Consider the following 114,287-nt stretch of genomic DNA (forward strand, 5'->3'; position numbering starts at 1 on the left):
GAGTAGGGGAGTAGGGGAGTAGGGGAAGAGATCTCTGCTCTTGCGGCCGACCGCTCACGACTAAACAATCGTTCTACTGCCTACTGCCTACTGCCTACTGCCTTCCTACTTCCTACTCCCCTACTGCCTAACCTCCTGAGGTCCCCCCATGCCTTCCCATTTCCTCGGCATCGATGTCGGCACCGGCAGCGCGCGCGCCGGCGTCTTCGACGAGAGCGGCCAGCTGCTCGCTTCCGCCAAGCGCGACATCGCGCTCTTCGTCGAGCCCGGCGAGATCGCCGAGCAGTCGAGCCGGGACATCTGGCAGGCGGTGTGCGCCAGCGTGCGCGACGCGGTCGGGAAATCGGGCGTCGGTCCCGGGGAAATCGGCGGCATCGGCTTCGACGCGACCTGTTCGCTGGTGGTGGTCGGCGACGACGGCGAACCTTTGCCGGTCGGCCGCTCGGGAGACAGCGACAGGAACATCATCGTCTGGATGGACCATCGCGCCCTCGACCAGACCAGGCGCATCAACGCCCTGCGGCATCCGGTCCTCGACTATGTTGGCGGCGTCATATCGCCGGAAATGGAGACGCCGAAGCTTTTGTGGCTCAAGGAGAACCTGCCGGCGACCTTTGCCCAAGCGCGGCATTTCTTCGACCTGGCCGATTACCTGACCTGGCGCGCCACCGGCAGCCTTGCCCGCTCGGTCTGCACGCTCGCCTGCAAATGGACCTATCTCGGCCACGAACGGCGCTGGGACGAAAGCTATTTCCATGCCGTGGGGCTTGGTGAGCTTGCCGACGAGGATTTTGCCCGCATCGGCACCGACGTGGTCGATCCCGGCACGGCGCTGGGCGCCGGCCTGACGGAAGCGGCGGCCGCTGAATTGGGACTGGTCGCAGGCACGGTTGTCGCTGCCGGGCTGATCGACGCTCACGCCGGCGGCGTCGGCACCGTGGGGGCCGCGGGCGACGCCGGCACCATCGCCTCGCGCATGGCCTATGTGCTCGGCACCTCTGCCTGCACCATGGCAAGCAGCGAAGGCCCGGCCTTCGTTCCGGGGGTCTGGGGACCCTATTATTCCGCCATGGTGCCCGGGCTCTGGCTGAGCGAAGGCGGCCAGTCGGCGGCCGGAGCGGCCATCGATCTCCTGGTGCATTTCCACCCGGCCGAGGCCGAAGCCTCCGCGCGTGCAGCTGCCGAAGGCAAATCGCTGGTCGATTGGCTGGCCGCGGCCGCCACGGCGGGCTCGCCCGACCTGTCGGCCGCCGCCACGCTCGCGGGAAGCATCCATGTCGTTCCTGAATTCCTCGGCAATCGCTCGCCCCTGGCCGATCCAGACGCGCGCGGCCTGATCGCCGGGCTTGGCACCGACCGTTCCGTCGAGAATCTCGTCGGCCTTTACGTGGCCGGGCTTTGCGGCCTCGGCTACGGCGTGCGCCAGATCGTGGCGGCGATGGCGTCATCCGGTCTTGCCGTCGACACCATCGTCATCAGCGGCGGCGCCGGGCAGTCGCCGCTGGTGCGCCAGCTGCTTGCCGACGCCGCCGGCTTGGCGGTCGCGGCGTCGCAATCGCCCGAACCGGTGCTGCTGGGCGCTGCGATGCTCGGAGCTGTCGCGGCCGGCCGGTATGCGGACCTTTCAAGCGCCATGCCTGCCATGTCCCGGCTTGGCGATGTTTTCACCCCGGCGACCGGTGAAATGCGGGCTTGGCACGACAAACGTTACGAAGCCTTCCTGTCGCTGCAGGCGGTGGGACGCAGCATACGTTGAGAGACCGTTTTGTTTCTGCGCGATTCCGGACGCTTGGACCAAGCGCGAAGGTTCGCTTGCCCCAACGAAGCAATCGCAGACTCCGGAGATCAGCGCAGCGTCCGAGCTTCGTCATCCACGGGCGGAGCGGGAGCGCAGCGGACGCGTAGACCCGAGGATCCATTCCGTGACCTTGGCCGTGGGATGCAGCGGAGTAGAATTCTGCACCGTAGAAGCGCCTCAAAGTAACGGAATGATTCCAGGGTCTGCGCGCGTCGCTTCGCTCCTTGCTCCGCCATAGAATGACGAAATCGCGAAGGCCACGGCCAATCTCAAGGTTGCAATTGCCATTCAAAATTCTACGCCGAATTACATCCGGCTGGTAATCCAGGAAAAGTGGACGCGGTTTTCCGGTTGTCAGGCCCATCCTCGGCTCTACGCGTTCGCGGTGCTCCCGCTCCGCCCGTGGATGACGAAGTCCAAGCAAAATCCGCGTGACAAAAGTTGACGTTTACGTAAAAAGAAGGCGTGAGGCCGGCCCAAAGGTGGATGGCTTCGCTTCGGCCATGCGCCTACGCTCGGCCGGAATGGGAGGAGCAGACATGTATCGCGCGCCGGTCGAGGACATCGCCTTCACGCTGAAGCAGGTGGCGGGGCTGAAGCCGGCGCTTGACGCCGGCATTTTTGGCGATCTCGGCGAGGACCTTGTCGACGCGATCCTGGCCGAGGCAGGCCGCTTCGCCAGCGAGGAAGTGGCCCCCCTCTACAAGATCGGCGACGAGCAAGGCGCTGTGCTGAAGGACGCCGCCGTCACCACGCCGCCCGGCTGGAAGGAGCTCTACCGGCGCTGGATCGAGGGTGGCTGGAACGCGCTGTCCGGTCCGGAAGAATTCGGCGGCCAAGGCCTGCCGACCATGCTCGGCGTCGCCGCATTCGAAATGTGGAACTCCGCCGCCATGGCCTTTGGCATCGGCCCAACGCTGACCATGGGCGCCGTCGAGGCGCTCGACACACACGCCTCGGAGGACCTCAAGGCCAAATACCTCGCAAAACTCGTCTCCGGCGAGTGGATGGGCACGATGAACCTGACCGAGCCGCAGGCGGGCTCCGACCTCGCGGCCTTGCGCAGCCGCGCCGAGCCCGTCGGCGACGGCACCTACCGCATCTTCGGCCAGAAAATCTTCATCACCTATGGCGAGCATGATTTCACCGACAACATCGTGCATCTGGTGCTGGCCAGGCTGCCCGACGCGCCGGCCGGCACGCGCGGCATCTCGCTGTTTTTGGTGCCGAAGTTTTTCGTCAATGACGACGGTTCGCTCGGCGCCCGCAACGACGTCTTCTGTTCGGGCCTCGAGCACAAGCTCGGCATCCATGCCTCGCCGACCTGCACCATGATCTACGGCGACGGTTTTCGAGGCTCCGCACCCGGCGCCATCGGGTGGCTGATCGGCGAGGAGAACAAGGGTCTGGCCTGCATGTTCACAATGATGAACAACGCCCGCCTTGCCGTCGGCATGCAGGGCGTGGCCGTGGCTGAGGCCGCCACCCAGAAGGCGATCGCCTATGCCAATGAGCGCCGCCAAGGCAAGGCTCCCGCCTATTCGGGCTCCGGCATGGCGCCGATCGTCCATCACCCGGACGTGCAGCGCAATCTCTTGACCATGAAGGCGCTGACCCAGATCGCCCGCTCGATCAGCTATTCCTGCGCCCACGCCATCGACCGCGCGCGCGTCGGCCAGGGCGAGGCCGCCGCCAATTGGCGCGACCGCGCCAACCTGCTAACGCCGCTCGCTAAAGCCTTCTCGACCGATGTCGGCGTCGAAGTCGCCTCGATCGGCGTCCAGGTGCATGGCGGCATGGGCTTCATTGAGGAGACAGGTGCCGCAGCGCTCTATCGCGATGCGCGCATCGCGCCGATCTATGAAGGCACCAACGGCATCCAGGCGATCGATCTTGTGGCGCGAAAGCTGCCGCTCGGCGGTGGCGAGCATGTGCATTCCTACATCGGCGAATTGAAAGCGGTGGCCGATGCGGTGCGCACCTCCAACATTGACGGTTTCGGCCGCACCGCCGACAATCTCGACCATGCGCTGGCCGATCTCGACGAGGCGACGCGCTTCCTGCAGAGGCAGCTTGCCGACGGCAAGGCCGACGCCGCGATGGCCGGCGCCACGCCCTATCTGCGCCTGATCTCGCTCGCCGCCGGCGGCGCCTATCTGGCGCAAGGCGGGCTGGCCGATCGTGGCCGCGTCGCGCTTTGCCGCTTCTTTGCAGAAAACCTGCTCGGTGAGACACGCGCCCTGAAGGAGCGTGTCGTCGACGGCGCCGAGAGCCTCGCCGCCGCCGGCAAGCAACTGATTTCCGCTTGACGTTCACAAGGAAAAAATCGTGACAGACCATATCCTCGTCGAGCGCCAGGGCGCCGTGCAGATCATCCGCATCAACCGCCCGGACAAGAAGAACGCGCTGACGCGCGCTATGTATGCGAAAATGTCGGCCGCCCTTGCCGAAGGCGATGCCGATCCGGCGGTCCGCGTCCATGTCTTCCTCGGCGTTCCAGGCGCCTTTTCCGCCGGCAACGACCTGGCCGATTTCCTGGTCATCGCCACCGGCGGCGAGGGCGGCAACGAGGTCTGGGATTTCCTGATGGCGCTGGCCAGGGCCGAAAAGCCGATGGTGTCGGGCGTCGACGGCATCGCCGTCGGCATCGGCACCACGCTCAACCTGCATTGCGACCTGACCTTCGCCACGCCGCGCACGCTGTTCCGCACGCCCTTCGTCGATCTCGGCCTGGTGCCTGAAGCCGGCTCCAGTCTGATCGCGCCGCGGCTGCTTGGCCGGCAGGGCGCCTTCGCGTTGCTCGGCCTGGGCGAAGGCTTTTCGGCCGAGCGCGCCAAGGCCGCCGGTATGATCTACGATGTCGTCGCGGAAGAGGCCCTCGAAAGCGCCGTGTTGGCGGCCGCCGCCGACATCGCGGCCAAGCCGCCAGAGGCGCTGAAGATCGCGCGCGACCTGATGCGCGCGCCGCGCGAGGAATTGATCGCCCGCATCGAGGTCGAAAGCGAGCATTTCCGCGAGCGGCTCAAGTCGGATGAGGCGCGCGGGGCGCTCACCGCCTTCATGACGCGCAAGAAGGGCTGAGCCCTTCGCCTGCGGCACCGTTCAAGGATAAAGCCGCGTCTTGTCCCAGCCGGCGGCGTTGCGCGAGAAAAGGATGCGGTCGTGCAGGCGGAACGGCCTGTCCTGCCAGAACTCGATCGTCTGCGGCAGGATGCGGAAACCCGACCAATGTTTCGGTCGCGGGATCTCGCCGATGGCGTAGCGCGCCGTGTATTCGGCTACCGCCTTTTCCAGCGCGAACCGGCTTTCCAGCGGCCGCGACTGTTTCGAGGCCCAGGCGCCGATGCGGCTGCCGCGCGGGCGTGTCGCGTAATAGGCGTCGGCCTCGGCGTCGCTGACGATCTCCACCGGCCCGCGTATACGCACCTGGCGGCGCAGCGATTTCCAGTGGAAGCACATCGCCGCCTTCATGCTGCCAAGAATCTCGCGGCCCTTGGCGCTCTCGAAATTCGTGTAGAAGACAAATCCCTTTTCGTCGAACCCCTTGAGCAGCACCATTCGCACATCCGGCATGCCGTCGGCGTCGACGGTTGCCAGCGCTACGCCGTTGGGATCGTTGGGCTCGCTTTTGGTGGCGTCCTCCAGCCATGCGGCAAAGAGCCTGAACGGCTCCGCGGCCTCGGTGAAGTCACTGCTTGTTAACTCAGTTTCGTTCATAGTTTTCCGAATTTTTACCGTTGCGGGAGGAGTTGGCCGATTGTCGCGTATCGCGCAAGCTTTTGACAGCAGGCAATGGGGCGTTATCGCTTCTGCCAGCGTCAAGGCTGTGGTCGTGACGTTGGCGCTTCCGCTTGCCGCTTGCGGTGCCGGCGGCTTCAGCCTCGAAAAGGCCGACGTCGACCGCTCGATCATCACCTCCAGCGCGCCATCCTCGCCGGCTGCCCCGGCGGCTGATAAGGACTCCGACCAGACCACCATCGGCAACGCCGTTTCCTCCGCCGACTTGAAGGAGCTTGCCGGCCAAGCGGTGCCATGGGCCAATGCCGGGACCGGGTCCCGCGGCGCGATCACCGAACTGGTGGAACTGAAGGATGGCGGCCTGACCTGCCGCCGCTTCAGCGCCACGCGCGAGAGCTTCGACGGCGTCGCCCTCTACAAGGGCGAGCTGTGCCTAGCCGAGGCCGGCGGTTGGCGCATGCAGGAATTCAAGGCGCTCTGATTATCCGGCACTCCGATTTTCGGGCGCCATTGCCCTTGCGCCACTGGAATTTCTTCCTATGCGAGCGCATATAGGAGGCGACTCATAAATCCATTCTCTCATGCAGGCAGGAAGCATGCGCGACCCCTATGAGGTGCTGGGCGTTGCCAAGAACGCATCGGCCAAGGACATAAAATCGGCTTACCGCAAGCTCGCCAAGAAGTATCATCCGGACCAGAATCCGAATGATCCGAAGGCGAAGGACCGTTTTGCCGCCGCCAACCAGGCTTACGAGATCGTCGGCGATGAGAAGACGCGCGCCGCCTACGATCGCGGCGAGATCGACGCCGACGGCAAGCCTAAATTCCAGGGCTTTGAAGGCGCAGCCGGCGGCGATCCGTTTGCCGGATTCCGCCGTCAGCAAGGCCCCGGCGGCGCGCATTTCGAATTTCGCAGCGGGCGCCCGGGCGGCGATCCGTTCGACGGCAACAGCGACATCTTCAGCCAGATTTTTGGCGATGCCTTCTCCGGCGCCCGCGGCGCCGGCCGGGCCGACCGCCGTCAGCCGGTCCAGGCCGCGGACCTCAACGTCACCATGGATATCAGTGTCGAGGAGGCAGCCACCGCCGATAAGGTGACGGCGATGTTCCCCGACGGCCGCAAGGTGGCGGTCAAGCTGCCGGCCTATGTCGAGGATGGCCAGACGATCCGCTTGAAGGGCCAGGGCGAGCAGGGTCCGGGCCAGCCTGGCGACGCGCTGGTCAAGATCCACATCCGCCGCCATTCGCGCTATCGCATCGAAGGCCGCGACCTGCATGTCGATCTTCCCGTCGATCTGGCCGATGCGGTGCTTGGCGCCAAAGTGGCGGTCGAGACGCCGACCGGCAAGCTCGCGGTCAACGTGCCCGCATGGTCGAGCTCGGACAAGGTGCTGCGCCTCAAGGGCAGGGGCCTGCCGGAAAAGGCAGGCGGCCATGGCGATCTCTATGCCCATGTTCGGCTGATGCTGCCGGAGGGCGGCGATGCCGAGCTCGAGGCCCTGATGCGCCGCAGAAAAGGCTGATTGAGGGAATTTTGTTCCTGTTGCAGTGTCTTTTGAGCGCTTGAAGGGGCTTTGTGCCTGTGCGATAGGCTCTCCACAAAGCAGATATTCTTGCGGAGAGCTTGCACATGGCGGGTGGACAGGGCCTGATGGCCGGTAAGCGGGGCCTGATCCTGGGCGTCGCCAACAATCGGTCGATCGCTTTCGGCATCGCCAAGGCCTGCGTCGATCACGGCGCCGAAATCGCTCTGACCTATCAGGGCGAGGCCTTCAGGAAGCGCGTCGAGCCGCTCGCGGCCGAACTCAACGCGCATGTCGCAGGCCATTGCGACGTCACCGACCCGGAAAGCCTCGACGCGGTCTTCGCCGACATCGCCAAGCACTGGGGCAAGCTCGACTTCCTCGTCCACGCCATCGCCTTTTCCGACAAGGACGAGCTCACCGGCCGTTATGTCGAGACGACGCGCGACAATTTCCTGCGGACCATGGACATTTCGGTCTATTCCTTCACCACCATCGCCAAGCGCGCCGAGCCGCTGATGACCGATGGCGGCTCGCTTTTGACGCTGACCTATTACGGCGCCGAGAAGGTGATGCCACATTACAACGTCATGGGCGTCGCCAAGGCGGCGCTCGAGGCCAGCGTACGCTATCTCGCGGTCGATCTCGGGGCCAAGAAGATCCGCGTCAACGCGATCTCCGCCGGTCCGATCAAGACGCTGGCCGCCTCCGGCATCGGCGATTTCCGCTACATCCTGAAGTGGAACGAGTACAATTCGCCGCTGAAGCAGACGGTCACCCAGGAAGAGGTCGGTGATTCCGGCGTCTATTTCCTGTCGGACCTGTCGCGCGGCGTGACCGGCGAGGTTCATCATGTCGATTCCGGCTACCATGTCGTCGGCATGAAGGCGGTCGACGCGCCGGATATCTCGACCGTCAAGGACTGATCCTCTCCGCTTATCCAGCGTCCAAGCAACTTCCAGGAAAAGTGCGAAGCGGTTTTCCGTCCGGAATTGCTTGAAAAGCAAAAAGCGCCCGACCTTGGAAGACCTGATGTATCCGCTCGTCTACATCGCGCGTCACGGCCAGACCGAGTGGAATGCCGAGCGCCGCCTGCAGGGCCAGGCCGATACCGATATCAACGAACTTGGCCGCGAGCAGGCGACGCAAAACGGCCGACGGTTGGCGGAACTCATCGGAAATCCTGCGGATTTCGATTTTGTCGCCAGCCCGATGCGGCGCACGCGCGAGACGATGGAGCTGATGCGCGCTGCGATGGGGCTCGATCCTTCCGCCTACCGCACCGATCCACGCCTGGTGGAGCTAAGCTTCGGCGACTGGCAGGGTTTCACCTTTGCCGAACTCGAAAAGCGTGTCCCGGGTTCGACCAAAAGTCGCCGCGCAGCGAAGTGGGATTTCCAGCCGCCGGGCGAGGGCGCGGAAAGCTACGAAATGCTGCTCGAGCGGATAAAGCCGTGGCTGGACGCGCTACGCCGGCCGACGGTCTGCGTCACCCATGGCGGCGTCATGCGCTGCTTCTTCCGCTTGGTCACTGGCATTTCCAAGGAGGAGGCCGCCAGCCTCGATGTCCCGCAGGACCGCCTGCTCCGGCTGGAGGGCCGCAGCCTGGAGTGGCTTTGAAGGCACTCCGCTTCGTCATTCTAGGGCGAAGCAGGAGCGAAGCTCCGTCGCGGAGACGCTAGGCGCGGCCTAGCGAATTCAGGTCAGGCCGAGTCGAAAATGGTGGGTTCCGAGAACCGGCCTACGCCGGCCGTAGCCTTCATAGCGCGGAGACCCTCATGAGAGCTTCGGCCGGCGAAGGCCGGAGCGGAGCGTACTTTTCATACGTGAGCACCGGAAGCGCAGGAAGCCGCCATTTGCAGGCCGGCCTCACCTGAATTCAGTTCTGGTCGCTGTCGGGCAACTGCATGTCCGTCACGACATTCTCGCCATTGGTCACGTCATAGGCGATGACGATGTCCATGCCGGGCTTCAGCGAGTCGATGTCGGTCTCGGCGTTGAGCTTGTAGGCCTTGCCGTCGTCGAGCGTCAGCGTCAGCGTGTCCTTGTCGACCTTCTTGATCAGGCCTTCGGTCTGGCCGGCGAACGCGGCGGCGGTGGAAATCAGCAACATGGCGCAGGCCGCGCCAATCAGGGTACGCATCGTCGTCCTCTTTAGGTCATTGCGCCGGCTTGTCAGCGGCGGGTCCTCAACGGCGGATGGGAAGAGAGCAGAAACCAACCGAATGTGTCAAAACTAAATCCGCCACATCACAGTTTGATGCACACCCGATCAGCGTTTGACCACTGTGGAAAACGCCAATAGAAGGCAGCCTTAACCGGGTTCCCTCACCGGGCAGGGCGTATCCTCATGTCGCACAACACATTCGGCCACCTCTTTCGAGTCACCACCTGGGGTGAAAGCCATGGCGCCGCGCTCGGCTGCGTTGTCGACGGCTGCCCGTCCGGCATCCGCTTCAAGCGCGAGGATATCCAGGCCGAGCTCGACCGCCGGCGGCCCGGACAGTCGCGCTTCGTCACCCAACGCCGCGAGCCGGACGAGGTCAAGATCCTGTCCGGCTTCATCCTCGACGAGGACGGCGAGACGATGATCACCACTGGCACGCCGGTGTCGATGCTGATCGAGAATGTCGACCAGCGCTCCAAGGACTATGGCGAGATCGCCCGCCAGTATCGGCCGGGCCATGCCGACTACACCTACGACGTCAAATACGGCCTGCGCGATCACCGCGGCGGCGGCCGCTCTTCGGCGCGTGAGACGGCAGCGCGGGTGGCGGCGGGCGCCCTGGCGCGCCGGATAGTGCCCGGCATGGTGGTGCGCGGCGCGCTGGTGTCGATGGGCGAAAAGTCCATCGACCGCGCCAACTGGAACTGGAATTTCGTCGGCGACGCCGAGAACCCGTTCTTCACCCCGGATCCGGCCTCGGTCCCGGTCTTTACCGCCTATCTCGACGGCATCCGCAAGGCCGGCTCTTCGGTCGGCGCGGTGATCGAGATCGTCGCCGACGGCGTGCCGCCCGGCCTCGGCGCGCCGATCTATGCCAAGCTCGACCAGGATATCGCCTCCGGCCTGATGTCGATCAACGCCGTCAAGGGCGTCGAGATCGGCAATGGTTTCGAGGCGGCCCGCATCACCGGCGAACAGAACGCCGATGAGATGCGCATGGGCAATGACGGCAAGCCGGTGTTCCTGTCCAACAATGCCGGCGGCATACTGGGCGGCATCTCGACCGGCCAGGCGATCGTCGCCCGCTTCGCCGTCAAGCCGACCTCGTCGATCCTGACCCCGCGCCAGTCGATCGACAAGGATGGCAAGGATGTCGAGGTGATGACCAAGGGCCGCCACGACCCGTGCGTCGGCATCCGCGCCGTGCCGATCGGCGAGGCCATGGTTGCCTGCGCGATCGCGGATCATTATCTGCGGCACAGAGGACAGACAGGGAGGGGAGTAGGCAGTGGGGATTAGGCAGTAGACCGCCCGACACAGCCATTTTCTTTCTTCTACTGCCTACTGCCTACTGCCTACTGCCTACGGCCTAATTCCTGCGAGCGAAGCGAGCGCCGATGCCCTACGACCAGAAGAAGATCGTCGAAGCGATCCGTGCTTTCGAGCGCGGTGAGATCGTCGTTGTCATGGACGATGACGGGCGCGAGAACGAGGGCGACCTGATCGTCGCCGCCGTCCACTGCACGCCGGAGAAGATGGCCTTCATCGTGCGCAACACCTCCGGCATCGTCTGCACGCCGATGCTGCGCGAGGACGCGAGGCGGCTGAACCTCGCGCCGATGGTGGCGGACAATGATTCCGCGCACACCACTGCCTTCACGGTCAGCGTCGATTTCAAGCATGGCACGACAACAGGCATTTCCGCCGACGACCGCACGCTCACCGTGCGCAACCTTGCCAATGGCAATGTCGGCCCGTCGGATTTCGTGCGTCCCGGCCACATCTTCCCGCTGATCGCGCGCGAAGGCGGCGTCTTGATGCGCTCCGGCCATACGGAGGCCGCGGTCGATCTCTGCAAGCTCGCCGGTCTGCCGCCGGTCGGCGTCATCTCTGAGCTGGTCAATGACGACGGCACGGTCAAGCGCGGGCCGCAAGTGCAGGCCTTTGCCGAGGAACATGGGCTGAAGCAGGTCTCGGTCGCCGACCTCATCGCCTATCGCCAGCGCAAGGAGACGCTGGTCGAACGCGTCGCCTGCTCCGACATCGACACGCCCGGCGGCAAGGCCCAGGCCTTCACCTACACGCTGCCCTGGGATTCCATGCACCATCTCGCGGTCGTCTTCGGCGATATCCGCGATGGCGAAGAGGTGCCGGTACGGCTGCACTCGGAAGATGTCGTCACCGATGTCTTCGGCACCAGCCATCGGCTCGACGGCATCATGAAGGCCATGGGCGACCGCAGGCGCGGCGTCATCGTCTATCTGCGTGAAGGCTCGGTCGGTGTCGCCCATCAGGAGCGTAAGCGGCCCGCGAGCGGCGAGCGCGAGGACCACGAAGAAGCCCGCCGCCGCGAGAACGAATGGCGCGAGATCGGCCTTGGCGCCCAGATTCTCAGGGACCTGGGCATCTCCTCGATCAACCTGATCGCCTCGCGCGAGCGCCACTATGTCGGTCTTGAAGGATTTGGCATCCATATCGCCAAGACCGAGATTCTGTAGTCCGTCGAAGGACCTGACGCGCCAGAGGTCCTAGCGGCAGTCTGATTGATGGAGCCTCCGCGACGCAGGCGATTGGCGGAAGCCTCCGCGACGTCGTCATCCTCGGGCGGAGCAAGGAGCGAAGCGACGCGCGCAGACCCGAGGATCCATTCCGTGACCTCGAAGCGCCGCGACGGTTCAGAATTCTGCTCCGCTGCGCTCTATGATCAAGGTCACGGAATGGATCCTCGGGTCTGCGCTCCGCTTCGCGTCGCTCCGCCCGTGGATGACGAAGTCGCGAGGGTCTCGGCCAATTCCGAACGCTGGCGAAACGAGTGCTGGACGCTTCGTTCGATCACTCCGCCGGAACCACCGCCTCGCCCCTGTCCACATCGCAATCGTCCGTCGCCAACCGGCATTGACCGGCGAACACGGTGACGAGCGCGATGGCGCCGGCCGCGACCGAAACCCAAAACCCGTTCTGCGGACCGAAAGTGTCGACCATCCAGCCGGCGGCGAAGGAACCCAGCGCCATGCCGATGCCGATGCCGGTCGTCACCCAGGTGACGCCTTCGGTGAGCATCGCCGGCGGCACGTGGCGCTCGATCAGGCCGAAGGCGGTGATGAAGGTCGGCGAGATCGCGACGCCGCTGACGAACACCGCCAGCGCCAGAGTCGGCACCGTGTCAACGAAGAGGAGCGGCAAGGTGGTGAGCGCGATCACGGTGACTGCAAGGGCCAATTGCCGCTGCAGCGGCACCTTGAGGCTGAGCGCGCCGACGATGATGCCCAGCAGGAAGGATCCCAGCGCATAGACGCCGATGACGAGGCTCGCCGCCTCAGGCTGGCCAAGCTCCTTGGTGATCGCCACCGTCGTCACTTCCGTCGTGGCGAAGGTCGCGCCGACGAATATCAGTGCGAAGGTGATGATCTGCACCGGCCGCAGGCGGATCGCCGAGCCGGCCGCGCCATGTTCGGCCGGGCGGACCGGCGGCTCGGACGAGCGCTGCAGCAGGAATGCCGCCGAGCCGAGCGCAAGCAGCAATGTGCTGACCACTATGCCGGCTTCCGGGAACAGCGCGGCGCTCAAGCCCACCGACAGCGAGGCGCCGGCGACATAGACCAGTTCGTCGGCGGCCGATTCGAAAGCAAACGCCGTGTTGAGCTCCGGCCGGTCGCGGAAGATCTCAGTCCAGCGCGCCCTGACCAGTGCCGGGATGCTGGGCATTGCGGCGGCAAGTAGTGCCGAACCGAACAACGTCCAGATAGGCCAGTGCTGGTTGGCCGCGACGATCAATGTCGCGAAGGAAAGCACCGAGACGAGCGTCATGGGTGCTGCGATCGCCGTCTGGCCGCGTCGGTCCACCAGCCGCGACACTTGCGGCGACAGGAACGCGTTGACCAGCGCATAGGTCGCCGAGACGGCGCCGGCCAGCCAGTATTCGCCATGCGTCTGCGACAGCATCGCCACGATACCGATCGGCGCCATGGCGATCGGCAAGCGCGCGATGAAAGCCGCCGCGGCGAAGCCTTTCGTGCCGGGAGCCCGAAAGATGTCCGAATAAGGATTTCGCATGATCCTGCTCCTCGACAACGGTGCATACTAAAATTACATACGCTGCGTATGACTGTGAGATAGTTCATACGCCACGTATGTCAATTGGCATACGAGGCGTATGTGAATAGGGCCAGAACCATGCACAGACCGCGCAAGGAGATGATTGCCGAGACGCGCGCCAAGCTGATCGCAGCCGCTCGCCATGCTTTCGGCACGATCGGCTATGCCGAGGCCTCGATGGACGATTTCACCGCGTCGGCCGGCCTCACGCGCGGCGCGCTCTACCATCATTTCGGCGACAAGAAGGGGCTGCTGCAGGCGGTGATCGCCGAGATCGACGGCGAAATGGCTGTGCGGGTGAACGAGGTGGCTTCGAAAGCGCCGACCCGCTGGCAGCATTTCGTCGACGAATGCACCACATATATCGAGATGGCGCTGGAGCCGGAAATCCAGCGCATCATGTTCCGCGACGGCCCGGCGGTGCTCGGCGACCCGGCGCAGTGGCCGAATGCCAGCGCCTGCACCGCCTCGATGACCAACCATCTGACCAGGCTGCAGGAAGAGGGCGAGGTCGTTCCGGAGCTTGATCCCGAGACGACCTCACGGCTGATCAATGGCGCCAGCAGCCAGGCCGCGCAGCGCATCGCCAATTCGACGGACCCCGAGGCGACCTCGAAAAAAGCGATCACGGCCTTCAAGCAGTTGCTCGAAGGCTTGCGAAAGAAGCCTTGACGGCACGCTCGGGTAATCAAGCCACCGGCTTATGCACCGGTTTCGGGCCGGCGCAACCCTGCCGCGATTGACAATCGCCGGGGCGAGCGCATCCTCCACCGCCAACTCTGAAGGTGAGGGGAGTCGGGGCCATGTGGGACTTCAGCATCGCCAGATCCGTGTCGATCATGATGCGGACATGGCCGTTCATCGTCTTTCGCATGATCGTCTATTTTGGCATCACGGTCGCCTACATCATGGCGACCGGTACGGGCGCCAGCGTCGGCTACGGCGTCGGCCACATCTCCACCGATCCCGACGGCCCGATGTCCTTCGCGCTGTGGGGTGGCGTGGTCGGCTTCGGCGTCGTCTCGATCGCCGTCTACTGGATACGCGAATACATCCTCTATGTGTTGAAAGCGGGCCATATCGCCGTCATGGTGCATCTGATCGACGGCCAAGATGTCCCCGACGGCCAGGGCCAGATCGCCTACGCGAAGGAAGTGGTCACCCAGCGTTTTGCCGAGGCCAACATCCTTTTCGTCGTCGACCAGCTGGTCAAGGGCGCCATCCGAGCCATCACCGGCCTGATCGGCGGCATCGCCGCCTTCCTGCCCATTCCGGGCCTGAGCGGCATCGTCAGCTTCATCAACACGGTGATCCGCCTGTCGCTGACCTATGTCGACGAAATCATCCTCGGCTACAATATCCGCATCAATTCGAGCTCGCCTTTCGAGACGGCAAGGCAAGGCGTCGTGCTCTACGCGCAGAACGGCAAGCACATGGTCAAGAACGCCGTCTGGTTGGCGGCGATCATGTGGGGCGTGTCCTTCGTCATCTTCCTGTTGATGCTGGCGCCCGCGGCGGCCATTCTGTGGGTCATGCCGGGCCAGCTTGCCGGCTGGGCTTTCGTGCTGGCCATCGTCTTTGCCTGGGCCTTCAAGGCAGCCTTCATCGAGCCCTTCGCCATCGCCTCGCTGATGCAGGTCTATTTCGAAGCCATCGAAGGTCAGGCGCCCAACCCCGAATGGGACACGCGGCTCGCTGAGGCGTCCTCCAAATTCAGGGAACTGCGCGACAAGGCGCTCGGCTCCTTCGGCGGCGGCTCGCGTTGGGACACGCCCCGAGCGGCTTGATCAGGTCAGGGTTTCGACGGCCCGGCGCCGAGACTGGCGATCGCCGATTTGAGCGGCGCCTCGCCGGCGCCGCGAAAAGTCTCGCTCATCACCAGTTCGGGCAGCGGCAGGCGCTTGCCCCAGCCATGCGCTTCAAGGTCCGGCTTCGGCGCGAAGGCCGAGACGCGGCCGACGCACAGATAGGCGATCGGCGTGACATGCTCCGGGATCGCGAGAAGCCGCTTCAGTGCCTCGGTCTCGATGATGCTCACCCAGCCGACGCCGACACCTTCGGCCCGCGCCGCCAGCCAGAAATTCTGCACCGCGCAGACGGTGCTGTAGAGGTCCATCTCCGGATTGTGCCAACGCCCGAGCGGCGAATCCTTCGACCGCTGCCGGTCGCAGGTGATGCACAGGTTGAGCGCGCTTTCGCAAATGCCCTCGAGTTTCAGCTTGCGGTAGAGCGCCTGCCGTTCCGCCTCGATCGCCGGCAACTCCTGCTCGCGCGCGGCGAGGAACAGGTCGCGCACTTGTCTGCGCCGCTCGGCATCGCGGATGACGATGAAATTCCACGGCTGCATATAGCCGACCGACGGGGCGTGATGCGCGGCGGTGATGAGCCGCGCCAGCACATTGTCATCGAGATCGTCGGGGACGAAATGGCTGCGCACGTCGCGCCTGGTGAACATGGCCCGGTAGACCGCGTCGCGCGCCAATTGGTCAAAGTCGTCGCCGCTCGTGGCGATCGCTGCTGCCGTCATCGCTTTTCCCCTTGCGACAAGCAGTTCCCCGCCTGACCAAGCGAAAAACCATGTCTGCCGGGCCGGTCTTCTGGCTCGGGATCGTCCCGCTTCCGGCGCCTTCCCGTCTTCGACAGTGGCGTTTGCCGGCGCGGTCCCCCTTACAGTGTTGGGCACGCCACGGAATTCAACCGTGTTCCCGATTCTCCCGCGTCGCGGGCACCAGGCAGCGACGCGACCTTACAGCGAAGCTTGGGCCGCGCCAACGGCGTTAGCGACACGGCAAGACGCGATTTTCCCCAGCCATTCGGCTGCCAAACATGGTCATTGCGGGCATAGGCCCCTAGATTAGGCGCCATGGCCACCCGTCTCTACACGCATCCGATCTTCCTCGAACACCTCACGCCGCCCGGTCACCCCGAGCGGCCCGACCGCCTGCGCGCCATCGAGCGCGTGCTGGACGACGAGACTTTTGCGGCGCTCGACCGCGTCAAGGCGCCGGAAGGCGACGAGAAAACCATCCTCTATGCGCACCCGGAGGATTTCATCGAGCGCGTGCGCGGGGCGATCCCTGGGAGCGGGATCGTGTCGATCGACGCCGATACCAGCGCCAGCCCGAAAAGCTGGCAGGCCGTGGTGACGGCGATCGGCGGTGCCAACGCGGCGGTGGACGACGTCTTCGAGGGCCGTGCGGCAAACGTCTTCGTCGCCGCGCGTCCGCCTGGACATCATGCCGAAAAGACCACGGCAATGGGCTTCTGCCTGTTCAACACGGCGGCGATCGCCGCCCGATACGCGCAGAAGAAACACCAGGCCGAGCGCGTCGCCATCGTCGACTGGGATGTCCACCACGGCAACGGCACGCAGGACATCTTCTGGGACGACCCGTCGGTTCTCTACTGCTCGACGCACCAGATGCCGCTTTACCCGGGCACCGGCGCGAAGAACGAGACCGGCGCCGGCAACATCGTCAACGCGCCGCTGGCGCCGCAGACCGGCAGCGACCTGTTCCGCGACGCATTCCTGTCGCGCGTGCTGCCGTCCATCGATGCGTTCGCGCCGGACCTGATCATCATTTCCGCCGGTTTCGATGCGCACCACCGCGATCCGCTGGCCGAGATCAACCTGACCGAGGACGATTTCGACTGGGCGACCGGCCAGTTGATGGAGCGCGCCGGACGCCATAGCTCCAACAGGCTCGTCAGCCTGCTGGAAGGCGGCTACGATCTGCAGGGACTGGCATTTTCAGTCGCCGCCCATGTCGGGCGGCTGATGAAGGGATAGGGTATGGCATTGGAAGGCAATGAGGACGTCAAGGCGATGAGCTTCGAACAGGCGCTCGACGCGCTGGAGAAGATCGTCGATGATCTGGAGCGCGGCGACGTTCCGCTCGACCAGTCGATCAAGATCTATGAGCGCGGCGAGGCGCTGAAGGCGCATTGCGACCGGCTGCTGAAGGCGGCCGAGGACAAGGTCGAGAAGATCAGGCTGTCGCGCGACGGCAAGCCGGTGGGAACTGAACCGCTGGACGCCGACTGAGGTGTTGATGTTCAGGTGAGGCCGGCCTGCAAATGGCAACTTCCTGCGCTTCCGGTGCTCACGTACTTCAAGTACGCTCCGCTCCGGTTCTCGGAAACCACCATTTTCGGCTCGGCCTGACCTGAATCTCAACACCTCAGCGGATGATCTCGGACCGGGTAAGGGCAAAGAAAGCAGGTAAGGAGTTCAAGCCATGTGCCGCAACATCAAGACCTTGGCCAATTTCGAGCCGCCGGCGACCAATGACGAAGTGCATGACGCAGCGCTTCAGTTCGTGCGCAAGCTTAGCGGCTCGACCAAGCCGTCCAAGCGCAACGAGCATGCCTTCTACCATGCCGTCGAGGCGATCGCCGCTGTCGCGCGCGAATTGATCGATTCGCTCGAAACCAATCAGGAACCGCGCAACCGCGAGGAAGAAGCTGCCAAGGCGAAGGCCAGGTCGGCGCTGCGTTTCGCCTGAGGATCCGACATGAGCTTCTTTCCGGGAAACGATCCCGAACCCGGCGATGCCTTCGCCTGCGACCAGATCGAGCTGATGGTCGTTCCGAACGCCAAGGACATTGGCGGTTTCGAGGTGCGCCGCGCTCTGCCGACGGCAAAGCGCCGGCTGGTCGGGCCGTTCATCTTCTTCGACCGCATGGGCCCTGCGATCCTGCGCGCCGGCCATGCGCTCGACGTGCGCCCGCATCCGCATATCGGGCTTTCCACCGTCACCTATCTGTTCGACGGCAGGATCAGGCATCGCGATTCGCTCGGCACCGAAATGGTGATCGCGCCAGGCGACGTGAATCTGATGACAGCCGGGCGCGGCATCGTTCATTCCGAGCGCACGCCACAGGAATTGCGCGGCGCGCCGATGTCGGTGTCCGGCCTGCAGACCTGGCTGGCGCTGCCCGACGGCAAGGAGGAGATTGCCCCGGTGTTCGCGAACACGTCGGTGGCCAGCTTGCCGCAGATCGATGCCGAGGGCGTCAGCGGCCGCGTCGTCATCGGCGCGTTCTCAGGCCTGCGCTCGCCTGTGGCGACCGCTTCCGACACGCTCTACGCCGATCTCAGGCTGGCCGCCGGTGCCAGCGTGAGGATTCCGGCCGATGCCGAGGAGCGCGCCATCTACACGCTGGAGGGCAACGTCTCGATCGCCGGCGATGTTTTCCCGGCCGAGCGGCTTCTGGTGTTCAAGCCGGGCGAGGAGATCGTGGTCTCTTCCGAGCGCGGTGCGCATTTCATGCTGTTCGGCGGCGCTTCGCTGGGCTCCAAGCGCTACATCTGGTGGAATTTCGTCTCGTCCTCCAAGGAACGCATCGAGCAGGCCAAGCAGGAATGGAAGACGGGCCGCTTCGATATCGTTCCCGGCGATGAGGAAGAGTTCATTCCGCTGCCGGAAGGTTAGATCCGAGTGCTGCTCGGATATGCCTGAGTTACCAGATTGCATGCTCTGGCAATTGGCGGAGCACGTCGATCCGTCGTCATCCTATGGCGAAGCAAGGAGCGAAGGGACGCGGCGCAGACCATAGGATCCATTCCGTGACTTCCAAGCGTTGCAACGGCGCAGAATTCTGCTCCGCTGCGCTCTTCGGCCAAGGTCACGGCATGGATTCCAGGGTCTCCGCGATGGAGCTTTGCTCCTGCTTCGCCCTGGAATGACGACGTTGGGAAGGCTTCCGCCATTTCCAGACGTTGCGATGGTTCATCGAAACGGCCCCCACGCGTCACTGGCGCGCATTTACATTCGCTCGCCGGCGGACTATTCCCGCGCATGATTATGGCGCAATCTGCTGATAGCGCCGTGTTCGATCGATAAGGCAGGACGCGCCCGAGTGAAGCCAGACACGCCGCTGCTCGACAAGGTCCGCATTCCGGCGGATTTGCGGACGCTTGATGAGAGCGCGCTGCCGCAGCTTGCGGCGGAACTCCGCGCCGAGCTGATCGATGCCGTGTCGCAGACCGGCGGCCATCTTGGCGCAGGCCTCGGCGTCGTCGAGCTGACGGTTGCGCTTCACTACGTCTTCAACACGCCGGCGGACCGGCTGATCTGGGATGTCGGCCACCAGGCCTATCCGCACAAGATCCTGACTGGCCGCCGCGACCGCGTCCGCACGCTGCGCCAGGAAGGCGGCCTCTCTGGTTTCACCCGGCGCGCGGAGAGCGAATACGACCCGTTCGGCGCCGCGCATTCCTCGACCTCGATTTCGGCCGGTCTCGGCATGGCTATGGCGCGCGACCTGTCGGGCGGCCGCAACAATGTCATTTCCGTCATCGGCGACGGCTCGATGTCGGCCGGCATGGCCTTCGAGGCGCTGAACAATGCCGGCGCGCTCGACGCCCGGCTGATTGTCATCCTCAACGACAACGACATGTCGATCGCGCCGCCGACCGGCGCCATGAGCGCCTATTTGGCCAGGCTCGCTTCCGGCAAGGCCTATCTGGGGTTACGCGATTTCGGCAAGAAGCTGACATCCTACCTGGGCAAGCGCGCCGACCGCGCCATCACCCGTGCGGTCGAGCATGCGCGTGGTTACGTCACCGGCGGCACCTTGTTCGAGGAGCTCGGCTTCTATCACATCGGTCCGATCGACGGGCACAATCTCGAACATCTGATTCCGGTGCTGAAGAACGTCCGCGACAATGGCAAGGGCCCGGTGCTGATCCATGTCGTGACCCAGAAGGGCAAGGGCTACGCGCCGGCGGAGGCCGCGGCCGACAAATATCACGGCGTCAACAAATTCGACGTCATCACCGGCGCGCAGGCCAAGGCGCCGGCCAACGCGCCCGCCTACACCAAGGTCTTCGCCGAGAGCCTGATCCAGGAAGCGCGCGAGGACGACCGCATCGTCGCCATCACCGCCGCCATGCCGAGCGGCACCGGCCTCGATCTCTTCGGCGAGGTGTTTCCGCAGCGAACCTTCGATGTCGGCATTGCCGAGCAGCATGCGGTGACCTTCGCCGCGGGGCTCGCCACCGAAGGCTACAAGCCTTTTGCCGCCATCTATTCTACCTTCCTGCAACGCGCCTACGACCAGGTCGTCCATGATGTGGCGATCCAGAAACTGCCGGTACGTTTTCCCATCGACCGCGCCGGTTTCGTCGGTGCCGACGGCGCCACCCACTGCGGCGCTTTCGATACGACCTTCCTGACCACGCTGCCGGGCTTCGTCGTCATGGCCGCCGCCGATGAGGCGGAGCTTCGCCACATGGTGCGCACCGCGGCGGCCTATGATGACGGCCCGATCGCCTTCCGTTATCCGCGCGGCTATGGTGTCGGCGTCGACATGCCGGAGCGCGGCTCGCTGCTCGAGATCGGCAGGGGCCGCATCCTCAAAGAAGGGACCAAGGTCGCGCTGCTTTCCTTCGGCACGCGGCTGCAGGATTGCTTGTTGGCGGCCGAGGAACTAGGCGCTGCCGGTCTTTCCACTACCGTTGCCGACGCCCGCTTCGCCAAGCCGCTGGACGAGGATCTCATGCGGCGGCTCGCCCATTCGCATGAGGTGCTGGTGACCGTGGAAGAGGGCGCCATTGGCGGCTTCGCCAGCCAGGTGCTGCATTTCCTCGCCCATGAAGGCCTGCTGGAAAGCGGCCTCAAGGTGCGGCCGCTGGTGCTGCCGGACGCGTTCACCGACCATGCCAAGCCGGAGAAGATGTATGCCGATGCCGGGCTGGATTCGGCAGGCATCGTGTGCACGGTCTTCGCCGCGCTCGGTCGCGGAGTGCAGGCGCAGCGCGCCTGAATCAGAACGTCAAGACGCTGAATCGTTTTGCCGGGATGCCAGATGTAGGTATCTGTTAACGCTCCCGTTTGGCGGTTCGCTTACCCTGTCTCTTGGCCGATTTTCAACGGCGCCCTGCTAGAAGCTCGGGCCAGGCAGGGAGACAACCAAAAATGAAAACGCTTCTGTGCGGAGTGGCCCTTTTGGCGGCCGTGACGGCGCCGGCGGCAGCCGAAACACGTTACGACCGCAATCTCGAAAAGGCGGTGCTGGATATCGTTGCCGGCAAGATGGGCAATATTCGCGGCGGCTTCTCCTATAAGCAGGGTCCTCAACTCGTCGTGCTGCCGGATGCAGGTCCCGTCGCGCCCACTCCGGTTGAGCCGCCGCGCAAGCAAGCCTCCGGCAATGACGGCCTGATGCCCGCCGTCGAGCGCCAGATTTCGCGCACCATTTTCTAGAACCACATATCGCGCACGCAGCGGCCGTCGCGCGGCAGGTCGTCAAAAGTGTCGAGGCCGTCGAAATGGTCGATCGGCAGGTCGGCGACCTCCTTGGGCGGCGCAAGCCTGACATTGACAGCGATACGCGTGCGGCCGCTTTCGCCGGAGCGCAGGCCACGCCAGGCGACCACGCAGGCGCAGGTCGGACAGAACAGGATTTCCAGCGCGGGCTCCGCCACCTCGGCGCGTGTGTACGATTTCAGCGGTCCGGCGACGCGGATGCGCTCATCGACATAGTCATAGGCCCAGAGCGCGCCGTAGCGGCGGCAAAGCGTGCAATTGCATGCGGTGATTGCGCCGGGATCGCCTTCCAGCGTCCAATGAACTGCGCCGCAATGACAGGTACCCCTCAGCATTGCCACCTCCACCGGCTGACGAACCGCCTGTTCCTGTCGGCATTCTGCAGCCTCTTGCGCCATATTCAACCATTGCGTTCGCGCCCGGCTTTCGCCAATGAAGGCCGATGAGTTCCCCTTTGCCAGCCAGCCGGCGCCAGCGGCTCGACGAATTGCTCGTCGGGCGCGGCCTGTTTGCCAGCCGTTCGCGCGCCCGCGACGCGATCGAGCGCGGCACGGTGACGGTTGACGGCGCCGTCGCCCGCAAGCCCGGCCAACCCGTCGCTTCGGACTGCCTGATCGCCATCGATGATCCGGCGCAGGCCTATGTGTCGCGCGCGGCGCTGAAGCTGATCGCCGGCCTCGACCGTTTCGGCCTCGATCCTTCCGGCAGCGAGGCGCTCGACATCGGCGCCTCGACCGGCGGCTTCACCCAGGTGCTGCTCGAGCGCGGCGCGGCCCATGTCATGGCGATCGATGTCGGTCACGGCCAGATGCATCCAGACATTGCCGGCGACCCGCGTGTGACGGTGATCGAAGGACTGAACGCGCGCGATCTGACGGCAGCCGATCTCGGCGGCCGCGTTCCCGGTTTCCTTGTCTGCGACGTCAGCTTCATCTCGCTGAAGCTGGCGCTGCCGCCGGCGCTGGAACTGGCGGGTGAGGGCGCCAAGGCAGTTCTGCTGGTCAAGCCGCAATTCGAGGCCGGGCGCGAGGCCATCGGCAAGGGCGGCCTGCTCAAGGAACCAGAGGACGCCGAGCGCATTGCTGTCAGCTTGCGCGATTGGCTCGCGGGCATTCCGGGCTGGCGGGTCCTCGGGCTGCACCCGTCGCCAATCGAAGGCGGCGACGGCAACCGCGAGTTCCTGCTCGCCGCCATGAAGGACGGGCGATGAGCACACGCTTCACCATCGCGAGGCTCGGTTCGCAGGGCGACGGTATCGCCAATGCTGAAGGCGGGGAGGTCTTCATCCCGTTCACGCTGCCGGGCGAAACGGTAACGGCCGCGCGCCAGAAGGACCGCGCCGCGCTGATGTCGGTATTGGAAGCCTCGCCGCTCAGGATCGACCCGGCCTGCCGCCATTTCACCGAATGCGGCGGCTGCGCGCTGCAGCATTACGAGGCTGAAGCCTACCAACAATGGAAGCGCGAGAGGGTTGTGCACGCGCTGAAGGCCAAGGGCATTGCTTGCGACATCGCGGCGCTGGTGCCTTGCGCGCCGCATACCCGCCGCCGCGTCACCTTCAGCGCCAGGCGCACGGACGCCGGCTTGCTGCTCGGCTTCGTGCGCGCGCTGTCCTCCGAGATCATCCCGATCGAGGAATGCCCGATCTCGCTGCCCGCGATCGTCTCGGCGCTCGATAAATTGCGCGCCCTGGCCGGGTTGGTCTGCGCCACCCCGAAAGCATTTCATATGACGGTGACCGTCACCGCTTCAGGCCTCGACATAGCTGTGCACGATGCCGGCAAGCTTGGCGACCACCAGCGCCGTATCGCATCGAATTTCGTCATGGCCGAGGGCCTGGCGCGGCTTTCCGTCGACGGCGAGATCGTCGTCGAGCCGAAGAAGCCGGTGGTGCAGTTCGGGCCGGTCGCCGTCGCCGTGCCGCCGGGCGGCTTCCTGCAGGCGACGGAAGCCGCCGAGCAGGCGATGGCGGACCTTGTCAGCCAGCATCTGTCGCGCGCCAGGAAGGTCGCCGACCTGTTCGCCGGCTGCGGCAGCTTCGCGCTCAGGCTCGCGGCGAAGTCAGAAGTTCATGCCGTCGAGGGCGATGCGCCGGCGCTTGCCGCGCTCGACCGCGCCTTCCGCTTCGCTGGCGGCCTGAAGCGGGTGACCAGCGAACGCCGCGACCTCATTCGCCGGCCGCTGACCTTCAAGGAGTTGAACGCCTTCGACGGCCTGGTCTTCGATCCGCCGCGCGCCGGCGCCGAGGACCAGTCGAAGCAGATCGCCCGCTCCGACGTGCCGCTGGTCGCCGCCGTGTCGTGCAATCCGGTGACGCTCGCGCGGGATTTACGGATATTGATCGACGGCGGCTACACGCTGAAGAGCGTCACGCCGATCGACCAGTTCCTGTGGTCGCCGCATGTCGAGGCCGTCGCGCTTTTGGAGAAGCCGAAGCGGCGGCGGTAGCTCGCGGCCGGAGGCTCGTTTGAAAACTGTGAAGCCTCTGTTCTTTCGACGAAATTGCGCCCTAAAGCCGCCTTTTTGCAGGGTCTTAATTCTGCGGTTAGGGAAACATTCCTGCCTCTCCGGCGTTATCGCGTTGGAGGAATGGCGGACAAGGATGGCGGATTGCAATGCGCTCGCTTCGGAAAGTCATCGGCCTTGTCGTCGTTCTCATCGCGTTCGCCGTCGCGTCCACGACGGGTGCGCTCGCCCAACAGCAGAAACGTCTCGCATTCGTCATCGGCAACGCCGCCTATCCGTCGGATGCGCTGGTCACCTCCGCGAATGACGCCGGCCTGATCGCGCAGACCCTGCAGGCAGCAGGATTTGATGTGGTCGGCGCACGCGATGTCGACCAGGAATCGTTGCGTGGCGCGCTGCGCGATTTCCTTGGAAAGGTTTCCGCCGCCGGCCCGGACGCGACCGTTTTCGTATACCTCGCCGGCCGCGGCGTGCAGTTCGAAGGCGAGAACTATTTCTTGCCGGTCGACGCCCAGATCGCCAATCCGGCCGACGTGCCGCTGCAGGCCATGCGGCTCTCCGATATCACCAGGTCTCTGGCGGGGCTGCCGGCGAAGGTCAATATCGTCGTCCTCGATGCGGCCCGGCCGAATGCTCTTCCGAAAATGAGCCAGCCGCTGGCCGGCGGTCTCGCGCTGGTCGACCCCGATCCCAACATGCTGATTGCGTTCAACGCGGCGCCCGGAACGGTTGCGCCGGAAGGCAAGGGCCCCTACGGCGCCTATGCTCAGGCGCTCGCCGAGATGATGCGCGAAGGCGGCTTGTCGCTTGACGATGTTTTCGACCGCACGCGGCTACGCGTCAACGAGGTGACGCAAGGCGCCGAAGTCCCGTGGGACGCTTCGAAGATCAGCGCGCCCTTCGTCTTCTTCGAACGCGCTCCGGACGCGCCGCCGCCGAAGGTTTCGGAGGCCGAAGAACGGGCCAACCGGACCAGGCCGATCCGCGACTTCAATGCGCATGACGCCTATGTCGCGGCACTCGACCGCGATACCATGCGCGGCTACGAGGAATTCCTCGTCGCCTATCCGCACGATCCAATGGCCAAGCGTGTGCGGGCCATCATCGCGGCGCGGCGCGAGGCGATCACCTGGCGCGAAACATGGCTGCGGGATACGCCGGAGGCCTATTGGTCCTACCTCGAGCGCTATCCGCACGGGCTGCATGCCTGGGACGCGCGCCGCCGGCTGGAGCATTTCGACGCCGAGCTCGAGCCACCGACGAGCTTCACCGTCATCGTCTACGACGTGCCGCCGCCGCCGCCGGAGGAAATTATCTATGTCGACAGGCCGGTGCTCTATTTCGACGATCCCGATTTCGACTTCGAGCCGCCGCCGCCGATCGACGTGATATTCTTGCCGCCGCCGCCGCCGGATTTCGTCGTGCTGCCGCCGCCCCCGCCGCCGGTCGATGTTTACATCCTGCCGACGCCGGTCTTCGTCCCCGTGCCGGTCTGGGTCAGGCCGCCGCGTGACATCGTGCCGCCGCCGAACGACATCATCTTCAACAACATTCACAACACGACCGTCATCAACAACAACACGACGATCAACAACGAGCCGGCCAATCAGGCCGGACAGCCGAGCGCCAATGCACCGAGCGGCCTCACCACCGGCCGGAAGATGGCGGTTGGTGCGGGCGCGGCCGCGCTAGCGGCCAAGGTGGCGCTGCCGCCGGTGCTGCAGAAAAGGGCGATGCTGTTCAAGCAAAACCAGGGCGGCCAGCCGCTGAAGCCGGGCCAGGCTGCCACGCAGGGCCAGCAGCCCGGTGCGACGCCGCAATCGCTGAAGCCGGGCCAGGCTGTCACGCAGGGCCAGCAACCGGGTGCGACGCCGCAGGCGAAGACGATGGGCAAGCTCTCGACCGATCATGCCTTGCCGGGAGCTGACGGCAAAGCGCTGCCGCTCGTCAACGGCAAGCCGGTGCTCAACGGCCAGAACGCGCCCAACAGGAAGATGCTGGGCAAGCAAGGCACGGTGAGTGGCAACCAGCAGGCTACCGGGAATGCCGGCGCCCCCGTTACCGGCAACGGCCAGCAGAACGGAGCCGTCAACGATCAGGGCAAGAAGAACAAGTTCCGCAAGCTGCCGACCGCCAACGGCGCGCCGGGCGAGAACGGGCAGAACGTCCAGCAGAGGTTCGGGAAGAACAATCCGAATGCGTTGTCCGGCCAGAACGAAGGCAGGCCGAGGAAGCTGACCCGCAAGGATCTGTCGGAAGGCCAGACAGCTGTCGGCCCGAGCGATCAAGGCTCGGTCAACGGAGGCGATAGAGGTAAGAAGCTCCGCAAGCTGCCGACCGTCAATGGCGCGCCAGGCGAGAACGGGCAGAGCGCTCAGCAGAGGTTCGGGAAGAACAATCCGAATGCGTTGTCCGGCCAGAACGAAGGCAGACCGAGGAAGCTGACGCGCAAGGATCTGTCGGCAGGCCCGACAGTTGTCAGCCCGAGCGATCAAGGCTCGGTCAACGGAGGCGATAGAGGTAAGAAGTTCCGCAAGCTGCCGACCGTCAACGGCGCGCCGGCCGAAAACCGGGCGAGCGTGCAGGAGCGGCTCAGGAGAAACAATCCGAGTGTGTTCTCCGACCAGAATCAGGGTTCGGCCAATGAAAACAGGAAGTTCCGCAGGCTGCCGAACGGCGAAGAAGGTTCCGCCGGCGCAGGCACCAACGTCCAGCGCAACTTCAAGCAGGAAAGGCCGAACGTGCAGGTGCTCAGGCCGCAAAGGCCGGAGTTCCAGGCGCAGCCAAGGCCTCAGATACAAGAGAGACGCCTGCAGCAGTTGAGGCCTGAGCCTCAGATGCAAGAAAGACGCTTGCAGCAGCAGCTACGGCCTCAGCCTCAGATACAGGAACGGCGCCTGCCGCAGCAGCCCAAGGAGCAGCCGCCGCAGGGAAACAAGAAGCCGACCTGCGGGCGTCCTGGCGAGCCGCCCTGCCAGCAGTAGGCCAGCAAGGCTTGCCTGGCCGCGGGCGGCAACACCCGTTCATGGGCCGGATTTTCCGGCCTATGAATTCGCGAGGTAGAGAATGTGACGGATCAGTCCGTCAAAGCAGACAAGACCGCTCTGGTCACGCCGGGAGCGATTGCGTGAAAAGGTGAAAGGTTCGGGCTCGACTTCGTCATAGCCTTCCGTGCGGAATTGCAACCCAGGGAGATGGAGCGGCTCGCCGTTTCCGTGAAACGCTCTGGCCCTTACGAGCTCGGAGACAGCCGTTTCGCCGTGCCGCCGCGCTGGTTGATCGACACCCAGGTGTTCGGGTTTTGCTGCGACTGGCGTTTCAGGAAATAATAGCCGGTGGCGTTCCAGGGGCGGATTTCGTCGACCAGATTGTCCAGCACGAGATCGCCCTTGTCGGTCTTCACCGTCAGAATGGTGTGGCCCTCATTGTGGAGATCGCGCACCACCGTCATCAGCAGCGCCTGCCGGGGGAAGCCTGCTTCCTGGAGCAGCTTGCGCTTGTAGAGCGCGTAGATCTTGCAGTCGCCCTTGCCGTCCGTCGGATAATCCCAGTGGTCCATCGTCGTGCCCCAGTGGTCGTAATTGCTGACGGGCTTGATGGAACGGTTCGCCTTCTGGTTTACCCGCTTGAGAATGCTCATGTTCTGCGCGGTCAGTCTGACGCTTGTGGCGGGCAGGGCAGGCACTTTGCATTCCTTCGGCCGGCGATGACAGAAATCGAGCCAGCCATATGGGACGCTGGTGCTGCCGCCGACTGCGGCGGAGCTCGCAGCCGCTAGCTTGAACAGCGACGACTGCGCCGCTGCAGGGCCGACTTGCAGCGATGATGCGCCAACCAGGGAAACGAGACCAATGAGGAAAGAAGAAGTCAGGACGCCAGGGGAACGCTGCATTGCCGACACCACCGCAACGAGAAGACTGGCGACAAGCTAGTGCGCAAACGCCCGCCCCGCCAATTAAACAATTAATAATGTCCTAACACGATTGTGTTCACTTCAAGGTGGAGGATGCATTCAAGCCGGAATCAACCGCCTGGCGCGCGCGAAATGCTCGGGATGGTCGTTTGTCAGGCGGTGGACGATAGACCTCAAACCCTGGTGCCGCCCACCGTCATCTGGTTCATCCGCAGATGCGGCTGGCCGACGCCGACGGGCACGCCCTGTCCGGCCTTGCCGCACATGCCGATGCCGGTGTCGAGTTTCATGTCGTTGCCGATCATGCTGACGCGGTGCATGGCGTCCGGCCCGTTGCCGATCAGCATTGCGCCCTTGATCGGCTGCGTCACCTTGCCGTTCTCGATCATGTAGGCTTCGGTGCAGCCGAACACGAACTTGCCCGACGTGATGTCGACCTGGCCGCCGCCGAAGGAAACGGCGTAGATGCCGTTCTTGACCGAGGCGATGATCTCTTCGGGCTCCATGTCGCCCGAGGTCATATAGGTGTTGGTCATGCGCGGCATCGGCTGGTGCGCGTAGCCTTCGCGGCGGCCGTTGCCGGTCGCCTTCATGCCCATCAGCCGGGCGTTCTGGCGGTCCTGCATATAGCCGACCAGCATGCCGTCTTCGATCAGCACGTTGCGCGCCGAAGGCGTGCCTTCGTCGTCGACAGTGAGCGAGCCGCGCCGCTCGGGGATGGTGCCGTCATCGACCACCGTGACGCCCTTTGCCGCCACCTGCTGGCCCATCAGGCCGGCGAAAGCCGATGTCTTCTTGCGGTTGAAGTCGCCTTCGAGCCCGTGTCCGACCGCCTCGTGCAGCATCACGCCCGGCCAGCCGCTGGACAGCACGATGTCGAACGTGCCCGCCGGCGCCGGAACCGCTTCCAGATTGACCAGCGCCTGCCTCAGCGCCTCGCCGGCGGCATGCTTCCAGCTTTCCTCGCCGACGAATTCGCCAAAGCTCTTGCGGCCGCCCATACCGTAGGAGCCGCTCTCCTGCCGGTCGCCGTCGCCGACCACCACGGAAACGTTGATCCGCACCAGCGGGCGGATGTCGCGCACAATCTGGCCGTCGCCGCGCACGATCTCGACATGCTGCCACGAGGCGGCAAGCGACGCCGTCACCTGGCGCACGCGTGGATCCTTCGCGCGCAGCCAGCCGTCGATCTCCTGCAACAGCTTGGCCTTGGCCTCGAAGGAAGGCGAGGGGATAGGGTTCTCGTCGCCATAGAGATGGCGGTTGGTGCGGGCGGGCGCTCCGGCCAATGTGCCGGAATAGCCGCCTTTGACAGCCGAGACTGCGTCGGCCGCGCGCAAGAGCGAGGCTTCGGAGAGATCGCTCGAATGCGCATAACCGCTGGCCTCGCCGGCCACGGCACGCAGGCCGAACCCCTGGTCGGTGTTGAAATTGGCCGTCTTCAGCCGGCCATTGTCGAACATCAGCGCTTCGCTCTCGCTGTATTCGAGGAACAGCTCGCCGTCGTCGGCGCCCTTGATGGTCTCGGTGACGATCTCCTTGACGCGATCGTCGGAAATGTCGAATTGGCCGATCAGGCTGTTCATGGCAAATCCATTCGTGGAAACAAATCGTTCCTCGGCATGTAGGCGCGAAGCCGCCGTCGCACAATCGCCAACTGGGTCAAGGCGACGATTGCGCCGCCATCACTTGCCGCTGACGAAGTCCTTGATGTTGCCGGCCATCGCGTTCCAATTGGAAAACTGCTCCTCGAGATTGGCCCTGGTGATGCCGCCGGCAAAGCTGACATCCATCCTGAAATTCGAGCCGTCGCCCGCATAGGCCTTCACCCACCGGTATTTTGCGTTCCATGCGTTGGCTTGGTCAGCGGTAAGCGGGTCGGCGTAGCCGGTCGCGAATTGCAGCGACTTGCAGTTCTCGCGGTCTTCGCAGCTATAGAAATAGATCAGGTATTTAACGCCGTCGATCCGCCCCGAAATCATCGGATCGCCGTTGTCGTCCTTGCCCATCCTGGCGGAACCGAAGCCCTTGGCGATATCGAGGATCGCCGCCGGGTCGGGCCTCTGGAGGATTTCGTCGTCCTCGGCCCGGGCGACCGAAACCGCACCGGCCAGCACCAGCCCAGCGATGAAAGCGGACAATGACGTGCGCATGGAGCCTCCTGCCGCCAAATCCGCATTCGCCATCCGACCTCAGCGTCGGAAATGACCGCGGTGCATGGGCAAGAAGATCAAGGTAGGGCGGCGAAGCCGTCCGCAAAGCCCTTGAGGTCGACGGGAATGCCGATGCCCTCCTCAGGCGTCTGGAACACGATGAAGGTGGCCGACGTGCCGCTCTTCAGCGTGTCGAGCAGCGGTTTTTCAAGGATCACCTCGGCGTAGCAGCCGTCCTGGAAGCAGCGCACGAAATAGGCGCGGCCGATATCCTTGCCGTCGACATTGAGGCCAAGCCCGTTGGGCAGGAGCACGCCGAGCGGCGCCAGCACGCGCAGGATCTCGGCCTTGTTGTCGGCTGTGCGCAGCACCACGACCGAAAGCCCCATTTCAGGGCGGTCCTCGGCGACGACGTTCTGCATCATCACGCATTGCTCTGAGGTAGCACCTGCAGGCGTATCGCAGATGATCGACCACGCGCCATGCGTCGACTTCACCGTGCCGCTCGGCGGCTTGGCGTCGTTAGGCGAGGCGGGGGCGCCGACGGCTACGCCGACACCGAGCAAGGCGACGGCAAGGACGACCTTCGCCAGGGTTCTCGAAAGCCAGGAAGTCATAACGGCTCCATTGCGAATCACGGCACTTTAAGCCGCGCCGGGGCCAAGTAAAGGACGAGACCTCCGCCGGTCCGCCCCGATACCGGCAATTGCATGCTTTTCCAAAGCAAATTCGCCCGAATTGCGACCGTCGCGCATATAGCATGGCGGGCGCCGAACGCAGCCTTCGGCCTGCGCGCAAAAATGCCGCACGGTTTCCTCCGCTCCTTTCTTGCGGAGGGAAATAGAGTATGGTTTGAACCAGCCTCGGGACAGCCCGGGATTCCCAATTCCGGTGTCGTCCGTTATTGGTGCGACCAGATCGCGGGAAGTGGGAGACGAGAGGGCGATGAGGAAATTCCTGGCAAGCGCTGAATTCTTGGCAGGTACGGCAGCTTCGGCCGTGCTCTTCTCCAGTGCGGCGGCTCGTGCCGACCAGCCGCGGGAATGGGAGATGACCTTCCAGGCGCCCGCGACCGACATGATGCGGCAGATCGAGCGTTTCGGGAACTACACCATGTGGTTCATCGTCCCGATCACCATCCTCGTGCTGGTGCTTCTGCTGGTCTGCATCGTCAGGTTCCGCGCAAGCGCCAATCCGGTGCCGTCCAGGACCAGCCACAACACGCTGATCGAGGTGATCTGGACCGTCGGGCCGGTGATCGTGCTCCTGCTCATCGCCATTCCCTCCTTCCAACTGCTCACCGCGCAGTACACGCCGCCGGAGGAAGCCAAGCTCACCGTCAAGGCGACCGGTAACCAGTGGAACTGGGATTACGAGTACCAGGTCGACAAGACCTTCTCCTTCAATTCGGCGGTTCTCCAGGATGCCGACCGCGCCAAGGCCGGCAAGGAAGATCGCGCCCGCTATCCGCGTCTGCTGGCGGTCGACAACGAGCTGGTCGTGCCGGTCAACACCATGACCCGCGTGCTGATCACCGCCACCGACGTCATCCACTCCTTCGCCGTGCCGTCCTTCGGCATCAAGATGGATGCCGTCCCCGGCCGCACCAACGAGACCTGGTTCAAGGCGGAGAAGGAAGGCCTCTACTACGGCCAGTGCTCGCAGCTCTGCGGCAAGGACCATGCCTTCATGCCGATCGCCGTGCGCGTCGTGTCCGATGCGCAGTTCAAGACCTGGCTGGATACGGCCAAGACCGACGTGCCTGCCGCCAACAAGGCGTTGATGGCCGAGATCGATGGTACCAACAAGGTAGCGGCCGCCGGCAACTGATGCCGCGGGTTAGCAAGATTTAGGGAACGGAGCGGAACATGGCAGAGGCTGCAGCTCACGATCACGGCGACCACAGGCCGCATGGCTGGGTCCGGTGGGTCTACTCGACCAACCACAAGGACATCGGCACGCTCTACCTGATCTTTGCGATCATGGCCGGCATCGTCGGCGGCGCGCTCTCGGTCGCCATCCGCATGGAGCTGCAGGAGCCGGGCATCCAGATCTTCAGCGGCCTGGCCCAGATGGTTTACGGCATGCAGGGCGACGCCGCCATCGACGGCGGCAAGAGCATGTACAACGCCTTCGGCGCCGCGCACGGCCTGATCATGATCTTCTTCATGGTCATGCCGGCGCTCATCGGCGGCTTCGCCAACTGGATGGTGCCGATCATGATCGGCGCGCCGGACATGGCCTTCCCGCGCATGAACAACATCTCGTTCTGGCTGCTGCCGCCTGCCTTCATCCTGCTGCTCTCCTCGATGTTCGTGCCGAGCGCGCCGGGCGCCTTCGGCGTCGGCGGCGGCTGGACCATCTATCCGCCGCTCTCGACGTCCGGCCAGCCAGGCCCGGCGATGGACCTGGCGATCCTGTCGATCCACATCGCCGGCGCGTCGTCGATCCTCGGCGCCATCAACTTCATCACCACCATCTTCAACATGCGCGCTCCCGGCATGACGCTGCACAAGATGCCGCTGTTTGCCTGGGCGGTGCTGATCACCGCCTTCCTGCTGCTTCTGTCGCTGCCGGTCCTGGCGGGCGCCATCACCATGCTTCTCACCGACCGCAATTTCGGCACCGCTTTCTTCGTGCCGGACCAGGGCGGTGACCCGATCCTCTTCCAGCACCTGTTCTGGTTCTTCGGCCATCCCGAAGTGTACATCCTGATCCTGCCGGGCTTCGGCATCGTCAGCCATATCGTCTCGACCTTCTCGAAGAAGCCCGTCTTCGGCTATCTCGGCATGGCCTACGCCATGGTCGCGATCGGCGCCGTCGGCTTCATCGTCTGGGCGCACCATATGTACACGACTGGCCTGTCGCTCGACACGCAGCGTTACTTCGTCTTCGCCACCATGGTCATCGCGGTGCCGACCGGCGTGAAGATCTTCTCCTGGATCGCCACGATGTGGGGCGGTTCGATCTCCTTCAAGCCGCCGATGCTGTGGGCGCTGGGCTTCATCTTCCTGTTCACCATCGGTGGCGTCACCGGCGTTCAGCTGGCCAATGCCGGCCTCGACCGCTCGCTGCACGACACCTATTTCGTCATCGCCCACTTCCACTATGTGCTGTCGCTGGGCGCCGTGTTCGCGATCTTCGCCGGCTGGTACTACTGGTTCCCGAAGATGACCGGCTACATGTACTCGCCGGTGATCGCCAACACCCACTTCTGGGTCACCTTCGTCGGCGTGAACCTGATCTTCTTCCCGCAGCACTTCCTCGGCCTCGCCGGCATGCCGCGCCGTACCGTCGACTATCCGGACGCGTTCGCGGGCTGGAACATGGTGTCGTCCTACGGCTCCTACATCGCAGCCGTCGGCGTCGCGATCTTCCTCTACGGCGTGTTCGAGGCTTTCCAGAAGAAGCGCGTCGCCGGCGCCAATCCGTGGGGCGAGGGTGCCACCACGCTCGAATGGCAGCTGCCTTCGCCGCCGCCATTCCACCAATGGGAACAGCTGCCGAAGATCAGGTAGGCAGCGTCCCGACGCATACGAGGCCGCCGGCTTGCCCGGCGGTCTTGGCCAACGGAATGATGGACTTTAAGTACGCATGGCCCTTGCCGAAGACAGATTGATGGAGGAAGCGGGTTTTCGCATGTCGGAAGCGACCGCAGGCGATTTCTTCGCCCTTCTGAAGCCGCGTGTCATGTCGCTGGTCGTCTTCACGGCGTTTGTCGGCATGATCGCGGCGCCCGTCGCCATCAATCCGCTCATGGCGGTGATCGCCATCCTCGCAATCGCCATTGGCGCCGGTGCTTCCGGCGCGCTCAACATGTGGTACGACGCCGACATCGACGCCGTGATGACGAGAACCGCCGGCCGCCCGGTGCCGTCCGGTCGCGTCACCCCAGGCGAGGCGTTGAGCTTTGGCCTTGTGCTGTCGGTGCTGTCGGTGATGACGCTCGGCGTGCTGGTCAACTGGCTGGCGGCATCGCTTCTCGCCTTCACCATCTTCTTCTACGCCGTCATCTACACCATGTGGCTGAAGCGCTGGACGCCGCAGAACATTGTCATCGGCGGCGCCGCCGGCGCCATCCCGCCGGTAATCGGCTGGGCCGCCGTGACCGGCTCGGTCAGCCTCGAAAGCGTGATCCTGTTCCTGATCATCTTCCTGTGGACGCCGCCGCATTTCTGGGCGCTGGCTCTCTTCAAATCCGACGACTACGCCCGCGCCGGCATTCCGATGATGCCGAATGTCGCCGGCCATGCCTCGACCCGTAGGCAGATTTTTGCCTATGCGCTGATCCTGGCGCCGGTCGGGGTGCTGCCCTGGGCGCTCGGCTACACCACGGCCGGCTACGGCGTCGTCTCGGCGGCCCTCGGCGCGGGCTTCGTCTGGTATGCCTGGAAAGTGCTTGCCATGGCCGACGACGATCGCGCGATGAAGCCGGCCAAGGCCCTGTTCGGCTACTCGCTGCTCTATCTCTTCGCTATCTTTGCCGCCTATCTCGTCGATTGCGTGGTCGGGCGCGCCCTCATGATGGGGGGAGCATGATCGTGGCTGACAAGAAACTCGAACTGGTCACGCTGACCGAACGCCAGCAGAAGGCCCGCCGCAACCGCTCCATCGCCATCGGTCTTGCGTTGGCAGCGCTGGTCGTCGTCTTCTATGCCGCCACCATCGTGCGCTTCGGTCACAGCGGAGCCAGCATCACCGGCTCTGGCCTGCTGGGAGGCGGCTGATGGGCGGCGAGGCCAGCAGCAAGCCCCGCAAGGTGAACAACGGCATCGTCGCCGCCGTCTGCCTCGCCTTCTTCACCGGCATGGTCGGCATGGCCTATGCGGCGGTGCCGCTCTACAAGATGTTCTGCCAGGTCACCGGCTATGGCGGGACCACGCAGCGCGCCGAGAAGCAATATGCCGGCCGCGTGCTCGACCGTGATATCACCATCCGCTTCGATGCCAACACCAACGGCATTCCATGGCAGTTCGAGCCTGTCGCCCGCTCGGTGACGATCAAGATCGGCGCGACGGCGCAGGCGCATTACAGCGCCACCAACAAGTTCGACCGCACCATTACCGGCCGCGCCTCGTTCAACGTGCAGCCGGAAATGGCCGGTGCCTATTTCAACAAGGTGGAGTGCTTCTGCTTCACCGACACGACGCTGAAACCCGGCGAGACGCTGGACATGCCGGTCGTGTTCTATGTCGATCCAGACATCGTCAACGTGCCGGAACTCAAGGACTTGAAGACCATCACCCTGTCCTACACGATGTTCCCGGTCGAAAACAAACAGCCGGTCGCCTCCTCGGCGCCGGCCGCTGGCAGCAGCAACAAAGTTCCAGATTCCGACGCAAGCCTCGGGGGTTGATATGGCAGACGCGCACGCAAAACCACAACACGACTACCATCTCGTCAACCCCAGCCCCTGGCCTTTCCTGGGTTCCGTCGGCGCGCTGGTCACCGCCATCGGCGGTGTTTGCCTGATGCAGTATCTGAAGGGCGGCAACTTCCCGGTCTTCGGCCACAACATCGCCAATCCGTGGCTATTCTTCATCGGCATGATCATCGTGCTCTACACGATGTTCGCCTGGTGGTCGGATACCATCAAGGAAGCGCATGAGGGCCACCACACGCGCGTCGTTTCGCTGCACCTGCGCTATGGCATGATCATGTTCATCGCCTCGGAGGTGATGTTCTTCGTCGCCTGGTTCTGGGCCTTCTTCGACGCAAGTCTCTTCCCCGGCGAGGCAAACCAGTATGCCCGCACCGCCTTCACCGGCGGTGTGTGGCCGCCGAAGGGGCTTGAAGTCCTCGATCCCTTCCACTTGCCGCTCTACAACACCATCATCCTGCTTCTGTCGGGCACGACGGTGACCTGGGCGCACCACGCGCTTCTGCATGGCGACCGCAAGGGCCTGATCAACGGCCTGGTGCTGACCGTCGGCCTCGGCATGCTGTTCACCATGGTGCAGGCCTACGAGTATATGCACGCTCCGTTCGGCTTCAGGGATTCGATCTACGGCGCCACCTTCTTCATGGCCACCGGCTTCCACGGCTTCCACGTCATCATCGGCACCATCTTCCTGCTGGTCTGCCTGATCCGCGCGTGGCGCGGCGACTTCACCCCGAAGCAGCATTTCGGCTTCGAGGCGGCCGCCTGGTATTGGCACTTCGTCGACGTGGTCTGGCTGTTCCTGTTCAGCGCCATCTATGTCTGGGCCTCGAACGGCGCACTGATCGAAGGCCATTAAACCGACGGGTTTCGAAATCCCAAAGGGCGGCTGCGGCGACGTGGCCGCCTTATTCTTTGGGGCAAAAAGGTCTACGGTGAGAACATGAGTGAAGACAAGGCGATCTGGCCACTGATCGATCCGATTTCTGCCGGCCTGCATGGCCGCTGTCCGCGCTGCGGTGAAGGCACGCTGTTCTCGGGTTTCCTCACCGTCGGCAAGCGCTGCTATAATTGCGGGCTCGACTATTCCTTCGCCGATGCGGGCGATGGGCCGGCCGTGTTCGTCATCCTGATCATCGGCTTTGTCGTCGTCGGCCTCGCATTGTGGATGGAGGTGACGTTCAGTCCGCCGCTCTGGCTGCACTTCATTTTGTGGATACCGCTGGCGCTGGTGCTCTGCCTGACGGCGCTGCGCCTCATCAAGGGCGTGCTGATCACCTTGCAATATTCCAAGAAGGCCGCTGAAGGCAGGCTGGAATCCCAAGAATGAATGAGACTACAGGCTCGGTTGCCGACCGTTCGCGGCCGCGCTTAGCGTTGCTCATCGGTCTCGGCCTCATCCTGTTCGCCGTCCTGATCGGGCTCGGCACCTGGCAGGTCCAGCGCTTGCACTGGAAGGAGGACCTGCTCGCGACCATCGATAAGCGCACGCATTCCGCGCCGTTGCCGCTGACCGACGTCGAGAAGCAATTCGCCGCTTCCCACGATGTCGACTACACGCCCGTGACGGTGACAGGCACTTTCCTGCACCAGGGCGAGCGGCACTTCTTTTCCACCTGGCAAGGCGACAGCGGCTTCAACGTCTACACGCCCCTGCAGCTCGAGGACGGCCGCTTCGTGCTCGTCAACCGCGGCTTCGTTCCCTATGACCTCAAGGATCCCTCCAAGCGCCGGCAGGGCGAAGTCGCCGGCAAGGTGACGGTGACCGGACTCGCCCGCAATCCGCTGCCTGCAAAGCCGTCGATGATGCTTCCCGACAATGACGTCGCCAAGAACATCTTCTATTGGAAGGACCGCGACGTCATGGCGGCGACCGCCGGTCTGCCTGCCGGGTTCGTGCTGGTGCCGTTCTTCGTCGATGCCGACAAGATGCCGAATCCTGGCGGCCTGCCGGTCGGTGGCGTCACCATCATCGACCTGCCGAACAACCATTTGCAATATGCCGTCACGTGGTACGGGCTGGCCGCCGCCCTTGCAGCCGTGCTGATCCTGAGGTTGCGCCGCCCGGCGAAGGAGCAGTGAGCGTGCTCGCTCTTGACAGGGCAGGGGTGCGCACCTCATTTCGCCTAATCAAACAGATAGAGCATGATGTCGTCCGAAAACCGCTTCACACTTTTCGGCATCATGTTCTTGGTTCCGACTGAATCGGCCTTGCATTCATGACCCAGAAAAAGCCACCGCTGACGATCAGGCTCTGCCAGCCGCGCGGCTTCTGCGCCGGTGTCGACCGCGCCATCCAGATCGTCGTGCTGGCGCTGAAGAAATACGGTGCGCCGGTCTATGTCCGCCACGAGATCGTCCACAACCGCTACGTCGTCGAAGGGCTGCAGAGCCTGGGCGCCGTCTTCATCGAGGAATTGTCCGAGATTCCGCCGGAGCATCGTCAGTCGCCCGTCGTCTTTTCCGCGCATGGAGTGCCGAAATCGGTGCCGGCGGACGCCCAGGCGCGCAATCTCTTCTATCTCGACGCCACGTGCCCGCTCGTCTCCAAGGTGCACAAGCAGGCGATGCGCCACCAGCGCCTCGGTCGCCACGTTCTCCTGATCGGCCATGCCGGCCACCCGGAGGTGATCGGCACGATGGGCCAATTGCCGGAAGGCGCGGTGACGTTGATCGAGACGGAGGCTGACGCCGCGCGTTTCGTGCCTGTCGACGCTTCGGCGCTGGGCTTCGTCACCCAGACGACCTTGTCGGTCGAGGACACGGCGGGCATCATTCGCGCGCTCCAGGAGCGGTTTCCGGAACTGCATGCGGCCGCGGCCGAATCGATCTGCTACGCCACCACAAACCGCCAGGAAGCGGTGAAGGAGACAGCGGCCGGCGCCGATCTTTTCCTTATCGTCGGCGCTCCCAATTCGTCCAATTCGCGTCGCCTTGTCGAAGTGGCGGAGCGCGCCGGCGCGACAATGTCGCTTCTCGTGCAGCGCGCCGCTGAAATTCCGTGGGATGAGATCGCCGGGATCAGGACGCTCGGCCTGTCGGCTGGCGCCTCGGCGCCGGAAATCATCGTCGACGAGATCATTGACGCGTTCCGGCAACGCTTCGACGTCACCATCGATCTGGCCGTCACGGCTACGGAAACGGAGGATTTTCCGGTGATGCGGGTTTTGCGCGATGTCGAACTGACGGCGGCCGACATGGCCTTCGTCAATGGAGCGGCGTGAAACCGGATGGCCGTCTACACCGACGTCAGCGAAGGCGAGCTGACCGCATTCCTCAAGGCCTATCCGGTGGGTGAGCTGCTCTCCTACAAGGGCATCGCCGAAGGCACCGAGAATTCCAATTTCCTGGTCCACGCCTCGACCGGCTCCTATATCCTGACGCTCTACGAGAAGCGGGTCGACAAGGCCGACCTGCCGTTCTTTCTCGGCCTGATGGGCCATCTTGCCAGGAAAGGCATTTCCTGCCCGCTGCCGGTCACCGCGCATGACGGCACCGTCATCGGCACGCTGGCCGGCCGGCCCGCCGTCATCATCACCTTCCTCGAAGGCCTGTCGCTCAGGCGGCCGACGGCGGCGCATTGCGGCGAAGTCGGCAAGGCGCTCGCCGGCCTGCATCTTGCCGGCCAGGATTTTCAGATGCGAAGGCCGAACGCGCTGGCGATCGAGGGCTGGCGCAAGCTCTGGGCTGCCTCGCGCGAGCGCGCCGACGAGGTCGAGCCCGGCTTGGCGGCCGAGGTCGATGCCGATTTCGCCGATTTCGAGCGCAATTGGCCCACCGGCCTCCCTAAGGGCATCATCCATGCCGATCTATTCCCGGACAACGTCTTCTTCCTCGGCGAGAAGCTTTCGGGACTGATCGACTTCTATTTCGCCTGCGACGACCTCTACGCCTATGATGTCGCCACCTGCCTCAACGCCTGGTGCTTCGAGAAGGATTTTTCCTTCAACCTGACCAAGGGGACGGCGCTGCTGGCCGGCTACCAGTCGGTGCGGCCGCTTCAGGGCGACGAGAAGGCGGCGCTGCCGATGCTGGCGCGCGGCTCGGCGCTGCGCTTCATGCTAACCCGCCTCTATGACTGGCTGACTATTCCGGATGGCGGGCTGGTGATGAAGCGCGATCCGACCGAATATATCCGGCGCATGCGCTTCCACCGCGCCATCAAGTCGCCATCCGAATACGGGCTGACATGAACAAGCAGATCGAGATCTTCACCGACGGCGCCTGCTCGGGCAATCCCGGGCCGGGCGGCTGGGGCGCAGTGCTTCGCTACAACGGCGTCACCAAGGAGCTGTCCGGCGGCGAGGCCGAGACCACCAACAACCGCATGGAGCTGCTGGCCGCCATCACCGCGCTCAACGCGCTGAAGGAGCCTTGCGCGGTCGACCTCTACACCGACAGCAAATACGTCATGGACGGCATCTCCAAATGGATCCACGGCTGGAAGAAGAACGGCTGGAAGACCGGCGACAGGAAGCCGGTCAAGAATGGCGAGCTCTGGCAGGCGCTCGATGAGGCCAACCGGCGTCACAAGGTCGTCTGGCACTGGGTTAAGGGCCATGCCGGCCACCCGGAGAACGAGCGCGCTGACGAACTGGCCCGGCAGGGCATGGCACCGTTCAAGAAGGGCCCGGTGAAGCCTGTTTTGGCGGCGCAGCCCGCAGCGCAGCCGAAGCGGCCGGCGGCTGCGAAGGCGCGACGCTCGACCCAGAGCTACTGATCGGCCATCGAGTCCGCATCTGATCGGAGAAAGTTTGCCTTGCCGATCGCCTATTACATTACCCATCCGCAGGTTCGGATCGACGCCAACATTCCGGTGCCGGAATGGGGGCTGTCTGACATCGGCCGGGCAAGGGCGGTTGCGATGCTCGATCAGCCCTGGATCGGCTCGATTGGGCGCATCGTGTCGTCCGCTGAACGCAAGGCGGTCGAAACTGCGGAAATCCTGGCGAAGCACCTCCATCTTGAGGTCGAGGTGCGGGAGCGGATGCACGAGAACGACCGGTCGGCGACGGGCTTCCTGCCGCCGCCGGAGTTCGAAGCGGTTGCCGACGAGTTCTTCGCCAGGCCGCATGACAGCATCCGCGGATGGGAAAGGGCGATAGACGCGCAGCAGCGCATCATGGGCGAAGTCGACGCCGTGCTTGGTACCGGCCTCACCGGCAACGTGGCTTTCATTGGCCACGGAGGCGTGGGAACACTTCTGCTGCTTTCGCTCGATGGCCGCGAGATCAGCCGTATCGCGGATCAGCCGGCGGGCGGCGGCAATTACTTCGCCTATGACATTGAGGCTCGCCGCATCCTGCACGGCTGGCGCCCCATCGACGAACTGGCGCCGCATAGCGGCATTTGATCGTCAGCGGATCAGCAGCGCCGTCGAGAACATGCCGAGCGCGAACACCGTGTGCGCCAGGAGGTTGAGCGCGCGCACCTTCATCGGATTGGGAAGCTTGGACGCCGCCCAGCCGGCGCCCATGCCCGGCGCAAGCAGGAACCAGCCGGCCCCAACCGTGACGATGCCGAGGATGAAGGCCGGCAGGAATGTCGGCGCCGCCAGCCAGCCCGCGCCGGCGAGCACGACAAGGATCACGCCGTAGAGAATGCCAACGAGGTAGTGGAATGCCCAGCCGAGCGCCTTTTCATGCGCATAAGGTGCCGCCTTGCCGATATCGTCGTGAAAAACCCTCTTCGGCAGATGCCGCACCCAGCGTCCGACCATGCCCCAGTTGGGCAATGGCAGGCCGAACGCCTTGTTGAGGACGATCGCCCAGACATCCATGAATACTGTGGCGCCGACGCCGATCGCCACTGCGCGCCAGACGGTGTCAAACATCAGAGCATGATCCCGAACCGAAGGTCAGCGAACGCAAAAAGTGGAACTGGTTTTCGGACAAGATCATGGGTCAACGAAACCTGACCTGATCTAGAGCTGCTCGAGGATTTTTGCCGCGCCGCTCTCGTCGACGCCCGGCTTGGTCTCGACATTGAGCGCCACGACCTTGCCGTCGTCGACGATCATTGAGAAGCGCTTCGAGCGCAGGCCCATGCCGGCCCCGGACAGATCGTTGTCTAGTCCCACCGATTTGGCGAAATCGCCGCTGCCGTCGGCGAGATAGAGGATCTTGCCTTCGCCGCCGGTGAACCGCGCCCAGGCGCCCATGACATGCACGTCGTTGACCGAGACGACGGCGATCGTGTCGACGCCGCGGGCCAGGATGGCGTCATGATTCTCCAGATAGCCAGGCAGGTGGTTGTTGCTGCAGGTCGGCGTGAAGGCGCCGGGAACGCCGAACAGCACGACTTTCTTGCCGGCGAAGATCTCATCGCCGGTGATCGACTTTGCGCCGTCCGCGGTCATGGTCTTGAAGGTCGCTTCGGGCAGTTTTTCGCCAACCGCAATGGTCATGGGGTGCCTCGCTTGGGGGATGGGAAGGATCGATGCCTTCGATATCGGACTGCGCGGGCTCCGGCAACTCTTCAGAGCAATTCCAGGAAAAGTGTGCAGCGGTTTTCCGTCCGGAATTGCGGCTCAGAAAGACCCTGGATCAAGGGAAAGGCAGCAGCCCGTCCACCGAACCCTCGGCGCTGGTCAGCGTGTAATACAGCCCGCCATCGGTCGGCGCCGCCGACGGCCGGTCGAGGATCGGCACGGTGAAGACGAGCTTGCCATCCTTCTGACTGCGCACCGGCGCGCCGAACATGTAGTCGCGCTCGCCGGCGATGAAGAGATCGACGGATTGCGGATCGCCGGGCGACTGCGCCTGGACGACAAGGGTCTCATGGTCGCTGGACAGCACGCTGATGCCGAAATCGGACCGGGCCGGGGAGGGCAGCGTCGCAAGTGCGGTTTTCACCAGGGCCGCGTCGGTCGCGTTATCGGGGTCGGACCCGGGATCGACGCTGAGCCGGGTCTGCACTGGAATGCAGATCGTCTCGCAGATGCCGAGGAAGATATTGGCATCGATGGTCGCCGGCTGGTCGGGCGAAGACAGCGTGAACGTCACCGGCAGCGACACCGGACGATCGTAGCCGGCCCATTTGCCGTAGCCGTCGTCATGCCGCTGCGGCGGCGGGAACGACAATTGCGCGTCGGCGACATTGGTGCTGCCCGATATGTCGAGTTGCGGCGGCACGCCGGCGTCGCCTGGATCGCGCCAATAGGTTTTCCAGCCGGGCTTCAACGCGATGTCGAGCACGCCGTGGATCTTGCCGGCCTGGTCGGGCTTGCCGGTGGTCACCAGCCGAACCTTGCCGCCTTCACTGTTGTACCAGTTCGAGGAGGAGGCCTCGGCCGATGGGCTTGTAGCCCACCCGAAAACGACGCCGAGAACCAGTAATTTCATGTATCGCATGCGGTGATTTGACCGTCCGTTCTTGGCCGCGCAATGACTTCGTCGCTCTCCCGGTATCATATTTGCGTGACATCGGGGACTGGCACCATCTTTTCGGCGCTGCCGAAACGCGTTACGCTGAGGCCATGGACTTGCTGCGCCACAAGAAGTCGGCCGCCGGACGCGGTTTCCTCGACGATCAGTTCCTGATTGCCATGCCCGGCATGAAGGACGACCGTTTCGCGCGCTCCGTCATCTACATCTGCGCCCATAGCGACGAGGGCGCGATGGGACTGATCATCAATCAGACGCAGCAGATGCTGTTTCCGGACCTGCTTGTGCAACTCGGCATCATGAACGAGCAGGAAGCGATCCGCCTGCCGGCGCATACGCGCGATTTCGTCGTGCGCAACGGCGGGCCCGTCGACCGCAGCCGCGGCTTCGTGCTGCATTCGGGCGACTATCGCGTGGAATCCTCGCTCAACGTCTCCGATGATATCTGCCTGACGGCAACCGTCGATATTCTGCGCGCCATCTCGACCGGCCGCGGCCCGCGCCATGCCCTCATGGCGCTCGGCTATTCCGGCTGGGGCGCCGGCCAGCTCGAAACGGAGATCTCCGAGAATGGCTGGCTCACCTGTCCGGCGACGCCGGAGCTTCTCTTCGACACCGATATCGAGCGCAAATACGACCGTATCCTTGCCTCGATCGGCATCGACCTCGCCCATCTGAGCGCCGCCGCCGGGCACGCTTAGCCTACCCGAGCAGACGCAGAGGCCGTTTCGAAACTCGCTCATGCCAGCCATATGGTGGTGATTTCGAGAACCGGAGCGGAGCGTGCTTAACGCACGTGAGCACCGGAAGCGCAGAAAGCGCATCCAGATGGCCGCAGGAGCAGAGTTTCCAAACGGCCTCTAAGCCTGGGTCAGCGGATACTGCTCCCTCAGCGTCTTCAGCACCTGGTCGCCGGGCATCGGCGCGCCGAACATGAAGCTCTGCACATATTCGCAGCCCATCTGGCGCAGCTCCAGCGCGTCGCTTTCATCCGAAATGCCTTCCGCCACGACCGAAAGCCCCAGCTCATGCGCCATGTTGACCATCGATTTGAGCAGCACGGCACGCTTCGGCGTGGCGTCGTCGACGAAGCTCTTGTCGATCTTGATGGTGTCGAAGGGGAAGCGCGTCAGGTAGGAGAGCGAGGAATAGCCGGTGCCGAAATCGTCGAGCGACAATCCGATGCCGAGCTGCTTCAGCTTGGTCAGCACATGCGCGGTCTGCTCGGGATTGTCCATCACCAGGGACTCGGTGAGCTCCAGCCGGAAGCAGCGCGGTTTCAGATTGGCGCGCGCTATGACCGAGCGGACGTCGCTGACCAGGTCGCGGCGGATGAGCTGGCGGCTGGACAGGTTGACCGACACCGACAGCGGCGCGTCGCCGATCTGCTTCTGCCAGGTCGCGAGGTCCTCGGCCGCCTGCTGCATGGCGAACAGGCCGAGCTGCACGATCAGCCCGCAATTCTCGGCGACCGGAATGAAGTCCCCCGGCGGGATCATGCCGCGGCGCGGATGGTCCCAGCGCAGCAGCGCCTCGAAGCCGGCGACGCTGCCATCCTCCAGCCGCACGATCGGCTGGTAGGCAAGCGTGAACTCGCGCCGCTCGATAGCGCGGCGAAGGTCGGATTCGAACTGCAGCCGGTCGGTGCCGACGGTGCGGAAGGCGGGACGGAAGGGCTCGATCCTGTCGCCGCCGAAACGCTTGGCCTGGTGCATGGCAAGCTCGGCGTCCTTGACCATGTCCTCGGCCGAAGTCTGCGCCGTCGTCCAGGTGATCAGGCCGATCGATGCGGTGAGCACGATTTCTCGCTTGGCGAAGGTGATCGGATTGTTGATCGCGTGCTTGATGGCGTCCGCCATGGCAGCGATGCGGGCCGGGTCCTGTTCCGAAAGCAGCATCAGCGCGAACTGGTCGCCGGCAAAGCGCGACAGCGAATCCTTCGGCTTGAGCAGCCGGTGCAGCCGGCGCGCGACAGTGAGCAGAATGGTGTCGCCGGCGGAGATGCCAAGGCCGTCATTGACCTGCTTGAAGCGATCGATGTCGATGATGAAGACCGTCGGGCGCACCTTCTCCTCGGTGCGGGCGATCGAGATGATCGCTTCCAGCCGGTTCATGAACAATTCGCGGTTCGGCAGGCCGGTCAAATTGTCATGCACGGCGTCGTGCAGCAGCCTTTCCTCGGATTTCTTCTGCTCGGTGACGTCGATCATGGTGCCGACGCAGCGGATCACCTCGCCGTCGGAGCCGATCACCGGGCGGGCGCGCAGCGAGAACCAGTGGTAATGGCCGTCGGCGCCGCGCAGGCGGAAGTTCTGCGCTACCTTGCCGCGCCTATGCTCCAGCACCACGTCGAGCGTGGTGCGGAACGTGTCGCGGTCGTCGGCATGCAGCACCGGCAGCCAGTTGCGGGCCGCACCCCCAAGGCTGTTGGGCGCAAGGCCGAGCTGCAGGCTGATGTCGGGCTTAGTCACCACGCGGTCGCGCAGCACGTCCCAATCCCAGACGATGTCGCCCGAGCCGGCGACGGCGAGCGCCTGCCGCTCCAGGTCGGAGAACAGGCCCTGATGCAGCGCGCCGCCGGCAAAGGCGTGCTGCATGACCGTGAAGCCGATCAAGAGGATGATCAGGATCAGCCCGCCGCCCAGCGCCGGCTGGGCGATGTCGTTGTCCAGCATGCCGGTGATCGCCATCCACGACCCGCATAGCCATAGCAGCACCATCACCCAGCTCGGCACCAGCATGATCGCGCGGTCATAGCCGCGGATGCCGAGGAAGATGATCAGGCCGAGACCCGTGAGCGCGGTGGCGGCGAACGAGATGCGGGCAACGCCGGCGGCGACCGCCGGATCGACGATGGCGACCCCCGCGATCAACAGCAGCCCGAGGATCCAAACCAGCGCGCCGTAGCTGAAATGACCATGCCACCGGTTGAGGTTGAGATAGGCGAACAGGAACACCACGAAGGTTCCGGCCAAGGCCACCTCCGTGCCGGCCCGCCAGATCTGCTCGTTGCCGGGCGATATCTCGATGATCTTGTTGAGGAAGCCGAAGTCGACGCAGATATAGGCCAGTACCGCCCAGGCGAGCGCCGCGGTCGCCGGGAACATCGAGGTTCCCTTGACCACGAACAGGATCGTCAGGAACAGCGCAAGAAGCCCCGAAATGCCGATGACGATGCCGCGAAACAGCGTGTAGGAGTTGACCGAGTCCTTGTAGGAATCCGGCTCCCAGAGATAGACCTGCGGCAGTTTCGGCGAGGCGAGCTCGGCGATGAAGGTCACCACCGTTCCGGGGTTCAGCGTCACCCGGAACACGTCGGCGTCGGGGCTTGTCTGGCGGTCGAGCGCGAAGCCCTCGCTGGGCGTGATGGCGGCGATGCGCGTGGAGCCGAGATCCGGCCAGAAGATGCCGGAATTCACCAGCCGGAAATGCGGCGCGACGATCAGCCGGTCGAGCTGCTGGTCGGTGGTGTTGGCGAGCGCGAAGACGGCCCAGTCGCCGCTCGAGCGAGCATCATTGGCTTCCACTTCGATGCGCCGCACGATGCCGTCGGGGCCGGGCGCCGTCGAGACCTGGAAATTTTCACCCTGGTTCCGGTAGATTTCCACGGCGCGCGATAGGTCCAGCGCCTTGTCGTCGCGCGCGATCTTGATCGGCTCGACGGCAAAAGCCGGCATGGCCGAAAAAAGCGTGACGACGACCGTCATGATGAGGGCGAATAGCGACGCTAATCGCGGAAAATTCGTCACAATCAGCCCTTCGTTCCATCGCCCGGCGGATCGTCCGCGATCCGGGCGTAGAGGTAGTGATCCTGCCAGATGCCGTTGATCCTGAGATAGGATCGCAGAAGTCCTTCGCGCCGGAATCCGGCTTTTTCAAGCACACGGATCGACCGGGCATTTTCGGGAATACAGGCAGCTTCGATCCGGTGCAACCGCAGCGTATCGAAGGCGAAGCGCGACACCAGCTTGACCGCCTCGGTCATCATGCCGCGGCCGCCGAAGCGTTCACCGATCCAGTAGCCGATATGGCCGCTCTGCGCGACGCCGTGGCGGATGTTGCCGAGCGTGATGCCGCCGGCGAGCTTGCCGCTCGATTTTTCGAAGATGAAGAAGGCGATAGCCGTGCCCTGGGCATAATCCTCGCGATAGCGGCTGATGCGCAGGCGCCAGGCATTGCGGTCGAGCTCGTCCGGCTGCCAGCGCGGCTCCCAGGGTTCGAGGAAGGCGCGGCTTTCGCCGCGCACCGCCGACCATTCGCGATAGTCGTTGGTCAAGGGCACGCGCAGCGTGACCTTGTCGCCCTTCAGTGCCGGCAGGTCGCGGCGAAAGAAAGGGAGCGCGAACACGGTTTTGGTCGAAGATCAGACGGCGAGCCGGCGGGCCGTCGTCTGCGGGCCCGCAAGCGATTCGAGGATCGCCTCATAGGGCGCAAGCGTGCCCACGGGACCGACCGCGGTAAGCGTCGGCTTGGTCGAGAACAGCCGCGAGGAGAGATCGGTCAGCCGCTCGACGGTCAGCGCCGAAAGCCGCTCCATCAATTCCTCTTTGGCAATCGGCCGCCCGAACAACAGCAGTTGCCGGGCAATCTGCGAGGCGCGGCTCGCTGGGCTTTCGGCCGACATGATCAGGCCGGCGCGATATTGCGCCCGCGCCCGGTCGAGCTCGTCCTGCTGGATGCTCTCGCCGGCCTTCTGCAATTCGCCGATGATCACCGGCACCAGCTTGGCGATGTCGCTCTGCCCGGTGGCGGCATGCACGCCGAAGATGCCGGTGTCGGAAAAACCCCAGTGGAAGGCATAGACCGAGTAGCAGAGGCCACGCTTCTCGCGCACCTCCTGGAACAGCCGCGACGACATGCCGCCGCCCAGGATCATCGACAGCACCTGCGAGGCGTAGAAATCGCGCACATGGTAGGCGCGGCCCTCGAAGCCGAGCACGATCTGCGCATCCATCAGGTCGCGGTCCTCGCGGAAGTCGCCGCCGACATATTGCGCATATTGCGGGATATTGCCCGCCGCCTTGGCGCGGAAGCCGCCAAGCCGCTTCTCGACCTCGTGCACGAAATTGTCGTGCTTGACGTCGCCGGCGGCCACGACGACCATCCGCTCGGCGTCATATTGGCGCTCGATGAAGCTGTGCAACTGTTTGGAGGTGAAGGATTTGACCGTCTCCGGCGTGCCGAGGATCGAGCGGCCGATGGTCTGATGACGGAAAGCCGTTTCGGTGAAGCGGTCGAAGACGATGTCGTCGGGCGTGTCGTGCGCGGCGCCGATCTCCTGCAGGATCACATGCTGCTCGCGCTCCAGCTCGTCGGGATCGAATTCGGATTCCTGCAGGATGTCGGCCAGTATATCGACCGCCAGCGGCACGTCGTCGGAAAGCACCCTGGCGTAGTAGGAGGTCGTCTCGACGCTGGTGGCGGCGTTGATCTCGCCGCCGACATTCTCGATTTCCGAGGCGATCTCGAAGGCGCTGCGGCGCTTCGTGCCCTTGAACGCCATGTGCTCGAGCAGATGGGCCATGCCATGCTCTTCGTCGCGCTCGTTGCGGGCGCCTGACTTGACCCAGACACCAAGGGCAACCGATTCGATGCTTGGAAGGGTTTCGGTGGCGACTGTCAGGCCGTTCGACAGACGGCTTACCTCAACACCCATATGGCAAGTACTCCCTAACGCGCCGCCCGCGAGTGGCGGTCCACGTAATCTTCCACCATTTTCAAGTCGGATGGAAGTATCGTGTATTTTTCGTCGGCTGTCATCAAGCCGCCTAGCCATGCGGGCAGGGCAGGGGTGATGCCGCTTGCGGCCTCGACCGCCGCCGGGAATTTCGCCGGATGCGCGGTGCCGAGCACCACCATGGGCACCGCGCCGGAGTCCTGGGTGGCGGCGACACGGACGGCTGCGGCCGTATGCGGATCGAGCAGGTAGTTGCTCGCCTCGAGCGTCGCGCGGATGGTGGCGGCGACCTCGTCGACGCTAGCGCGGCCGGCGTCGAATTCGGCGCGGATGCGCTTGAGCTCGCCCTCCTCGATGGTGAAGGCGCCCGACTGCTTCAGGCCGTTCATATAGCGCCGCACCGTCTCGGCATTGCGGCCTGCGGCCTCGAACAGCAGCCGCTCGAAATTAGACGACACCTGGATGTCCATCGACGGCGAGGTCGTGGCGAACACGCCCTTGGTGCGGTATTCGCCGCTCGCCAGCGTCCGCGCCAGGATGTCGTTGTCGTTGGTGGCGATAATCAGCCGCTCGATCGGCAGGCCCATGCGCTTGGCGGCGTAGCCTGCGAAAATATCGCCGAAATTGCCCGTCGGCACGGTGAAGGAGACCGGCCTGTCGGGCGCGCCGAGCGACAGGGCCGACGAGAAGTAATAGACGATCTGGGCCATGATGCGGGCCCAGTTGATCGAATTCACACCCGACAGCGACACCCTGTCGCGAAAGGCGTGGTCGTTGAACATGTCCTTCACCAGGCCCTGGCAGTCGTCGAAATTGCCTTCGACCGCCAACGCATGGACGTTTGCCGCGCTCGACGTCGTCATCTGGCGCTGCTGCACCGGCGATACCTTGCCGTGCGGGAACAGGATGAAGATGTCGGTGCGGTCGCGGCCGGCGAACGCATCGATCGCGGCACCCCCGGTGTCGCCCGAGGTCGCGCCGACGATGGTGGCGCGTTTGCCCCGTTCCGAAAGCACATGATCCATCAGTCGCGCCAGCAACTGCATCGCCACGTCCTTGAAGGCCAGCGTCGGGCCGTGGAACAGCTCGAGGATGAAGGTGTTTTTCCCGGTCTGCACCAGCGGGCAGACGGCCTCATGCCGGAAAGTCGCATAGGCCTCGCGCACCAGCCGCTCGAAGACGGGCGCCGCGATCTCGCCGCCGAGGAACGGCGTCAGCACGCGAATGGCAAGGTCCGGATAGGCAAGGCCGCGCATAGCGCGGATGTCGGCGGCCGAAAACTGTGGCCACTCGCGCGGCACGTAGAGCCCGCCGTCGCGCGCCAGGCCGGCCAGCACAGCGTCGGAAAATCCAAGCGCGGGCGCATCCCCGCGGGTACTCACATATTGCATCGTCAAGGCCTGTTGCTGCCGGTCGCGTCATCCACGGCAATTGGTTAATTTTCCGAGCCCGCTCAGTCGCATTTTTGCCGCGCGGTTGCTATACGTCACCGGCTTTGTGAGAGGGAAGTGCAGTTTCATGGCGTTTTATTCGGTCAACCGTCGTTTTGTCGCGGGTCTGGCGCTCACCGGCTTTATGCTTGCCGCCGCCGGCTGCCAATCGAGCGACAATGGTATTCTTAACTTTGGTCTAACCAAGAAGGATCCCGTCGCGCCGCCGCCGCCGCAGGATCCCAAGATCCTCGCCAGCCAGCTGCGAGCCTATTGTCCGAAGGTGACGCTGCGCGACGGCACTGCCTATTTCAACACCTATGCCAAAGGCACGACGGCGAAGCCCAAGAAAAAGAAGGTTGACGCCGCGGCCGACGCCGCGGCCGACGCCGAGGCCGAGGCAGCCGCCGCGGCCGCACAGACCGGACCCAACGGCCAGCCGATCGATCCCGCCCACGATCCGTCGAAGATCATCTACCAGGCGTCGATCACCGACGTGACGCGCGATTGCACCCATGCCAACGGCCAGATGTCGATGAAGATAGCCGTCGCCGGCAAGATCGTGCCGGGGCCGATGTTCGCGCCCGGCACCGTCACCATGCCGATCCGCATCGCGGTTCAGCATGGCGACGAGGTGCTTTATTCGCAGCTGCATCCGTACCAGGTGCAGGTTACCGACCCATCGGCCGCTACCCAATTCGTCTTCGTCGACAGCAATGTCGTGGTGCCGGAGCCGACCGCGCGCGACTACCAGGCCTATGCCGGCTATGACGAGAACACGCCGGTCGCCTCGGCGGACAAGCCGAAAGGCAAGAGGAAAAAGCGCGCTCCGGCGACCAACTGAGCAAGGGCAGGAAACAACGACGGCGTCTCGCTGGCCAAACGAAACAGACGTGTTCGTCGTCTATTCAGGTAATCCGGCTGCCCGTAATGCGCTGCCAAGAGCCTGCGCGAGCGCGGGCGCGCAATTCACGCCTGCAAACTGGCGGCTGTAGTGAAAGCCAGGCTGAAGCTCGATCACGCGGGCGGCGGCCGCCCTCGCTTCGTCCAATCGGCCAAGCTTGGCCAGCGCGGCGGCCAATTGCACATAGGTGATGCTGTGCGCCGGATTGGCTTGGACGGACTTATAGGCAGCACGGCAAGCCTCTTCGTAACGGCCGCGCAGCAAATGGCTCATCGCCTGCGCGTCAAATGCGGCCCAGGCCCATGAATCGAACGGGCTCAGCCGCATGCCCTGCTCGCTCCACTCTATTGCGCGCTCTGCTTCACCGCTCCATCCGAGCATGACGCTGCCGAGGATGTAGGTCAGCGCCGAGGACGGGCTGATGGCAAGCGCAGCTTCCAATGCCGCGAATGCGCCGGCGCGATCATGCGCATCCATTCCGATGGAAAAGCCCGCCCATGTGAGGGCGAGCGCATCATCCTGCCCGTGGACGATGGCCGAACGCGCGTGGCGGATCGAAGACGCACGGTTGATCTCCTGCAGGCCGGCGCGAAGGAACAGGCAATGATGGCACATCGCGGCATTGCCATGCGCCAGCGCATAGGCCGGTTCGAGCGCGAGCGCACGCTCGAGAAGCACCAGCGCCCTGGTCACCTGATCCGGCATGCCTGAATCCACGTCAGGCTGCGCCTGCAGCACGAGGTCATATGCATCGAGACTGTCGGGGCGCTTGCGCTTGACTCGTTCGATTTCGGCTTTCCGCACGCTTGGCGCAATCGCTCCTACTGCTGCCAGTGCGATCTCGTCTTGGAGCGCAAAGATGTCTTCGGAGCTGCGATCGTAGCGCTCGGCCCAGACATGAGCGCCGGTCGATGCATCGATCATCTGCGCGGTAACACGCACGCTGCCGCCGGCCCTGCGCACGCTGCCTTCGAGGACATAGCGAACGCCAAGCTCGCGGCCGACCTGCTTCACGTCGATGGCGCGACCCTTGTAGCTGAAGGTCGAGTTTCGCGCGATGACGAACAGCCATTTGATGCGCGCCAGACCTGTGATGATGTCGTCCACCATCCCATCGGCAAAATACTCCTGCTGCGGGTCGCCGCTCAAATTCGAGAACGGCAGGACCGCGATCGAGGGCTTCTCAGGCAAGCTCGGTGCCGACGCGGCGCGGGTGGCGGCCGAGGTGTCGGGAACATTGCTGGCGACGGCCGGTCCGACATAGCGATAGCCGCGGCGCGGCAGCGTCTCGATCCAACTCGCGACATTCGCCGCGTCGGCCAGAGTCCGGCGCAAGGCTGCAATCTGAACCGTCAGATTGTTATCGGCAACCGCCGATCCGCCCCAGCCGGCGTCGATCAGCGCGTCCTTGGACACGGGTTGGCCCGCATTCTGGATCAGCAGCCGCAGCAGCGCCACGGCGCGCCGCCCAAGCATGGTCGGCTCGGCCCCGTAAAAGAGAATGCCCACCTCAGGATCGAGGCGGAACGGGCCGAACTGGTAGGCGTCGCCCCTGGCTGTCATTCGAGTCTTTTAGCAAATTTTTGGCAACGGATTCACGACTTTCCGGTGTGAGCAGCCGATGTTGCGCGAACGCTTGCCGCAATCAAGCGCCCTGTCAGAGGAGGATCAAATGAGCGCCGATGCCGTCATCCGCATGCCCGACGAGAAGAAGGGCGTCATGTTGCGTGGCCATCCAATGGCTTTCCTCGTTACCGATGAAAATACCAGGCATACGAGCATGTTCGACTGGACGATCCCGCCGGAATTCGCCACCGGGCGGCATGTTCACCGGGTGCAGGAAGAGACCTTTTATCTGCTCGAGGGCGAGTGTGAATGGCATGTCGGCGACAGGACGGTCCGGGCAACGCCCGGCACCTTTCTGTTCATCCCGCCGGGAATGCCGCACAACATCACGAATGTCAGCGAGAAGCCGGCGCGCGTGCTGATGACCGTCTCTCCGCCCGGTCACGAACATTACTTCGAAGAGCTTGCCGAACTCACGGCGCATGGCGCGCCGGATCCGAAAGCGCTCGCCGACCTGCGAAACCGCTACGACACCGACCAGCTGTCGACGCTGACGACGCGCTCCTAGCCGGATCCCTTGGGTTTCTAGGCGTCTTCCGACCACTCCGACAGCGCCGCGATCGTGCTGTTGAGCTCCGCCCAGCGCCGGATGACCGTTTCGGCGCCGGCCTCGGTCAGCGCATCGGCATGGCCCGGATAGCTGTGCCCGGCGCCGGTGAAGCCGATGACGCGCATGCCGGCGGCCCTGGCGCCGGCGATGCCGTGCACGGAATCCTCGATCACGAAAGTGTTTTTCGGGTTGGCGCCGAGCTTTTCGGCGGCGTAGAGAAACACGTCCGGCGCCGGCTTGGTCTTCTTGCTGGGAATATCGAGACCCGAAAAGATGCGGCCGGCGAAGAACGGTAGCAGCCGCACCTTCTCCAGCATGAATTCGACCCGCTCGGTGCGTGAATTGGAGCAGACGGCGCGTGGCGCGGTTACGGCCGCCACCGCCTCGCGGGCGCCGTCGATGATGCGCACGTCTGCGCGCAGCTTGCGGTCGACGAGTTCTTCCTCGCGGTCGATCAGCGAGGCCTGGAATGGGATCCGCGACTTCTCCTCGACCCGCAGCATGATGTCCTTGAAGGTCAGGCCGGCATAGGTCTCGGCAAGCTCCTCGGCCGAAATCTCGAATCCGGCCGACGTCAGAAGCTCGGCATCGACGCGCGCGGCAATGATTTCGGAATCGACGAGCACGCCGTCGCAATCGAAGATGACAAGGTCTGGCTGGGGCATGGCAATCCGGAAGTTGAGAAGGGGCGCGTGGCATGGCTGGCCCAAGCGGTGCGGCATACACCAACGGGCCGCTCTTCGCAAACCGCGCAAGCGTCTGCAGCCTTCACTGAATGTTTACGCTGATCGGTAACCATAACGGTCAGTAAACCGTAACGCGTGCTTTGGGTGTTTTGATGTCTGCCATGCGTCTTCTCGACGAGCTTTCCCGCGCTCCCCAGCGGTCCGAATGGCTGGATACCATCCTGAAAGGCGATTGCGTCGCCGCGCTTGACCGCCTGCCGGAAAAGTCGATCGACATCATCTTCGCCGACCCGCCCTATAATCTGCAGCTCGACGGCGACCTGCACCGGCCCGACCAGTCCAAGGTCGACGCCGTCGACGATGACTGGGACCAGTTCGAGAGTTTCGAGGCCTATGACGCCTTCACACGTGCCTGGCTGCTCGCGGCGCGCCGCGTGCTGAAGCCCAGCGGCACCATCTGGGTCATCGGCTCCTATCACAACATCTTCCGCGTCGGCGCCCGCATGCAGGATCTCGGCTTCTGGATCCTGAACGACATCGTCTGGCGCAAGACCAACCCGATGCCGAATTTCCGCGGCCGCCGCTTCCAGAACGCGCATGAGACGATGATCTGGGCCTCCCGAGACCAGAAGGCCAAGGGCTACACCTTCAACTACGAAGCGCTGAAGGCCTCGAACGACGACCTGCAGATGCGCTCCGACTGGCTGTTCCCGATCTGCACCGGCGGCGAGCGGCTCAAGGACGAGAATGGCAACAAGCTGCATCCCACGCAGAAGCCGGAAGCCTTGCTTGCCCGCATCATGATGGCCTCGACCAAACCGGGCGACGTCGTGCTCGATCCCTTCTTCGGTTCCGGCACCACCGGCGCCGTCGCCAAGCGCCTTGGTCGCCACTTTGTCGGCATCGAGCGCGAGCAAGCCTATATCGATGCCGCCAATGAGCGCATCGCCGCCGTACGCCCGCTGGAAAACGCCGATCTCACCGTGCTTTCCGGCAAGCGCGCCGAACCGCGCGTCGCCTTCATCAGCCTGCTCGACAACGGCCTGGTGGCCCCGGGCGCCACGCTCTATGACGCCAAGAAGCGCTGGGCGGCGAAAGTGCGCGCCGACGGCACGCTGGCCATCGGCGACAGCGCCGGCTCGATCCACAAGATCGGCGCCGAGGTGCAGGGGCTGGATGCCTGCAACGGCTGGACTTTCTGGCACTATGAGCGCAGCGGCGGCTTGACCCCGATCGACGAGCTGCGCCGCATTGCTAGGCTCGGCATGGAGCGGGCAGGAGGCTGAGAGCGGCCTCAGGCTTTATCTTCCTCAAGGAGGATTTCAGTTACATCCCCTTTCGTCATCAGCGAAAGCTGGTTGGCGAAGCGGGACAGACGTGCGTAGTCGATCTTCAGCCGGACACGTGTAAAGTTGCGGGCCTCGACGGCTTCGGCGACCTCAACTTGCACGAACAGGTGGCCGACCCCATCGGCAGGAAAGACTGAGATGTTTATGAGACCAGGCGACCTCAGAGCCAGCTCAGAACGCTGAAGCGGATAGGTCTGCAGCGTAGCAAGAAATTCGCTTACGCCGCTCGTGGGAAAATTCGCGCAACCATGGCCTTGAAAATGGTCCTGCTCGATATCGATGTCGAGGATCGGCCAGTCCGGATCGAAGGTTAGGACGAGTTTTCCCATTCCGATTTGGCGTCAGGCCGCTACGCCAAAGTGTTCAAGGTCTGCTTTAAGCGTCTCGGCGTCGGTGAACAGCACCGCCTGCCAGCCGGCGGCCTTGGCGCCGTCGACATTCTTCTGGCTGTCGTCGATGAATAGCGAAGCCGCCGGATCGAGCCCGAACGAAGCCACGTGATGGTCGTAGATGGCGCGGTCCGGCTTGATCAGGCCGATGTCGCCGGAGACCGTGATGCCGCGCGGCTTTTCAAGGAACGGAAAACGGGCGCGAGCCTCGCGGAATGTGTCCGACGCCCAGTTGGTGAGCAGGGTCACGTCGCGGCCGTCATCGATCAGGCCCTCGAGCAGCGCGACGCTGTCGTCATAGGCATGCGGCACCATGTCATGCCAGTGGCGGCGGAAGTTGCGGATGTTCTCGGCATGGGCGGGATGCTCGGCGATCAGCGCCGCCTCGGCCTCTTCCCATGTCCGCCCGCGATCCTGCTCGATGTTCCAGGCGCTCGTGCAGACATTGTCGAAGAACCACCGCCGCTCCTCGGCGTCGGGGATCAGGCGGCTGAACGGAATGTCCGGATCGTAATGGATAAGCACCTTGCCGATGTCGAAGACGATATGGCGGATTTCGGTCATTGCGGTCCTTTCAATGCGGGTGCTGCTTTTTGGTCGCGCCCGGTATGGCCGTCTCGATTACCTTTTTCATGACGGTGGGCAGCGCTTCCCCGGAAATTTCATGGGCCAGCGACCAGAAATACCCGTCGGGCGCATCGCGCTTGACGTGGGCATGAAAGATGTCGAGCTCGAGCGCGAAATGTGTGAAGACGTGGCCGATCTGCCCGGCACGCCGCCAATCGGCGGGAAAAGGCGCGGCATCCGCCGTCGTCGCGCCATCCACCCTGGCGGTCCAGGCGGTGGTCGGCACCTCCGTCATGCCGCCGAGCAGGCCTTTGTCGGGCCGCTTGCGCAAGAGGATGGCGCCGTCGTCGCGCTCGGCGACGAAGGCGGCACCCTTGCGCAGCGGCTTGTCGTCTTTCGGCAGGCGGACCGGAAAGCGTTCCGGATCGCCGCTGAGAATGGCGCTGCAATCCTCGCGCACCGGGCACAGCATACAGCGCGGCCGCTTCGGCGTGCAGATCGTCGCGCCGAGATCCATCATCGCCTGGGCGAAATCGCCGGGCCGCGTTTGCGGGACCAGCTTTTCCACCAGGGCGCGGATTTGCGGTTTGGCTTCGCTGAGCGGCGTCTCGATCGAATAGAGCCGGGCCACGACCCGTTCGACATTGCCGTCGACGACTGCCGCCGGCCGGTCGAAGGCGATCGCCGCGATCGCCGCCGCGGTGTAGGCACCAATGCCGGGCAATTCGCGTAGGCCCGCCTCGGTGTCGGGAAAACGGCCGCCTCGCAGCGCCACGAGGTCGGCGCAGGCCTTCAGGTTGCGCGCCCTTGAGTAATAGCCGAGCCCGGCCCAGGCCTTCATCACGTCCTCGGCGGGTGCCGCCGCCAGCGCCTCGACCGTCGGCCATTTCTCGACGAAATTGCGGAAATAGGCTTTTACCGCCTCGACCGTGGTCTGTTGCAGCATCACCTCGGACAACCAGACGCGATAGGGGTCGGGCCTTGCGCCTCGCGCAAACGCGCTTGGCGTCACACGCCAGGGCAGGTCACGATGATGCGCATCATACCAGGCAAGCAGGCGGGCCCCGATATCCCGGGATCCAGCTTTACTGGCATCTCCGGATCCCGTATCGCCGGATGGGGCCTGCTGTGATGCCTTGCGGGTCTGATCGAGCGGTGCCATTGATCGAATGAGCGGTGAACTGGAGAACGCACATGGCAGGGAAAAGGCCCTTCGGCAATCCCGTTCCGGTGAGCGATCTCGCGACCGAGATCCTCGATCCGGTGCTGAAGAAGCGCGCCGGCATCTCGATAGGGTTGGTACAGTCCTGGGAAGAGATCGCCGGACCGCGCCTTGCTGCCTACTCGCGGCCGGAAAAGATCCAGTGGCCGCGCCGGCTGCATGAGGACGACCCGTTCGAGCCGGCGACATTGATCATCGCCTGCGAGGGGATGGCGGCGCTGCATCTGCAGCACGAGGCCGGCGAGGTGATCAATCGCGTCAACGCCTTCCTGGGTTTCAATGCGGTCGGCCGCATCAAGATTCTGCAAAAACCGGTGCTTTCGCAAAAGGCGCGCCCAAAGCTGGCGCCCCGGCCTTTGAGCGAGGCCGAGAAATCGAAGCTTTCGCGCATGGTCGGCAAGATCGAGGACGACGGCCTGCGCGGTTCGCTGGAGCGGCTCGGCGCTACAATTATGGGTGAAAGGAAGCCCAAAGGGTCGTAAGAAGCGTCATGAATGCGTTACCGATCTCGCGCATTCGTGATGCTTGTGATCAAGTTTCCCGATTGGATTGGGGATCGCGATGCCTTAATTCGCGCCAACTCTCGCCTTTTCTAGCCCTTGCATTGCAAAATCCAACCGATATCAGGTGATTCGCATGAACCGTGCCCCGTTTGGCAAAAGTCTGTCTCGCAGAAACCTTCTGACCACGCTGGCTGCTGTTCCTGCGGTGGCGCTGCTTGCAGCATGCAGCGACTCCGGCGAGGAGGCCAAGGCCGCCGATGTGAAGCCGGCCAACCCGTCGACGCCTGCCAAGCCGGCCGCGACGCCGGCGGCGGCCCAGGTGCCCGAGGCGCAGGGCACCGTCGATATGGCGGAGCTGCTCAAGCCCGGCGCGCTGCCCGACAAGCAGCTCGGCAAGGACGACGCCAAGGTCACAATCGTCGAATACGCATCGATGACCTGCCCGCATTGCGCGCATTTCAACGACACCACCTTCCCTCAGTTGAAATCGAAATACATCGACACTGGCAAGGTCCGTTACATCCTGCGCGAATTCCCATTCGACCCGAGCGCGGAGGCCGGCTTCATGCTGGCGCGCTGCTCGAAGGACAATTACTTCGCCATGGTCGACGTGCTGTTCAAGCAGCAGCCGAGCTGGGTTGGCGTCAGCAACACCAAGGAAGCGCTGCTGCAGATCTCGAAGCTCGCCGGTTTTACACAGGAGTCCTTTGAGTCCTGCTTGACGGACCAGAAGCTTCTGGACGATGTGAGAGCAGTCCAGAAACGCGGAGCGGACGAGTTCAAGGTCGACTCGACGCCGACCTTCTTCATCAATGGAAAGACCTACAAAGGGGCGATGTCGATTGAGGAAATGTCGGCCATCATCGACCCTCTGCTCTGACATCCAGGCCGCGCCGAAGCGGTCCGGCTTCGGCGCGCACCCCTGTAGTGTTGGGCGGCGCGAATGAAGTTTTCGCGCCTTCGCCTCCTTGGTTTCAAGTCCTTCGTCGAGCCCGGCGAGTTCGTCATCGAACGCGGGCTGACCGGCATTGTCGGGCCGAACGGCTGCGGCAAGTCGAACCTCGTCGAAGCGCTCCGCTGGGTGATGGGCGAAAGCTCCTATAAGAACATGCGTGCGTCCGGCATGGACGACGTGATCTTCTCGGGCTCCGGTGCCCGGCCGGCGCGCAACACCGCCGAAGTCACGCTTTTCCTCGACAACACCGACCGCACGGCACCCGCCGCCTTCAACGATGCCGATGAATTGCAGGTGTCGCGCCGCATCGAGCGCGAGGCGGGCTCGCTCTACCGCATCAACGGCAAGGAAGCGCGCGCCAAGGACGTGCAGCTTCTGTTCGCCGACCAGTCGACCGGCGCGCGCTCGCCCTCGATGGTCGGGCAGGGCCGCATCGGCGAGCTGATCCAGGCCAAGCCCCAGGCCCGTCGCGCGCTGCTCGAAGAGGCGGCCGGCATTTCCGGCCTGCACACGCGCCGTCACGAAGCCGAGCTCAGACTGAAGGGTGCCGAGCAGAATCTCGAGCGGCTGGACGACGTCGTCGGCGAGCTGGAAGGCCAGATCGAAAGCCTGAAGCGCCAGGCGCGCCAGGCCTCGCGCTTCAAGAATCTCTCGGCCGATATCCGCAAGGCCGAGGCAACGCTCTTGCATCTGCGCTGGACGCTGGCCAAGGCGCAGGAAGGCGAGGCGCGTTCAGCGCTTGCCGTCGCCACCACGCTGGTCGGCGACCGCGCCGCCGCCCAGATGGCGGCGGCCAGGGAGCAGGGCATCGCCGCGCACCGGCTGCCCGATCTGCGCGACGCCGAAGCCGCCGCAGCCGCCGCCTTCCAGCGCCTGTCGATCGCCAAGACCCAGATCGAGGAAGAGGCCGGCCGCATCCGTGCGCGCCAGACCGAGCTCGAACGCCGGCTGCAGCAGCTCGACGCCGACATCGCCCGCGAGGAGCGGATGGTGCGCGACAATGCCGACATCCTCGAGCGCCTGCGCACCGAGGAAGCCGAGCTCAATTCGGAAAACGCCGGTGCTGCCGAGCGCGAGGCGACCACGCGCGCCGCCTTCGAGCAGGCCGGCGCGACGCTCTCGCAAAGCGAGGCAAAACTTGCCGCGCTGACCGCCGAGCGCGCCGAGGCGGCTGCCTCGCGCCACCAGATCGAGCGTAGCTTGCGCGAGACCGCCGAGCGCCGCGACCGCTTCGCGCGCCAGCTCGCCGACGTCGATCGCGAGCTTTCCGATATCGTCGCGCGGATTTCCGGCCTGCCCGATCCGGCCGAAAAGCGGCTGCTGGTCGAGGACGCGCTGGCTCGGCTGGAAGAGAGCGAGGCCGGCGCCATTTCCGCCGAGCAGGCCGTCGCCGAGGCGCGCGCCGCCGAAAACGCCGCCCGCCCGCCGCTGCAGGATGCAAGGGCGGAACTGGCGCGCATCGAGACCGAGGCGCGCACGCTGGCAAAGATCCTCAACGCCACCAGCGGCGGCGATCTTTTCCCTTCGGTGCTAGAGCAGATCAGCGTCGAGCGCGGCTATGAGACGGCGCTGGGCGCGGCCTTGGGCGAGGACCTCGACGTCCCGCTCGACCGCAGCGCCCCGGTGCATTGGGGCGAAAGCGCGGTGCAGCCCGGCGATGCGTCATTGCCCGAAGGCGTGAAGAGCTTGGCCAGCGTCGTGCGCGCGCCGGCGCAGCTTGCGCGCCGCCTGGCGCAGGTCGGCATCGTCGATGCCGCCGACGGCCGCCGTCTTCAAGCATTGTTGGCGCCCGGCCAGCGGCTGGTCAGCCGCGACGGCGCGCTCTGGCGCTGGGACGGCCTCACCGCAAGCGCCGACGCCCCGACCGCCGCCGCGCTGCGGCTGGCGCAGAAGAACCGTCTGGCCGAGCTCGACGCCGAAGCCGTGCAGGCGACGCGCGTCGTGCGCGAGGCCGAGGAAGCGCTGGCTCGTGCCGAGCAGGCAATGCGCCAGGCAAGTGAGGCCGAGCGCAATGCGCGCCAGGCCGGCCGCGATGCCCAGCATGCGCTGGATGCCGCCCGCAACGCGCTGGCCGAGGCCGAGAAGGCCGGCGGCGAGCTGTTGAGCCGGCGCGCCGCGCTTGAAGAGGCACGCGCTCGCATCGTTGACAGCCACGAGGAGACGCAGGCCTCCTTCCTCGAAGCCGAGGAGATGCTGAAGGACGCGCCTGATCTCGGCGACCTGCAGCTTCAGCTCGAACAGGCTTCCGCCAACGTCTCGCGCGACCGCGCGACGCTTGCCGATGCACGCGCCGTGCATGAAGGGCTGCGGCGCGAGGCCGAGGCGCGCATTCGCCGGTTGGACGCCATCGGTGCCGAGCGCAAAAACTGGGTGGAGCGCGCCGAAAATGCCTCGACGCAGATCGCCGCCCTTGGCGAGCGCAAGGCAGAAGCCGAAGCCGAGCGCGAGCGGCTGGCCGATGCGCCCGACGAGATCGACGCCAAGCGCCGTGCCCTGCTGACGCAGCTTTCCGAGGCCGAGGCGCTGCGCAAGGCTGCCGGCGACCGCCTGCAGGAGGCGGAAAACAAGCAGGCGGAGCTCGACAAGGCGGCCACCGCTGCCATCCAGTCGCTCGCCGAATCGCGCGAAACCCGCGTTCGCGCCGAGGAGCGGCTGACCGCGGCGGATGAACGCCGCGCCGAGGTCGAGGCGCGCATCCAGGAGGCGCTGAACACGCCGCCACATCTGGTCATCAAGCATACCGGCCTCGAAGCCGACGACCCGATGCCCGACATGGCCGAGATCGAACGCCAGCTCGACCGGCTGAAGATCGAGCGCGAGCGGCTCGGCGCCGTGAACCTGCGCGCCGAGGAGGAGCAGAAGGAACTGTCCGACAGGCTGGAAACCATCGTTTCCGAGCGCGAGGACATCATCGAGGCGATCCGCAAGCTGCGCCAGGCAATCCAGAGCCTCAACCGCGAGGGCCGCGAGCGGCTGCTGTCGGCCTTCGAGGTGGTCAACGGCCATTTCCAGCGGCTCTTCTCGCATCTCTTCGGCGGCGGCACGGCCGAGCTGCAGTTGATCGAGTCGGAGGATCCGCTGGAGGCGGGGCTGGAAATCCTCGCCCGCCCGCCCGGCAAGAAGCCGCAGACTATGACGCTGCTTTCCGGCGGCGAGCAGGCGCTGACTGCCATGTCGCTGATCTTCGCGGTGTTCCTCACCAACCCCGCGCCGATTTGCGTGCTCGACGAGGTCGACGCGCCGCTCGACGATCACAATGTCGAGCGCTTCTGCAATTTGATGGACGAGATGTCGAAGACCACCGAGACGCGCTTCGTCATCATCACCCACAACCCCATCACCATGGCGCGCATGGACCGGCTGTTCGGCGTCACCATGGCCGAGCAGGGCGTCAGCCAGCTAGTCTCGGTCGACCTGCAGGCCGCCGAAGCGATGCGCGAGGCGAGCTGAGAGCTCGGCCGGTTCAGGCTGGCGAACCGATCTACTTCTCCGCAGCCGTAGCAGGCGCCGTGTAGCGCCGCCGCACGGCGTCGATCACCAGCTTGCGGCTCTCGTCGGCCGACAATGCCTTGTTCTTCTCCGCCTCAGCCGTTTCTCGGGCGAGGTCCTTGTCCCTGATCTGTTGGCGGAACCATTTGGAATAGTCGCCGGCGCGCAGATGGTATTCCCATGTCTTGTCGTCGATGCCTTCCGCCATCTGCGCGAAGATGATGAGATTGTGGGCTCTGAGGTTCATCGCCTTCCTCGGGCCGGTGAAGTAGAAGCTGCCCGCCTCGTCGAGCTCGCCCTCCGCATATTTGCGGCTGTGGCGCTTCAGCGACTGGTCCGGCTCGATTGCCTTTACCGTGAACGGCTTCTTGCCGTCGTGCGGCCGCCAGAACAGCACCCGGTTGCCCTTGGGCAACGGAATGCTTTTTGGAGCCTGGAGCCCCGTCTCCTTGCAGAAGGTCTTGATCACGCCCTTCGCCTTGGGCCCAAGCGCAATCACCGCCGTCACCAGGCCGAGCGCATCGGTCGAGATCGCTTCCGGATGGACGGTAATCAGCACCGTGCCGGGCAGCTCGATCGAAAGCACGGATCGCGTATCCCCGCGTCGCTTGGGCATCAAATGATGCGCTTCGTCGATGATCAGCCAGTGCGGCCTTGCCGTGCGATAGCGGACATTGCCGAGGCCCGGCAGCAATTCAGCGAAGAAATCGGGCCTCTCATCGACCTTCAGCGCCAGGCCGTTGACCACGATATTGGTCTGCGGTTTCTCGATCAATTCCAGCAACTGTTCCTTGTTCGGCGCGGTCGAGCCGTTGCCGAGCGGCACCGCGCCTTTCAGTCCGTCATAGTCGCCCTCGGGGTCGAAAATGCAGAATTGCAGACCCTTTTCGACCAGCCGCTCGGTGAGCGCCGTGGCCAAGGTCGATTTGCCTATGCCCGAGCTGCCGGCGATCAGCACCGTTTCCATCGGCGACAAGTAGATGTCCTTGCCGCGTGAGGTCCCGAGCAGCACGCCGCGCAAGCGTTTTTTAGCCAGCAGATGATCGTGCTTGACCAGCCTGCGGATCAGCTCCTCGACGCCCTTGCCGCGCGTTTCCTTGGTGACGAGGTCGGCGGTTTCCTTGACGGCGGGCAGCGCATTGGCCACCGCGACGCTGCAGCCCGAAGCCCTGAGGAAGGCGTGGTCGTTTTCGGCGTCGCCGACGGCCACGACATTGTGCGGCGACAGCTTCAGGTCGTCGAGCGCTGCCGCCAACCCGGTCGCCTTGTTGATGCCGGAAGGCAGGATCATAACCGCGCCCTTGTTGAAGATGATCTCCAGCTCCAGCCCAAGCTGCTTGATGACGTCGAGCACGGTGGCTTGGTGCGGCTCCCAGGTGGCGACGATCGAGCGGCCGACGGACAGCGGCTTCACGCCGCGCTTTTTGAGCCTGTCGACAAGATCCGCGGAAGGCGAGGGGGCGATCGTGCGCTCTTCCTCGCTGGCCGGCGTGTAGACCAGCGCGCCGTTTTCGGCGACCACCTTGTCGAACAGGGAAAGTTCGGGAAACACCTCCTTGAGATCGGGCAGTTCCCGCCCTGTGACCAGGATCAGCTTGCGCCCGGACTTCTTCAGCTTCTCCAGTGCCAAGATCGTGCTGGCCGCGACAAGGCCATCATGCGCTAGCGTGCCATCATAATCGGTGGCCAGTGCCATGAAATACATCGGTTGAAACCTCTCCGAACGGTGTTTGTCGGTCCGTCTGGAACGAACAACGCCTGTCGGCGGAAAAGGTTTAGGCCGATGGTTGGCGTCGAAACGATCGCGGTGTTTCGCCCAGCTCACGGCCCATACAGCGCGCCGCCCAGCCGAATTGGAGCGTACGCCGATGGGAACCCGGTCGGCAGGATCACGTTCGGTCTTGACGAGGTTGCTCCCGCACAAGCGCTCGAGCTGGAGTGAGAGGCCGATCCGATGTATGTCTTTCTGGAGGTCCTGACCGTCGTCCTTGTGGCCGGTGCGATGGCCATGGCGCTCGCCCACGCGCTGGAGCTGCCGGGCAAGTTGCGACTCGGCAGGCAAGAGTATTTCGTTGTCCAACGCATCTACTACCCGGGTTTCACGATTGGAGGCGGCATCGCGGAGATCGGTGGGATCCTCGCGACTTTTGCGCTGATGCTGACGTCGAGCGGTGCGCTCCATGTCTGGCTGATCGCCGGCGCCTTGATCGCGCTCCTCGCCATGCAGTTTGTCTTCTGGTTCATGACCCAGCCGGTCAACAAGCACTGGCTGCAGGACGTGGAACTGAACGCGCCTGCCAAGCGCTTCTTCGCGACTGAGGGCAGCGACGGAGCTCCGCTCCCACCGGCGCAGGAGTGGACGGCGCTGCGCAACCGCTGGGAACTATCGCACGTTATCCGCGCGGCACTGGCGATGCTGAGCCTGATCTTGCTCACCACCGCAATCGCCATTCAAGGCGCCTGATGTCCGACCGGCTTTCCGGTCAAACCACGCGATGCTTCAAACGCGTTGGCCGATCGTCCGTTCGAGCTTGGCGTTGATGTGGAGGTTGGCTGGGGTTCTTGGAAGCTTTTCGAACTTTCTGGGTAGCGCCTCAGCCCGAATTGCGGGTGCTTATGGACAAAGCAGGATATTAGATTCGCTTTTTGGACGGTTTGTAAGGCCCCTGCTAATGGCGCGTGCGCTGTTCGGATAGCGCGCTACCACGCATCTCCGAATAATAAACGGCACTTTGCGCCGCATATTTCGTTAAACCGAGACTGGTCCCGCTCCGCAAAGCGGATGATCAGAGTTCAATCTAGCTGCAACATGCTCGATGCAGTTTCGCACCATTGCAGCATTGGGGTGCCTTCGGCGGTAGCAGCATATGCAAGACAAAGCGCTGACAGACTAAGATACCCCCGACCATGCCGAGTTTGGCGCCGTTGGCAACGAAGCCATTGAGGAATTCGGCCCACGCGCGATGTCCTGAGCAGTCGAGGGGAATTGGTCGGGCATGGTCCTTATTTTACCTTGCTCATCAAACGGAGTTCAGGCTCGAACTCGGCTCCTCCCGGCGATCCTTGGATTCTTGGCCCGCCGAGAAGAGGCCCGTCGAATTGTGGGCACTGGTGAAGGAGGTTGGGATGCATGCGCCTTCTATCGGACAGGCTTGATCGAGGGCACTCGCCGGATTTCAGCAAGGGCGGGGCCACTGGTCCGTTGAGACGACCGACCATGCGCTGCGTCAACGTACTACGGGGATACTGCCGCGCGTCGCTTTGGCGTCGCGCTAACGTCTCCGTCCCTATAGCCACTCGATCTTCAGGATCGGGTGCAACTCGATGCCGTTTAGCGGCGAGGTGCCGGTGGCGCCATGGATGCGGTCGAAGAATCCGACGCCAGTAATGCGCGCCGCGGTCGGCTTTACTTTCGCCTCAAAGGTTGGCATCTCCAGGGCTTCGTCCAGCGGCGTGCGGAACGAGACTGGCAGCCTCTCTAATGCCATCGGCTGCAGCAGGAATTGATCGTCGCTGACGGCGTCGCGGGGTACCAGGGTATCGTTGAGCTGCACGAAGTCGTGCGGCGACAGCGGCGCGATCAAGTTGTCGTCAACTGCCTGCCTGACGTCCTTGATGTTCTGCAGCCACGGCGCGGCTTCGTCGATGAATGGTGGGCGCGGCGTCGGCACTTCGCCAACCATCATCTTGCTGCTCGCCCCTTGCAGGACTAGGTGATAGTCTCCGTCCTTCTCCAGCTTGACCCCAATCACGTCGCATTCGATGCGCCACACCGTGAACTCTACCGGCCCGCGCCGGCGTTCCTGGTAGCTCGGGAAGAGGATGGTCGGCGGACGCATGTCCGCCGGCCGGCCGATTAGGTTGAGCTCCTCGATCGTCGTCTCGACGATGCCTGTGGCGAGCTTCTTGCCGCCGATCACATTCTTTCCGACAAGTGCCACGTCGCGATCGGTGCCGGTCTTGATCGACCAGCGCTCCACGCCAGGCTTGGTGACCATCTTCAATCCGACAACCATGTCCTGGTCGGCCGGCATGGCCTGTTGCCCCTCCGCGGCGCACGCCGCCTTGACGGCGACCGCGACCGCCGTCGGCACCGTAGCGAGTGTGTTGACGTCGCCGAACGGCGCTTTGAGGTCGTCGATCCCTGAAGGTGGCAGCGCCGGCGGCGGCGTGGGTAGGGGCGGCACCGGTGAGATGCCCATGCCTCCTGCGCCATTACGCGCTCGTCCGAATATTACGAAGCGCGGGGTGACATCGCGGTTCGATCCGTTGCCCGGTCCCTTCATCGTGTAACCGGTGGCCGCAAATAGCTTGCCGCCAGGATGCACGGGCCGCACCGCAAGATAGTCACCCCATTCCCCCTTGCCGGTCGAGGGGTCTCCGATCGGGCTTCGGTCGCCATTGGCGACGATCAGGTGTTTTTCGGAACCGGTCAGAATCCAGGCTGACGACGTGGGTGGAGGAGACCATCGAGCGCACGCTGACATTCTTTCGCGTGCCGCGTCAGCACCACAAGCACCTGAAGTCGACCAACATGCTGGAACGCCTCGACGAAGAGATCAGGCGCCGAACCTATGTCGTGCGCATCTTCCCCAACGCCCAAAGCTGCCTGCGCCTGGTCAGGGTGCTGGCCGTCGAAACCAACGAAAACTGGATGGAGGCCAACCGCTACATCAACATGGACGACCTGCGCGAGCACACGAAGCTCGCTCTGCGCCAAGCCGCATGACCAGCCTCATGGCCGCCCCGTTTTGCAGAACTTGACGCACACAACCGGTTACGGTCGGCGCGCCAGCATCCAGGCCAATCGCCTGATCACCTCGCGATCACGCTGCGCTGTCGTCAGAGCGTGTGTTGTCCGCCGTTCGGCGCGTAAATCCGCTTGCCACGCAACTCAGTTCTTTGCGCCGCGAGGGCAAGACCGGGACGTAGAGAGCGCCGCTGTTTAGACAAGGCGGAAGATGTGGATGCCGTCCGTTCGCTGGGGAGCGCATCCAAGCACCGAGGAAGCAGCCGAAAAGGGAAGGGCGCCGATCTGTACACCCCACTGAAGGTGCCGAGGAAATAACTCTGTGGAAAACTTTGTTGTGACAGTCAGATGTCATATCTAATATTTTTGGTTTAATTATCGATAAGCAACTTGCTCGGGGGGTCTCATGAAGCGGTTGCTTGTTGGCGCGGCAGTGCTTGCGGCTGGGGTTGTCGGCGCGGATATTTCTGCGGTCTCTTATATTAGCCGAAGTGAAGGCATAGTAGCGTTTGCCCAGCAGGCGCAAGGCTCTTCGATCAATACATCTTCGCCGGCAATTAGCCTTGGCAATGGCGGAGCAGGTTTCAAATCGTCCGCGCCTAACACTTCAGGAACAACGGATCAGCCGCAGGCCGGCGGTTCCGGCACCACGCACGTCACCGGCAGCCCGGATGCGGCGTTCAAGGTCGGCGCCAAGCCGGACGATGCCAAGAATGCTGATGGCTCCAGCGCTACGGATGACAGTAAGGCCGCCGACAGCAAGACGACTGGCGCGAAGACAACCGACAAGACCGCCAAGACCGGCGATACGAAAGCAGCGCCCGAGGAGCCTGCGGCGCAGGCGGCGACCGCCGCGACAACCACCACGACCAGCGGCGATCCCGAAGCGATCGGCACGCCGAAGGTGGATCTGCCCAAGGCCGCCGGCAACGGCAATCTCGGCTATTCGATTGCCATCGATGTGCCTGCCTTCCATGGCATCGAGCCGCAGATCGGGCTCAACTACAATTCCTCGCGCAAGACCAAGCTCGGCGGCCTCTATCAGGGCTGGCTTGGTTATGCCTGGGGCCTCGATGGCATTGACGTCATCGAGCGGTCGACGCCCGGCTATGGCATGCCGGCCTATGATGCCAACGACATCTATCTCCTCGACGGCCAGGCGATGGTCGCCTGCGTTGCGGGCATGGTTTCGCCGTCCTGCTCGACCGGCGGCACGCATGCGACCGAGAATGAAAGCTATCGCCGCATTGCGCTGAACAGCACCACCAATGAATGGAAGGTGACCGACAGGGACGGCACCGTCTCGACCTTCCGGTCGGTGGGCGCCGTCGCCAATCTCAATCCGGCGGCCGGCACGCCGGCCTATGATCTCGCTTTCAGCTATCGCTGGCTCTTGACCTCGGTCACCGACACCAACGGCAACACCGTCACCTACAACTACACCTGCCCGGCAAGCCCGACCTGCTATCCGGCGAGCGTCACCTACAACGGCACCAGCATTCAGTTCTATTACGAGACCCGTCCCGACCTGATCCTGATGGGCAATGGCCGCGATATCTCGGTGACCGACAAACGCATCAAGACCATCGGCATCACGGTGTCCGGCGCGGTGCGCGGTGCCTATGCGCTGACCTACGACCAGGCTCCGTTCTCCAACGCCTCGCGGCTGACCCAAGTCACCCTCTACGGCACCGACGCGACAATCGCCGCCGACGGCACGATCACCGGCGGAACGTCGAAGGTCATCGCCCAGATGGCTTATCAGAACGCTGACGGAGTGTATGGCACAGTGGCGGCTTCATTCCAATCTGGGGGCGGGACAGTTTTATCCCGGTCCGCTGAGGATTTGGATTTTGACGGCCGCGACGAAATATTCGGCGAATATACAATTACAACAACTCAACGCAGCGGTGGAAGCAGTGGAGACACAACTACTACGGAAAAACAGTTTGAAAATATTTTCAAGTTCGGCGTTAACGGTGCATCAGCAGGTACCACCTCAACGCAGCTCGAATCTCATGTTGTAGTTCTTCCAGACAGCTACAGAACTGGGATACGCCTGGGGAGATTACTCGCGAATAAGAATACAATGGACTTTGTCGTCACGACAACGCACATGGAGGAGTTCGGTCAAAACGGCAACACTCGGATCGTCACCGTCAATTCGATTCTCACGAGCGATCCGCAGTTGGCTTTGACCAAGGCCAATTGCGCTGCCACTCCGCCAACGGGCTACGAAGCGGTCTGCAACGGTCTTCCTGGACTAATTATCGATGCCAGCGGAACAGGGGTTGATGCCGTGAACGCCAGCAACTCCACTTATGCCGTCAACGGCGTCGGCGATTTCCTCGGCAATGGCAAACAGCAGCCGCTCTACTGGGGTCCCAACGGAACCTCAACGAAGGGTGTGCTGTCGAACGGCAAATGGCAGCCGGGCAGTACGTCGTACGGCATTGCATGCTCCACCGGTGCCTACGATGGGGGGCCAGGCAGTTGCGCGCTGGCCGACATCAATGGCGACGGGGCGACGGACGTCGTCCTCTACAACGGCACCAACGGCAACAGCCAGGTCTGGCTTTCGACCGGGGTTGGTTTCAAGAGCTATACGGTCTCTGCGATGGCAGGCACCTCTGCAGTCGTGCGCGACTTCGATAACAGCGGCAAGGCTTCTGTCATCACTATTGGTGGCACAATAACGAGCCAGTGGGGTAGAACCGGCACGGTGAGAGTGTTCTCGCTGCGCCCCTCATCGGCATCGATGACGCCGGTGCAATTCACTCTGCCGGTTTCGCTGACGGCGGGCACTGTTGTCGGCGACTTCAACGGCGACGGGCTGCCGGACTTCACGAACTACAGCTCGATGTTCATCTCGAACGCCGGGACGGGCAATCCGAACCTGGTGAAGCAGATTGTGACGGAGCTCGGCGGCACGGTTGCGGTCGAGTACACACCGTCGTCGAGATGGACGAACAACTACCTGCCGCAGGTAGTGCATGCGGTGACGAAGTTGTCGCTGAGCGACGGCCGCGGCCAGACGGCGGTGAGCACGTATCAATATGCCGGCGGCAAATACGATCCGGCGGCACGGAAGTTTTTGGGGTTCGCCTCGATCGTGGAGACCAGACCGCAGGCCAATGGCGAGACGGCAGCGCCCACGGTGACCACCACCTACCGCCAGGACCTGGCAAGCTACGGCCTGCCGTCGCTGACGGTGTGGAAGGACGGCGCAGGTGTCGTGCGCAAGCAGGTGGCTGAGACCTATGCCGTCAACACGGCGTCAAAACCCTACACTGCGCAGAACACCGCGACCGACACGACGCTGACCGAGAACGTCACGCGCACACTTCGGGTCGAGCGGGGCTTCGATGCCTCCAACAATGTCGTCAGCCTGAAGGACTATGGCCGCACCGATGTCAGCGGCGACGAGACTTTTACCGAACGCTTCTTCTCGCCCAACACGAGCGCCTACATCGTCTCGGCACTGATTGCCGAGCGCACGCATGCCGGGCTCACCGGCAGCGATCCCTATGTGAGCTACAAGCACAATTACTATGACGGCCAGACCGATGTTTGGGCCGTGCCAACCAAGGGCAATCTGACCCAGACGCTGAGCTTCACCGATCCTGGGCTGACCAAGACGGTAAGCCAGTATTTTGCCTATGACAGCTACGGCAACAGAACCGCGGTCAGCAACGGCCTCGGCCACCGCACCGAATGGGATTATGACGCGATCTATCACCTCTATCCGGTGACGGAGCGGGCGCCGAAGTTCTTTGCCACCGGCGGCCAGGCTGCCGATACCCGCTTCGTCTCGAGCGCCACCTTCAACGCGGTCTGCGGGCAGCCCTCGACCAGGACCGACCCCAACGGCCTGGTGAAGACGTTTGTCTACGATCCCTTCTGCCGGCCCTACCAGGTCTCGCAGAGCGTCACCGGCGCCTATGCCAAGACGCGGTTCGAGAACGAGGGCAATCCGGCAAGTCAGGCGCTGGTCAAATACACCCCGCTGCCGAACGGCGCCGGCGAAGACTTCACCCGCTCCTATTATGACGGGCTCGGCCGGGTCTACCGGGTCGAGACGCCCGGAGAGACGGCGGCTGGCCCAAGGCGCATTGCCGACACCGACTACGATCAGCGCTCCAATGTGCTGCGCACCGCCTTCCCAAGGTTCGTCGGCGATGCCGCGCAATGGACCACCAATTTCTATGATTGGAACGACCGACTGGTGAGGACGGTCAACCCCGACAGCAGCCAGCGGACCTATCTCAACGAGCTGGCAACGGCGACGGGCACACCCAATCCCCGTCTCAACGCGGTTACGCTGACCGACGAACTCGGCCATCAGACAAAAACCACGTGGACGACCCACGGTGACATCGCGGCCATTGCCCGTGACCTTGGCGGCCTCACCTTGCTTGAGAGCCGTGGTTACGACGTGCTTGGCAAATTGACCGGCGTCACTGACCCCGGCGGCTCCAGCTGGTCCTACACTTACGACATGCTCGGCAATCGGCTGTCGGCAACCGATCCGGATCTCGGCACCTGGTCTTACGTCTACGATGGCGCCAACCGGCTCGTCAGCCAGACCGACGCCAGGGGTACCGTCACCAACCTTGCCTACGATCAGATGGACCGGCTGACACTGAAGACGGCAACGCCCTCGGGCGGCAGTGCGGTGACGCTGACCCAGAACACTTATGACCAGGCGGCTGCCGGCTTCCAAAACATCGGCCAGCTCACCACCTCGACCAATCCAGCGGCGACGCAGGCTTACAAGTATGACGGCTTCGGCAAGGTGGCGCGCCAGGATGCCACCATCGGCACGCTCACCCACACCACCATCACCACCCGCGATGCCTCCGGACAGCCGATCGCCACGCAATATCTGCCGGTCGAGCTCGACTTCGGAACTTCTGCCGCGCCCCTGCAATACACGGCCGCCAATAAGCTTGCCTCCGCTTCCGGCTTCATCACCTCGACGCTCTATGAGGCCGATGGGCAGACCAAGGAGATCACTTATGCCAACGGGGTCAAGACCGCCTTCACCTACTCGCCGCCCCGGCGCTGGGTGACACGCGTCACCACCTCGAGAGGCGCAACCATCCTCCTCGACGATCAATACGCCCGCGACAATCTCGGCCGCATCACTGGCACGACGGGGCTCACATCAGCGGACAGCTGGACCTATGGCTATGACAATGCCGACCGGCTGACCTCGTCGGACAATCTCGGCGACAACACGCTGGACGAGACCTTCGTCTATGCCGCCAACGACAATCTCACCTCACGCAGCCGTGTCGCAGGCACCTACACATACCCGGCGGCGACAGCGCCACGGCCGCATGCCCCCACCTCAGTGGGCGCCAATGCCATGGCCTACGACGCCAACGGCAATCTCACCTCGGACGGCAGCCGGACACTGACCTGGGATGAGGCCAATCGGCTGAAGACGGTCAGCCTCGCCTCAAACACCGTCAACCTGAGCTACGGTCCTGACGGGGCGCGGGTGAAGAAGGCCTCTGCCTTCGCCACCACGCTCTATCCCGACGCTGCCGTCGAAATCGATCTGGCGATCCCCGGCTCGGAAATCTACACCCGCTATCCGCATCCGGACGTGAAGGTGGTCGGGGCAGCAAAATACTTCCTGCACCGCGATCATCTGGCCTCGGTGCGCATGGTCACCGACAACTCAGGCGCCATCACCGAAGCCACCAACTACGCCTCCTACGGCGAACGCCTCAACTCCGGCTTCCAGACGCAGAAGTCCTACATCGGCGAGCGCTTCGATCCAGAGACCGGGCTGCTCTACCTCAATGCACGCTACATGGATCCGGTGCTGGGGAGGTTCGTGCCGGCCGATCCAGGTGAGACGAAGGAGCGCAATCCATGAGCGCGCCCTCCAAGTCCCGAAGCATTGCATTTCCACCGGCGGTCTGGTCGGCGATTATTGCCGGGCTGTTGCTGCTGGTTAGCGTCCACTCGGCGGCGGCCGGAGATATCGGCTCATCGAATCCGGCGGCTTTCGTCCGGGGGCTTGTCAATGCGCCGGAAGCCGGGATGGATTTCGGGCGAGCCAAGCTGGCGATCGACAAGTTCGTCGATCCCGCCATCGATGATGCTGGCGCGCTTGCCGAGATCGACCGGATGGTGGGCATCGTCAACAAGATGCTCGCCACGCCGCCGCCCGATGCGGCCGCGATCGGCATGGAGAAGATGAAGGCGCTGCGCACCTTCCTCTATGAGGGCGGCTGGTGGAACAATGGCAGGCCGTTCGAATACGACCTCTCCGACCCTTTTGGGCAAAAACCCCGTTCGCAATCGCTGACTAACTATCTTGCGACCCGGAAGGGCAATTGCGTCTCGATGCCTGCGCTGTTCGTCATTCTCGGGCAGCGGCTTGGCATAAACCTGACGCTGTCGACCGCGCCGCTGCACGTGTTCGTCAAGTTCACCGACGATGCCACCGGCAAGACCTGGAACCTCGAGACGACCAGCGGCGCCGGCTTCACGCGCGATATCTGGTATCGCGAAAAATTGCCGATGACCGACGAAGCGATCGCCAACGGCGTTTATCTCAAGACGCTGTCGCGTCGGGAGGCGCTCTCCGTGCTGGCAACGCCGGTGCTCGACCACCTGCTGGAAACAGGCCGCTACGAGGACGCCATCGCGGTGGCCGATGTGCTGATTGATGCCTATCCGGCCAACGCCTACACGCTGGTGAAGAAAGGCACAGCATACTACCGACTGCTCGATGCGGAGATCATCAAGAAATATCCGAAGCAGAGCGACATTCCGCCGGACAAGGTGGCTTACGCGAATGAGCTTTACCAAGCCAACAAGCAGGCGTTCGCGAAGGCCGAGGCGCTCGGCTGGCGCGAGCCGAAACTGAATTAGATCGAACAATTTTGACCGCTGTGGGGGATTTATGGGGAAGTCGACGAGAGTCAAAATTCTGCAGCGTGTGTTGGCTGTATTGCTTACGATTTCGCTCGTGATTTCTGGCGCGGCCAGTGCCTATGCATCGGCTGGGTTCGCCCTAAAGTCACAGCGGCAAACCAAGCGCACTATTGTTCATACGGTGCGATTCATATCGCCAGATCCAATCGATCCGATAGTACCGAGTGTAGGTACAAACCGATACGCTTACGCAGGGAATGACCCGGTCAATCGGAGCGATCAAAATGGGCTCTGTCCTGTTTGTATCGGGATCGTGGTAGGGGCAGCGGTATCGTATCTTAGTGGCACCACAGAAGCCAATACTCCGGAGACGGAGGACGATGTCACACAAACAAGTGAAACGACTGCTATGGCCAATATGGCAATCGGAGCCATTCCTGGCGAAGCCTTAAATAAGCTTGCGGGAGCAACGGTCGGCAAGCTAGTTTCGAAAGCCAGTGTGTGGGCTCTGGAGCAACCGGTTGTTCGTGGCTTCACAATAGAAAAAATGTTGGGCGCTAATCTTGCCTCAAACTTTCGAGCTATAGATAGCTGGAACCCAACAACAGGTGTTGCTCGCAGCATCAAGTCTGTAAATTTGCGCGCTCGTACATACTAGGACCCAAAGAAGTTGGAGGCTACTCTAAAAAGCTACGTGAGAGAGGTAGCTAATTTCAACGGCGCAACCGGATTAACGCGAGAAGGAAAGCCTATAGCAATTACAAGTGGTTCAATAAAGAAGAGAGAACTAGATATTGCTATTCCGGGAACTCCAAATAAGGCTCAGCAAGCCGCTATTGATGCCGCAAAAGCCTCAGGAAAGACATCTGGTGTTGACGTAAAGACTACGGTGGTTCCTTAATGAAAAAGTGCTTTTTGTTTATTATTGACGGATTTATCTTGGGCGTCCCGATGGTTACTACCATTGCTGGGTGGGAGATGTTTGTGGGGCCGGCAATCGCGGTCGGAGAATTAGCGTCTACCAACGACTTAGAAATCGGCATAGCTGTAGGCCGAATTGTTGAGTTGCATACTAGCAACGTTCTGGACGAGGATGTCAACCCTGATTTGCTCATAGAGTCCGTTTCAAAATATGGAATTAAATCGTATAAAGCGTTATTCCGTAAGTGCTTACAGATGTCAGTTGTGAAAGAATTGGAAGATAGATACAAATTAACTCCATATGCCCGCCTGAAAAAAGGAGGAGAGGTTGGAGGTGAAGAGCTGGATATTACCTTAAGCTCAAATGGACAATCGCAGGATTTAGGTGCCTCTGTTCGGAAGTGTGTCTCTTATTGCAGATAGTCGTAACTCGTCTTGCTGTTGTGGGGTTGCCGCAGCGTAGGGCGGGGCAATGTGTGCTCACGCCTGACGATTATGCGCTCCGTCTATCACTGCAAGCCATGTATGCCGGGCCGCGAATGCCATGGCTAATCTCCTTACCTCAGCAGAAAATCCGCTCCCACACCAAGCCTGTGGATAGACTCCCAACATCTCCATCAATCCCCCCACACACTCGCAAGAAGCCCTAAAGTAAAATTTCAGGGGAATCGGGTGGATGTCAGTCAAGCCAGTCAGTCGCGTCGTGTTTTTCATGCTGCTGGCGATTGGCGGTTGCCAGTCGCCGTCGGGCGGGGACTTCTTCACCGAGACAGTCGAGAGCCTGCATGCCAAGAATTCGTCTTTGCGCGCCGGCTATACCGGCCCCGCGACCATCGGCTCGGCCGCGGAGCGGGCGCAGCGCTTCAATGGCGCGCAGTATCAGGGCTCGGGCGACTTCGTCGGTTCCTCCGCGCCGGTCGCCCAGGTGACCGGCGACGGCAGCGGGCAATATGAGCTCAACCTCGTCAACGCGCCGGTGGCGCAGGCAGCCAAGGCGGTGCTGGGCGACGCGCTGCAGGTCAACTACGTCGTCGATCCGCGCGTCCAGGGCACGGTGACGCTGCAGACCTCGAAGCCGGTCTCCAGGGAGGCGCTGTCGGACATCCTGGAATCGGCGCTGGCCGTGAACGGCGCCGGCATTGTCAAGCGCGCCGGTACCTACCAGATCGTACCGCTTTCGGAGACCTTGTCGAGCACGCCGGCGGTCAGCGTGCCGTCCGTTTCGCCGTCGGGCCCGGGTGTCAAGGTCCAGGTCATCCAGCTGCAGTTCATCGCCGCCGACGAAATGAAGACCATTCTCGAGCCGATCACCCGGCAAGGCTCCGTGCTGCGAGTGGATTCCACACGCAACCTGATCACCGTCGCCGGCAACAACACCGATCTCGCGGCGATCCGCGAGGCGGTCGCGGTGTTCGATGTCGACTGGATGCGCGGCATGTCGGTGGCGCTGCATCCGCTGAAGGCCTCGAAGCCGGAGGCCGTGGCCACGGAGCTCGACTCCATCTTCGGCACCAAGGACGGCCCCGGCGCCAAGGTGATCCAGTTCATCCCCAACGATCGCCTGAACTCCGTGCTGGTGATCACCTCGCGTCCCGCCTATCTGACTCGCGCCGCGACCTGGATCGGCAAGCTGGACAGGTTGGCGGAAACCAATGAGCAACAGCTCTTCGTCTACCAGATCCAGAACCGGCCGGCCAAGGAACTGGCTTCTGTTTTGAGTACGGTGCTTGGCACGTCGGTTAAGACGGAAGGAGGGTCCTCCGGTTCGAATGTCTCACCCGACATGACGCCGATCGCCATGCAGTCGGACGGTGTCACGCCGGCGCCGCTCACCGGGCCGTCGCCTTCGCTGCCTCAGCAGGAGGGTGAGGGGCCAGCCCACGCCACGGTCGTCGCCGATGTCGAGAACAATGCGCTGCTGATTCAGACCACGGCACGCGACTATGAGCGCATCCAGCAGATCCTGGCCAAGGTCGACGTGCTGCCGACGCAGGTCATGCTGGAAGCGGTGATCGCCGAAGTGACGCTCGACGACGACCTGAAATACGGCCTGCGCTGGTTCTTCGAAAATGGCGGCACCAAGGTCTCGGTGTCCGACCTTGCCAAGGGTGCCGCCTCGGCCTTCATGGGCGGTTTTAGCTGGAGCTATGCAACCGACAACATCCAGGTGACCCTCAACGCGCTCTCCTCCATAACCGACGTCAATGTCATTTCGGCGCCCACGATCATGGCGCTCAACAATCAGAAAGCGATCCTGCAGGTCGGCGACCAGGTGCCGATCCTGACCCAGCAATCGCAGGATACCGGCAACGGCACCGCGCCGATCATCAACTCGGTGCAGATGAAGGACACCGGAGTCATCCTGACGGTGACGCCGCGCATCAACAATGCAGGCCGCGTCATGCTCGACATCCAGCAGGAGGTCAGCGACGCCACCCCAACGAAGAGTTCGGGCATTGATTCGCCGACCATCCAGCAGCGCAAGGTCCAGACGCGCGTGATGGTGAACGATGGTGAGACCCTGGCACTGGGCGGTCTCATTCAAGAAAAAAACAGCATCGGTCGCAGCCAGGTGCCGATCCTCGGCGACATCCCACTTATCGGCAACGCGTTCAAACAAAAGGATGACGGCATCAAGCGGACCGAACTGATCATCTTCATCCAGCCGCATGTCGTCCGTGATATCAACGAGGCACGTGAGGTGACGGAAGAGTTCCGCGGCAAGATCAATCTGCAAACGCCGATCCAGCAGCGGCGCGGCGGCACCAAGCTGCAACAGGATGTGAAGAGACTGGCCTACTGACCATGCCAATGGACGTCGCGATCCATCTCATTGCCGGCCTGATCCTGACGGCTATCCTCGTTGCCATTGCCCTGATCGACTTGGGCCGGCAGATTATTCCTGACGCGCTCAATGCGGCGCTTGCCGTGAGCGGGTTTTGTTTTCAATTGGTCACGCAGCGCGCCGATGCGCCGATGCAGGTCTTCATCGCTGCATCGACGCTGGCGGTTTTTTGGGCGCTGCGGCGCGGCCATTTCCTGCTCACCGGCAGGATCGGCCTCGGCCTTGGCGACGTGAAGATGCTGGCCGCGGCGGCGCTGTGGATCAACCCGCTGCTGTTGCCGGTGCTGCTGTTTATCGCCAGTGCTGGGGCACTGCTGTTTGTCGGCGGGCAGGTGGTTACCACGGGGCCTGCGGCGGCGCGGGCGCGCGTACCGTTCGGGCCGTTCATCGCGCTCGGGCTCGGCTGCAGTTGGGCGCTGGAACAATTTGTCGGGCTGAATTTGGGACTACTGTGATGCGAATTTTCCATCTCACCGGCTTGGCCGGACGCAAGCAAGGCAAAACCGGGGACACGCACGCCGACAAAGGCGAGGCCGGCTTCACCCTGGTCGAGCTTCTGGTCGTGCTGGCCATCATCGCGCTGATCGCCACGCTGGTGGCACCGCAGGTGCTACGCTATCTGGGTTCTGCGCGCACCAGCGCCGCCAAGGCGCAGATCAAGAACATCGAGAGCGCGCTCGAGCTCTACTATGTCGACAACGCCAAATATCCCTCGAACGACGAAGGCCTGAAGGCGCTGGTGACGGCGCCGGCCGGCGAAACACACTGGAATGGTCCATATCTCAAGACGACGAGCGGGCTCAACGATCCCTGGGGCAAGCCCTATGTCTATGAGCCGAACGCCGATGCCAGCGGCGTGGTGATCCGAACCTTCGGGCGTGATGGCAAGCCCGACGGAACCGGCGAAGACCAGGATGTCAGCAATTGATGCTGGCCTTCTGATCCGGGCCGGGAAGGGCTAGATTGGTCAAGAAACGACCGCGTCAGTAATGTCGCTCTGCGGGTAGGCTTGCCAGGTTTAACCGCGCGAAGCCGTCAGACGAATAGGCCGCGCCGCCCTTGGCAACGGATATCCTGAAGCGGATGGCGGCCGGAAGGCGTCGGTTGAGCTTCCAGTCGGCCGACCACGATCGCTGGGCGCCGTCGAGATATTCGAAATGAAGGCCGGTCACGCCAGCGATCAAGGGCACCCTCTGGTTTCCCATCGTATCGTCGGCACCAGCAGCGCCGCCCCGTCTCGGTATCTGAATGATGGCCAGGCTGTTATTTTCGGTGCGCTGGATGGCGATTTGCCTGAGGGCGGACGAGCCGAAGCCGATCGCAATGATGCCGTTGAATTGCAGCCGATCGGGTCCGCCGCTGAAATAGATTACGTCGTCGGGTGTCGACTGCATGAGGGGCAGGGCCTCGGCATTGCTGAGCGCGATTTCGAGAAACCGTGTCGCGGCGTCCACCTCCATCTGCATCTGGGTGGCGTTCTGGATCCGCACCATCGTTCGCGCTTGCCCGAGAAAGGTGACGATCAGTGCGGATACCACGCCTACAAGGGCGAGCCCCACCAGTATGTCGATCAGCGCGAATCCCTCGATCGATCGACACTTCGCGGCCGGGTATGTTTGCGTGCCGGGCGCCTTCCTTTGGTGACGCCACTTCCTTCGACGGGAGGAAGCCCCGATGAAGAAGGAGGGCACACGAGGAACAGAACCGCTCACTATGAGCCCTGCCGTCTGGCGGGCATGAAGGTGAGAAATGTTCCCGCCCCGGCACCGCTCTTTTCAATGATGATGGCGTCGAGCTTTGCCTTGCCGTCACCAATCGGCTGAGTCTTGACCGTCCAGCCGGATTGCCCAATGGCGTCGAGCCCAGCCGTTCCCCCGATTCCAGCATCCGAGTCATACTGCGCCATGATTTCCCGAACCTTTCGTGCTGCTTCCACTTGTTCCCGCGCCGTCACGAAGCTGCGGCTGGCGAGCACGATTGTCTGGCTGGCGATGCCAAGGACGAGCGCAAGGATGCTCATGGCGACGATCATTTCGAGGATCGAGAAACCGTCTTCGCTGCCGGGCGTCATGGCTTTATCGTCCGGCTGGTAAGCCCGGTCAGCCAGTTCACTTCGATATGCGCCGTCTGGGCGCCACGCTGCAGATCGATCTCCACGCCTGACGAACTGCCGTCAGGAAGAAACGTAAGGGCTGTCTGGCGGTCCGTCACCGTCTCGCGACCCGTGGTCACGCTCATTTTCATGTCCTCGGGCAAACCAAGCACCGGCTGGTCGCCGAAGCGGATCGTGCGGTCGCCGACATCGATGACGACCTGCTGCGGTCTGGTCGTGGCGATCGCCACCGTGCGCGACATGCGAATCCGACCAACGATCTCGCTGGAAAGGCTTTCGAGGCTTTCCGACCGGTATCTCTGGACAATGCCGGGTGCCGCGATTGCCGCGACGACGGCGATGATGGCCAGCACGACGAGCAGCTCGATCAAGGTGAAGCCGACTTCACCTTGATGTTCGGGGCCTCGCTTGTGTCTTGGTACGGCAGCAAATGTTCTCATTGCAGCGCCAAGTCGTTGATGCTGAGGATCGTCGTCATCACCGAGACGACCAGGCTGCCGACAAGGAAGCCGAGCGAGATCGTCATAGCCGGTGTCAGGAGCTTCAGCAGCGTGTCGATTCGACGCGTCACCGCCGACTGCAGCATCTTGCCGGCGCGGTCGAGTACGAGGGACAGCGCGTTGGCATCATCGCCGAGTGAGATTAGCGACAGCGTGGCGTTGTCGAACAGCTTCGCATTGGCGACGGCGTTGTGAAGCCGCGCGCCGTTCGCCACTTCCTCTTCCACTGCCGCAAAGCTCGCTTTCAACGATGCCTGTTGCGAAACATTGGTCGCCAGGCGCAGCGCCTCGCTCATCGTCACGCCATTGCCGAGCAGCAGCGACAAGGTTTCGAGATAGCGGGCAAGCACCGCGTTGGTCACCAGCGGACCGATCACCGGTGTTTTGAGAAGCCAACGCGAGAAGACGCTTTTTGTCGCCGGGGACTTCGACAGAACGAGATAGAAGAGCAGTGCCAAGAGGGCAGCGAGCGGGAAGACGAACGGATAGTCGTTGAAGACGTGGCCGAAGGAGGAGAGCATGCGCATCGTGAAAGGCTTGCGGGCGGAAGACCCCTCGAAGATCGGCTCCAACGCGGGCACCAATACCGTCGCCAGTACGACCATGGCGCCACACATCACCAGAAGAAGGAAGGCCGGATAAGTCAGGGCTTCGATGATCGAGGTCCGGCGTTTCGCTCTGGCTTCGAACGCGTCGGCCAGCCGCTGGCAGATATAGGCCATCTTGCCGCTGCGCTCGCCGCTGGCAAGCAAGGCGGCGACGTCTGGCGTGATGCCGGGCAGGGTCAGGAACGCGTCGGCGATGGAGCGCCCGCCGGTGGTCAGGTCCAGGACCGCCTGCAATTGCTGACGCCTGGCGACATTGCCTTCGCCGGAAATGACCGCGTTCAAGGCGCGGTCGATGGTGAATCCGGCGTTGAGCAGCACAGAAAGCTCGGCAAAGAGCCGGCTGAGATCGACGCGCCGCGTCAGCGTCAGGCTGGCCCTGCCGGGCAGCCTGATCTGCGCCTTCTCCTCGCTTGCCGGCACCAGATGATAGGAGCGGCGGCCTTGCTGGGCGAGCTTGCGCGCGGCACCCTGCTTGGTCGGGGCCTCGACGACGCCGTTCTCCCTGGTCCCATCGGCGAGATAGGCGCGATAGGCGAATGATGGCATCAGCCGCCTCCGCCGAGGTCGATGACGCGCCGCACTTCCTCGAGTGTGGTGACTTGGCGTTCGACCAGTGTGGCAGCGTGAGCGGCCATAGTCGTCAGATCGGCTTCCGACGCCGCCTTGGCGATCTCGAGCTCGCTCGCGCCCTCGTCGATGAGCGCCGCGATGCGCGGTGACACCTGCAGCATCTCGTAGGTCACGGTGCGCCCGCTGTAACCCGAGCCGTTGCAGCTCTTGCAGGACGCGACGTTGCCGGCGCCTTGGCAGGCCGGACAGACGCGCCGCAGCAGGCGCTGCGCGATGACGCCGCGGATGGTGGCGCCGAGCAGGTAGCCGTCGACGCCCATGTCGCGCAGGCGCGTCAGCGCCCCGGCCGCGCTGTTGGTGTGCAAGGTCGAAAACACCAGATGGCCGGTCAGCGCCGCCTGGATGGCAATCTGCGCCGTCTCGCGGTCGCGAATTTCGCCGAGCAGGATGATGTCGGGATCCTGGCGCAGGATCGAGCGCAGCGCCGTGGCGAAATCGAGGTCGATGGCCGGATTGACCTGCAGCTGCGTGATGCCGGCCATCCGGTATTCGACCGGGTCCTCGACGGTGAACACCTTGACGTCGGGCCGGGAGCATTCTGCCAGGACCGAGTAAAGCGTGGTGGTCTTGCCGCTGCCGGTCGGGCCGGTGACCAGCACGATGCCGTTGGCGGCGCGCGACATCTGCCGGATCTTGGTCTGCGCGGCTTCGTCGAAGCCGAGCTTTTCCAGGCGCAGCTCGACGCCGGCGCGGTCGAGGATGCGCAGCACGATGGCCTCGCCATGGATCGACGGGATGACCGAGACGCGCAGATCGACATCGCGCCCGCGCACGGCAATCCGCATGCGCCCGTCCTGCGGCAGCCGCCGTTCGGCGATGTTGAGCCGCGCCAGGATCTTGATGCGCGTCGAGACGCCGGACAGCATCGCCGAGGGTGCCGTGTCGACGACCGACAGCATGCCGTCATTGCGGAAGCGGATGCGCACGTGGTCTTCGAGGGGCTCGATATGGATGTCGGTTGCTTTGGCATCGACGGCGCGGTGGATGGTGTCGGCGACGAAGCGCACGATCGGCGCCTCGCGCGCGAAATCCTTCAGGCGCTCGAGATCGTCCGAGCCGAAATCCGCCGGCCCGGCGCTGCCGACTTCGAGCGATACCGCTTCCGCCGCCAAGCGCTCCAGCCGGTCGATGCACTCGCCGATCATGCGCCGCGGCAGGACGCGCAGCGACGGCGTCCTTTCCCAGTGAAAGGCCAGCGCATCGATGGTCGCCGACGAAAAAGGATCTGCCACCGCCACGACCAGCTGGCGGTCGTCCATCTCCAGCGGCAGCACGGCGTCTTCCTTGAGATAGGAGAGCGGCACGCTGGCCAGCATCTGCGGGCTCAGCTCCTCCGGCAACTCGGCAAGCATCGGCACGTCGAGGAAACGGCAGAGGCTGCTGGCAAGCTCCTGCTCGCCGATCAGGCCGAGTTCGGTCATCACCGTGTCGAACGGATGCCCCGATGTGCTCGCCGCACCCAGGGCGCGCTGGACGCTGTGCGCGGTGAGGATTTTTTCGCTCTCCAGGAAGGCGAGGAAGGCTTCGATACGAGAAGTCTGAAGCGCGGCGTTCATGGTCTAGCTCCAGCGGGCCAAGATCTGCGCCACGGTCGTGCCGAAAAGTCCGTCGCAGCTGATGGTGGGCGCCAATGCGGTAGGGCCGTCGATTTCGGCGGCAGGCATGCGCGATATCCGGATGAAGCCCGTGGTGGCCAGCGCCGATCTCTCGACCACGAATCCGGCCTGGCCGGCAATGCCCGAGCCGTCGCGCCGGGCGGTGACCTCGACCGTGTAGAGGCTGCCGCCGTTCCTGTCCGGATCGGCCGGCTGCTCGGCCTGCGGTGCCGTGTTGACGAAATTGCGCAGCCTGTTCGGCGCCTTGGCCAAAACGATCGCTCCCTGTTTGAGATCGACGGTGAAGACTGCATAGAGATCGCCCAACGGGATCGAGGCGAGCGCGGAAAATTCCTGCAGTTCCGATACGGATTCGAAGGCCGCGAACTTGTTCTGACTTGGGCCGAGCGAGGAGCGTGGCTGCGTGCCGGCGGCAAAGGCATTGGGCGGGCTTCTGAAGGTGACGATGGCCTTGGCGATCTCGCCTGCCATCCGCGGATCGAAGCCGAATGACGCAAGGCCTTGCGCCAGCAACTTGTCGTTGGCGGCGTTGAGATCGATCAGGCCGCGATGGTCCTGGACGCTGAGCTCGAAGCTGAAATGTCCGGCATGGCAGCGCGCGGGCTGGGCATCTTGCGACAATTTCGACGTCGCTGAGCCGTCGAACAACTCGCCGGCCACGACATTGACCAGGCCGTCGGCGACCATCGCGAGCCGCTGCTGCTCCGTCTCGTTGCCGGCGATCATGAGCCGGCTGCGCGCGGTCAGCGCGAAGGGAGCGACGATCGCCGAGACGATCAGCATGAAGACGAGCACGGCGACCAGCGCGAAGCCCGCATTCTTGTCCGCGGAGCGATCAGCCATCGCCGCCTCCGGCGGGAACTGTCGGCGGCGCTGGCGGGTAGAGCAAGATCCGGGCCGATTTTCCGCCCCGCTCCAGGATCGCCGCATCCTTCTCGACACCGGACACCGTCCAGCCGTCGATGGTCTCGCCATTGCCATACCAGTTGGCCGTATCGGCTCCTGCCGATTTGAGCAGGACACGGGCGCGGGCGCCATTGATGCTGATGCCGAGCAGGGCGGGCGCGGGAAGAGGCGCAGCACTTGCTACCGGCTGGGCCGGCGGGGTGGGATCCGAGGCCACTTGGGCAGGCGCCGGCGCCCCTTCGGCGACGGGGACGAATTTGCGCCGCGTCGGCGTGAACAATGGGCGCGCGAAGGTCTCGGCAAAACCGGTGCTATCGGCCGCGGCCGGCAGACCCGTGGCGCCGGCCTGCGCTTCGCGTATGTTGCGCTGCGCCGATGGCGCGGTCGGCGAGATGTCGACCGGCGTTTCGTAGAGCACGACATTGGTCAGCGCCAGCGCGACGGCGGCAAGACCGAGACCGAGCGCTGCCACGGGCCGGATCATGGCGCGGCCCCTGCCGCGGCCGTGGCCATGCCCGGCGGCAGCGCGCCATAAAACAGCACTTCGGCAAAGATCTCCGGCTCGACATTGGGCGCTTCGGAAGGGGCGACGTTGGTGACCCGCAAGGTGGCTTCGCGGACGAACAGCACCGGCAGCGTGGTCTCGAGGCCGAGCATGAGGCCGTGCACGCCTTCCAGCGTGCCCGAAACATTGGCGCGCAGGCCGAGATAGGCGACGCCGTCCTCGTTAAGCGCCGGCGCGTTGCCGGCCGACAGCACCACCACCTTGTTCGAGGCGGCGATCGCGTTCAGCCTCGTCTGCAGGGTGCCGCGGATGACCGCCTCGCTCTCGCCGGACAGGAACTCGCCATTGCCGGCGGCGGCCGGCGGGGCGGAGGCCTCCATCGTCTTGGCCAACGCCACCACGGCCTCGATCTGGCCCAGCGTCTCGCGTTTCTGGTGGATGCCGGCGTTTGCCGAAGCGACGCTGCCCAGCGCGGCAAAGATCAGCCAGCCGGTCACCAGCACGCCGAAGGCGGCGATCGCCAGGGCCAGGGAGCGGCGGACCAGAAGCCGGCTGTTGAGGATCGCGCTCAGCATTGGTTCAGGGCTCCTCCACCTTGGCCGTGATGGTGAAGTGCTCGCCGGTCTGGCCCGGAACCCTGGTCACCGGCGAAGAGAATTCCGGCGCGGAAAACAGCGGCGAGGCGTCGATGGGCTGGATTAGGTCGGCGGCGGAGGTGGCGAAGCCGGTGATCGTCAGCTGGTCGCCCTTCGAGGAAAGATCGCTCACCCAGGCGCTGTCGGGCAAGAGCCGCGTCAGCTCGGCCAGGATGCGCACCACAGGCACAGTGTTCTTCTTCTCGGCGCGCAGCTTTTCGGTCTGCTCGAGCTCGGCCTGGCGCTTCTGCAGCGAGGCCCGCGCCTTCCTGGCCTCGACCTGGGCGCTGGCGATCTCATCGTCGAGCACGCTGCCGGCCTGCCAGCTTCGCCACTGCGCATGGCCGTAGGTCGCGGCAAGGGCAAGGAGGACGATTGCGACGGCAGCGGGCCAGACGCGGCGCGTAAACCGGTCGCGCGCCCTGGCGGGCCAGATCGCCGCCAGGCTGAGTGGGTCCGGCCGCAGGATCCGTTCGGCATCGGCGATGGTCAGCGAGGCGAGAGTGCCGCCGACCGCCCGGATCGCTTCCAGCGCCGGCGCCAGGGTTTTCTTCTTGACGACGAAATAGGACGAGCCGCCTTCGGCCTCGTCGGCAAAGACGATATAGACGTGCGACGGGTCGATCGGCGTCGAGCCCATCAGGTCGAGCTCAGCCATGTCGCGCGCCTGCCGCACCGGCAGCCGTCGCGCACCAAGCCGCCGCTTCAGCAGAAGCGCGCTGTCGATCCGGATCGCGACGGAAGGGTGCCTGCGGCCGGAGCGCAGGAGTGCGGCGATTCCGTCCGAGGTCGCATCGAGCGGCAGCGGCGGCGACTGGAATTCCGGCCCGCCCGTCGCCAGCACGCGGATGCCGTCATCGGCCATGGTGATGGTGCAGTCGAAAGGTTTCGGCTGTGTTGGCTTACGGGCAAGGCTCATCCAGACAGCGCGAAGCTCATCACGCCACCAGTCGAAGCCATCCAGAAGCTGTGCCTTATACGTCACCATGACGCCCCACCCCGCGCGCCCGGCTGATTCTCGGCCGGGCGTGCCATTTGCAGTTTATAGAGGGTGTTGGGAACGCGTGTGGAACAAAAGGGGTGGGCGGAATTAGTCACAGGTTTATGGTTCGTGAGACCTTTTCAGGCTTAAGCGCGATCGCCGCGAGCACGAGCGGCTGCCCAAGAAACGAGTCGGCACTGCTCCAAGCGCCTTGCGGCCAAGAACGAGACTGTAGTGGACTCTATAGGCCCATCACTCGTGTTCATTGTATCGTCGATAGAATTGACGGCCCTCCCAACTTTCTTGATATGCTTCAGCAATAGTATGGGCTATATCGCTGCGAGCCAGCGCAACGTCTCCCCCAAAAATACTTTTAACTCTTTCGTTAGCAAGCGCTCTAAATTCTTGCCAGCGTAACTCATGAGCCGCCAGTTCAACCAGCTCTCTTGGGACGCTTCCTTCGTCCAGCCCCGACGGATCACGGTTTTTGAGGGTATCCTTCACCATCAAAAGGAAATCTTCCCTGAGGTGTGGGACCTCCCTAAGGAGGTCAATCACATCAAAGAATGAAGATTCAGCTCTATCAACTCCAAACCCTGCATTCAGGATTTGAGATGAGTTGTGAATCAGGATCCTTAGCAACTTTTTAGAGTATTCTAGATCCAACAATAAGCCTTCTCAGCGTATTTGCCCGTTGCGTCAAAACCGGCGCGATTAAGGAATTACGGTGACAGTGCACTATTTTGCTTCGGTCGCCTGCCGCGCTTGCCCGGCTTCACCGCTTTCCCGATTTGCGCGGCGATCCGGCCCAGAAACGCGTCGCTGCCCACCGGCCTGCCGACGCTCTCGGCTTTGCGCAAAGCGTCGAAAGCCGCGGCATCCATTTCGACAAGATCGAACAGGCCGGCCATTGATGGCAACCGGTCCTTGATCGGCTCCAGATCCGTGACGCCGTCTGGTTCGCCCGTCAGATGCGCCCGAGCGCTTGACCAGGGCCAGTCGACCGCCCGCTCCACCAGCCGCGCACGGACGGGATTGAGCCCGACGTATCGTACCGCCGACAGAAGGTGATCCTCGTCCATCGCGACGGCGCCGAACCGGCCTTGCCAGAAATGCCCGGTCTTCTTTTGCCGCGCATGGATGGTTCCCGCATAGATGCGATGCACCTTAGCGAGCGCGCGCCGCAGGCCATCGGCATCGGTGGGCGTCAGGATCAGATGCACATGGTTCGGCATCAGGCACCATGCCCAGATGCCGACATCGGCAGGCCGGCAATGCTCGACCAGAAGGTTCCGATAGAGCGCATAGTCTTCAGGTGTGAAAAACACCTTGGCGCGTCCATTGCCGCGCTGCGTGACGTGGTGTGGCAGACCGGGAACGACGATGCGGGCAAGCCGAGCCATATGTTCAATCCAGGGCGGACGGGCTTCAATCGGGACTATGATGGAAAATTAGTGCACTGTCACCGTAATTCCCAATTTTTCGTCCCTCCTTCGGCATCGGTGAGAGCACCAACAAAATTGATGCAGTGTTGCCGCAGCGTTCAAGGGTGCCAATGATATCCGCGATGTAGTCAATCTATACGCTAATTATCTGAGTATTAAATGAAATATGACCATAGTACGACGGTCTATTATTCCACTAATGCCGAAAGACTCCCAAAAATCTTAAACAACTCTTCATCAAACAACTTCTTGTAATACTCAATATTACCCGAGACGCCGTATCCGATTGCTACATCAAAAAGTTGACTTATTGGCCAAATTAGCATGATAATTCTATAGTTTTCTTTATGATCTTTTCCAAATTCTATTTTTCTCACTGCCGCCAAGGCTCGGTTCGCAGCAACATCGTTAAACTCTCTCTGGTGAAGTTTGACAAAAAAGCCAACTTCAACCGAGAACAACTCGTTTTCGATTTCGTGCGAGCTGATCATTGACCTATCCTCGATATAGCCTGAGCGGAAACATGACCGTCGATCAAAACTTCTTGATCGGCTCGTGCGAAATTTTTCGCCGACGGAAAATTTCGTCCAGGATCATCTTTTGGAAATTCGCCATTCGATACGTCTACAACCCGTGTCTTGACTTTGGACAAGTCGATACGAACAACATTTGAGACATCCCCCTTTGCATATTTGCCGATCGCGACAGCAGGGCTTTTAGTAGTCGAAATCCAATTAGAGCTCTGCATATTCGTGCGTAGCATAACGTGTTTCGAGGGAAATACGTTAGCCATACGATCCCTCGCGAACAACCCTACTGGGGGATCCTCGCCAGGCGCTAAAGCGCGATAGACAAATTTACCGGCATCCTCTTCATCATCTTTCGTTAGGCCGAGATCTTTGGCAAGCCTCTCGCCAAGAGCCTTCAGCGAGTCGACACGAGTTTTATGTCCCGCTACAAGCGGTTCAAGTCCAGCCGGGCCCCACGCCAACCGGGCCTTGAGGTATGGCGAGTTGACTTACCTTATCGCAGTCGCAGTCTTTCTTGTCGGCAAACGCGCCAGGGAATGAATTCGCAACATCTTGATCGCTTGCGCTTGGGTCAGACGACGCGTCAGATCGCGAATCACCGCCCTCCTTAGCGCTATTTACCAATCCCGCTGCGCTGTCGTCCGATGAGCGAGGCGAATGGCCATTGTTGTCGGCCTTATTGACTGGGTCGTTCTGGGCATACGCATATCGGTTCGTTCCTACGCCGGGCAGCGTCGTGTCCCAGTCGTCAGGAGAGATGAAGCGTCCGAGCACCGGATCCATATACCGTGCATTGAGGTAGAGCAGTCCGGTTTCCGGATCGAAGCGCTCGCCGATGTAGCTCTTCTGGGTCTGGAAGCCGGTGTTGAGGCGCTCGCCATAGGTGGCGTAGTTGGTGGCTTCGGTGACGGCGCCTGAGCTGTCGGTGACCATTCGCACCGAGGCCAGATGATCGCGGTGCAGGAAGTATTTTGTGCCGCCGACCACCTTCACGTCCGAATGCGGATAGCGGGTGTAGACCTCTGCCCCGGGTGTCTGTGGATCGATCTCGACCGAGGCGTCGGGATAAAGCGTGGTGGCAAAGGCAGAGGCCTTCTTCACCCGCGCGCCGTCAGGGCCGTAGCTCAGGTTGACGGTGTTGGAGGCGAGGCTGACGGTCTTGAGCCTGTTGGCCTCGTCCCAGGTCAGCGTGCGATGTCGCGGCCATTGCCCATCAGGATCAGGTCCGGACGGGTCTCGTAGTAGAAGCTGATGCTGGCGCCGTTATAGGTAATGCTCGCCGGATAGCAGGTCGGGCTTGCCGGGCAGGTATAGCTGTAGGTGACCGTGTTGCCGTTGGTGTCGGTGGCAGAGGTCAGCAGCCACCGGTAGCTGAAAGCAAGATCATAGGCCGGCGTGCCGGCTGTCGGAAGGTGTGACGCTATCGCGAGACTCGCGCTCATCTGAAAAATTCATGCACGGCATCAAAGTCTTGATGGCCAAGAACTATATCGACAACCTGTCGGAAGAGGCCCGCAAGGGGCAGATGGAGAAAGCGGAGCAGGGCATCTGGCCGACTAGGGCACCGCTGGGCTATGTCAACACCACGGGCAAGGATGGCAAAAAGGTAATCGAGCCGCATCCTGAACTGGCTCCAGTCGTCACACAGCTGTTCGAGCGCTACGCAACCGGCCAGTATTCACTCAAAACCCTGGCCAAGGCCGCCCATGGCGATGGGCTGATCTATCCCAAGAGCGGCAATCCGGTTCCGGTCAGCGCCGTGCATATGATCCTGCGCAACCGGCTCTATACGGGACTATTCCAGTGGAACGGCAAATTGCACCAGGGCAAACACGAACCGCTCGTATCGATCGAGCTATGGGAGCGGGTCCAGGGCGTTCTGACGGGCCGCAATTCGGTCCCGGCCCACCCGATAGGAAACGAGTTCGCCTTCACCGGCCTGATGAGCTGCATCGAATGCGGCTGCGCCGTCGTGGCGGAGATCAAGAAGGGCAAATACGTCTACTATCACTGCACGGGGCATACCAACAAAGGCCGGGGCGGATACGGTGATTGCCGCCGCAAATACGTCCGCGAGGAAGTGCTCGATCAGGCGTTCGCCAACCTGCTCGACCGGTTGCATTTTGACGAAGAGATACTGGAATCGGTAAAAGCAGCCCTCATGGCCAGCCATGCCGACGAGCGCCGAGAGCATGAACAGGCGATCCATCGATGCCAAGTCGAGGACAAGCGGCTCGAGGATCGGCTGCACGCCATGTATCTCGACAAGCTCGATGGCCGCATCGACAACGCCTTCTACGACCGAATGTCGGCACAGTGGCGAACCGAACAGACGCGGCTGCTTCGCGAGATAGAGCGCCATGGTAGCGCCGAGGAATCATATATGGAGGACGGCATCCGGCTGCTGGAACTGGCGCGCAACGCCAGCCGACTGTTTGCGAAACAGCCTGCGCACGAGAAAAAGCGCGTCTTGAATCTCGTGCTGTCGAACTGCCAATGGGACCACGGCGAAGCTCACGCCGTCTTCAGGCAACCGTTTGATCTGCTTGCGGAAACGGTCGTCGCTAGCGCAGCAATGGGTGCACACCAGACAGCTGCATCTACACGGAGTGCCCTTCCCGAGAGATGGGTGACAGTTCATTCTGGATAGATGGGTTACACTTTTGGCCCTTTGCAAGGAGAGCAAGGTGCCTTGGAAGGAGTGTAACGTCATGGACGAGCGGCTTAAGTTCGTGGCCCGTCTGCTGGACGGAGAGAAGATGGCGGTCCTTTGCCGGGAATTCGATATCTCGCGCAAGACCGGCTACAAGATCCTCGCGCGCTACAATGATAGCGGCCTTGAGGGGCTGACGGATCGGTCACGCCGACCCTATCGCCACGCCAATCAGCTTCCGTTTCAAATCGAGAAGCTGATTGTGCGCCTGAAGCAGGACAAGCCGACTTGGGGTGCGCCTAAGATACGCGAGCGGCTGGCCCGGCTCTATCCGGATGTGCACAGGCCTGCGATCTCGACGATACATGCGGTGCTCGACCGGCACGGTATGGTCGAGCACCGCAAGCGACGGCGCAAGGCGACGGGGACGCCACTTTCAAGCAGCTGTCGACCCAATGATCTGTGGTGCGCCGACTACAAGGGCGAGTTCATGCTCACCGATCGGCGCTATTGCTATCCGCTGACGATCACTGACTTCGCCAGCCGCTATCTCATTGCCTGCGAGGCGCTGTCGACCACCAAGGAAGCCTATGCCTTCACCGTGTTCGAGAGCGTTTTCAAGGAGTTCGGTCTGCCCCGCGCCATCAGGACCGACAATGGCGTTCCCTTCGCCAGCCCCAACGCGCTCTTCAACCTCAGCAAGCTGTCGGTCTGGTGGCTGCGCCTGGGCATCGACATCGAGCGCATCCAGCCGGGCTGCCCACAGCAGAATGGGCGCCACGAGCGCATGCACCTCACCCTGAAGAAGGAAGCCACCAAACCGGCTGGCGCCAATTTCCTTCAGCAACAGGCTAGGTTCGATGACTTCATCGACGAGTTCAACTCAGAGCGCCCGCATCAGGCGCTCGGCATGGACTGCCCGGCAGAGCGCTACACGCCCTCAACGCGCCCCTACACTGGCTTGCCAGAGCTCGACTATCCGTTTCACGATAAGGCCGTCACCGTCACCACCTGCGGTCGCATCTGCTACAATCGCAAGAAGATCAACCTTAGCCTCGTCTTTGCCGGCCAGACCGTCGGCATCAAACAGATCGAAGACCATATCTGGCTTGCCAGCTTCATGGACTATGATTTGGGGTACTTTGATGATGAGACATTCAGGCTCGAACCACTCAACCCCTTCGGGCCAAAAGTGTTACCCATGTCTCCGGTATAAACCGTAACCTATGTGTCCGGAACGGACCCAGTCCAGTTTGGCTGGGGCGCCAGGATTCGAACCTGGGAATGTCGGTACCAAAAACCGATGCCTTACCACTTGGCGACGCCCCAGCAGGCGGGCATGCCGCGCTGCGCGCGGCCTTATAGGACGAGGCGGCGCAAAGCTCAATGCCGGGAGATCAACTAAATCGGCAGTGACGCGGGGCCGCCATTTCCGGCCAGTTTGTCGCCGATCGCCCGGCGGTGGATCGTAAGCCGCACGCGTCGCGCGGCAGCTTCGGGCGGTGCAGGCCGCGAGCGGCTCAGCTCCGCGTTCAGGGAAGCAGGCGATGCATCCTTGCCTAGGCCTGGGCCACGCGCGCGCGGCAATCCTCCAGGACGGCAGCAAGCGTGTCCTCGAAGGGATGCTCGGGCGCCCAGCCGAGCAGGGTCCGGGCGCGGGTGGCATCGCCGACGATGCATGGCAGATCGCTCGGCCGCAGCCGCAGCGGATCCTGCTCCGTGACGATCTTGACGCTGCTGCGGGCCAGCAGCCGATCGAGGACGTCTCCCATCCGCCAGGAGAGGCCGGACGCAAGGTTGAAAATGGCGTTCGGCGCAAGATCGCGGCTCTTCAGAACCGCACGCGCATAGGCGTTGGCGATGTCGCGCGCATCCAGGAAATCGCGCCTCGCGTCGAGATTGCCGACGCGGATCACCGGCGGAGCAAGGCCCGCTTCGATCCGGGCGATCTGCATGGCGAAGGCCGGCACGGCAAATGCCTCGGTCTGGCCCGGGCCCGTATGGTTGAAGGGGCGCATTCGGACACACTTCAATCCCTGGCGCGAAAGCGCGCCGAGCGCGAGGTCGGCCGCGGCCTTGGTCACGGCGTAGTCGTCGATCGGAGCAAGCAGCGTGCCTTCGTCGAGCGGGCGTCCGGTCTTGGCGCTTTCGCCATAGACCAGGCCCGATCCGACATGAACCAGCCAGCAGTCCGGAGCCTTGTCGAGGACGGCATGAGCCACGTTGAGCGCGCCGTCCACATGAATGCGCCATGTGTTGCGGGGATCGGCCTGGGCGGCACCCAGGGCCGCGACCGCCGCCATGTGAATGACATGGGTGGGCTGGTGACGGGCAATGGCGTCATGGACGGCGGCCGGATCGGTCACGTCCAGTTCTTCCACCAGGCCGAAGGCGGGATGCGGACCACCATCCTTGGAGGTCGCGGCAACGGCAATTTCGCGGCCGCAAATCCTGCGCAGCGCGTCGCCCACATAGGGCCCGACGAAACCGTTGGCGCCGGTTATCAAAACGCGCATGCCGGCCTCACGGACCACGACGAATTGTCCGCATGCGGATGCGTGGCGGAAGACTGTGCGTCAAGTCATCGACCCGTTGATGCAAGAGCTTCCTTTCAATTCCTGGCAGCCGAGTGGCGCGCCAGATCGGCGTCCACCATTTCGCGGATCATATCCTCCAGGGAGATCGTCGCTTCCCATCCGAGCTTCGCCTTTGCCTTGGCCGGATTGCCGCGAAGGATTTCGACTTCCGCCGGCCTGAACAGGTCGGGATCGATGACAAGATGGTTATCCATCTCCAGCCCGACATGCTCGAACGCGATTCTGCACATATCGCGCACCGTCGTCGTCCTGCCGGTGGCGACCACATAGTCGTCGGGCTGATCCTGCTGCAGCATCAGCCACATGGCGCGGACATAGTCCCTGGAGTGGCCCCAGTCGCGCTTGGCGTCGATGTTGCCCAGGCGCAGTTCCCTTGCCAGGCCCTTCTTGATGCGCGCGACGGCGTCCGTGACTTTGCGTGTCACGAATTCGATGCCGCGAAGCGGCGATTCGTGATTGAACAGGATGCCGCTCGAAGCGTGCAGGCCGAAGCTCTCGCGATAATTGACGGTGATCCAGTGACCATAGACCTTCGCCACCGCATAGGGAGAGCGGGGATGGAAAGGCGTGGTCTCCGACTGCACCGGCTCCTGGATAAGGCCGTACATCTCCGAGGACGACGCCTGGTAGAAACGCGCCTCGGGGATCTCGAGACGCAGTGCCTCGAGAACATTGGTGACGCCGATACCGGTGACGTTGCCTGTCAGGATCGGCTGCTGCCACGAGGATCTGACGAAAGACTGTGCGGCCAGGTTGTAGACCTCGTCTGGCCTTACGTCGCGCATGGTTCGACTAAGACCCGACAGGTCCGTCAGGTTGCCGTCCACGATCCGCACATCGTTTTCGATTCCCAGCCATTTCAGGCGCATGGTGTTGACGTCGGCTGTGCTCGACCGCCGCGCCAGCCCGTGGACTCGGTAACCCTTCGAAAGCAGGAGCTGGGCCAGATAGGCGCCATCCTGCCCCGTAATGCCGGTTATCAACGCCGTTCTTGTCATCGATGCTCTCAGGGCTCGAGCGAGACGTGGGGCACAAGTCCCCGTTATTGTAGAGCGGGCCGCGCCCCAAGCCTGCGGCGATCGCCGGCTCCGTCTTCGTTATACGGCTTCTGATTCATCTGCCAGTGTGGTGTCGCGCGCTCGTTCCAGCGCCATTGCCACAATCTTGCTCGCCCTGTCATGGCTGGCGGCCTCGGCATAGCACCGAAATTCGGGAGCGTTGCCGGAAGGCCGCAGATGGATGATCTCGCCACTGGTCATCCGTGCCCTGAGACCGTCGGTCTCATCGACGTCCAAGACGCTGCCGAAGGGGGCAAGGAAGTGCCGCAAGCCATCGCGGTACGCGAGCTTTCGCATCAAGCCGCGCGATTTCTCGACGGGGAAGTTCTCGAGCCGTTCGCTGGCGCAGACCGGAAGGCTCCAGGTTTCGCGCAGGCCGGAAAGCGATTTTCCGGTCGATGCCATCGTGCCCAGCACCGCCAGGATCGGCAAAAACGAATCCCGTGTCGGCAGCGCCGACAAAGCCTTGCCGTTCACCACGCAGTCCGACCCCAGAAGAACCCCGCCATTGGCTTCGAAGCCGACGACAATGCCGCCTGCCTGCCGCGCGGCGTTCATTTCCGCTATGACGAAAGGGGATCCGACCTTCGTTCTCCTGACGCCGAATCCGAAAGCCTCGGAGATGCCTGAATTGGAGGTGATCGGCGTCACCACAATGTCGGCCTTGAGGAACAGCGCCGTGGCCAGCCCGATCAGGTCGCCGCGGAACAGTTCGCCACTGTCGTCGATGACAAGCGGGCGATCGGCATCGGCGTCGGCAGAGAGCACGGCGTCGAATTCGAATTCGCGCACCCAGTCTTTCACCCTCACCATCGTTCCCCGGCCGACGGCTTCCGTATCGATGGGCACGAAGGTTTCCGTTTTCCCGACGGGGATCACCTCGGCGCCGTAGGACCGCAGGACCTCGACCAGCAGCTCCGCCGCAACCGTGCTGTGCTGGTAGACGCCGAGACGCATTCCGGAAAGGGCGCGAGGGGGCAGAATGCCATCGACACGATCTCGAAAGGCCGCGAGCGCCTGTTCATGGCCGGCTTGCCGGTCCGCATGGGCCGGAGGCCAGGGATATCGATCCGACAGTTCCGCGACGTGACGGGTGATGGCGGCCTCGTCCGCCTTGTCGATCTCGCCCCTCGGCCCATAGAATTTGATGCCGTTGCGGTCGGCGGGAATATGCGACCCGGTCACCATAAGCGCCGCGGCGCCGTCCAGGCGGGCATAAAAGGCGAGCGCGGGCGTGGGGATGGGACCGCAATCGACCGGCTGGAAGCCGGCCGCGGCCAATGCCGCCATGCAGTCTTCGGCAATCGTTGGACTGCTGTCGCGCAAATCGCGCCCGACGAAGACCTTGCCTTGCTGAAATCCGGTCGACCGCAAGCGCCGGGCGAAACCCTCGGTATAAAGTCCGCTTGGCCTTCCCACCAATTCGGAAGCCAAACCCCGAACGCCGCTTGAGCCGAATTTCATCAGTCTGCTTTGCTATTGGAAGATTGCCGCCGCTCAACGGAATGAGCCCGGCTGCCCCCGGCTGTCAACATCAAAAACAACTCGAAATCCGCGTCTTTCCTGGAGCAATTCCAGGAAAAGTGTGAGCGGCTTTCCGTCCGGAATTGCGTAAATCAAAGAGTTAGAGCGGTTTACCGTTTCAGTAAAACGGTGAAGCGCTCTAATGTCCCCAAACGGCCAGTTCGTTGCCGGCCGGATCAGTGAAGTGGAACCGCCTGCCGCCCGGGAAAGAAAAGATCGGCTTGACGATGGTGCCGCCGGCACTCTCGACCGCGTCCAGCGTTTCCTCGAGATTTTCGGAGTAGATGACCGGAAGCGGCTTGGCCGGCGCTTCGCCGGCATCTGCCTGAAAGCCGCCGTCGAGGCCTTCGGCAAAGGCTGCGTAAGTCGGACCGTAGTCGGTGAACGACCATGAAAAGGCGGCGCTGTAGAAAGATTTTACGCTGTCCAGCGTGCCGCCCGTCGCCGGCAGTTCAAGATAGTCGAGTTTTCCATTGAGTTTCATCACGCTACTCCACTGCGTTCCCGTTATGTTCTATATCGGTCGTTTCCCTCCAGCAAGTCTTTTTGACGCAGCTTTTGCTTAATCGATTGTAGCCGCAGTGGTTGCTTGCCGGTGCCTTGCCTTTCGCAGTGCAGCATCCTATCGCTCGGAGCGGGGAAGGCGGGAAACGGCCATCATCCGGATGTTTCTATCTCCCACGAACTGGAGGGCAAGCATGACCAAGTGGGTTTACACCTTCGGCGACGGCGCCGCCGAGGGCCGTGCCGGCGACCGCAACCTTCTCGGCGGCAAGGGTGCCAATCTGGCCGAGATGTGCAGCCTTGGGCTGCCGGTGCCGCCCGGTTTCACCATCACCACGGAGGTCTGCAACGCCTATTACGCCAACGGCCGCACCTATCCCGGCGGGCTCGAGACGGATGTCGTCTCCGCTCTCGACCATATCGGCCGGATTACCGGCCGCCGCTTCGGCGACCCGTCGAAGCTGCTTCTGGTCTCCGTGCGCTCCGGTGCTCGCGCCTCGATGCCTGGCATGATGGATACGGTGCTCAATCTCGGCCTCAACGACGAGACGGTCGAGGCTTTGGCCGCCGATTCCGGCGATGCGCGTTTCGCCTATGACAGCTACCGCCGCTTCATCCAGATGTATTCCGACGTCGTCATGGGCCTGGACCACGAAGTGTTCGAGGAGATCCTCGAGGACCAGAAAGCCAGTCTCGGGCATGAGCTCGACACCGGCCTGACGGCCCAGGAATGGCAAGGCGTGATTTCGCTCTACAAGGCCAAGGTCGAGGAAGAACTCGGCAAGCCGTTCCCGCAAGATCCGCAGGAACAGCTCTGGGGCGCGATCGGCGCCGTGTTCTCGAGCTGGATGAACAACCGCGCCATCACCTACCGGCGCCTGCACGACATCCCGGAAAGCTGGGGCACCGCCGTCAACGTCCAGGCCATGGTATTCGGAAATATGGGCGACACGTCCGCGACCGGCGTCGCCTTCACGCGCAATCCCTCGACCGGCGAGAGGCAGCTCTACGGCGAATTCCTGGTCAATGCCCAGGGCGAGGACGTGGTGGCCGGCATCCGCACGCCGCAGAACATCACCGAGGCGGCGCGCATCGCCGCCGGCTCCGACAAGCCGTCGCTGCAGAAGCTTATGCCTGACGCCTTCCAGGCTTTCGTCGACATCTCCGACCGGCTGGAAAAGCACTACCGCGACATGCAGGATCTCGAATTCACCATCGAACGCGGCAAATTGTGGATGTTGCAAACCCGCTCCGGCAAGCGCACCGCCAAGGCTGCGCTGAAGATTGCCGTCGAGATGGCCAAGGATGGGCTGATCACCAGGGAGGAGGCGGTCGCCCGCATCGATCCGGCCTCGCTCGATCAACTGCTCCATCCGACCATCGACCCGAATGCCGCGCGCGATGTCATAGGCATGGGCCTGCCGGCGTCGCCCGGCGCCGCCACCGGCGAGATCGTTTTTTCCTCCAGCGATGCCGAGGACGCCAGGGCGCAAGGCCGCAAGGTAATCCTGGTGCGCATCGAAACCAGCCCGGAGGACATCCACGGCATGCATGCCGCCGAAGGCATCCTCACCACGCGTGGCGGCATGACCAGCCACGCCGCGGTGGTGGCGCGCGGCATGGGCAAGCCCTGCGTGTCCGGCGCCGGCTCGCTGCGTGTCGACTACAAGGCCGGCACGCTGCTCTCGATGGGCCAGACTTTCCGCAAAGGCGACATCATCACCATCGACGGCGGCAACGGCCAGGTGCTCAAAGGGGCGGTCGCCATGCTGCAGCCGGAGCTGTCGGGCGATTTCGCCGCCATCATGGAATGGGCCGACGCCACGCGCCGCATGAAGGTGCGCACCAACGCCGAAACGCCGCTCGACGCCCGCATGGCGCGCTCTTTCGGCGCCGAAGGCATCGGGCTTTGCCGCACCGAGCACATGTTCTTCGATGGCGACCGGATCGTCGCCATGCGCGAGATGATCCTGGCCGACACCGAGAAGGACAGGCGTGCGGCCCTGGACAAGCTCTTGCCCATGCAGCGCTCGGACTTTCTCGAGCTGTTCGAGATTATGGCCGGCCTGCCGGTGACGATCCGCCTGCTCGACCCGCCGCTGCACGAATTCTTGCCGAAGACCGAGGCCGAGCTCGCCGAGGTCGCCTCCGCCATGAACGTGTCGGCCGACAAGCTCAGGCAGCGCACGGAAGCGCTGCACGAATTCAACCCGATGCTCGGCCATCGCGGCTGCCGGCTCGCCGTCTCCTATCCCGAGATCGCCGAGATGCAGGCGCGCGCCATCTTCGAGGCGGCGGTCGAGGCCGGCCACAAGGCCGGCGCGCTGGTCGTGCCGGAGATCATGGTGCCGCTGGTCGGCCTGGTGAAGGAATTGCAATACGTCAAGGCGCGCATCGATGCCGTCGCGCAAAGCGTCATGCAGGAGACCGGCACCAAGATCGATTATCTGACCGGCACGATGATCGAATTGCCGCGTGCGGCGATCCGGGCGCATGTCATTGCCGAAGCGGCCGAATTCTTCTCATTCGGCACCAATGATCTGACGCAGACCACGTTCGGCATCTCGCGCGACGATGCGGCGTCCTTCCTCGAAACCTACCGGCAGAAGGGCATCATCGAACAGGATCCGTTCGTGTCGCTCGACATTGAGGGCGTCGGCGAGCTGGTGCGGATCGCGGCCGAAAAGGGCAAGACGACGCGGCCGGGCATCAAGCTCGGCATCTGCGGCGAGCATGGCGGCGACCCGGCCTCGATCCGCTTCTGTGAGGAAGTCGGCCTCGACTATGTGTCGTGCTCGCCCTACCGCGTGCCGATCGCCAGGCTGGCCGCCGCGCAGGCGGCCGTGGCGGCAGCGAAGGGCGCGACAAAACGCGCCTGACATCCCGACACCTTACGGTTTTGTATGCAATGTCACGCGAACGTGCGCGTGACGGCCCTGAATCTCGACACCGTTCCAAGCGACTTTTCGACACCGAATTTATTTGTGTCGGAAAACCCATGTTGCAGATTTCCCCATCCGTTTACCGATCGATCCTAATCCTGCAGACCAAGTTCATCGGCGACATCGTGCTTGCCTCGGCGTTGGCGAAGAACCTGCAGCTTCAATATCCGGGCGTCAGGATCGTGTTTCTCTGCGAAGCCCATTTCGCCGGCTTCCTGACTGCCCATGGCATAGCTTCCGAGGTCGTCCCCTTCAGCCGGGCCAAGATGCGTGGCTCGCCGCTCGAGCGAGGGCGCGAGCTCTTCCGGATGGTGCGCACGTTGCGGCGGCACCGTTTCGACATGACCGTCGACATCACAGATTCCAAGACGTCGCGGATCATTTCCGGACTGGTCAACGCTCCGGTCAGGGTCGGCTATTTTCCGACGGAGCGGCCTTTGCGCTGGCACGAGCGTCAACCCGCCAACGTCAGGATGAAGCCGTTCGGATTCGGCAAGAAGCACTATCTCTACCGTTATTTGTCTCCGCTGGAGGCGCTGGGCATCGATCTGCGCGTCAGGGCGCCGGCCATCCGGCCGCTGTCCTTCGAGACGGCGCGCGTCCTGGCCTTGCTCGCCAGGCACCAGATCCAGCCAAACGCTTTTGTTGCGGTCCATGCCGGAGCAAGCTTCGCGGGGCGGCGGTGGCAGCCGGAGCGCTTTGCCGAGACAATCGACGGGATCGTCCGCGAAACCGGCCTGCGCGTGGTCCTGGTCGGCGGTCCGGACGAGGTTGAGGCGACCGACAGGATCATGGCCGCGGCGAAGACGCCCGTCGTCAACCTGGCGGGCACGCTGCGGCTGGAAACGCTGCTCGCGCTGCTCAGGGAGGCTCGGCTGTTTCTCGGCAACGAAAGCGGACCGATGCATATGGCAGCCGCGGCTGGAACGCCGGTCGTCGGCCTGTTCGGCCTGACCAACCCGGTCCTTTGGGCGCCGGTCGGCGTGCCCAGCATTTCGTTGCGGCCATCGATGCCTTGCGACTGCGTCGGGGGCGACCTGTGCCGCCGAACCGACCCGAGCAAGGCATGCTGCGTCTGGCGCCTGGAAGTCGATCCGGTGGTGGACGCGGCGCTGGAACTCCTGGCGCGCACCGAGATGGTCCTGGAAGCCGCGGTCTGACATTTGCTGGAATTGCGGACCGCCCGTCGGCCGCGTCCCCCTCTTTGCGCAAGCCAGGGAAAAGTGTGAAACGGTCAGGTCCCGGGACTTCGCCTTAGCCTTGCGTCCGGAATTGCGTCAAAGACGACGAAATAGCGCATTTTTCGCGGATTCCGAGAAACGGTGAAACGCTCTATCCGCGCGCGAGAGTCCGATGGTCCGCGACCGTGTCGTCTTGTATAAGATCACGTGAAAATGCGCGTGATGGTTCCACATGTCGACATCTCAACCCAGCTTCGCGAACTCCGGTCTGTCCGGAGCTCAGACACCGATGTTGCGGGCTCCCTTTGCAGTCCGCTCGATCCTGATCTTGCAGACGAAGCACATTGGCGATCTCGTTCTTGCCTCCGCGCTGGCGAAGAACCTGCAGCTCGAATATTCCGACGCCCGCATCGTCTTCCTCTGCGACGCCCGGTTCGGCGGTCTCCTCACCGCCAACGGCATCGCCTCGGAGGTTGTGACCTTCCGCCGTTCCCATATGCGCGGCACGCCGCTGCTACGCCTGCAGGAACTCGTTCTCACGCTCTTTAGGTTGCGCCGCTACCATTTCGACATGGCCATCGACATCACCGACACCAAGACGTCGCGGTTCATCTTGGGGCTGGTCGGCGCACGGATTCGCGTGGGATATCACCCGTCCGAAAGGCCCCTGGGTTGGTTTGCGCGCCAACCTGCCAATGTGAAGGCCAAGCCGTTCGGGTATGGCGAGCAGCACTTTCTCTATCGTTATCTTTCCCCGCTGGAGGCACTTGGCGTGGACTTGCGCGCGCGGGCTCCCGCCTTCCGGCCGCTGCCGTTCGAGACGACGAAAGCCTTGGCGCTGCTGGACAAGCTGCACCTTCGGCCGAACGCCTTTGCCGCGGTACATGCCGGGGCAAGCTTCCCTGGGCGCCGCTGGCAGCCCGAGCGCTTTGCCGCCGCAATCGATCGGATAGCGGCCGAAACCGGTCTCGACGTCGCCCTGGTCGGCGGCCCGGACGAGAACGAGGTGGCCGAGAAGATTCTGGCGACTGCGAAGACGCCGATCGTCAACCTGGTCGGAGCGCTCCCGCTCGAAACGTTGCCGGCGCTGTTCAAGCAGGCGCGGCTGTTTCTCGGCAACGACAGCGGCCCCATGCACATGGCTGCCGCAGTCGGCACTCCCGTCGTCGGCCTGTTCGGCCTGCAGAGCCCGATCCACTGGGGGCCAGTCGGCGCGCCGAGCGTCGCGGTATGCCCGTCCATGCCTTGTGACTGCGTCGGTGGCGACCTGTGCGAACGGCCCGACCCCAACAAGGCATGCTGCGTCTGGCGTCTGGAGGTCGACGCCGTCGTCGAGGCAGCGCTCCAGTTGCTGGCCCGAACCGAGATGCCTCTGGAAGCAGCTGTATAGGCGAAAGCAAATTTTCGCGATTGCTGTTTTTACGCTGTTTGCCGTCCCGATTTTCGCCTAGATGCCGGTCTTCTAGAGACAAGTTTTTGGCGCGGCGCGAAGGATGATGCCGAGCCTGCCGATGTGGAATGAATGATGGGTCTGCTTCGAAACTCCCTTTGCGCGATGGCACTGTTCGCGGCGTCGGCGGGCAATGCCGCAACGCTGCTCGAGCCGACGCTGCATCTGAAGCCGCAGGGCGTTGAAGGCGGCGGTCGCGTCGCCTTGACGCTCGATGCCTGCGGCGGAAAGACCGACACAAGGATACTTTCGGCGCTTGTCGACAACAGGATACCGGCGACGATCTTCGTTACCGGCATCTGGCTGAAGCGCAATGCCGAGGCCGTCGAGATCATGCGGGCGCATCCCGACCTGTTCGAGCTGGAAAATCACGGCGGCCGCCACGTTCCGGCGGTCGATACGCCGCGGAAAATCTTCGGCATCCGCAGCGCCGGCAGCCCGGACGCCGTGCAGGCCGAGGTTGAATCCGGCGCCGCCGCCCTGGCCGGCGCGGGCGGCCCTGCGGCAAAATGGTTTCGCGGCGCCACCGCCGAATACAGTCCCTCGGCGATCGCCATGATCCGCAGGCTGGGTTTCAAGATCGCAGGCTTCTCGCTCAATGGCGACGGCGGTTCGCTGCTCGGCGCGAAGGAAACGGCGCGCCGCATCGGCGCCGCCAAGGACGGCGACGTCATCATCGCCCACATCAACCAGCCGACCCATGCCGCCGGCGAGGGCGTGGTTCAGGGCTTGCTGGCCTTGAAGCAGAAGGGCATGACCTTCGTACGCCTCGACGATGCCGAGGGCGTCGGCAATGACGGCACCACCGATTGAGAGCGCGGCGCGAGGGTGGCGACCGCTGAATTTTGGCGGCCACCTCCTTCCGAGATCGACCTAAGCGCCCCTCCCTTTACGGCTCAGTCCGGCGTGGCTTCGACCGTCACCTTGTTCGTGTAGAACGCGCCGTGATTGCGGATCTCGACCATTTCGTCGAACGGATGCTCATAAGCCCACATCGCGTTCTCGCCGGCTTCGCCGGCCGGCTGGACGCTCCAGTAGCTGGCATCGCCCTTGTATGGGCAATGTGTCGAATGGTCGGTCGGGGTGAGCTTGCCGAAATCGATATCGTCGAACGGGATGTAGAAGACGGCCGGGTAAGGTGGCTCCGAGAGAACCTTTGCCGCAGTCGATGTGGCGATGATCCTATCGCCGGCGCGGACCGTGACGGTGCCGCGATAAGGTTCGACGGTGATCACCTTGTCCGGGTTGCGCTGGAAGCCGGGGGCTGGATTGGCAAGCTTGTCCATGAATGGTCTCCTGGAGCAATTCTAGAAAAAGTGCGAAGCGGTTTTCCGTCCGGAATTGCGTCAAACAAAGAGAGAGCGTTTCGTTGTTTCCGCGAAACGGTGAAACGTTCTCAGGGGAGACTTACATGTGTCGGGCAGGCGGGTCGCGCAAGCGCGCGTCACGCTTGGCGTCATCACCATTCATTGAACGTCTGCTTCCGGTCGTCAGGCGGCCGTCTTGAAGGCGTCCATGAGGCCGGCATAGGCGGCGGCAATGCCCGCGACCGGATTGGTGCTTCTCGCCGCCGTCTCGACCTTCAGCGCGCCGCCGGTGGTCGGCAGCGTGAGCAGCAGGAACTGACGATTGTCGGCGTTGCCGATGCATGCCGCGGCGACATGCTCGCCCTCGGCGCCGTTTTCAACGCGCATCTTGAACAGCAGCGTTCCGCCGACGGCCTCCAGCGCACCGCCGACGACTTCGGCAAATTCATCTTCGGAAACGGTTTTGATGTCCGGCGTCAGATCGTCCAGACTTTCGGCAAGCGTGCTTTCGAGGGCTTTTTCGTCGAGCTGCGCGTCCATGCGAATCTCTCCATTCGCCAATCTCACCAAGCCCGTTAACGAAACTTAACGGCGACGATGGCCGGATTATGGCGGTTTTCCCGGTCCTTCGATCCATCCACTGGCTTCGACTTATGGCGGCTGGACAAACCGCCGGTTCGTTTCACAATGCGTGAAACAAATGACGCGAATGCGCAAAGGGAGGAATTGATGCTTGGATTGATGCAGGAATGGCCGCTGCTTTGCCATAAGCTGCTCGACCATGCGGAACGCCAGCACGGCAGCCGGGAGGTCGTGTCGCGTTCGATCGAAGGCCCGATCGTGCGCACCAGCTATTCCGAAATCCATCACCGTTCGCTCAAGGTGGCGCAACGGCTGGAGCGTGACGGCTTCAGGCTCGGCGACCGCATCGCGACCCTTGCCTGGAACACCGCCCGCCATATCGAGGCCTGGTACGGCATCATGGGCATCGGCGCGATCTATCACACGCTCAACCCGAGGCTTTTTCCCGAGCAGATCGCCTGGATCATGAACAATGCCGAGGACAAGGCGATCTTCGTCGACCTGACCTTCGTGCCGATCCTGGAAAAGATCGCCGGCGCGGTCCGATCGCTGCGACGGGTTATCGTGCTGACCGACCTGGCGCATATGCCGCAAACGTCGCTGCCGAACGCCGTCGCCTACGAGGAATGGCTGGCCGAAGCCGACGGCGCCTTCGCTTGGAAGACGTTCGACGAGAACACCGCCGCCGGCATGTGCTACACGTCGGGCACGACGGGCGACCCGAAGGGCGTTCTCTACAGCCACCGCTCCAATGTCCTGCACGCCATGATGGCCGCCATGCCCGACGCCATGGGCATGTCCACCCGGGACGTGATCCTGCCGGTCGTGCCGATGTTTCACGCCAACGCCTGGGGGCTCGGCCAGAGCGGTCCGATGATCGGCGCCAAGCTGGTGATGCCGGGCTGCAAGATGGACGGCGCCTCGATCTATGAACTGCTCGACACCGAAAAGGTGACGTTCAGCGCCGCCGTGCCGACCGTCTGGATGATGCTGCTGCAATATCTTGAGGAAACCGGCAAGAAGCTGCCTCACCTGAAGAAGGTCGTCATCGGCGGGGCGTCCTGTCCGCGCGCCATAACCGCCAAGTTCCAGGACAATTACGGCGTGCAGGTGGTGCATGCCTGGGGCATGACCGAGATGTCGCCGCTGGGCACCCTCTGCACCTTGAAGCCGCAATATGAGGCGCTGACCGGCGAGGCGCGGCTTGACGTGCAGGGGAAGCAGGGTTTTCCCCCCTTCGGCGTCGAGATGAAAGTGACGGACGACGACAACAACGCGCTGCCCTGGGACGGCAAGACCTTCGGACATCTCAAGGTGCGCGGCCCCGCGGTGGCCCGAGCCTATTATGGCGGCGCCGGCGCCGAGCAGTTCGACGCCGACGGCTGGTTCGACACCGGCGACGTCGCCCATATCGACGCCAGCGGGTACATGCAGATCACCGACCGCGCCAAGGACGTCATCAAGTCCGGCGGCGAGTGGATATCGACCATCGATCTCGAGAACCTTGCCGTCGGCCATCCGGACGTGGCGGAGGCGGCGGCCATCGGCATCCCGCATTCCAAATGGGGCGAGCGGCCTTTGCTCGTCGTCGTGCGCAAGCCCGGCAAGGAGCCGACCAAGACCGACATCCTCGCCTTCATGAACGGCAAGGTGGCGAAGTGGTGGATGCCCGACGACGTCGCCTTCGTCGGCGAAATTCCGCACACCGCCACCGGCAAGATCCAGAAGACCAGTTTGCGTGCCCAGTTCAAGGATTACCGCCTGCCGACGGATTGACGAAAAATGTTCGATCTTTCGGCTTCAAGCCGGCGCCAAAAACCGCTAACTCTCGGCCGGGTTGGGGCGATACGGCAGAGAATGGCATCTATTCCTGAACGGCAGACGTCAAGGGCGGCCGGCTGGTCGCGGCGGATCGGGGCATTCTCTCTCGTCCTTTTGCTCACCGCCGTTGCCGCTTACAGGCTGGGTCTCGTCGAGACGCCGCCTTTCCTGTGGGTCCTGGCGCTCGTGGCGCTGCTGGCTGCGCTTGCCCTGTTGCTGGCCGGTCTCGGCTTGGCCAGGGTCTGGAGCTTCGGCGATCGCGGCGGCCGCGATCTCTCCATCGGCGCGCTGCTGGCGCTGCTGGTGCTGGCACCCTACGGCGTCGCCGTCTACTGGGCGACGATCTATCCGCCGCTGCGCGACATCTCGACCGATCTCGACGATCCGCCCGCGTTGGACACCAGCGACCGCACCGCCGACATGAACGAGCTGTCGCCGCCGACCCCGGGCGAGCAGGCCCTGCAGGCCGAGGCCTATCCGCTGGTCAGCGGGCGCAGCTACAATCTGCCTTTCGAAACCGTCGTCGACGCTGTCGAAACCGTGCTCGACCGCCGCGACTGGCAGTTGACGGCGCCTTATCCCGACATCAACGGGCAAAGCCAGGCGACGATCAACGCGCTGGCAAAGGGCTTCGTGCTCGGATTGCCGGCCGACGTCGCCATCCGCATCACCGACGACGGCGAGCAGGTCATCGTCGACATGCGCTCGGCCTCGCGCTACGGCCGCTACGACCTCGGCGACAACGCCGCTCGCATCACCGATTTCCTCGGCGAGCTGGACCAGCAAGTCGCCGGGCAGGTCGGCGCGGCGCCGGCTGAGTGATCACGCGGCGGGGCTGAAAATGCCGTCTATAGCCGGATCGCCTTCTGTGGCCACGAGGCTGCGGGCAACCAGATCCTCGAGATGGGCAAGCACCGAAAGACCGGCGGCGCCGTATAGCCGCGGGTCGGTGTCGCGATAGATCGCCGCGACCATTTCCGCGATCGTCCGGTCTCCGGCGCGGATGCGCTCCAGGATCGCCCTTTCGCGCATCTTGCGATGCGTCTTCAGGCCGCGCATGAAGCTTTGGGGCGCGGCCACAGGTCCGCCGTGGCCAGGCAAAAGCAAGCGATCGTCGCGCGTCAAAAGCTTGTCGAGGGAGCTCATATAGTCGGCCATGGCGCCGTCCGGCGGCGCGACGATCGAGGTCGACCAGGCCATGACATGGTCGGCTGAAAACAGCGTTCCGGTTCCCTCGAGGGCAAACACGGCGTGGTTGGCGGTGTGGCCGGGCGTCAGCACGGTGCGGATGGCCCAGCCGTTGCCCTCAGTCAGCGCATTGTCGGCCAGCACGACATCGGGAACGAAGGCGAGATCGGCGCTGGCGTCGAGCGGATTGACCTCGCCGATGCGCAAGGGGCGCGCCGGCCGATGCGGGCCTTCGGCAAGCGTTGGCGCGCCGGTGCGCTCCTTCAGCCGCGCCGCCAAAGGCGAATGGTCGCGATGGGTGTGGCTGACGAAGATGTGGCTGACCGGTCGGCCGCCGATCGCCTTGAGCAGTGTTTCGAGATGGGCGTCGTCTTCCGGCCCCGGATCGATCACCGCCAGCGTGTCGCTGCCGACGAGATAGCTGTTGGTGCCGTGGAAGGTGAAAGGACCCGGATTTCTTGCGGTGATGCGCAGCACATCCGGCGCAACCGGAACCGCCCGGCCGTAGGCGGGATCGAAGCTGGTGTCGAATTCAAGGGCCATGCCTGCGGGCTCCGTTGCGATGCGGCAAAATGATTGCCGTCCGATACGGAAGCCAATATAGGAAAATCAATGGATGTCGCCCAAAACTGCGCAGCGGTTTTTGGGAGAACGACATGCATAAAGACAATTTTTAAAGCGCGTCGCCTGAATGCGTTTCTGCGCGATGCGCTTTAAGAGCCAGCTAATCAGCCACCCGGCAAATCAGCCAGAATGGGGAAGACCATGGCAACTGCAACAACGATGCGCCCGCTTGTTTCACTCACCCTGCCGGATCGGGGTGTTGCCCGGATGGCGACCCAGCTTTTCCTGGCGCTCGCCGGAACCCTGCTGCTGACGCTTTCGGCCAAGACCAAGGTGGTGCTCGGCCCGGTCGACATCTCGCTGCAGACGCTGGCCGTCCTGTTGATCGCCTCGGCATTCGGCCTGCGCCTTGCCGTCGCGACTCTCCTTCTCTACCTCGCCGAGGGCGCTTTTGGTCTGCCGGTCTTCCAGGGTACGCCGGAAAAGGGCATCGGTATTGTCTATATGCTGGGCTCGACGGGCGGCTATCTCGCCGGCTTCGTGGTCATGGCGGCGATCGCCGGCTGGGCCGCCGACCGCGGCTGGGACCGCGACCCGTTCAAGCTGTTCGGCGCCATGCTAATAGCGGAGGTTGTCATGATGGCCATGGGCTTTGCCTGGCTGGCCACGCTGATCGGGCCGGAAAAGTCCTGGCAGTTCGGCGTCCTGCCCTTCATCGTCGGCGACCTGATCAAGGTGGCTTTGGCCGCCAGCCTGGTGCCGGCCGTGTGGACATTGCTCAAGCGCGGCTGAGAACAATCGACGAGAAAAGGGCCGGCGGGCGACAAGCGCCCGCCGGCCCTTTTTCATGGCGCAGTCGGATTTCGCTCGAAACCGCCTTATACCAGATGATAGAAAGCGATGAAGTAACGTCGGGAAGCAGTCAAAGCCGACATTGACAAGCCAGCGCCCGAAAACTAAGCACGGGCAACTTGGCGTCGAGGCGGGGGCCGCGGTAGTTCAAGGAGAGCTTGTTGAAAGGAATTATCCTTGCGGGTGGCAGCGGAACACGTCTTTATCCGCTAACATTAGCGGTTTCTAAGCAAATACTGCCGATCTACGACAAGCCGATGATCTATTACCCGCTGAGCGTGCTGATGCTCGCGGGAATTCGCCAGATTCTGGTCATTTCAACTCCGCGCGACTTGCCGGTCTTCCAGGCGTTGCTGGGCGACGGTTCCGAATTCGGGCTGGAATTGTCCTATGCCGTGCAGGCGGAGCCCAACGGCCTCGCCGAGGCCTTCATCATCGGCCGCGACTTCATCGGCAAGGATAGCGTGTCGATGATTCTCGGCGACAACATCTATTTCGGCGGTGGCCTGTCGCAGCTCTGCCGCGAGGCGGCGACGCGCGATGGCGGCGCCTCGGTCTTCGCCTACTATGTCGACGATCCCGAGCGCTATGGCGTGGTCTCCTTCGACAAGGCCACCGGCAAGGCTCTGACGATCGAGGAGAAGCCGCAAAAGCCGAAGTCCAACTGGGCCGTCACCGGTCTTTATTTCTACGACAACAAGGTAGTCGATATCGCCTCGACGATCCGCCCTTCGGCGCGCGGCGAGCTCGAGATCACCGCGGTCAACAATGTCTATCTCGAGCGTGGCGAGTTGCATGTCCACCGCCTCGGCCGCGGCTATGCCTGGCTGGACACCGGCACGCATGACAGCCTGCTCGAGGCATCGTCTTTCGTGCGCACGATCGAGCATCGCCAGGGCATCAAGATCGCCTGTCCGGAGGAGATTGCGCTGGAGCAGCACTGGATCAGCGCCGACAAGGTGCTGGATCGCGCCGCGCGGCTCGGCAAGAACGAATATGCCGCCTATCTGCGCCGGCGGGTGGCCGATCTGATGGAGGAACGCGGTGCTTGAGGTCAGGCGGCTCGGCCTCGACGGCGTGCTGGAGATCGTGCCGAAGCGGCATGGCGACGCGCGCGGTTTTTTCAGCGAGACTTGGAATGCCGAGCGCTTCGCCGAAGCCGGCATCGATCTCGATTTCGTGCAGGACAACCATTCCTATTCCGCCGCGGCCGGCGTGCTGCGCGGCCTGCATTACCAGCTGCCGCCGCGCGCGCAAGCCAAGCTGCTGCGCGTCATCCGCGGCAGCGTGCTCGATGTCGCGGTCGACATCCGCCGTTCTTCGCCCACTTTCGGCAAATGGGAAGCGCTGGAGATATCGGCCGACAAGGGCAACCAGGTCCTGGTGCCGAAAGGCTTCGCGCATGGTTTCGTCACGCTCGTGCCGCATACCGAGGTGCTCTACAAGGTGACCGACACCTATTCGCCCGAACATGACCGCTCGATCCGCTTCGACGACCCGGCGATCGGCATCGCATGGCCCGAGATCGCGGGCGGCTTCCAGCTTTCGGACAAGGACCGCAACGCGCCGCTGCTGACCGCGGCGGAGGTGTTCGCGTGAGGAGGGACGGCGGCATGAATTTCCTGGTCACCGGCGGCGCCGGCTTCATCGGCTCGGCCGTGTGCCGGCATCTATGCGCCAATCCGGCCTACCGCGTCACCAATCTGGACAAGCTCACCTATGCCGGCAACCTCGCCTCGCTGCGGCCGATCGAGAACGCGCATAATTACCGCTTCGAGCACGCCGACATCTGCGACGAGCGCGCGGTGCTGGAGATCCTGCGCCGCGACGATATCGACATCGTCATGAACCTCGCCGCCGAGAGCCATGTCGACCGCTCGATCGACGGTCCAGGCGCCTTTATCGAGACCAACATCGTCGGCACCTACCGCATCCTGAATGCGGCGCTGGAATACTGGCGCGGCCTGTCCGACGAGCGCAAGGCGGGCTTCCGCTTCCACCATGTCTCGACCGACGAGGTGTTCGGCGACCTGCCTTTCGACGGCGGCATGTTCGTGGAGGAAACGCCCTATGCGCCGTCCTCGCCCTATTCGGCCTCCAAGGCAGCCTCCGACCATCTGGTGCGGGCCTGGCACGAGACCTACGGCCTGCCGGTGGTGCTGTCCAACTGCTCGAACAATTACGGCCCCTACCATTTCCCGGAAAAGCTGATCCCGCTGGTCATCCTCAACGCGCTCGACGAGAAGCCGCTGCCCGTCTACGGCGCCGGCGCCAATGTGCGCGACTGGCTCTTCGTCGAGGATCACGCGCGCGCCCTGGAGCTGGTGGCGACCAGGGGGCGGCCGGGCGAGAGCTACAATGTCGGCGGCAATTCTGAGCGCACCAATCTCGGCGTCGTCGAGGCGATCTGTGATCTTCTCGACCTCAGGCGCCCGCGCGCCGGCGGCAAGCGCCATCGCGAGCTGATCGCCTTCGTCACCGACCGCCCCGGCCACGACCGCCGCTATGCGATCGACGCCTCCAAGATCGCGCGCGAGCTAGGCTGGACGCCCAAGGAGAATTTCGACAGCGGCCTGGCGAGGACCGTCGACTGGTATCTCGACAACAAATGGTGGTGGGAGCCGATCCGCGAGCAGCGCTACGACGGGGCGCGGCTGGGCCGGGCTACGGCGCGCCGAGTCGAGAACGCCCCAGCCGAGAACGCCTTGATCGGCAACGCCCCGATCGGCGCTGCAAAGACCGAAGGCGGCCCGGTCGGGAACGCGGCTGAGAGCAGGAAGGTAACGACGTGAGGCTTGCCGTCACCGGACGCGAAGGCCAGGTCGCCGCAAGCCTGGTCGAGGCGGCGCGGGGCCGCGACGATGTCGAGGTCGTCGCCGTCGGCCGGCCGGCGCTCGACCTTGCGCGGCCCGACACGGTGCTCGCGGCCCTTGAAGCGGCAAGGCCCGACCTCATCGTGTCCGCCGCTGCCTACACCGCTGTCGACCAGGCCGAGGACGAGAAGGACCTGGCCTTCGCCGTGAACGCAACCGGCGCCGGCAAAGTGGCGCAAGCCGCGGCAAGGCTCGGCGTCCCCGTCATCCATTTGTCGACCGACTATGTCTTCGACGGCGCCAAGGACAGCGCCTATGTCGAGACCGACCCGACCGCCCCGCTCGGCGTCTACGGCGCCTCCAAGCTCGCCGGCGAAGAGGCGGTCGCCGCGGCCAACCCGCGCCACCTCATCCTGCGCACGGCCTGGGTCTACAGCCCCTTCGGCAGGAACTTCGTCAAGACCATGCTGAGGCTGGCCGCCGACCGCGAGGAGATATCGGTCGTCGCCGACCAGTGGGGCAATCCGACCTCGGCGCTCGACATCGCCGACGCGATCCTGCATGCGGCGCCGAAACTGGTCGACGACGGCAATTTCGCCGCCTTCGGCGTCTATCATCTGGCGGGCGAGGGCGACACCAACTGGAGCGGCTTTGCCCGTCACATCCTCGACACAAGCCGGGCGTTTGGTGGCCCGCACGCGAAAGTGCGAGATATCGCGACGGCGGATTATCCGACCAAGGCCAGGCGGCCGCAAAATTCGCGGCTTTCGAGTGCGAAGTTTGCAAGCGTGTTCGGGTGGCAGGCGCCGGGGTGGCGCGAGTCGAGCGAAAATGTGGTTCGGCGGCTGGGGGGCGGCGAGACGAAACAGGCATTGAGTGCATGAACAAGCATCCAGCACCGGAGCAACTGCGCGATGCGAGCGCGCAGTCGGCCGATCAAGCGGCGCCGAAGAAGGGCGCCAGGGCCAAGTCCGCGAAGACCAAGCCCGCGAAGCGCACCTGCATCATGGTGCTCGGCATGCACCGCTCGGGGACGAGCGCGCTCACGAGGGTGCTCAGTCTGCTTGGCGCGGAACTGCCGAAGAATTTGCTCGGGGCAAATCCGACAAACCCAACGGGCCACTGGGAACCCTCGCAACTGATCGAGTTGCACGACCAGATGTTGGAGGAGGCGGGCAGCAGATGGGATGACTGGCGGAGCTTCGATCTCGGCAACTTGCCGAACGCACGAGCCCAATTCTACAGAGCCGAGATCGCACGCATTATCGACGAGGAATATAGCGATGCGTCTTTTTTGGTGCTCAAGGAGCCGCGCATCTCACGTTTTGTGCCGCTCTACGCGAACATTTTAAAATCGATGAAAATCGACGTGCGGTACGTTCTGGCAAGTCGCAATCCGCTTGCGGTCATAGCTTCGCTTGGCAAACGGGATCGCTCAACACCAGGCTTCGGTGCCCTGCTTTGGCTTCGCCATGAACTTGACGCGGAGCGATCGACGCGGGGTTCGCTGCGTGCGTTCGTTTCCTACGAGGGGATAATGCAGGACTGGCGGCTAAGGCTGGACAGGATTGCGGAGGCGCTTTCGGTTACGTGGCCAAGGCCGATAGAAGAGGCCGCAGCTGAAATTGATGCCCATATATCCCAGGACCATCAACACCATGCGGCGTCTGATGGCGCGCTCTTCGCCGACGAGCGTGTCGCCAGCTGGGTCAAAGATGCCTATTCGGCACTCAGGGCTTTGGAGACAGACCCCAATGACCCCGACGCCATGGAGGTTCTTGATCGCATCAAGTCTGGGTTCGACGCCGTCGCCCCGGTTTTCGGCGAAGCGTTTTTTCCTGAGCTGCAGGCACGACAGCAGGTTCTTTCCGAAGCGCAGGTGGGTTTGCAGCGAACTTTAGAAGACCAAGCGACCAGGGCTGCTCAGCTTGCAGTTGAGATTCGGCAGAAAAACACAGAGATAGCCCGATATGGTCGCCGTCTTGCGGAAGCTCAAGCCGCAATGGATGAGGTAATCGAACGTAACGCCGAAGAGAAAGAGAAACTTAGCTCCAATCTTTCGACGGCTATAGAAAACAATTTAAGATTATCAGAAATGTTGAATAAAGCTAAGTCGGAAATTATCGCGGAGAGAGTTCGAGCGTTGTCGGAGCGCCAGAACGGCGCGCTCGAATCTCAGATAACGCAAGAAGATATTTCGGGCCTCTCTGGTGGGAAAAGTGATCCTTTGCGAATAGCCCGGCCGGAGCGAATGAATGCCACTAGGCTTTTCCGGCGCTTACGGCAGTCCCGTACGCATCGTGGCAGCTGGTTAAATGTGGCAAAGGCTATCTATAGCAGGGTAGCTCTGAAAGGGGTAAGGCAGACCACCCTCGATGGGCTCTCCCTTCTTCGTCTTCCAGATGCCCAAATCGCCGAAAATCTTCTTAGGGAAAAAGAAGAGGTGTCATCTCGCCTTAAGCTGTCGACGTTTTCAACGTCCAGTCTTTCCGGTCCAACCATATCCGTGTTGATGCCGGTTTACAGGTCGCCACTCAAGTTTCTGGAGCGGGCGATACTGTCCGTAGTAGCTCAGGAATACCAAAATTGGGAGCTCGTGATAGTCGACGATTGTTCGCAAGACAGTGAAATCACGAACCTCCTGGAGAGGTACGCTTCTCTCGACAGTCGGATAAAGGTGAGCGGTCTTCTTGAGAATGGAGGCATATCCGAAGCCACCAATCGCGCGCTAGATCAGTCGTCTGGTCAGTACATTGCCCTCTTAGATCATGATGATCTCCTTACAAAGGATGCGCTTCTGCGTATCGCAGAAGTTATAGTGGAAGATCCTGCTGTCGATTTCCTCTATTCCGACGAGTGCAAGATCGATGCTGATGATCGCCCTGTGGAAATTTTTTGCAAACCGGACTGGAGTCCTCATCTCCTATTCAACTGCATGTATACCGCTCATCTAACTGCGTATCGAAAGAGCCTTGTTCATGAGGTTGGCGGCTTCCGCAGCGAATATGATTTCTCGCAAGACTATGATCTGGCCTTGCGGGTATCAGAGTGCTTCAAGAAAGTCGTGCATATAGAGCGTGTTCTCTACGGTTGGCGAATGATCGAAGGGTCGGCGTCGGTAGGCGGGAAG

General features: G+C 63.3%; 106 protein-coding genes, 1 tRNA gene, 1 pseudogene and 1 riboswitch (1 of these 109 running past the window's edge). Of the genes and pseudogenes, 63 read left to right on the forward strand and 45 right to left on the reverse strand.

Going from position 1 to position 114,287, the window contains the following annotated elements:
• Positions 1-148 precede the first annotated feature (148 nt).
• The 3 genes from LB526_RS16390 to LB526_RS16400 all read left to right on the forward strand — a co-directional run bounded on the left by LB526_RS16390 (position 149) and on the right by LB526_RS16400 (position 4,879).
• Entirely contained in the window at positions 149-1,756 is a 1,608-nt protein-coding gene (locus LB526_RS16390; protein WP_224628510.1) for an FGGY-family carbohydrate kinase, read from the forward strand.
• Positions 1,757-2,337: 581 nt separating this feature from the next.
• A complete protein-coding gene (locus tag LB526_RS16395) occupies positions 2,338-4,107 on the forward strand; it encodes an acyl-CoA dehydrogenase family protein (protein ID WP_224628512.1) in 1,770 nt (589 codons plus the stop codon).
• A gap of 19 nt (positions 4,108-4,126) precedes the next feature.
• Entirely contained in the window at positions 4,127-4,879 is a 753-nt protein-coding gene (locus LB526_RS16400) for a crotonase/enoyl-CoA hydratase family protein (protein WP_224628514.1), read from the forward strand.
• A 21-nt stretch (positions 4,880-4,900) separates the two neighbouring features.
• Here LB526_RS16400 and pdxH read toward each other — a convergent pair whose 3' ends face one another.
• Positions 4,901-5,620: a pyridoxamine 5'-phosphate oxidase gene (gene pdxH / locus LB526_RS16405; protein WP_411962463.1), complete on the reverse strand. Its 720-nt coding sequence runs from the start codon at positions 5,618-5,620 to the stop codon at positions 4,901-4,903.
• Here pdxH and LB526_RS16410 point away from each other — a divergent pair.
• The 4 genes from LB526_RS16410 (at position 5,556) to LB526_RS16425 (ending at position 8,679) form a co-directional block, all read left to right on the forward strand.
• Positions 5,556-6,017, forward strand: a complete 462-nt coding sequence (locus tag LB526_RS16410) for an RT0821/Lpp0805 family surface protein (protein WP_224526416.1) — start codon at positions 5,556-5,558, stop codon at positions 6,015-6,017. The genes pdxH and LB526_RS16410 overlap by 65 nt on opposite strands.
• A 115-nt stretch (positions 6,018-6,132) precedes the next feature.
• Positions 6,133-7,059, forward strand: coding sequence for a DnaJ C-terminal domain-containing protein (locus LB526_RS16415; protein ID WP_095767150.1), 927 nt, complete (start codon positions 6,133-6,135; stop codon positions 7,057-7,059).
• A gap of 107 nt (positions 7,060-7,166) precedes the next feature.
• Positions 7,167-7,985, forward strand: coding sequence for an enoyl-ACP reductase FabI (gene fabI, locus LB526_RS16420; protein WP_095766743.1), 819 nt, complete (start codon positions 7,167-7,169; stop codon positions 7,983-7,985).
• Between the two features lie 106 nt (positions 7,986-8,091).
• Positions 8,092-8,679 (forward strand): histidine phosphatase family protein, encoded by a 588-nt coding sequence (locus LB526_RS16425; protein ID WP_140845847.1) that lies wholly within the window; start codon positions 8,092-8,094, stop codon positions 8,677-8,679.
• A gap of 259 nt (positions 8,680-8,938) precedes the next feature.
• On the opposite strand, the gene LB526_RS16430 is transcribed toward LB526_RS16425, so the two are convergent.
• Positions 8,939-9,202, reverse strand: a complete 264-nt coding sequence (locus LB526_RS16430) for a DUF1344 domain-containing protein (protein WP_041002438.1) — start codon at positions 9,200-9,202, stop codon at positions 8,939-8,941.
• 207 nt (positions 9,203-9,409) lie between these two features.
• On the opposite strand from LB526_RS16430, the gene aroC reads away from it, so the two are divergent.
• Both aroC and ribB read left to right on the forward strand, forming a co-directional pair.
• The gene (gene aroC, locus LB526_RS16435; protein WP_224628517.1) at positions 9,410-10,525 is read left to right on the forward strand and encodes a chorismate synthase; all 1,116 of its coding nucleotides are present in this window, start codon (positions 9,410-9,412) and stop codon (positions 10,523-10,525) included.
• Positions 10,526-10,623: 98 nt separating this feature from the next.
• Complete coding sequence (gene ribB, locus LB526_RS16440; RefSeq protein WP_224628519.1) at positions 10,624-11,724, forward strand: 3,4-dihydroxy-2-butanone-4-phosphate synthase; 1,101 nt, start codon at positions 10,624-10,626, stop codon at positions 11,722-11,724.
• A 334-nt stretch (positions 11,725-12,058) separates the two neighbouring features.
• Here ribB and LB526_RS16445 read toward each other — a convergent pair whose 3' ends face one another.
• Positions 12,059-13,279: an MFS transporter gene (locus LB526_RS16445; protein WP_224628520.1), complete on the reverse strand. Its 1,221-nt coding sequence runs from the start codon at positions 13,277-13,279 to the stop codon at positions 12,059-12,061.
• A gap of 120 nt (positions 13,280-13,399) precedes the next feature.
• Here LB526_RS16445 and LB526_RS16450 point away from each other — a divergent pair, with 120 nt between their 5' ends.
• Positions 13,400-13,993 (forward strand): TetR/AcrR family transcriptional regulator, encoded by a 594-nt coding sequence (locus LB526_RS16450; RefSeq protein WP_095766748.1) that lies wholly within the window; start codon positions 13,400-13,402, stop codon positions 13,991-13,993.
• A gap of 131 nt (positions 13,994-14,124) precedes the next feature.
• Entirely contained in the window at positions 14,125-15,108 is a 984-nt protein-coding gene (locus LB526_RS16455; protein ID WP_224628521.1) for a hypothetical protein, read from the forward strand.
• 5 nt (positions 15,109-15,113) lie between these two features.
• Here LB526_RS16455 and bluB read toward each other — a convergent pair whose 3' ends face one another.
• A complete protein-coding gene (gene bluB, locus LB526_RS16460) occupies positions 15,114-15,848 on the reverse strand; it encodes a 5,6-dimethylbenzimidazole synthase (RefSeq protein ID WP_224628522.1) in 735 nt (244 codons plus the stop codon).
• 42 nt (positions 15,849-15,890) lie between these two features.
• Positions 15,891-16,069: riboswitch (cobalamin riboswitch) on the reverse strand.
• 115 nt (positions 16,070-16,184) lie between these two features.
• On the opposite strand from bluB, the gene LB526_RS16465 reads away from it, so the two are divergent.
• The 6 genes from LB526_RS16465 to LB526_RS16490 all read left to right on the forward strand — a co-directional run bounded on the left by LB526_RS16465 (position 16,185) and on the right by LB526_RS16490 (position 21,531).
• Positions 16,185-17,111: a histone deacetylase family protein gene (locus LB526_RS16465; protein WP_224628523.1), complete on the forward strand. Its 927-nt coding sequence runs from the start codon at positions 16,185-16,187 to the stop codon at positions 17,109-17,111.
• 3 nt (positions 17,112-17,114) lie between these two features.
• Positions 17,115-17,366, forward strand: coding sequence for an exodeoxyribonuclease VII small subunit (locus LB526_RS16470; protein WP_095766752.1), 252 nt, complete (start codon positions 17,115-17,117; stop codon positions 17,364-17,366).
• Between the two features lie 193 nt (positions 17,367-17,559).
• The gene (locus LB526_RS16475; RefSeq protein WP_095766753.1) at positions 17,560-17,826 is read left to right on the forward strand and encodes a DUF2277 domain-containing protein; all 267 of its coding nucleotides are present in this window, start codon (positions 17,560-17,562) and stop codon (positions 17,824-17,826) included.
• Positions 17,827-17,835: 9 nt separating this feature from the next.
• Complete coding sequence (locus LB526_RS16480; protein ID WP_224628524.1) at positions 17,836-18,756, forward strand: pirin family protein; 921 nt, start codon at positions 17,836-17,838, stop codon at positions 18,754-18,756.
• A gap of 427 nt (positions 18,757-19,183) precedes the next feature.
• Positions 19,184-21,091, forward strand: a complete 1,908-nt coding sequence (gene dxs / locus LB526_RS16485; protein WP_224628525.1) for a 1-deoxy-D-xylulose-5-phosphate synthase — start codon at positions 19,184-19,186, stop codon at positions 21,089-21,091.
• A gap of 152 nt (positions 21,092-21,243) precedes the next feature.
• Positions 21,244-21,531 (forward strand): hypothetical protein, encoded by a 288-nt coding sequence (locus LB526_RS16490; protein WP_224628526.1) that lies wholly within the window; start codon positions 21,244-21,246, stop codon positions 21,529-21,531.
• Here the strand turns inward: LB526_RS16490 and LB526_RS16495 are convergent.
• Positions 21,528-21,929 carry a GFA family protein gene (locus tag LB526_RS16495; protein ID WP_224628528.1) on the reverse strand — a complete coding sequence of 134 codons (402 nt, stop codon included), beginning with the start codon at positions 21,927-21,929 and terminating at the stop codon, positions 21,528-21,530. The genes LB526_RS16490 and LB526_RS16495 overlap by 4 nt on opposite strands.
• A gap of 107 nt (positions 21,930-22,036) precedes the next feature.
• Here LB526_RS16495 and LB526_RS16500 point away from each other — a divergent pair, with 107 nt between their 5' ends.
• The 3 genes from LB526_RS16500 to LB526_RS16510 all read left to right on the forward strand — a co-directional run bounded on the left by LB526_RS16500 (position 22,037) and on the right by LB526_RS16510 (position 27,044).
• Positions 22,037-22,804, forward strand: a complete 768-nt coding sequence (locus LB526_RS16500; protein ID WP_224628530.1) for a TlyA family RNA methyltransferase — start codon at positions 22,037-22,039, stop codon at positions 22,802-22,804.
• Entirely contained in the window at positions 22,801-24,042 is a 1,242-nt protein-coding gene (locus LB526_RS16505) for a class I SAM-dependent RNA methyltransferase (RefSeq protein WP_224628531.1), read from the forward strand. Before LB526_RS16500 ends, LB526_RS16505 begins: the two co-directional genes overlap by 4 nt.
• A 167-nt stretch (positions 24,043-24,209) precedes the next feature.
• Complete coding sequence (locus LB526_RS16510) at positions 24,210-27,044, forward strand: caspase domain-containing protein (RefSeq protein ID WP_224628532.1); 2,835 nt, start codon at positions 24,210-24,212, stop codon at positions 27,042-27,044.
• 248 nt (positions 27,045-27,292) lie between these two features.
• Here the strand turns inward: LB526_RS16510 and LB526_RS16515 are convergent, their stop codons facing one another.
• The 4 genes from LB526_RS16515 to LB526_RS16530 all read right to left on the reverse strand — a co-directional run bounded on the left by LB526_RS16515 (position 27,293) and on the right by LB526_RS16530 (position 30,743).
• Positions 27,293-27,952, reverse strand: coding sequence for a transglutaminase-like cysteine peptidase (locus tag LB526_RS16515; RefSeq protein ID WP_224628533.1), 660 nt, complete (start codon positions 27,950-27,952; stop codon positions 27,293-27,295).
• A 194-nt stretch (positions 27,953-28,146) separates the two neighbouring features.
• Positions 28,147-29,559: a metalloprotease TldD gene (tldD, locus tag LB526_RS16520; RefSeq protein ID WP_224628537.1), complete on the reverse strand. Its 1,413-nt coding sequence runs from the start codon at positions 29,557-29,559 to the stop codon at positions 28,147-28,149.
• Between the two features lie 99 nt (positions 29,560-29,658).
• Positions 29,659-30,126: a YbjN domain-containing protein gene (locus LB526_RS16525; RefSeq protein ID WP_224628539.1), complete on the reverse strand. Its 468-nt coding sequence runs from the start codon at positions 30,124-30,126 to the stop codon at positions 29,659-29,661.
• A gap of 77 nt (positions 30,127-30,203) precedes the next feature.
• Complete coding sequence (locus LB526_RS16530) at positions 30,204-30,743, reverse strand: invasion associated locus B family protein (RefSeq protein WP_095766761.1); 540 nt, start codon at positions 30,741-30,743, stop codon at positions 30,204-30,206.
• A 211-nt stretch (positions 30,744-30,954) separates the two neighbouring features.
• Between LB526_RS16530 and coxB the strand changes: the two genes are divergently transcribed.
• The 12 genes from coxB (at position 30,955) to LB526_RS16590 (ending at position 40,859) form a co-directional block, all read left to right on the forward strand.
• Entirely contained in the window at positions 30,955-31,956 is a 1,002-nt protein-coding gene (gene coxB / locus LB526_RS16535) for a cytochrome c oxidase subunit II (RefSeq protein ID WP_411962584.1), read from the forward strand.
• Positions 31,957-31,994: 38 nt separating this feature from the next.
• Positions 31,995-33,644 (forward strand): cytochrome c oxidase subunit I, encoded by a 1,650-nt coding sequence (ctaD, locus tag LB526_RS16540; protein WP_224628541.1) that lies wholly within the window; start codon positions 31,995-31,997, stop codon positions 33,642-33,644.
• Positions 33,645-33,720: 76 nt separating this feature from the next.
• Positions 33,721-34,665, forward strand: a complete 945-nt coding sequence (locus LB526_RS16545; RefSeq protein ID WP_224628543.1) for a heme o synthase — start codon at positions 33,721-33,723, stop codon at positions 34,663-34,665.
• Positions 34,662-34,853, forward strand: a complete 192-nt coding sequence (locus tag LB526_RS16550; protein WP_140541531.1) for a hypothetical protein — start codon at positions 34,662-34,664, stop codon at positions 34,851-34,853. The genes LB526_RS16545 and LB526_RS16550 overlap by 4 nt, the downstream gene beginning before the upstream one ends.
• On the forward strand, positions 34,853-35,482 hold the full coding sequence (locus tag LB526_RS16555; protein ID WP_095766766.1) for a cytochrome c oxidase assembly protein: 630 nt from the start codon (positions 34,853-34,855) through the stop codon (positions 35,480-35,482). The genes LB526_RS16550 and LB526_RS16555 overlap by 1 nt, the downstream gene beginning before the upstream one ends.
• Before the next feature lies 1 nt (position 35,483).
• Positions 35,484-36,365: a cytochrome c oxidase subunit 3 gene (locus LB526_RS16560; protein WP_140847288.1), complete on the forward strand. Its 882-nt coding sequence runs from the start codon at positions 35,484-35,486 to the stop codon at positions 36,363-36,365.
• 84 nt (positions 36,366-36,449) lie between these two features.
• Complete coding sequence (locus LB526_RS16565) at positions 36,450-36,836, forward strand: DUF983 domain-containing protein (protein ID WP_224628546.1); 387 nt, start codon at positions 36,450-36,452, stop codon at positions 36,834-36,836.
• Positions 36,833-37,588: an SURF1 family protein gene (locus LB526_RS16570; protein WP_224628548.1), complete on the forward strand. Its 756-nt coding sequence runs from the start codon at positions 36,833-36,835 to the stop codon at positions 37,586-37,588. The genes LB526_RS16565 and LB526_RS16570 overlap by 4 nt, the downstream gene beginning before the upstream one ends.
• Before the next feature lie 137 nt (positions 37,589-37,725).
• A complete protein-coding gene (ispH, locus tag LB526_RS16575) occupies positions 37,726-38,730 on the forward strand; it encodes a 4-hydroxy-3-methylbut-2-enyl diphosphate reductase (protein WP_140541535.1) in 1,005 nt (334 codons plus the stop codon).
• 6 nt (positions 38,731-38,736) lie between these two features.
• A complete protein-coding gene (locus tag LB526_RS16580; RefSeq protein ID WP_224628550.1) occupies positions 38,737-39,699 on the forward strand; it encodes a homoserine kinase in 963 nt (320 codons plus the stop codon).
• Positions 39,696-40,226: a ribonuclease HI gene (gene rnhA, locus LB526_RS16585; RefSeq protein WP_140847296.1), complete on the forward strand. Its 531-nt coding sequence runs from the start codon at positions 39,696-39,698 to the stop codon at positions 40,224-40,226. The genes LB526_RS16580 and rnhA overlap by 4 nt, the downstream gene beginning before the upstream one ends.
• Before the next feature lie 39 nt (positions 40,227-40,265).
• Positions 40,266-40,859 (forward strand): histidine phosphatase family protein, encoded by a 594-nt coding sequence (locus LB526_RS16590; RefSeq protein ID WP_224607592.1) that lies wholly within the window; start codon positions 40,266-40,268, stop codon positions 40,857-40,859.
• A gap of 3 nt (positions 40,860-40,862) precedes the next feature.
• Here LB526_RS16590 and LB526_RS16595 read toward each other — a convergent pair whose 3' ends face one another.
• From LB526_RS16595 to LB526_RS16605, 3 genes are all read right to left on the reverse strand, one after another.
• A complete protein-coding gene (locus LB526_RS16595) occupies positions 40,863-41,339 on the reverse strand; it encodes a DUF2938 domain-containing protein (RefSeq protein WP_224628551.1) in 477 nt (158 codons plus the stop codon).
• A 90-nt stretch (positions 41,340-41,429) separates the two neighbouring features.
• Entirely contained in the window at positions 41,430-41,912 is a 483-nt protein-coding gene (locus tag LB526_RS16600) for a peroxiredoxin (RefSeq protein ID WP_224628553.1), read from the reverse strand.
• Positions 41,913-42,051: 139 nt separating this feature from the next.
• On the reverse strand, positions 42,052-42,858 hold the full coding sequence (locus tag LB526_RS16605; RefSeq protein WP_318012412.1) for a protein-disulfide reductase DsbD domain-containing protein: 807 nt from the start codon (positions 42,856-42,858) through the stop codon (positions 42,052-42,054).
• Positions 42,859-42,983: 125 nt separating this feature from the next.
• Between LB526_RS16605 and LB526_RS16610 the strand changes: the two genes are divergently transcribed.
• Positions 42,984-43,592: a YqgE/AlgH family protein gene (locus tag LB526_RS16610; RefSeq protein ID WP_095767156.1), complete on the forward strand. Its 609-nt coding sequence runs from the start codon at positions 42,984-42,986 to the stop codon at positions 43,590-43,592.
• 159 nt (positions 43,593-43,751) lie between these two features.
• On the opposite strand, the gene LB526_RS16615 is transcribed toward LB526_RS16610, so the two are convergent.
• From LB526_RS16615 to thrC, 4 genes are read right to left on the reverse strand one after another with little or no spacing between them, the layout of a single operon-like run.
• On the reverse strand, positions 43,752-46,640 hold the full coding sequence (locus LB526_RS16615; RefSeq protein WP_176476983.1) for an EAL domain-containing protein: 2,889 nt from the start codon (positions 46,638-46,640) through the stop codon (positions 43,752-43,754).
• A 2-nt stretch (positions 46,641-46,642) separates the two neighbouring features.
• Positions 46,643-47,239, reverse strand: coding sequence for a GNAT family N-acetyltransferase (locus LB526_RS16620; RefSeq protein ID WP_140541542.1), 597 nt, complete (start codon positions 47,237-47,239; stop codon positions 46,643-46,645).
• A 15-nt stretch (positions 47,240-47,254) separates the two neighbouring features.
• Positions 47,255-48,547, reverse strand: a complete 1,293-nt coding sequence (locus LB526_RS16625) for a M16 family metallopeptidase (RefSeq protein ID WP_224628555.1) — start codon at positions 48,545-48,547, stop codon at positions 47,255-47,257.
• Positions 48,548-48,561: 14 nt separating this feature from the next.
• Complete coding sequence (gene thrC / locus LB526_RS16630) at positions 48,562-49,959, reverse strand: threonine synthase (RefSeq protein ID WP_224628557.1); 1,398 nt, start codon at positions 49,957-49,959, stop codon at positions 48,562-48,564.
• Between the two features lie 127 nt (positions 49,960-50,086).
• On the opposite strand from thrC, the gene LB526_RS16635 reads away from it, so the two are divergent.
• Complete coding sequence (locus LB526_RS16635; protein WP_224628559.1) at positions 50,087-50,842, forward strand: hypothetical protein; 756 nt, start codon at positions 50,087-50,089, stop codon at positions 50,840-50,842.
• Positions 50,843-50,902: 60 nt separating this feature from the next.
• On the opposite strand, the gene LB526_RS16640 is transcribed toward LB526_RS16635, so the two are convergent.
• Positions 50,903-52,465, reverse strand: a complete 1,563-nt coding sequence (locus LB526_RS16640; protein WP_224628561.1) for a winged helix-turn-helix domain-containing tetratricopeptide repeat protein — start codon at positions 52,463-52,465, stop codon at positions 50,903-50,905.
• 109 nt (positions 52,466-52,574) lie between these two features.
• Here LB526_RS16640 and LB526_RS16645 point away from each other — a divergent pair, with 109 nt between their 5' ends.
• On the forward strand, positions 52,575-53,036 hold the full coding sequence (locus LB526_RS16645) for a cupin domain-containing protein (protein WP_224628563.1): 462 nt from the start codon (positions 52,575-52,577) through the stop codon (positions 53,034-53,036).
• A gap of 17 nt (positions 53,037-53,053) precedes the next feature.
• Here LB526_RS16645 and LB526_RS16650 read toward each other — a convergent pair whose 3' ends face one another.
• A complete protein-coding gene (locus tag LB526_RS16650) occupies positions 53,054-53,743 on the reverse strand; it encodes an HAD family hydrolase (protein WP_224526341.1) in 690 nt (229 codons plus the stop codon).
• Between the two features lie 173 nt (positions 53,744-53,916).
• On the opposite strand from LB526_RS16650, the gene LB526_RS16655 reads away from it, so the two are divergent.
• Entirely contained in the window at positions 53,917-55,050 is a 1,134-nt protein-coding gene (locus LB526_RS16655) for a site-specific DNA-methyltransferase (protein WP_224628564.1), read from the forward strand.
• Between the two features lie 8 nt (positions 55,051-55,058).
• Here the strand turns inward: LB526_RS16655 and LB526_RS16660 are convergent, their stop codons facing one another.
• The 3 genes from LB526_RS16660 to mutY are packed head-to-tail and all read right to left on the reverse strand — an operon-like array spanning position 55,059 to position 57,231.
• Positions 55,059-55,442, reverse strand: a complete 384-nt coding sequence (locus tag LB526_RS16660; RefSeq protein ID WP_224628565.1) for a hypothetical protein — start codon at positions 55,440-55,442, stop codon at positions 55,059-55,061.
• A gap of 12 nt (positions 55,443-55,454) precedes the next feature.
• Positions 55,455-56,066 carry an HAD family hydrolase gene (locus LB526_RS16665; protein WP_224628566.1) on the reverse strand — a complete coding sequence of 204 codons (612 nt, stop codon included), beginning with the start codon at positions 56,064-56,066 and terminating at the stop codon, positions 55,455-55,457.
• A 10-nt stretch (positions 56,067-56,076) separates the two neighbouring features.
• Entirely contained in the window at positions 56,077-57,231 is a 1,155-nt protein-coding gene (mutY, locus tag LB526_RS16670) for an A/G-specific adenine glycosylase (protein WP_224628567.1), read from the reverse strand.
• A gap of 32 nt (positions 57,232-57,263) precedes the next feature.
• Here mutY and LB526_RS16675 point away from each other — a divergent pair, with 32 nt between their 5' ends.
• The 3 genes from LB526_RS16675 (at position 57,264) to smc (ending at position 62,199) form a co-directional block, all read left to right on the forward strand.
• Positions 57,264-57,773, forward strand: a complete 510-nt coding sequence (locus tag LB526_RS16675) for a DUF721 domain-containing protein (protein ID WP_224628568.1) — start codon at positions 57,264-57,266, stop codon at positions 57,771-57,773.
• A gap of 154 nt (positions 57,774-57,927) precedes the next feature.
• The gene (locus LB526_RS16680) at positions 57,928-58,674 is read left to right on the forward strand and encodes a DsbA family protein (protein WP_140847337.1); all 747 of its coding nucleotides are present in this window, start codon (positions 57,928-57,930) and stop codon (positions 58,672-58,674) included.
• 63 nt (positions 58,675-58,737) lie between these two features.
• A complete protein-coding gene (gene smc / locus LB526_RS16685; protein WP_224628569.1) occupies positions 58,738-62,199 on the forward strand; it encodes a chromosome segregation protein SMC in 3,462 nt (1,153 codons plus the stop codon).
• A gap of 31 nt (positions 62,200-62,230) precedes the next feature.
• Here smc and LB526_RS16690 read toward each other — a convergent pair whose 3' ends face one another.
• Positions 62,231-63,943: an HAD family hydrolase gene (locus LB526_RS16690; RefSeq protein WP_224628570.1), complete on the reverse strand. Its 1,713-nt coding sequence runs from the start codon at positions 63,941-63,943 to the stop codon at positions 62,231-62,233.
• Positions 63,944-64,192: 249 nt separating this feature from the next.
• On the opposite strand from LB526_RS16690, the gene LB526_RS16695 reads away from it, so the two are divergent.
• Positions 64,193-64,702 carry an anthrone oxygenase family protein gene (locus LB526_RS16695; protein WP_224628571.1) on the forward strand — a complete coding sequence of 170 codons (510 nt, stop codon included), beginning with the start codon at positions 64,193-64,195 and terminating at the stop codon, positions 64,700-64,702.
• A gap of 823 nt (positions 64,703-65,525) precedes the next feature.
• On the opposite strand, the gene LB526_RS16700 is transcribed toward LB526_RS16695, so the two are convergent.
• Entirely contained in the window at positions 65,526-66,440 is a 915-nt protein-coding gene (locus LB526_RS16700) for a hypothetical protein (RefSeq protein WP_224628573.1), read from the reverse strand.
• Positions 66,441-66,679: 239 nt separating this feature from the next.
• On the opposite strand from LB526_RS16700, the pseudogene LB526_RS16705 reads away from it, so the two are divergent.
• The 9 genes and pseudogenes from LB526_RS16705 to gspG form a co-directional block, all read left to right on the forward strand.
• A pseudogene (locus LB526_RS16705) lies at positions 66,680-66,967 on the forward strand (transposase); the annotation flags it as partial.
• A 427-nt stretch (positions 66,968-67,394) separates the two neighbouring features.
• Complete coding sequence (locus LB526_RS16710) at positions 67,395-72,878, forward strand: RHS repeat domain-containing protein (protein WP_224628579.1); 5,484 nt, start codon at positions 67,395-67,397, stop codon at positions 72,876-72,878.
• Positions 72,875-73,882, forward strand: a complete 1,008-nt coding sequence (locus LB526_RS16715) for a transglutaminase family protein (RefSeq protein WP_140846183.1) — start codon at positions 72,875-72,877, stop codon at positions 73,880-73,882. Before LB526_RS16710 ends, LB526_RS16715 begins: the two co-directional genes overlap by 4 nt.
• Before the next feature lie 70 nt (positions 73,883-73,952).
• Positions 73,953-74,543 carry an RHS repeat-associated core domain-containing protein gene (locus LB526_RS16720; RefSeq protein WP_224628580.1) on the forward strand — a complete coding sequence of 197 codons (591 nt, stop codon included), beginning with the start codon at positions 73,953-73,955 and terminating at the stop codon, positions 74,541-74,543.
• Positions 74,544-74,555: 12 nt separating this feature from the next.
• Positions 74,556-74,786: a hypothetical protein gene (locus LB526_RS29810; RefSeq protein WP_411967677.1), complete on the forward strand. Its 231-nt coding sequence runs from the start codon at positions 74,556-74,558 to the stop codon at positions 74,784-74,786.
• Positions 74,786-75,229: a hypothetical protein gene (locus LB526_RS16725; RefSeq protein ID WP_224628581.1), complete on the forward strand. Its 444-nt coding sequence runs from the start codon at positions 74,786-74,788 to the stop codon at positions 75,227-75,229. The genes LB526_RS29810 and LB526_RS16725 overlap by 1 nt, the downstream gene beginning before the upstream one ends.
• A gap of 253 nt (positions 75,230-75,482) precedes the next feature.
• Positions 75,483-77,609, forward strand: a complete 2,127-nt coding sequence (gspD, locus tag LB526_RS16730) for a type II secretion system secretin GspD (protein WP_224628582.1) — start codon at positions 75,483-75,485, stop codon at positions 77,607-77,609.
• Between the two features lie 8 nt (positions 77,610-77,617).
• Complete coding sequence (locus tag LB526_RS16735; protein WP_224628585.1) at positions 77,618-78,106, forward strand: prepilin peptidase; 489 nt, start codon at positions 77,618-77,620, stop codon at positions 78,104-78,106.
• Positions 78,106-78,579, forward strand: coding sequence for a type II secretion system major pseudopilin GspG (gene gspG, locus LB526_RS16740; RefSeq protein WP_140846187.1), 474 nt, complete (start codon positions 78,106-78,108; stop codon positions 78,577-78,579). The genes LB526_RS16735 and gspG overlap by 1 nt, the downstream gene beginning before the upstream one ends.
• Before the next feature lie 55 nt (positions 78,580-78,634).
• Here gspG and LB526_RS16745 read toward each other — a convergent pair whose 3' ends face one another.
• From LB526_RS16745 to LB526_RS16810, 14 genes are all read right to left on the reverse strand, one after another.
• Positions 78,635-79,363 carry a general secretion pathway protein GspJ gene (locus LB526_RS16745; RefSeq protein ID WP_224628586.1) on the reverse strand — a complete coding sequence of 243 codons (729 nt, stop codon included), beginning with the start codon at positions 79,361-79,363 and terminating at the stop codon, positions 78,635-78,637.
• Complete coding sequence (locus LB526_RS16750) at positions 79,363-79,722, reverse strand: type II secretion system protein J (protein ID WP_140846189.1); 360 nt, start codon at positions 79,720-79,722, stop codon at positions 79,363-79,365. The genes LB526_RS16745 and LB526_RS16750 overlap by 1 nt, the downstream gene beginning before the upstream one ends.
• Positions 79,719-80,204: a prepilin-type N-terminal cleavage/methylation domain-containing protein gene (locus LB526_RS16755; protein ID WP_140846190.1), complete on the reverse strand. Its 486-nt coding sequence runs from the start codon at positions 80,202-80,204 to the stop codon at positions 79,719-79,721. The genes LB526_RS16750 and LB526_RS16755 overlap by 4 nt, the downstream gene beginning before the upstream one ends.
• On the reverse strand, positions 80,201-81,418 hold the full coding sequence (locus LB526_RS16760; protein WP_224628587.1) for a type II secretion system F family protein: 1,218 nt from the start codon (positions 81,416-81,418) through the stop codon (positions 80,201-80,203). The genes LB526_RS16755 and LB526_RS16760 overlap by 4 nt, the downstream gene beginning before the upstream one ends.
• Complete coding sequence (locus LB526_RS16765; RefSeq protein WP_224628588.1) at positions 81,418-83,058, reverse strand: GspE/PulE family protein; 1,641 nt, start codon at positions 83,056-83,058, stop codon at positions 81,418-81,420. The genes LB526_RS16760 and LB526_RS16765 overlap by 1 nt, the downstream gene beginning before the upstream one ends.
• A 3-nt stretch (positions 83,059-83,061) precedes the next feature.
• Entirely contained in the window at positions 83,062-83,961 is a 900-nt protein-coding gene (locus LB526_RS16770; RefSeq protein WP_140846193.1) for a general secretion pathway protein GspK, read from the reverse strand.
• The gene (locus tag LB526_RS16775) at positions 83,954-84,508 is read right to left on the reverse strand and encodes a hypothetical protein (protein WP_140846194.1); all 555 of its coding nucleotides are present in this window, start codon (positions 84,506-84,508) and stop codon (positions 83,954-83,956) included. Before LB526_RS16775 ends, LB526_RS16770 begins: the two co-directional genes overlap by 8 nt.
• Positions 84,505-85,104 (reverse strand): type II secretion system protein GspM, encoded by a 600-nt coding sequence (gene gspM, locus LB526_RS16780; protein WP_224628589.1) that lies wholly within the window; start codon positions 85,102-85,104, stop codon positions 84,505-84,507. Before gspM ends, LB526_RS16775 begins: the two co-directional genes overlap by 4 nt.
• Positions 85,105-85,108: 4 nt before the next feature.
• On the reverse strand, positions 85,109-86,152 hold the full coding sequence (locus LB526_RS16785; protein WP_224628590.1) for a PilN domain-containing protein: 1,044 nt from the start codon (positions 86,150-86,152) through the stop codon (positions 85,109-85,111).
• Positions 86,153-86,398: 246 nt separating this feature from the next.
• The gene (locus LB526_RS16790) at positions 86,399-86,812 is read right to left on the reverse strand and encodes a hypothetical protein (RefSeq protein ID WP_224628591.1); all 414 of its coding nucleotides are present in this window, start codon (positions 86,810-86,812) and stop codon (positions 86,399-86,401) included.
• Positions 86,813-86,868: 56 nt separating this feature from the next.
• Positions 86,869-87,549, reverse strand: coding sequence for a transposase (locus tag LB526_RS16795; protein WP_140846198.1), 681 nt, complete (start codon positions 87,547-87,549; stop codon positions 86,869-86,871).
• Between the two features lie 230 nt (positions 87,550-87,779).
• Entirely contained in the window at positions 87,780-88,082 is a 303-nt protein-coding gene (locus LB526_RS16800) for a hypothetical protein (protein ID WP_224628592.1), read from the reverse strand.
• A 474-nt stretch (positions 88,083-88,556) separates the two neighbouring features.
• On the reverse strand, positions 88,557-89,222 hold the full coding sequence (locus LB526_RS16805; RefSeq protein ID WP_224628593.1) for an RHS repeat-associated core domain-containing protein: 666 nt from the start codon (positions 89,220-89,222) through the stop codon (positions 88,557-88,559).
• A gap of 83 nt (positions 89,223-89,305) precedes the next feature.
• A complete protein-coding gene (locus LB526_RS16810; RefSeq protein ID WP_224628594.1) occupies positions 89,306-89,563 on the reverse strand; it encodes a hypothetical protein in 258 nt (85 codons plus the stop codon).
• Positions 89,564-89,574: 11 nt separating this feature from the next.
• Between LB526_RS16810 and LB526_RS16815 the strand changes: the two genes are divergently transcribed.
• Both LB526_RS16815 and LB526_RS16820 read left to right on the forward strand, forming a co-directional pair.
• Complete coding sequence (locus LB526_RS16815; protein WP_224628595.1) at positions 89,575-90,771, forward strand: recombinase family protein; 1,197 nt, start codon at positions 89,575-89,577, stop codon at positions 90,769-90,771.
• A gap of 37 nt (positions 90,772-90,808) precedes the next feature.
• The gene (locus LB526_RS16820; protein WP_411967685.1) at positions 90,809-91,990 is read left to right on the forward strand and encodes an IS481 family transposase; all 1,182 of its coding nucleotides are present in this window, start codon (positions 90,809-90,811) and stop codon (positions 91,988-91,990) included.
• Between the two features lie 38 nt (positions 91,991-92,028).
• Here the strand turns inward: LB526_RS16820 and LB526_RS16825 are convergent.
• The 5 genes from LB526_RS16825 to LB526_RS16845 all read right to left on the reverse strand — a co-directional run bounded on the left by LB526_RS16825 (position 92,029) and on the right by LB526_RS16845 (position 96,437).
• Positions 92,029-92,103: transfer RNA gene (locus tag LB526_RS16825), tRNA-Gln, on the reverse strand.
• A 230-nt stretch (positions 92,104-92,333) separates the two neighbouring features.
• Complete coding sequence (locus LB526_RS16830; protein WP_224628601.1) at positions 92,334-93,290, reverse strand: NAD-dependent epimerase/dehydratase family protein; 957 nt, start codon at positions 93,288-93,290, stop codon at positions 92,334-92,336.
• 95 nt (positions 93,291-93,385) lie between these two features.
• Complete coding sequence (gene gmd / locus LB526_RS16835; protein WP_224628603.1) at positions 93,386-94,369, reverse strand: GDP-mannose 4,6-dehydratase; 984 nt, start codon at positions 94,367-94,369, stop codon at positions 93,386-93,388.
• 99 nt (positions 94,370-94,468) lie between these two features.
• Complete coding sequence (locus LB526_RS16840; protein WP_224628606.1) at positions 94,469-95,893, reverse strand: phosphomannomutase; 1,425 nt, start codon at positions 95,891-95,893, stop codon at positions 94,469-94,471.
• A gap of 199 nt (positions 95,894-96,092) precedes the next feature.
• Positions 96,093-96,437: a VOC family protein gene (locus LB526_RS16845; RefSeq protein WP_224545796.1), complete on the reverse strand. Its 345-nt coding sequence runs from the start codon at positions 96,435-96,437 to the stop codon at positions 96,093-96,095.
• 214 nt (positions 96,438-96,651) lie between these two features.
• On the opposite strand from LB526_RS16845, the gene ppdK reads away from it, so the two are divergent.
• The 4 genes from ppdK to LB526_RS16865 all read left to right on the forward strand — a co-directional run bounded on the left by ppdK (position 96,652) and on the right by LB526_RS16865 (position 102,843).
• Positions 96,652-99,336 (forward strand): pyruvate, phosphate dikinase, encoded by a 2,685-nt coding sequence (ppdK, locus tag LB526_RS16850; RefSeq protein ID WP_224628609.1) that lies wholly within the window; start codon positions 96,652-96,654, stop codon positions 99,334-99,336.
• Between the two features lie 119 nt (positions 99,337-99,455).
• A complete protein-coding gene (locus tag LB526_RS16855; protein WP_224628611.1) occupies positions 99,456-100,559 on the forward strand; it encodes a glycosyltransferase family 9 protein in 1,104 nt (367 codons plus the stop codon).
• Between the two features lie 253 nt (positions 100,560-100,812).
• The gene (locus LB526_RS16860; RefSeq protein ID WP_224628613.1) at positions 100,813-101,970 is read left to right on the forward strand and encodes a glycosyltransferase family 9 protein; all 1,158 of its coding nucleotides are present in this window, start codon (positions 100,813-100,815) and stop codon (positions 101,968-101,970) included.
• A gap of 135 nt (positions 101,971-102,105) precedes the next feature.
• Positions 102,106-102,843: a polysaccharide deacetylase family protein gene (locus LB526_RS16865; RefSeq protein WP_224628854.1), complete on the forward strand. Its 738-nt coding sequence runs from the start codon at positions 102,106-102,108 to the stop codon at positions 102,841-102,843.
• 83 nt (positions 102,844-102,926) lie between these two features.
• Here LB526_RS16865 and LB526_RS16870 read toward each other — a convergent pair whose 3' ends face one another.
• Positions 102,927-103,316, reverse strand: coding sequence for a DUF427 domain-containing protein (locus LB526_RS16870; RefSeq protein ID WP_095766800.1), 390 nt, complete (start codon positions 103,314-103,316; stop codon positions 102,927-102,929).
• A 204-nt stretch (positions 103,317-103,520) separates the two neighbouring features.
• Positions 103,521-103,877: a hypothetical protein gene (locus LB526_RS16875; protein WP_095766801.1), complete on the reverse strand. Its 357-nt coding sequence runs from the start codon at positions 103,875-103,877 to the stop codon at positions 103,521-103,523.
• Positions 103,878-104,066: 189 nt separating this feature from the next.
• Between LB526_RS16875 and LB526_RS16880 the strand changes: the two genes are divergently transcribed.
• Together LB526_RS16880 and LB526_RS16885 are read left to right on the forward strand one after the other, a co-directional pair.
• On the forward strand, positions 104,067-105,695 hold the full coding sequence (locus tag LB526_RS16880) for a fatty-acid--CoA ligase (protein ID WP_224628614.1): 1,629 nt from the start codon (positions 104,067-104,069) through the stop codon (positions 105,693-105,695).
• Between the two features lie 81 nt (positions 105,696-105,776).
• Complete coding sequence (locus tag LB526_RS16885; RefSeq protein ID WP_224628615.1) at positions 105,777-106,562, forward strand: DUF1499 domain-containing protein; 786 nt, start codon at positions 105,777-105,779, stop codon at positions 106,560-106,562.
• Here the strand turns inward: LB526_RS16885 and LB526_RS16890 are convergent, their stop codons facing one another.
• The gene (locus tag LB526_RS16890) at positions 106,563-107,471 is read right to left on the reverse strand and encodes an MBL fold metallo-hydrolase (protein WP_224628620.1); all 909 of its coding nucleotides are present in this window, start codon (positions 107,469-107,471) and stop codon (positions 106,563-106,565) included.
• Between the two features lie 222 nt (positions 107,472-107,693).
• On the opposite strand from LB526_RS16890, the gene LB526_RS16895 reads away from it, so the two are divergent.
• The 6 genes from LB526_RS16895 to LB526_RS16920 form a co-directional block, all read left to right on the forward strand.
• Positions 107,694-108,284 (forward strand): biotin transporter BioY, encoded by a 591-nt coding sequence (locus LB526_RS16895; protein WP_224628623.1) that lies wholly within the window; start codon positions 107,694-107,696, stop codon positions 108,282-108,284.
• A 221-nt stretch (positions 108,285-108,505) separates the two neighbouring features.
• Positions 108,506-109,396 (forward strand): glucose-1-phosphate thymidylyltransferase RfbA, encoded by an 891-nt coding sequence (gene rfbA, locus LB526_RS16900; protein WP_224628625.1) that lies wholly within the window; start codon positions 108,506-108,508, stop codon positions 109,394-109,396.
• Positions 109,389-109,943 (forward strand): dTDP-4-dehydrorhamnose 3,5-epimerase, encoded by a 555-nt coding sequence (gene rfbC, locus LB526_RS16905; RefSeq protein ID WP_224628627.1) that lies wholly within the window; start codon positions 109,389-109,391, stop codon positions 109,941-109,943. The genes rfbA and rfbC overlap by 8 nt, the downstream gene beginning before the upstream one ends.
• Before the next feature lie 14 nt (positions 109,944-109,957).
• A complete protein-coding gene (gene rfbB / locus LB526_RS16910; RefSeq protein WP_224628856.1) occupies positions 109,958-111,136 on the forward strand; it encodes a dTDP-glucose 4,6-dehydratase in 1,179 nt (392 codons plus the stop codon).
• On the forward strand, positions 111,133-112,041 hold the full coding sequence (gene rfbD, locus LB526_RS16915; protein WP_224628630.1) for a dTDP-4-dehydrorhamnose reductase: 909 nt from the start codon (positions 111,133-111,135) through the stop codon (positions 112,039-112,041). The genes rfbB and rfbD overlap by 4 nt, the downstream gene beginning before the upstream one ends.
• Positions 112,038-114,287 carry the 5' portion of a glycosyltransferase gene (locus LB526_RS16920; protein ID WP_224628631.1) on the forward strand. The gene runs 2,064 nt beyond the window's last position, so the window shows 2,250 of its 4,314 coding nt (coding positions 1-2,250); the start codon lies at positions 112,038-112,040; the stop codon falls past the right edge of the window. Before rfbD ends, LB526_RS16920 begins: the two co-directional genes overlap by 4 nt.

The sequence above is a fragment of the Mesorhizobium sp. CA6 genome (genome assembly GCF_020165035.1).
Classification (GTDB): Bacteria; Pseudomonadota; Alphaproteobacteria; order Rhizobiales; family Rhizobiaceae; genus Mesorhizobium.

Bases quoted from the DNA above. Each gene is read 5' to 3' on its own strand.
- LB526_RS16550 (WP_140541531.1), top strand. From the start codon at position 34,662: ATGATCGTGGCTGACAAGAAACTCGAACTGGTCACGCTGACCGAACGC.
- LB526_RS16830 (WP_224628601.1), bottom strand. From the start codon at position 93,290: ATGCGCGTTTTGATAACCGGCGCCAACGGTTTCGTCGGGCCCTATGTG.
- LB526_RS16625 (WP_224628555.1), bottom strand. From the start codon at position 48,547: ATGGGTGTTGAGGTAAGCCGTCTGTCGAACGGCCTGACAGTCGCCACC.
- LB526_RS16415 (WP_095767150.1), top strand. From the start codon at position 6,133: ATGCGCGACCCCTATGAGGTGCTGGGCGTTGCCAAGAACGCATCGGCC.
- ispH (WP_140541535.1), top strand. From the start codon at position 37,726: ATGACCCAGAAAAAGCCACCGCTGACGATCAGGCTCTGCCAGCCGCGC.
- gspG (WP_140846187.1), top strand. From the start codon at position 78,106: ATGCGAATTTTCCATCTCACCGGCTTGGCCGGACGCAAGCAAGGCAAA.
- LB526_RS16770 (WP_140846193.1), bottom strand. From the start codon at position 83,961: ATGGCTGATCGCTCCGCGGACAAGAATGCGGGCTTCGCGCTGGTCGCC.
- mutY (WP_224628567.1), bottom strand. From the start codon at position 57,231: ATGGCACCGCTCGATCAGACCCGCAAGGCATCACAGCAGGCCCCATCC.
- ctaD (WP_224628541.1), top strand. From the start codon at position 31,995: ATGGCAGAGGCTGCAGCTCACGATCACGGCGACCACAGGCCGCATGGC.
- LB526_RS16695 (WP_224628571.1), top strand. From the start codon at position 64,193: ATGTATGTCTTTCTGGAGGTCCTGACCGTCGTCCTTGTGGCCGGTGCG.
- LB526_RS16655 (WP_224628564.1), top strand. From the start codon at position 53,917: ATGTCTGCCATGCGTCTTCTCGACGAGCTTTCCCGCGCTCCCCAGCGG.
- LB526_RS16430 (WP_041002438.1), bottom strand. From the start codon at position 9,202: ATGCGTACCCTGATTGGCGCGGCCTGCGCCATGTTGCTGATTTCCACC.
- LB526_RS16760 (WP_224628587.1), bottom strand. From the start codon at position 81,418: ATGCCATCATTCGCCTATCGCGCCTATCTCGCCGATGGGACCAGGGAG.
- LB526_RS16565 (WP_224628546.1), top strand. From the start codon at position 36,450: ATGAGTGAAGACAAGGCGATCTGGCCACTGATCGATCCGATTTCTGCC.
- LB526_RS16530 (WP_095766761.1), bottom strand. From the start codon at position 30,743: ATGACTTCCTGGCTTTCGAGAACCCTGGCGAAGGTCGTCCTTGCCGTC.
- LB526_RS16475 (WP_095766753.1), top strand. From the start codon at position 17,560: ATGTGCCGCAACATCAAGACCTTGGCCAATTTCGAGCCGCCGGCGACC.
- LB526_RS16680 (WP_140847337.1), top strand. From the start codon at position 57,928: ATGAACCGTGCCCCGTTTGGCAAAAGTCTGTCTCGCAGAAACCTTCTG.
- gmd (WP_224628603.1), bottom strand. From the start codon at position 94,369: ATGACAAGAACGGCGTTGATAACCGGCATTACGGGGCAGGATGGCGCC.
- ppdK (WP_224628609.1), top strand. From the start codon at position 96,652: ATGACCAAGTGGGTTTACACCTTCGGCGACGGCGCCGCCGAGGGCCGT.
- LB526_RS16785 (WP_224628590.1), bottom strand. From the start codon at position 86,152: ATGGTGACGTATAAGGCACAGCTTCTGGATGGCTTCGACTGGTGGCGT.
- LB526_RS16735 (WP_224628585.1), top strand. From the start codon at position 77,618: ATGGACGTCGCGATCCATCTCATTGCCGGCCTGATCCTGACGGCTATC.
- LB526_RS16710 (WP_224628579.1), top strand. From the start codon at position 67,395: ATGAAGCGGTTGCTTGTTGGCGCGGCAGTGCTTGCGGCTGGGGTTGTC.
- LB526_RS16775 (WP_140846194.1), bottom strand. From the start codon at position 84,508: ATGATCCGGCCCGTGGCAGCGCTCGGTCTCGGTCTTGCCGCCGTCGCG.
- LB526_RS16860 (WP_224628613.1), top strand. From the start codon at position 100,813: ATGTCGACATCTCAACCCAGCTTCGCGAACTCCGGTCTGTCCGGAGCT.
- LB526_RS16810 (WP_224628594.1), bottom strand. From the start codon at position 89,563: ATGAGCGCGAGTCTCGCGATAGCGTCACACCTTCCGACAGCCGGCACG.
- LB526_RS16870 (WP_095766800.1), bottom strand. From the start codon at position 103,316: ATGGACAAGCTTGCCAATCCAGCCCCCGGCTTCCAGCGCAACCCGGAC.
- LB526_RS16605 (WP_318012412.1), bottom strand. From the start codon at position 42,858: ATGCGATACATGAAATTACTGGTTCTCGGCGTCGTTTTCGGGTGGGCT.
- rfbB (WP_224628856.1), top strand. From the start codon at position 109,958: ATGAATTTCCTGGTCACCGGCGGCGCCGGCTTCATCGGCTCGGCCGTG.
- LB526_RS16545 (WP_224628543.1), top strand. From the start codon at position 33,721: ATGGCCCTTGCCGAAGACAGATTGATGGAGGAAGCGGGTTTTCGCATG.
- LB526_RS16570 (WP_224628548.1), top strand. From the start codon at position 36,833: ATGAATGAGACTACAGGCTCGGTTGCCGACCGTTCGCGGCCGCGCTTA.
- LB526_RS16755 (WP_140846190.1), bottom strand. From the start codon at position 80,204: ATGAGAACATTTGCTGCCGTACCAAGACACAAGCGAGGCCCCGAACAT.
- rnhA (WP_140847296.1), top strand. From the start codon at position 39,696: ATGAACAAGCAGATCGAGATCTTCACCGACGGCGCCTGCTCGGGCAAT.
- LB526_RS16580 (WP_224628550.1), top strand. From the start codon at position 38,737: ATGGCCGTCTACACCGACGTCAGCGAAGGCGAGCTGACCGCATTCCTC.
- LB526_RS16480 (WP_224628524.1), top strand. From the start codon at position 17,836: ATGAGCTTCTTTCCGGGAAACGATCCCGAACCCGGCGATGCCTTCGCC.
- LB526_RS16525 (WP_224628539.1), bottom strand. From the start codon at position 30,126: ATGCGCACGTCATTGTCCGCTTTCATCGCTGGGCTGGTGCTGGCCGGT.
- LB526_RS16885 (WP_224628615.1), top strand. From the start codon at position 105,777: ATGGCATCTATTCCTGAACGGCAGACGTCAAGGGCGGCCGGCTGGTCG.
- LB526_RS16635 (WP_224628559.1), top strand. From the start codon at position 50,087: ATGGCGTTTTATTCGGTCAACCGTCGTTTTGTCGCGGGTCTGGCGCTC.
- LB526_RS16800 (WP_224628592.1), bottom strand. From the start codon at position 88,082: ATGATCAGCTCGCACGAAATCGAAAACGAGTTGTTCTCGGTTGAAGTT.
- LB526_RS16455 (WP_224628521.1), top strand. From the start codon at position 14,125: ATGTGGGACTTCAGCATCGCCAGATCCGTGTCGATCATGATGCGGACA.
- fabI (WP_095766743.1), top strand. From the start codon at position 7,167: ATGGCGGGTGGACAGGGCCTGATGGCCGGTAAGCGGGGCCTGATCCTG.
- bluB (WP_224628522.1), bottom strand. From the start codon at position 15,848: ATGACGGCAGCAGCGATCGCCACGAGCGGCGACGACTTTGACCAATTG.
- LB526_RS16560 (WP_140847288.1), top strand. From the start codon at position 35,484: ATGGCAGACGCGCACGCAAAACCACAACACGACTACCATCTCGTCAAC.
- LB526_RS16700 (WP_224628573.1), bottom strand. From the start codon at position 66,440: ATGGGCATCTCACCGGTGCCGCCCCTACCCACGCCGCCGCCGGCGCTG.
- LB526_RS16815 (WP_224628595.1), top strand. From the start codon at position 89,575: ATGCACGGCATCAAAGTCTTGATGGCCAAGAACTATATCGACAACCTG.
- LB526_RS16660 (WP_224628565.1), bottom strand. From the start codon at position 55,442: ATGGGAAAACTCGTCCTAACCTTCGATCCGGACTGGCCGATCCTCGAC.
- LB526_RS16495 (WP_224628528.1), bottom strand. From the start codon at position 21,929: ATGCTGAGGGGTACCTGTCATTGCGGCGCAGTTCATTGGACGCTGGAA.
- gspM (WP_224628589.1), bottom strand. From the start codon at position 85,104: ATGCTGAGCGCGATCCTCAACAGCCGGCTTCTGGTCCGCCGCTCCCTG.
- LB526_RS16690 (WP_224628570.1), bottom strand. From the start codon at position 63,943: ATGTATTTCATGGCACTGGCCACCGATTATGATGGCACGCTAGCGCAT.
- LB526_RS16505 (WP_224628531.1), top strand. From the start codon at position 22,801: ATGAGCACACGCTTCACCATCGCGAGGCTCGGTTCGCAGGGCGACGGT.
- LB526_RS16465 (WP_224628523.1), top strand. From the start codon at position 16,185: ATGGCCACCCGTCTCTACACGCATCCGATCTTCCTCGAACACCTCACG.
- LB526_RS16555 (WP_095766766.1), top strand. From the start codon at position 34,853: ATGGGCGGCGAGGCCAGCAGCAAGCCCCGCAAGGTGAACAACGGCATC.
- LB526_RS16840 (WP_224628606.1), bottom strand. From the start codon at position 95,893: ATGAAATTCGGCTCAAGCGGCGTTCGGGGTTTGGCTTCCGAATTGGTG.
- thrC (WP_224628557.1), bottom strand. From the start codon at position 49,959: ATGCAATATGTGAGTACCCGCGGGGATGCGCCCGCGCTTGGATTTTCC.
- LB526_RS16610 (WP_095767156.1), top strand. From the start codon at position 42,984: ATGGACTTGCTGCGCCACAAGAAGTCGGCCGCCGGACGCGGTTTCCTC.
- ribB (WP_224628519.1), top strand. From the start codon at position 10,624: ATGCCCTACGACCAGAAGAAGATCGTCGAAGCGATCCGTGCTTTCGAG.
- LB526_RS16600 (WP_224628553.1), bottom strand. From the start codon at position 41,912: ATGACCATTGCGGTTGGCGAAAAACTGCCCGAAGCGACCTTCAAGACC.
- LB526_RS16425 (WP_140845847.1), top strand. From the start codon at position 8,092: ATGTATCCGCTCGTCTACATCGCGCGTCACGGCCAGACCGAGTGGAAT.
- LB526_RS16855 (WP_224628611.1), top strand. From the start codon at position 99,456: ATGTTGCAGATTTCCCCATCCGTTTACCGATCGATCCTAATCCTGCAG.
- LB526_RS16715 (WP_140846183.1), top strand. From the start codon at position 72,875: ATGAGCGCGCCCTCCAAGTCCCGAAGCATTGCATTTCCACCGGCGGTC.
- LB526_RS16490 (WP_224628526.1), top strand. From the start codon at position 21,244: ATGAAAACGCTTCTGTGCGGAGTGGCCCTTTTGGCGGCCGTGACGGCG.
- LB526_RS16650 (WP_224526341.1), bottom strand. From the start codon at position 53,743: ATGCCCCAGCCAGACCTTGTCATCTTCGATTGCGACGGCGTGCTCGTC.
- LB526_RS16875 (WP_095766801.1), bottom strand. From the start codon at position 103,877: ATGGACGCGCAGCTCGACGAAAAAGCCCTCGAAAGCACGCTTGCCGAA.
- LB526_RS16880 (WP_224628614.1), top strand. From the start codon at position 104,067: ATGCTTGGATTGATGCAGGAATGGCCGCTGCTTTGCCATAAGCTGCTC.
- LB526_RS16450 (WP_095766748.1), top strand. From the start codon at position 13,400: ATGCACAGACCGCGCAAGGAGATGATTGCCGAGACGCGCGCCAAGCTG.
- LB526_RS16645 (WP_224628563.1), top strand. From the start codon at position 52,575: ATGAGCGCCGATGCCGTCATCCGCATGCCCGACGAGAAGAAGGGCGTC.
- LB526_RS16595 (WP_224628551.1), bottom strand. From the start codon at position 41,339: ATGTTTGACACCGTCTGGCGCGCAGTGGCGATCGGCGTCGGCGCCACA.
- LB526_RS16500 (WP_224628530.1), top strand. From the start codon at position 22,037: ATGAGTTCCCCTTTGCCAGCCAGCCGGCGCCAGCGGCTCGACGAATTG.
- LB526_RS16390 (WP_224628510.1), top strand. From the start codon at position 149: ATGCCTTCCCATTTCCTCGGCATCGATGTCGGCACCGGCAGCGCGCGC.
- LB526_RS16470 (WP_095766752.1), top strand. From the start codon at position 17,115: ATGGCATTGGAAGGCAATGAGGACGTCAAGGCGATGAGCTTCGAACAG.
- LB526_RS16765 (WP_224628588.1), bottom strand. From the start codon at position 83,058: ATGAACGCCGCGCTTCAGACTTCTCGTATCGAAGCCTTCCTCGCCTTC.
- LB526_RS16795 (WP_140846198.1), bottom strand. From the start codon at position 87,549: ATGGCTCGGCTTGCCCGCATCGTCGTTCCCGGTCTGCCACACCACGTC.
- LB526_RS16515 (WP_224628533.1), bottom strand. From the start codon at position 27,952: ATGCAGCGTTCCCCTGGCGTCCTGACTTCTTCTTTCCTCATTGGTCTC.
- LB526_RS16640 (WP_224628561.1), bottom strand. From the start codon at position 52,465: ATGACAGCCAGGGGCGACGCCTACCAGTTCGGCCCGTTCCGCCTCGAT.
- LB526_RS16725 (WP_224628581.1), top strand. From the start codon at position 74,786: ATGAAAAAGTGCTTTTTGTTTATTATTGACGGATTTATCTTGGGCGTC.
- smc (WP_224628569.1), top strand. From the start codon at position 58,738: ATGAAGTTTTCGCGCCTTCGCCTCCTTGGTTTCAAGTCCTTCGTCGAG.
- tldD (WP_224628537.1), bottom strand. From the start codon at position 29,559: ATGAACAGCCTGATCGGCCAATTCGACATTTCCGACGATCGCGTCAAG.
- LB526_RS16750 (WP_140846189.1), bottom strand. From the start codon at position 79,722: ATGACGCCCGGCAGCGAAGACGGTTTCTCGATCCTCGAAATGATCGTC.
- LB526_RS16510 (WP_224628532.1), top strand. From the start codon at position 24,210: ATGCGCTCGCTTCGGAAAGTCATCGGCCTTGTCGTCGTTCTCATCGCG.
- LB526_RS16890 (WP_224628620.1), bottom strand. From the start codon at position 107,471: ATGGCCCTTGAATTCGACACCAGCTTCGATCCCGCCTACGGCCGGGCG.
- LB526_RS16845 (WP_224545796.1), bottom strand. From the start codon at position 96,437: ATGAAACTCAATGGAAAACTCGACTATCTTGAACTGCCGGCGACGGGC.
- LB526_RS16665 (WP_224628566.1), bottom strand. From the start codon at position 56,066: ATGACCGAAATCCGCCATATCGTCTTCGACATCGGCAAGGTGCTTATC.
- LB526_RS16395 (WP_224628512.1), top strand. From the start codon at position 2,338: ATGTATCGCGCGCCGGTCGAGGACATCGCCTTCACGCTGAAGCAGGTG.
- LB526_RS16445 (WP_224628520.1), bottom strand. From the start codon at position 13,279: ATGCGAAATCCTTATTCGGACATCTTTCGGGCTCCCGGCACGAAAGGC.
- gspD (WP_224628582.1), top strand. From the start codon at position 75,483: ATGTCAGTCAAGCCAGTCAGTCGCGTCGTGTTTTTCATGCTGCTGGCG.
- LB526_RS16865 (WP_224628854.1), top strand. From the start codon at position 102,106: ATGGGTCTGCTTCGAAACTCCCTTTGCGCGATGGCACTGTTCGCGGCG.
- LB526_RS16895 (WP_224628623.1), top strand. From the start codon at position 107,694: ATGGCAACTGCAACAACGATGCGCCCGCTTGTTTCACTCACCCTGCCG.
- LB526_RS16675 (WP_224628568.1), top strand. From the start codon at position 57,264: ATGGCAGGGAAAAGGCCCTTCGGCAATCCCGTTCCGGTGAGCGATCTC.
- aroC (WP_224628517.1), top strand. From the start codon at position 9,410: ATGTCGCACAACACATTCGGCCACCTCTTTCGAGTCACCACCTGGGGT.